Below are 115,343 nucleotides of genomic sequence, written 5' to 3' on the forward strand. Positions count from 1 at the left end.
AACAACATCTCCAATGTCGCAATCCAATGCACGACAAATACGCTCTAAGGCTTCAAGAGAAACCCCTTTATTCTTGCTAAGTCTTGCCAAAGTAGAAGATGTAATACCAGAGCAATCACGTAGTTGAGTTTTATTTAATTTTTTATCAATGGATAACTTCCACAACTTATCATATGATATAGCCATACAATTTCTCCTTCCACATTTGTAGAACAATATAGCGTATTTCTAGAAAAAAATTCTTCATATCTAGAATAGATTGTACCATACATCGTTTGATTTGTAAACGAAAGTTTTTGAATTAATTTCAGTAAGTTCAGTAACATGAATAGCAATAAGCATTATTTTTCTTGGGCGCAAAAACAATGACTTACTATTAAAATTATTAGCAAGCTTGTCAACTCACCATTATTTTGCCAACCATCTTATCAACTCACCAAATCAATAACAGTATTGTCTTATGACTTTTTAAATTCACCAATCTTGGATAACTTCCCTCATAGTAAAAATCCGCGATTATCCTTCCGACTTAGAACCAGACCTCAAATCACGGAAAGCCTTTATTTACTTATCTTATTACACCCTTACTTATCCACCCTTGACATCAATACTACTGCCTCAACGTGATAAGTATTAGGAAACATATCCACACCTTGAATATTTTTAACCTTATATCCATTATTTATAAACTCTTTTAAATCTTCACATAAAGTTTGAGGATTACATGAAACATAAACTATGTTTTGGACACCGAATTTACAAATATTTTTCACACTTTTTAACCCAATTCCAGCTCTAGGTGGATCAACAACAATAAATGAAATTTTATCTTTTATATCTTTAACAACCTGCGAAACATCTCCACATATAAACTCACAATTTAAATTGTTTAACTTTGCATTTTCCTTTGCCATTTTTACAGCATCTTCAACAATTTCTATCCCTATAACTCTATTATTTTTACTTAAAACTTGTCCAATAGTTCCGACTCCAGAATATAAATCAAGAATAGTACCTTCAGGATTTCCTACTCTATTTTTCACTTCATTGTATAAAATCTTAACGCCTTCTGTATTTGTTTGAAAAAACGAAAAAATACTCACTTTAAATTTAAGACCAAATATTTCCTCATATATAAAGTCATTACCATAAATTATTTCTATTTTACTTGGTTTTATTGCGTCACTTAATGAATCAGATACAATATGTACAATTCCTCCAATAGATTTTTGTAATTTTAAGCTTAATATCCTCTCCTTAAAATCTCCAAAATCCATATGATTTTGACTTGAAGTAATAATAGCCAGAAGTACTTCCTCTTTTCCTTCTCTTAAAATAAGATTCCTTAAATATCCCGTATGAGTTTTAAGCTTATATACCTCTGCTCTAATTTCTCTAAAATAATCAATCGTTGAGTTCATTATTTTTCTGAAATCTTCACTTATTAATTTACAATTATATGTTGGAACAATTCCAAACGGATTTCCTTTTTTATGAAGACCAAGTTCAAGCGGACCACACTTAAATTCATCTCCAAAAGAAAATTCCATTTTATTTCTATACTCAAATTCTTTCGGAGATTTTAATATACCAAGAAACTCCTCATACGGAATTTCTTTTAAAATATCTTTTAAAGCTTTTTCCTTGAATCTTATTTGATCCTCATAAGAAACATTTAAATATGTACAACCCCCACAATCTCCAAATTTATCGCAAGAAGAGGCTATCTCTATTTCAGAGTTACACAGAACTTCAATAAGCTTACAAATCTTTCTACCTCCTTTTGATTTAATAAACCTCACCTTCAATTTCTCATAAGGTATAGCTCCCTTAACAAAATATCTTTCTCCATCAATCTCTCCATATCCTTCCCCTTTAAAATTAAATCCAATTATATCCAGTTCAAATATTTCTCCCTTTTTCAACTCTTATACCTCACAATAAAAAAATGATATAGAAAAACTATATCATTTTTAATTAAAATTTACACCATTTAAATAGTATTCAAATAACTCTTCATTCATCTTTCCATTAAAATTTAAGGATACATATTTATCAATTATCTTATTTGGATAAAGAAAATTAAGTGCAAGATTCTTAACCTTATCAAACATATCTAAATCTAATTTATATTCATTGAGATTATTCATTGCACCATATTGATTTTTATACTTGAGAAATAGTTTTAAATCTATATTAATGTAAGAATACAAATGCATAATAGAATATCTCTTTCTTATTTCATTTATAAAAAATTCAATACCCAAAGCATCTATACTATGTCTTGGAATTGAAAACACACTCTCAATTAAATTTCCATATAAATATAATATACCATACCCAAATCTATCTACAAGTTTTGATGACTCCGCACTACACCTTAATACAGTTTCACGAAATAATAAACTTCCACCAAACCTATCCCCATTTTCTAAAATCATTTCTGCATCTTTTAAAACATTGCTAGCAAACTCTTTATTTTCTTTATCAACATTGTCACTTAAAATAGTATCGATTAAATTTACAATAACTGAAAACATATAGTACATTGTGTAATCTAAAGATGAACTCTTTGCAATATTTGCATCCAAAACTATTTTATCTATCTTACACATTGGATCTCCAAATATTGTAACTTGAGAAGAATCACTATCTATTAATTTAAAATATCTATGACACTCACTTCCTCCACCTGTTGTTGGAACAAAAATAGTTTCTCTTAACTTTCCATATCTCAAAAACATTTTATTTTCTTCAAGTTTATGCAGACTATCTATATTTTTATTGTTATAAAAAACTGTGATTCCCTTTATAAGATCTGCTAAAAAATCCTCACCAATGCCAATTATAGTATCGATATCATATTTCTCCATAAACTCAATAATATTAAATATTCCCTTTATAGATTGATTCGATTGATTCCCACCTTCAACCTTAAAATTATGTATCCTCGCATTGGACGATTTAAGCTTAATTATTAAGTCATTCAATACAGAATCTCTTTCATCAAAATCATATGTCATAATCATAACAATTCTATCTGACATATCTATACTCTCTAAAAAATTTTTATAGCTATTAAATATTTCTTGATTTTTTATAGGCTTATCTAAAACTAAATTCATAAACTCACTCCTATCTTAATTTAATATTCTCAAATAGGGCAAGTTTTATAATAAAAATGCTATCTTAAAATTTTAAGATAGCATTTTTATATAATGTCCAAAATTTCCATTAAACCCTCTATGTAATAATCCGCATCCATCTTTAGGATTTCATCCTTCATGAAACTATATAAAACACCACAAGTCTTACTACCAGCATCACGTCCACTTATAATATCATAAATTGAATCTCCAACCATAAGTGCTTCATTAGGAGATATAGATAAAAGATCACATGCACTTAAAACCGGCTCCTTGTGAGGTTTATGATTTTGAACATCATCACTTGTAACTATTACATCAAAATAATCTTTAATTCCTAAAAGTTCTAGAGCCCTTATAGCAGTACTTTTATTCTTAGAAGTTACAATAGCAACTTTATATCCTTTTTTATTTAATGCATTAAGCACCTCTTTTGTGTTGTCATATAGAGAAATTCTTTCATCATGATACTTAAGATTAAATTCTCTATACACATCAATAGCTTCATCAACATCATCAAAGAATTTACCCATAGTTACAAACAGAGGCTCTCCAAACCATGAAATAATTTCATCTCTATTAGGATATTCATTTTTCAAAATCTCAAAAGTATGTTCAAATGACTCTATTATTAACTCATTTGTATTAATTAATGTTCCATCTAAATCAAATAAAACTGCTTTTATCATAAAAATCCCCCTTACGATTCTAATATAACTAAATTTTAACATTTTATATTTATAAAAGACAACAAAAGTTTAAATTTTTTAATACTAACCATCTTTTCTGTGCATAATAACAGAAAAGATTTTTTAATGTTATTTGTTAATTTCATCACTTTTTAAAAAACAAAAACCAATATAAGGAGGTTATTACTATAAAAAAGATATTTTTAAATAGTTTAAAAGGAAAATCATTAATTAGAAAAATGCTCCTCCAAAATTTTGGAATAATGTTGATCGTAATTATATGTTCAATATTCATATACTTCAGAATCATTATAGGAACATCAGATAAAATATTTATAAATTATTACAAAAATATCCTCCAGTCACTTAGCTATGATTTGGATTCAAATACATACAAAAATTTTATAGAAAATCCTATTAAAACATCAGAAAGCTACAAAGGGCTCTTTCAATATTTAAACACCTACTCAACCAATTTAAACATAAAAAATATTTATATATCAAAAATAGATGAAAAAACAGGTAAAGAGCTTCTTCTTATACATGGATCAGATGAATCTTTACCAATTGGTGACCCCATAATTACAAAATTAGGAACTAAATCTTTTAGATTAAAAAGAGTCGTATGTGAAAAGGTTATACATAATAATCAAAATACCTATAGTTTCTACTCACCTATATTAGATAGCACAGGGAAATCTATAGGACTGCTTGCTTTTAAAATACCCACACATACCTTAAGTTACCGTAACGGATTTAAAATTTTAAGTAATATCTTTTTTATAATTTTATGTAGTGTGTTTTTCATAGCTCTCTACATTTATATATCAACTGTAGCACTTTGGAATATATTAAAACCTATTTATATTATCAAAAATCAGGTAGTGGCCTTATCAAATAAAATTCTATCAATAAACAAAAATATCTCATTCTCAGGATATGAATTTAACTGCATACAACAATTACTTGTCAAAAGTATTGACATTATCAAAAAATTCATACTGAATCTCATAATTTATCTTGAATATATAAAATTTTCTATTGCCAAGACAAAAGTAAATTCTATTGAAATTATACACAAAATCAAATCAACAAACTCAACTATAACAAATGTTTCTAAATCAACTGAAGACGTAAATTTAAAAGTCCATATTTTAAAAGATGAAATTAAAAATTTTGCTGATAACATTCTTGAAATTAGAAATGAAATTAAAGAAACCCTAGACTCAAACATATTAGCAACAAACATATGCCAAAATAATAATAACCTACTTAATATATTCCTTATGGAAATTTCAACCCTCATTAAAAAATTTAAAATAGAACAAATTGAGTGTAAGAAACTAAAATTCTTATCAGATAAAATAAACAAAATACTATCTGATATCTTAAACATAACTAATGAAACAAAATTACTCTCTTTAAATGCATCAATTGTTGCAATCTCTGCAGGAGAGCATGGTAAAAGTTTTGGTGTAATCGCGAAAGAAATCGGAGAACTATCCCAAAATATCATAAAATCAACTAGTTATATACAACAAACACTAGTAAAGATTAGTGATACTATAAATTCACTAAATAAAGAATCAATAGAAATTTTTGAAACATTCAAAGTTCATTCTGAAAATTCAAAAATTTTTATATCAAATTTATCTGAAATGTACACATCAGTAAAAGATATCACTAACTTCTTAAAAAACATTTCTTTCTTTACAGATAAAATTAGCAACAAAAACAACACACTCATTGACAGTATAACAAGCTTAAGTTCAAGCTCATCATATAATCTAAATTCTATAAAACAAATAGAAAATTTAATTACAAAAATAAATGATAATGCACTAACTTTTAAAAATAGCTTTGAATCTTTAAATAATACTATAAGTCAAATAAAATCTGATCTCAATGAATTTAAATTATAATTTTAAAAATTGGAGTAAAACTCATGAAGCAATCAATATCAAAAAACAATTTTTCATTTAAAAACCCAATACTAAAACTTAATTCTATAAAAATCAAAATCTTACTTGTAAATTTATTATCAGCTCTTGCATTGTTTCTGTTTTTTACAAATTCTTCTCTATATCTTGTAAAAGCATCATCAAATAAATCTATGGAAACATTTGGAGAAACACTGTTAAGAAATTACATTGAATCATTTAACATAAATTACTATATTGAATTTCTAAAAAACCCTGTTACAACAAATCCTAATTATGATAAATGTCTACAATCAATAACTAACTTTAAAAATATGGTGGGTGCTCTCTTTGTTCATATAGTCGCGTTAGACAATTCAAATAGAGAAATCATACTTATTGACTCAAGCGAAGGAGAGCTTTATTTGCCTCCTGGATATGTTCTTAGAGATAAACCATATGAAATTGTTTATAACACCTACAAACGCGGAAAATTTATTCGTGCTCAATATACAAATAACTCTTGGGGAGAATATTTATCATTTTATTATCCACTAAAAAATGATACTGGTAAAACTATTGGAGTTATAGGAATGGATTTAGATATCAACTCCTTAAATTCAATTCAAATGACAACTAAAAATGAAATTATATCTTTTATATCTAGATTTTTAATATTGTTATACTCATTGGCATTATTTATATTATTGATTTTTATCATAAAACTATCAATCCCTATAAGAAATATTGAAATATTCTTAGATAAAATATCTCAAGGTAATCTATCTGAAAATTTCAATTACTCAAGTAAATCAGATGAATTTTCATCAATACAAAATATTTTTATAAACATGATTGAAAATACTAAAAATATACTAAAATCCATAATATCAACATCTAAACAAATTGATTCAACCTTTATAAATGTTGAAACAAAAAAAACGGATATTATATCCAAAATTTCAAATATCAATGACCTAACTTATACGATTTCTAAATCAAATGAAAAGATACTTTTAAATACAAACAATGTTAAAAATGAAATTTTCTCTTTCAACTTATTAATAACTAAAATGACAAAGGAGATATTTGATACAAAAGAAATCAGCAAAAATACACAAAATATTTGTATAAACAATACCGAAAAAATTAAATCGTTTATACTAGAGATCGAACCTCTTATTGGTAAGTTTGAGAGCTTTAGATCAAAAACTACAATTTTAAATGAACTTTCAAGTGAAATAAAACAAATACTAAAAGAAATTCATGATATTGCAAACCAAACTAAACTCCTCTCACTAAACGCATCAATTGTTGCTGCATCAGCAGGAGAGCATGGAGATGGATTTGCTGTAGTATCTCAAGAAATTGGAGAACTATCTTATAAAAGCAGTCAGTCAGTATCAACCATACAAGACACTTTAGCTACTATAATTAAAACAATATCATTTATAAACACAGATACAATAGCAACATCATCAATACTTAAAGAGCAGGCTCTAAAATCTTCAATATTCTCTAAGAATCTTTCATCAATAAATGAGATTATCGGAAAAATGTCATCATCATTTGAAAGTATCTCTGAAAGATCTAGCGAATTATCAAAGAAAAATGATCTAATGCTATCATCGATAAAATATATAACTGATGAATCAAAATCCAATAACTATTCATTAAAATCAATATCAAAGTCAACTAAACAACTTTCTGATACATCAGAATACTTCAAAATAGAACTTAAAAAGATCAATAGATATATAAAAAATATCAAAAACTCATACAAAGTATTTAAAATCAAAAAAGAAGAGTAGTCCAAATACTACTCTTCTTTTTATTTAACCAAATATAGATAGCAATACTCCAGCTGCCACAGCTGAACCTATAACACCAGCAACATTGGGACCCATTGCATGCATAAGTAAAAAATTTGATGGATCTTCTTCCAATCCCATTTTATGAACAACTCTTGCTGCCATTGGAACAGCACTAACTCCAGCAGCTCCAATCATAGGATTAACCTTACCTTTAGTTATAACACACATTATTTTACCAAATATAACACCAAAAGCCGTACCAAATATAAACGCTATAAGTCCCAAAACTATTATCTTAATAGTACTAAATTGCAAAAAACTTTGAGCTGTTGCAGTAGCTCCAACAGTTATTCCTATAAAAACTGTAACTATATACAACAAAGCATTCTTAACATTCTCAACCAATTGAGGAACAACTCCACTTTCTTTTATTAGATTACCAAACATAAGCATACCGATCAATGTTATAGAACTCGGTATAATTAATACCGTTAATGCCGTTACAACAATAGGAAATAATATTTTTTCTGTCTTTGAAACTTCTCTTAATTGAACCATTTTTATACTACGTTCTTTTTTAGTTGTAAATAATTTTATTATAGGCGGTTGAATAACAGGTATAAGTGCCATATAAGAGTACGCTGCAATTGCAATTGATCCTAATTGATGTGATGCAAGCTTGCTTGTCAAATATATTGCAGTTGGACCATCAGCTCCACCAATAATTCCAATAGATGCTGCCTCACTTCCATTAAAACCTAAATAAACAGCAATCAAAAACGCAACAAAAATTCCTATTTGTGCTGCTGCTCCTAATAAAAAATTCTTTGGACTCGCTATTAGTGGCCCAAAATCAATAGATGCTCCAATAGCCATAAATATAAGAGGGGGAAATACTCCTAACTTAACACCTTGATATAAACTATATAAAAGTCCTCCTTCATCCATAAGACCCTCCCCAAAAGGAACTGGAAAATTAACCAAAAACATCCCAAAAGCAATAGGTAAAAGAAGGTATGGTTCGTACTTTTTAAATATAGCAAGATACATGAACACCAACGAAATCAATATCATTATCAAATTCTTAGGATTATCTATTAAAAATCTAATTCCTGAAACACTATAAAGATCATATATCATATCTAAAAAATTAATATCCAAACCTACATCTCTCCTAACTTATAACTAGCAACACATCTTCATTATTTACACTTTTACCTTCAGATACAAATATATCACTAACCATACCCGAAACTGGAGCAAGTATTTCATTTTCCATCTTCATAGCTTCAAGAACAAGCAATGTATCTCCCTTTAAAACCCTATCGCCTTTAGATACTTTTATTGACAAAATACTTCCTTGCATAGGTGCCTTAACATTTTCACCATTGCCTTCAGATTTATCCCTTTCTATAACATTCGGAACATGGCTTTCTTTATTTGGTGTTTCTGTCAAATTTCCATCTTTATTCTCAACCAATTCAACCTCTACCTCATAAACCTTACCATTAACTTTTATTCTATAAACCTTCATGAAGCTTTCCCCCTATAACCTTTTAATGCTCTTAATTCTTACACTCTTATTATCATTTTCTTCAACCGAATCAATGGATGCAACAAATGCTGCAATCAACATATCTTCATCATCTATATCTTCAAATTTAATTTTATGGTTATCTTCTAAATGTTTTTTTACCTCTCTCACATATTCTTCTTTTTTATGATCAATTATCTTACTTTTACTATACAAAAAAATCTTAATTAAATTTATTCCCAATGAAATAACCATCAAAATAATAAAAACTATTAATATACAAAATATCGAAAGTATTACTGCATCCTTAATACCAATCTCCATATAAATCCCTTCCTAATTTTAATTAAACTCTAAGTTTATATTAATAACTTGATTATCATTTTGATTATATTTTTTCTCCAAAAATTTCTTTGAGATCTGTGGAAATAAAATATAACTTAACACATCTTCATCACTTTTTGCAAAATCTAAAGACTCTTCTTTTATTTTCAAAAACTCATCTTCAATCAAATCTGCAGGTCTACAAGTAATCTCCTCCCCATCTTTTAATATTTTATCTTTCAATTCTTTGCTTATCTCATATGGTGGACAACCATACAATCCCTTGACATAATCCTTTATTTCTTTTGATATCATCTTGTATTGTTCTCCACTCAAAATGTTCATAACAGCTTGAGTTCCAACCATCTGAGAAAGAGGAGTAACAAGTGGTGGATATCCAAGATCCTTACGTACCTTTGGTATTTCTTTTAAAACGTCTTCAAATTTATCCTCAGCACCCTGTGCTTTCATTTGATTAATCATATTTGAAATCATCCCTCCAGGTAATTGTGTTTCAATTATCTGAGGGTTTATGAAATATGACTTAGGACTAAGTATACCATCTTTTAAATATTTTTCCCTAATAGGTTTAAAATAATCTGCTATATCCCTTAAAACATCATAATTAACATCACATCTGTATTCTGATCCCATAAAAGTTCTTACCATTGATTCAGTAGGAGGCTGACTTGTTCCTCCACCTAAAGTTGATATAGCGGTATCAACTATATCTGCCCCTGCCTCAATAGCTTTTAAATAAAGCATCTCTCCAATTCCACAAGTTGAATGAGTATGTAACTCCAATGGAATAGAAATATTATTTTTAATTTCTCGTATAAGTTCATATCCATTATAAGGTAATAAAATGCCCGACATATCCTTAATACAAATTGAATGTGCACCCATTTCCTCAATTTGCTTAGATAAATTAATATAATAATCATGTGTGTGAACAGGACTTACCGAATAACTCATAGCCACTTGCAAATGACCACCATATCTTCTAGTCGCATCAATAGATGTTTTCAAATTTCTCAAATCATTCAATGCATCAAATATTCTAATTATATCAATGCCATTTTCGAGAGATTTATATATAAACTTCTCTACGACATCATCCGCATAATGCCTATACCCTAAAATATTTTGTCCCCTAAATAACATTTGGAGTTTTGTATTTTTAACGTTTTCTCTTATACATCTAAGCCTATCCCATGGGTCCTCATTTAAATATCTAATACAAGAATCAAAAGTAGCCCCACCCCAAACCTCTAAGGCATGATATCCAGCGCTATCCATTTTATGTAATATAGGTAAAATTTCATCTGTAGTTAGGCGCGTAGCCATAAGGCTTTGATGTCCATCACGCAAACAAGTTTCAGTAATTTTAAACTTTTTCAATGTTTCCCCAAACCCCTTTTACCGAATTTTTATAATTTAGATTTCAAAATAACATCATACATATATAGAATTTCCATAATAAAATAAAAAATAACTAAATTAATTTGTTTAAGATTATACCATACAAAAGAACCTACGTAAAACATTGTTCTACATAGGCCAACATATATTATTTTTTAATTAACTTGCCTTATATCTTATATAATCATATAGATTTACTGAACCACCGATAATTATAATTATCCCTGGTATTAAAAAAGGAATAAGTGAAATTATTCCACCTATTATCATAATAACACAAGACAATACACTTGAATTATTCCAACTCATAATAGTCCCAGATATTGCAAGTATAAATCCAACGAAAATAATAATAAAAATTAAAATTGATATATTAAATGAAGAATTGTAAAATTCCTCTGCTATTTGTAGAAAATTTAGTATTTCAAACTCCATAAGTATTTCTGCAATAATAGATATTATAATATCTTTAACTAACTTTCCAAATAGGATTATAAAAATTCCCATAAAAAAGGCTGTCATCCCAGATAGAATTGATCCAATTAAACCTAAAGTATAACCCAAAACTCCATTTTTCATTCTTTTGTTAACCGTATTCCGTTTTTCATACTCTATAGCTTCCATACTTCCTCCATAAAACATCAAATAATTTAATATTAGTTTTGTATTATTTCATTAAGTGTATGCCAAGCCAATGTAGCACATTTAACCCTAGCCGGCATATTTTGTATATTTTGAAATACTATTCCATCACCAAGCTCACTGATCTCATCTTCCGTAACTTCCCTACGTATCATCTTTATAAATATATCAACAATTCTCTTAGCCTCTTCAACTTCTTTGCCTTTCACCAAATCAATCATTATCGATGTAGATGCCATAGAAATCATACATCCATCTCCAATAAATGCAATATCATCAATTACACCATCACGAACCCTCATTGATATCGTTATTTCATCTCCACAACTATGATTTACACCTCTTTTTTTAAAATCATATGGTGAAACTTCTCTTCTATTTTCTGTATTTTTACCATGATAAAGGATAGTATCTTTATACAATTCATCAAGATTCATATCATTCACCTCAAAACTTTAAAATATTTCTTATTTCTGATACTTTATCAAAAAAATAATCTATCTCTTCCTTAGTATTATAAAAACACAAACTAGCTCTAGTCGTAGAATTTAATTCCATTCTTCTCATAAATGGTTGAGCACAATGGTGACCTGATCTTACTGCTATTCCATATGAATCTAGAATAGTAGATACATCATGTGGATGTACCCCAATCACATTAAATGAAAAAACACAAACTCTTTTATTATCATCTTCAGGACCATAGACCTCTATATCATCACAACCACTGGATTTATAAAGAAAATATTTTTTAAGTTCGTTTTCATAATTTATAATTTCTCTAAGTCCAATAGAACTTATATATTTAATTGCAGAATTAAGTCCAGCAATAGACGATACATTTTGAGTTCCTCCCTCAAATGCTTCATGAAATTTTTTAAACGTAACCTCATCTTCAAATACATAATCGATCATATCTCCTCCATATAAAAATGGATTCATATCATCAATCACATCATCCGATGCATATAAAATTCCAACTCCCTGAGGAGCTAAAACTTTATGTCCAGAAAAAACAAGAAAATCTATATTATCAGCATCTACATTAAACTTTATATGAGTCATAGATTGTGATGCATCAACTAATACCTTAGCTCCGAATTCCTTACTCTTTTGAATTATAGTTTTATAATCATGAACTACGCCAAAAGTATTGGTAACTGGGGTAAAAGATACAATTTTGGGTTTTCTCTCAAGTTTATTTAAAAAATCATCGATCAAGATCTCCCCAAATTTATCTACATAAAAATAATTAAGCTTAATACCCCTGTTGCTACAAAGAACCTTCCAAGGTACCAAATTAGAATGATGAGAATCTATTCCAATTAAAATTTCATCTCCTTCATTTAAATTATTAATAGCATAAGAATAAACAATAATATTTAGAGCCTCTGTAGCACCTTTTGTAAAAACTATATTTTTCTTATCCTTTGCACCAATAAAATCTTTAACACTACTTCTTGTTTCATCCATTATTAAAGATGCTCTAACCCCCGCAATATGAGATCCTCTATTTGCATTTCCAAATGAATTTATATAAACATCAGTCATCGCATCAATAACACACTTCGGTTTTAAGCTCGTGGCAGCATTGTCAAAATATATTATTGGAAGTCCACTATCTGTTTTGCATAATAGTGCTGGAAAATCTTCTCTAATTTTAGAAATATTCAACCTAAATTGCCTCCATTAAAATATCCATAAATTTATTAATTATCTCTTTATCCCTTATCTTGCTTAATATATTTAAAAATTTACCCTGCAATATCAAACCCTTAGCCTGCTTCTCTGTAAATCCACGACTCAATAAATAAAATACTTTATCTTTATTGATTGAATTAGCTGTAAATCCATGACTCCCTTTGACATTTTTCTCATTACACAAAAGCAACGGAAGTGATTGATTAACAACATTTTTACTTAGTACAATAACCTCTTCAGTTTCATTTCCATTTGCATTTAAGCAACCCTTTTTAAAATCAATAGCCCCTCTAAATATCTTTTTACTATTATCAAGTAAAATTCCCTTGCCATTTATTAAAGCATTACTCTCTTTACCAAGCATAGCAGAAGTTAAATTATAATCATACTTAAAATCTTCTGTACAAATATAGCAAACATCTATTTTACCTGAAGATTTATTGCCATTTAAATATAATTCACAATTTGTATATACATTGTTCTTATTTACATTCACAAATAAGACCTCTACATGTGCATCATCCTCTATTTCTCCCAAAACATTTATAAATCCCTTAGAAGATGAACTAGTAAACACAATAAGCGTAACCTTTGAATTCCTTTTAGCATTTATGTAATAAAAATAATTAAATTGGTCGCCACTTCCAGAAATTTTGCTATTAACATATAGGGTCTTATCTTCATCGCATTTCATATTAAAAGTTACGGCAGATACTCCGCCATTTAAACACTCTTTCAAATTTAATTCGGCATTCTCCTCACTAACCTTAACATTAATAAACTTACCCATAATTAAATCATTGATAATGTCCTTGTTAACTCCACCATTTATCTTACAACTTAACTCTGAAATATTATCTTTAATCTCATCTCCAAAATCAATCAATACACCCGAATTATCTATCAATACATCTGAGTTATTAACCCCATTTAATATAAAATCATCTTCACTAAAATTTCCTTTAAGATAACTATAGGTACTTACAATTGTTTCATTAATCTTAACTTTTTGACTCATATTTCTATAACCCCTGCATTTCAACATTTATAAGATTATTCATCTCAACTGCATATTCAAGTGGCAATTCTTTAGAAATTTCTTCTGCAAATCCTCTAACAATAAGTGCTTTGGCATCTTCTTCACTTAATCCACGGGTTTGGAGATAAAAAATCTTATCATCACTTATATTTCCAATTGTAGCTTCATGTCCAACATCGACATTTTCACAATTTATTTCAATATACGGAATAGTATCTGATGAAGATTGATCATCTAACACAAGCGAATCACAAGTAATATTTGTTTTAGATCCCTCAGCATTTTTCTTAAATGTAACCATACCTCTATAGTTCCCTACACCACCAGATTTTACAATAGATTTCGAACATATATTAGAATAAGTATTCGGTGCTGCATGAACTACCTTAGCGCCTGTATCTAAATACTGACCCTCTGATGCAAAAGAAATTCCTAAAAAATCACAGGTTGCATTTTCCCCCCTTAATATACTCATAGGATAAAGCATAGAGACTTTAGATCCAAATGAACCTGACACCCACTCAATTCTACCATTTTTCTCAACCATCGAACGCTTTGTATTTAAATTAAACATATTTTTAGACCAGTTTTCAATCGTCGAATATCTCAATGTTGCATTCTCTTTAACAAACAATTCAACACACCCCGCATGCATATTATAAACATTATGTTTAGGTGCTGAACAACCTTCGATAAAACTCAAATAAGCTCCTTCATCTACAACAATTAAAGTATGCTCAAATTGCCCTGCTCCTTTTGCGTTCAGTCTAAAATAAGATTGAAGAGGAATTTCAACTCTAACTCCTTTAGGTATATAAATAAATGATCCTCCAGACCATACTGCACCATGAAGTGCTGCAAACTTATGATCAGTTGGAGGTACAAGCGTCATAAAATATTTTTTCACAAGTTCCTCATGCTCTTTTAAAGCAAGCTCCATATGCATATAAATAACTCCTTGAGCTTTCAAGTCCTCGCGAACATTGTGATAAACTACTTCTGAATCATATTGAGCTTCAACACCAGCTAAGCATTCTTTCTCAGCATTTAAAATTCCAAGCTTATCAAAAGTATTTTTTATATATTCTGGAGTCTCTTCCCAATCATCCGAAAACCTACTATTAGGCTTAACATACGAAACAATATTATCTATATTAAGCTCATCAATATTAGGCCCCCAAACAGGCAAATTCATATTGTTATAAATTTCAAGAGATTTAAGCCTAAAGTCAGTCATCCATTTAGGTTCATCTTTTTTCCTAGAAATATCGATTATAATATCTTTTGATAAACCTTTATTACTTATGAATTCTTCATAATTCTCGTGTTTAAAATCATACTTACTTCTATCAATATCATCTATTCTCATAACAAACTATTTCCCTTCTAATAGAGTTGAATACCCATTCTTATTTATCTCATTAAACAACTCTATACATCCAGTTTTAACATTACGACCATCTTTTAATACATGCACATGAGTCACATTAAGTTCACGAATAACTTCTTCTCTATGAGTAATTATAATAGCAGCCTTATCTTGAGTTAATAATTCTTTGAGAATACTACAAACTGAACGGATAGCATCAATATCAAGACCCGAATCAATCTCATCTAATATTATCAACTTAGGATCTAAAAACTTCATTTGAAGCAATTCACTCTTCTTTTTTTCGCCGCCAGAAAATCCTTCATTTAAATATCTCATCATATGAGATTCTTTCAACCCAACATCTTCAAACTTTTTATTCAAACTCATATTAAAAGCAAGATTTGGTTTTTCATTTTTAACTTTAATTTTTAATTCCCTCAAATAATCTTTATATGTAAGACCCTCTATTTCCTCAACCTGTTGAAAGCACAAAAATATACCTTTCCTTGCCCTCTCATCTGAAGTCAAATTATTTATTCTTTCTCCCTCAAAAAATATATCTCCATTTGTAACTGTATATTTAGGATTGCCAAGTATACTCATGGATAACGATGACTTACCACTTCCATTTGGCCCAAGTATAACATGCACTTCCCCAGAATTAACTGAAATATTTATATCATCTAAAACATTTTTTTCATTTACATTAACGCTAAGATTTTGTATATATAATAAATTCATAAAGTTAGCTCCTCAAAATTTCCAGATTAATCTATACCTTTTTAGTATGAATTATATTTTAACTTATACAAAATACAAATTGCAATATCAATTACACAAAAATACTAAATAAAACTTAATAGTAGTAAAAAATATTTAAGGATAGCATTAAACTAATGCTATCCTTTTATTAAACTACCTCAATTAATGGTTTATTCTGTATACTTGACTCTTGATCTTTCAATATTAAATCATTTATTTTTGCTAATTGTACATATGTATTTATATCATCTTCATTTTTAAAAAACATCAACATTGATAAATCATAATGTGTAAATACCATAATATCTAACTTATCAAAATAGAAACTAGTAAAATGAATTTCTCTAGTACAAAGACTCAAAAACATTTTAAAAACACCAAAATCATTAATTTTGTAAACATCCTCATCTCTTATATGCGAACGTAAAATATTTATAAACTTAATTGAATCCTTATAATCCAAATCTCTTAACATATATAAAATTTTCATATTATCTATTTTATTTATATTAAAATTACCCACATACATAATTCCCTGATTCAATTTGAAAATATCTTCAAAAAATCTAAATATTTTATCTTCAAATCTTAAATTATGCTCTAAATTATGCTCAGCAAAATCTAATCTAGTTTTATTATAATTTATTTTATCCCCGTTATTTATGTATAATACCTTCAAAAAGTATTCATTAGTTATATTCTCCATCCCAAAATTCATGAAGTCAACAAATTTCTTTGTCGTATCTCTTTCTAGCGTATTAAGTATATGTAACATAGCTACCCCCTAAATTCCCAATTTTTACCATGTTACATTTATTATACATAATTATACTTTATAAATAAAGTTAAACCGAATACAAAAAAAATATTATTTTTTACAAAATTTACTAAAAGTGTTCCAATAAATTTTTTATAGCATATGCAACCCCATCTTTATCAAAATCAAGTGTTATAAAATCAGCTTTTTCTTTTAATTTATCTATTGCATTATTCATGGCAACCTTATATCCACATTCTCTAAACATAGATATATCATTTTCACTATCACCTATGCACATAATATCTTTTTTATCTATATCCAGATATTTTCTAAGTTCAATAATTCCTTTTCCTTTTCCTTCACCTTTTTTCAATATCTCAATAGTATTAACCCAAGAGTATTCTATCTCAAATTCCCCTAATTCCATAACTTTTAGTATTAAATCATTAAGTTTGTTCTGATCATTACTTGAAACAACAACCTTACATATGTTGTCACCATGATTTTTAAATACATTATCCCAGGAATCTTCACTATCAATTACTACCTCTTTCATAGAATATTCCTTCTTATCTTCCTCATTATGGTAATCTTCTAATTTATTATTAGAGTAAATTGTATCTATTGTAGAATAATGTGTATTAAAATGTTTTTCTCTTACAAATTTATGTATTTTAACTAAAAAATCTACACCAAAAAAGTTTGAATACACAACTTTATTATTTTCAACATCATATACATATGTTCCATTATTCCCTACCGCATATATAGGTATCCCTAAAACTTTAGAAAAATATAAACAATGTATAAATAACCTTCCTGTAACCAATGCTATTTTTATTCCACTATTATATGCTTTATTTATATACTCTATATTGCCCTCAGAAATATTTGAAATATCCTTAAGTGTAGTACCATCCAAATCCAAACAAATTAATTTTATATTACTATGCATAATTAACCTCCTTAATACAAATAAACACTTATAAATCCATACTCAAACACCTTATATTTAACTCACTCAATGCAAAATCCAATAAAACTACAAATACAAATACAAATCCTCTTAAATAATAAACAAAATTAAATAAACAAACACTTACTGTTATAAAAATTAAATTTATAAACAACAAATGCCACAGTTCTTTTATTTTATTTTTAATATAATTAAATTTATACCTATCAAATCTCGTATCAACTAAATTAAATAATTTAATATTATACATAAAATATATAAATGTTAAAACTATTATCATAAATGCTATCATTAAATATCTGATTCTACTAAAAAACAAACTCATTAATAACAAACCTAAAATTATTATCCCTAAAAATAAAAACAGAATAAAATTAATACCTAAAAATTTTTTGATAATATAAATACTTGTTTTAATATAACTATTACCTTCCAATATTGAATGTACATTTCTAAACTTAATTCCCTGAATTAAAAGCTGAAATAAATAAATATAAACCATTATGTACACAGTCTTAATAATTGATAAATTATTTAAATAAAATTCAACAAAATTTATCAATATAACGCCAATTATATATGAAAATAATATGGCTATTAACTGATTAATTCTAATTAATCTCATTCTTTTATTATAATCCATTATTTAATCCCCTATCATCTAAAATATATAAAAATTTATATGATCTTAAATGATATTTTTATTCCATACAAAAAAGCACATAGACCTATATACTTTTATTTTTTAAATTATTCTATTATTAAATGTTGGTTTAGCTAAAGATAGATCAAACTTATTCCAATTCTTAACCAACTTAATTTTAGTAAATACATCAGATAAATTAACAGATATCGTTTTTAAGATACTCACAAATAAAATCACAAGTCCTACAAATTCTCCAAAATTATTTTTATCATATAAAAATGGTAAACTGTATCCATGCTAAGATCCATTATCTATAAAAATTATAAAATCACTTACTTAATAATTCCATATGATGTATCTGTTAACCCTAGTTGTATACTTAATAAGTTTACAAAATTAGAAATTTCATACTCTTTCCCACTTGCATATGTAAATGACAAAAAGCAAAAACTAAAAATCATAAATCCCAATAATAGTTTCTTAATAAATCTTAACTTCATTATATTTTTACCTTTCTTGATCAATTTACCTACATAAGTTACATTTACTAGAAAACATTTACAATAACTTAGTTATTAATTTTTAAACAAAAAAATAAATAGGTCAAAAAAACCTATTTACTTAATATCAATATTTATAAGAGCAATTGTTACTACATATTCTTTACTATTATTTTCCTTATTTAAAACAGATTTTAATTTTATATTAAATACTTTGAAATTATCATTAATATTTATCTTACCTATAAATTCTTCAGCATCTTTTATTATATCTACTTGTTGAGGAACTTTATTATATACCAATACTAATTTCTTATATTTAAATACTGGAAAATTATTAAAAGTAACGAAATCATTAAATTTTTCATGTTTATCATTAAATAATGATTCGCAATTTTTACTATATGAATCATTTAAATTTATTTTAGAGTAATCTTTATCCTCTTTAAACATAATCTAGCTCCAATCTTCATCATTTAAAATCTTATTTGAATCTATTTATATTTAAACTACTAATATATCTTATTTTCGTTATAAAAATATATTTACTTTAACTAATTAACTTTATTTCAAATCAACGATGTGATTACAATTTGAGAATATAAATTAGTCATGAATCTTAATGTATTTCTCACTCTATCTTTTTCATACAAATTATAAACATAGGTATTAGAATCGTCAAATGTAAATCTAAGTTTAGATAAATCAGAACTCAAAATTTTATTTAAAAGCTTCAAATCTTCTACCGATTCAATTTTAATTTTAAACTCATAAACAGAAATTCCTTTTCCTTCATATTTACTTTGATCTGTGTATTCAATCTCCAAATCTATAAATTCATTTCCTAAAATTATATCAGATTTAGTTATTAATTTCCCAAGATTCCTAGCAGTAATACTCAATCCTAAAGTTATAAAATCATCATTATTATCAATATCTAATTGTATAAAAGGTGAAATATATACAGATTCTTGTATATCATATGGCAACTTAACTTTATAATCAAGAGCATACACAAGTCTCTTTATGTTGTCACTTGATACACTTTTTAACTCCTCATATATTTCATTTTCTGTACTATCTGAAAAAATTGGTAACAATGATATTATATCGTTAACATCTAATACATTCTTATCCTCACTAGAATCTTCACTTTGAACAGAAATAGCTTGTTCAAATTCATTGAAATCTTTATAAAGGTTATTTATATATTCTATTTTTTTAGGATCGTAATCTTCTCTTAACTCCGCAACTCCCAGATTATTTAAATTTTGAAATTGTGGCGTAGTTCCAATTTCATATGAAAATTCATTAAAAAAATTCTCATTAAACATTATTTTACAAACTTCATACCTTGCAGAATTTATATCATTTAATTTATTGTTCTCTTCCTGTATTTTACTTACCCAATAACTACTTTCTTCTTCACTTGGAACTTTATTTAATAATAATTCATAGATCATATCTATAAATTCCTTATCATTTACATTTTTAGATAAAAATTCTTCTCCTGTTACCAAAGAAATCATGTAATTATACAGTGATTCATTATGATTCCCGAGCAAATAACTCCAATGTTCGATACCAATATCGTCTAAATTATTCCTATTTAAAAATATTTCGTAACTCTTAATTACAAAATCATTTACAGAATTATATAATTTCTGGGCATTAACCTTAATTGAGCCAAAACTTAGTGATAAACAAATAAGTGAACCAAATAATATTTTACAAAATTTCTTCCTTAACATAATTCCTCCTTGATTAAAAATGATACTTTGAAAAATTAAATTCCTTAATTTCATTTACTGAAAACATATATTCTTCTACCTTAGATGGAGATATTGGAAGAATAAAACTGATCTTACTAAATTTATTTTTTTTATCCATTAACAATGCTTCATAAAATCTATCTTCATTTAAAACATTATTATCAAATTTTATACCAAAACTTTTTAAAATCTTATCTATGTATGCAAAATATGTTTCGTCTATTAAATTAAGTTTAAATGCAATCAAACTCTCATAATACATTCCTATAATTACAGCTTCACCATGAGTATACACTGAATAATTAGTCACACTTTCTATAGCATGACCTACAGTATGCCCATGATTTAAAATTTTTCTAATTGACGTATCATACTCATCTCTTTTTATAATATTAATTTTAATCTTACAGCTTCTTTTTACTATTTCCCTTATAACTTCAATTTCCCCTCTCAATATATCCATAAGGTATATATATATATATGTCAAAAAGTCATACTCACATACTATACCATATTTTAAGGCTTCAGCTAATCCAGAAATTATTTCCCTCCTCGATAATCCTTTTAAAAAATTATTATCTATAACAATAAAATGTGGTTGATTAAATGTTCCAACCAAATTTTTACATCCCGAAACATTAATTGCATTTTTTCCACCAATTGAGCTATCAACTTGAGCAAGAAGAGTGGTTGGTATATTTATAAATTTTATCCCCCTCATATATATTGATGAAACAAATCCAGCAATATCTCCTACAATTCCTCCACCAATTCCAATCAATACAGAATCTCTTATATATCCATTTTGACTTAATATTCTTATAATCTCTATTACTATGTTTATATCTTTGTTCCTTTCCACGCATTCAAACAGATATATATCATGATTTAAATCACTAATTAATTCTTTCAAATATGTACTATAAAATTTTTCATAAACTATCTTGTCTATAATAAAAAAACATCTCCTATACATCAATATCTCTTTAAGATATTTTAAAGAATCTTCACCCACTAATATCGTGCATTTTCTTTGATTTAATTCAAGAATGAATTTTTCCAACTTCTTAACACTTCCTTTAAACTATCTCCGGAAAACTTTCTCAAAAATTCCTGACATATAACAGTCATAGCTACACTCTCAGAAACAATTGAAGCTGCAGGTATAACTGTATAATCACTTCTCTCAACACTTGCAAATTCAACCTCTTTAGACAATATATTTACAGTCTTTATAGGTTTATATAGCGTCGGAATTGGCTTATGGTAACACCTAATCACAATCTCTTCACCATTACTCATACCGCCTTCAATACCCCCAGCTCTATTAGTAATCCTTCTATAATTTCCATTTTCATATATTATTTCATCATGAGAGTTTGATCCTCTATCCATGAAAGTTTCTAAACCATCTCCAAACTCTATGGCCTTCATGGAATTAACACTTATTAAAGCAGATGCCAATAGCCCGTCCAATTTTCTATCATAATGAGTATAGCTCCCAAGCCCTACAGGTACATTTTTAATCCTTAATTCATAGGATCCTCCTACTGTATCACCCTCCGATTTTATACAATCGATAAGAGATACTATCTCATTCCTCCTCGTTGTATCCAAAAATCTAAATTCATACTCATCACTTCTCTTAATATCATCAAAACAATAAATATTGCTGTTCTTAATTTTCCCTATGGATAAAACATGAGATGCACTCTCTATATTAAAATTTCTTAAAAATTGAGTACAAATCGAACCAATAGCTAATCTAGTTGCAGTTTCTCTAGCACTACTTCTTTCAAGAACATTTCTGCAATCATCAAAATCATATTTAATTATACCACTTAAATCAGCATGTCCTGGTCTAGGTTTTAAAACCCTTTTTGATGAAATATCACAATTTACAGGATCCATATATTTCTCCCAATTTTTATAGTCGGCGTTCTTTATAAAAAATGATATAGGCGATCCCAATGTTTTTGAATTCCTTATACCAGATATAAACTCAATTTTATCACTTTCAATTTTCATCCTATCTCCACGACCATAAGAAGATTGCCTTTTTTCTAAAACATTATTTATTTCATTTTCATCTATGTAAACATTAGATGGTAATCCCTCTATAATCCCAATAAGACCCTTCCCATGCGACTCGCCAGCAGTAAAATATCTCATACTAATCCACCTTACCTTAAAACATAGTTTAAAATATCATAGAAATTCGGAAAAGATACATCAACACAATATTTATTTAAAATCCTTATATCCTCACCACTTATTACTGATAATATCATAAATGACATGGCTATCCTATGATCATTATAACTATCAACTTCACATCCTTTTATACTTCCTCCACCAACTATCCTAATTCCATTCTCAAGTTCATAAATTTCAATCCCAAGCTTACTAAATCCCTCTACTATACTCTTTATTCTATTACTTTCTTTATACTTAAGTTCTTCTATATCTCTAATTATAGTTTCACCTTTCGCAAATACAGCAAGAACACAAATAATTGGTATTTCATCAATAAGTGTAGGTATAATACCCCCTTCAATTAAAGTACCAACTAAAAATTTGGTTCCATATACTTTAATATCACATACTTCCTCAAAATAATCACAGTGAACATTTACAAGTTCAATATTAGCTCCCATACTTCTTAAAACATTAATTATACCAATCCTTGTCTCATTAATACCAACATTTTTAATCAAAAGTTCAGATCCGTCAATACAAGATGCTAAAACCATAAAAAAACTAGCAGATGATATATCCCCAGGAATTGAAATTTCTCGCCCTTCCATTTCACCTTTTTGAATTAAAATAGTATTTCCATTTATTTTAATATTCCCACCAAAATAGCCAATCATTCTCTCTGTATGATCTCTCGTCTTTATATTTTCACTAACCTTTGTAATACCGTCACAATACAATCCTGCAAATAAAATACATGATTTAACCTGAGCACTATCTATTTCCATTTTATAAGAAATTGAATTTAATTCCTTACCACAAACACTTAAAGGAGCATAATTATCACTATTAAGAGCATAAATCTTTCCCCCCATAAGAGATAATGGTTTTATTATTCTATCCATCGGTCTAAGTCTAAGTGATTTATCACCATCAATAATTGAATCAAAATTACTCCCACTTAAAATTCCACTCATTATTCTAATCGTTGTGCCAGAATTTTTAGCATCCAATATACCTTCATATTTCCTAAGAGAATATAATCCATTTCCAAATACTCTAACTTTATAATCTTCGACCTCAATCCTAATACCCAAATTTCTAAGGCACTCCATTGTAGCTAAAGAATCTTGACTAAACAAAAAATTATGTATTGTACTAATCCCATTTGATATAGCTGAAACCATAAGAGCTCTATGGGATATGGACTTATCTCCAGAAATATTTATTATAGATTTTATCTTCTTATTTCTTATATTCACAACTTATCTCCTAAATAAATTAAAATAAACTCTTCCTTATCTTATGAATTTTCTTATTCATATCATCAAATCGTTTAAATTTTATTGATTGATGTCCATCAGATAATGCATTTTCAGGATCATTATGAACCTCAACCATAATTCCATTACACCCAGCTGAAACAGAAGCTAATGCAAGAGGCTCAACCAAATCAAATTGGCCAGAAGCATGACTAGGATCAACTATTATAGGAAGATGAGATAACTTCTTAACAAGAGGAACTGCTGATATATCTAAAGTATTTCTTGTAGACTTCTCAAAAGTTCTGATTCCTCTCTCACAAAGTATAACATTTATATTTCCCTTTGAAACAATATACTCAGCACTAAGTAAAAACTCTTCAATCGTTGCACTTAATCCTCTCTTTAACAAAACTGGCTTATTGCACTCTCCAAGTTTCTTTAACAATTCAAAATTCTGCATATTACGGGCTCCAACCTGAAAAACATCTACATATTCATTAAAAAATTCTATATCCTCTGTAGACACAATCTCACTAACAAGCTTTAGACCAAGATCTGACGTAATTTTTCTCATACTTATCAAAGCATATTTACCAATTCCCTGAAAAAAATAAGGAGAGGTTCGAGGCTTAAATGCACCACCCCTTATTATATTTACCCCTAACTCCTTTAAACTCTTAGCTATCTCCATAAACATATCTTCATTTTCAAAAGAACATGGTCCACCTATAGTTTCAAAATATTCTCCACCTATCTTAACATCCCCAATATGTACAATAGTATCCTCTTTCTTAAAATCTCTACTAACAAATTTATAAGGTTTATCTACATAAACTATATCTTTAATTCCATCAATACTATCATATATAAACTTCTCATCAACATCACTTAAGATATGTATTCCTATATAATTTTCATCAAAATTAAAAGGCACAAAATCTAATCCAGAAATATGTTTTATATTTTCTATAGAACATTTTCTATCAATATCCTTCTTGAAAAATATGATCATATATTTACATTCTCCTATATATTCTTTATCTTAAATTTATCAAATTTCAACTTAAAAATAATTTCTATAATTTTACCTTCTTAAATTATTTTTTTCAATTAATTTATTTATCCAAACACTTTTTATTAATTTATCATATATGATTTTTATGATAAAATATTGCCACGTTAATTTTTAAAGGTGGTTATTATGGAAAATATTGATAATATTTTTAAAAGATATTTTACTCAAAGTCTTGAAAATAACAAAACTAAAGATGTTTTTAGTTTGTTTAAATGGAAAAAAGTAAATGTTCTACTTAAAGACTATAAAACAGGAAATACAATTTACGATATGAAAAACTTAGAATTTCCCGATCATTTCTCACAAACTGCTTGCGATATAATAGCTACAAAATATTTTAGGAAAAGCGGTGTTCCAAATGATTGCGGAATGGAAAATTCATTCAAAATGGTAGTACATAGACTTGTAAGTTTTTGGATATCAGCATTAAAAGATCAAAAGTTAATTAAAACCGATCAACAAGAACAAATATTCTACGATGAAACTGCCTACGCACTAATTGATCAAAGATTTGCTCCAAACTCACCACAATGGTTCAATACAGGTCTTGCATTATCTTACAATATAAAAGGAGAACCTCAAAATACCTATTACTACGATATAAACGAAAAAAAAGTTGTTAAATCAATAGATTCATACACAAGAACTCAAGCATCTGCTTGCTTTATTTTATCAATTGAAGATAAACTTCTAGGTCCTCATTCTATTTCTGAACAATACATAACAGAAACTAAATTATTTAAATTTGGATCAGGGACTGGGACAAACTTTTCAAATATAAGATCAATAGGAGAAAAACTATCTGGTGGCGGATCTTCCTCAGGTCTTATGAGTTTTTTAAAAGGCCTTGATAAAAATGCAGGTGCAATAAAATCAGGTGGAACAACAAGAAGAGCTGCAAAAATGGTTTGTCTTGATTTAGACCATCCTGAAATAGAAGATTTTATAAAATGGAAATCTGTTGAAGAAGATAAGGTACGTGCATTAGTAAAAATGGGGTATGATGGAACATTCGAAGGGGAGGCATATAACACAGTATCAGGACAAAATTCCAATAACTCAGTAAAAATAAAAGACGAATTCATGAAGAAAGTTGAAAATCTAAATAATGATCCTGATTCTAAAATTATATTAAAAGGAAGAATTGATTCCTCAGTAGATAAAGAGATCAATACTAAATATCTGTGGGATATATTTAATGAAGCTTCTCATAAATGTGCAGATCCAGCTCCACTTTTTGATGATACATTCAATGCCTGGCACACTTGTCCTGCTGGTGAAGATGGTGTATATAACGCAAAATATAATAGAATAAACTCTACAAATCCTTGTGCTGAGTATGCATTTTTAGATGATACATCTTGTAATCTCGCTTCGATAAATGTACTAAAATTTTACGATGAACATAACAAAATATTTAAAATAGATGAATACCTACATATGATTAGGATTTCTCAATTAATTCTCGAAGCATCAATACATTTTGGACAATTCCCAACAGAAGATATAGCAAGAAAAACTCATATGTTTAGAACGACAGGACTTGGAATATGTAACATTGCATCATTACTTATGATTATGGGAATACCTTATGACTCTGATGAGGCAAGATGTTTTACATCAAGTATAGTTGGTATATTAACAGGAGAAAGCTACTTCATATCATCTATTATGGCAAAAGAAATAGGGGCATTCGAAAAGTATAATATTAACAAAAAATATATGTTAAAAGTAATTAGAAATCATGCACGTGTTGCTGGATATTTAAAAGATTCCTTTGAAGGATTAAATTATACTCCAATGAAAGTTGATCATGATCTATTAAATAAAATGGAATTAAAATACATATCAACATGCTTAAAAAACGTCTGGAAATCTGCCTATGATTCTGGAGAAAAATATGGTTATAGAAATGCTCAAGTATCAGTAATTGCTCCAACAGGAACAATTTCATTTGCAATGGATGCTGCATCAACATCAATTGAACCATTTTTCTCACATATAGTTTATAAAAAATTATCTGGCGGAGGACATCTAACCCTATCAAATCCAATGATTGCATCTGCTCTTAAAAATTTAAAATACACAGATGAACAAATCAAAGATATATTAGCTTATATAGAAAAAACTGAAACTGTTGAATCCAATGGATTAAAATATGAAAAATTATCTGATGGGAAAATTGAAGGTGCTCCTCATCTAAAACAAGAACATATAAATATATTTGATACTGCAAACACATGTGGAACTGGTGTAAGATTTATATCTCCAGAAGGACACGTAAAAATGGTTGCATCAATCACCCCACTAGTTTCTGGTTCAATATCAAAAACTATTAATCTTCCAAGCAATTCAACAGTAGAGGATTTTAAAGAGATGACAATGTTAAGTTGGAAACTTGGAGTAAAAGGAATTTCTCTATATCGTGATGGAAGCAAATTTGCACAACCACTCAATAAAAATTTAGAAAACATTAGTGATAGTGACGACTTAGAGAATTTAAATTACAATGAACTCCTAATACTATCTAAAAACATGAAGGAATCGTTAAAACATAATCCAAAAAGAAATAAACCAATTGGGATAAGAAGTGGTACAACCCATCCAGCTGAAATTGAAGACATAAAAATATATACTACTGTAAATAGAAATACAAACAATGAAATATGTGAAATTTATATAACAACAGATAGAGAAGGTACTATCATAATGGGGTTATTAAACTCACTATCTAAATCCTTATCTGTGATGCTACAACACAAGGTTTCTCCTCAAGATATTTCATCAATGCTTAGAGGTCAGAAATATGAACCACATGGTTTTGTGAAAAAACATCCTTACATAAAACACGCATCATCAATATCCGATTTAATATCGAAAATAATTGATATAGAATTAAATGATTACAGATTTTGCCAAGTAAAACCTTCTGATTACCCAAATGATAATCATACTGATGAATCCCTAAATTCAGAATTTAAATTAGACTCATCAGATTACAAAAAAATTTATAATAAAATATGCTCTAACTGCTCAAGTGTAAAGATGTTCAAAAATGGTACATGCTATGTATGTAGTGATTGTGGTTCAACAACAGGATGTAGCTAAAGTATATTAGTATAATTTAATAAATTTATAAATATATTAAATAAAAACAATATCTAAGGATCTTATCATGTCAAAAACTTTCCTAAAAGGAATGTATTACGTACCTAAAGATAGTAATGAAAATCCATATTCTATTTTGAAAAATGCAAACAAAAACAATCTAAACTTTATAATAATTGAATACAGTAATAAATATCTGTTCAACGATTTATCTAAAGACAAATTTTCTAAACTCACCTATATACAAGATAAAATCAGCTCATTTGAAAAAAAATATAGAAATACTGTAGGTATAATTTGCTTTAAATGCCATTCAATTATGGGTCCAATTAGGATATTACTATCGAAAAGTATATTTAAAGGAGAAGTATTTAAACTTAAAAATTTCTATTTATGGTGCTATTTAAATAACCCAACTTTAATACTATCAAGCAATAATTTCACACAAATAGAAAATGAAAACATAAAAAAATATTTTACTTTATATAATGATAACTTCATAAAGACTGTAGATAACTACTTACAATTGTTAAATATAGGTATGAAAATAACTCCAATATATATAAACAACGGGTTTATCTTTATAAAAAATAAATCCAATGATATATTTGATTTCAAAAATTTAAAGCAATATATAACTTCACAGATTAAAAATGGAAATTTTTATATATCAAATTCAGATAAATTATACTTAAATTACACTCTAACTAACTCAAGTCATGATAATAAAAGATATCTTTCTTTAGATATCAAATTAAATAACACTAATTTTTTGAATCAAAAACTAATTCTACTAAATAATGAACATAACTCTATAATTAATCAAAATCTATACAACCTTAAAAATATATCCTATAATATTGATATAAAAAAAGGTGCAAATAAGTTTTTTATACTTAGGATTTTATCCCACAATAACTTATTTGCACTAACTTCTCCAATTTATACTAACTTTTAAAAATTAACCTTTATTTTTTATTCTATTAGGTTTTACCTTAGGTTTATTTTGCATGACTTTATTGTTTTTATTCCTTAACCTCTTTCTTCTATTATCAACAAAGAGGTCAACAAACCAAAGTATTAAAACAAAATATAGCCATTGAATTATATACATAACAAAAGTTGGTACTTTTAAGAAAAGTGAAACTACACAAAGGATTATTCCTAAAGATAAGATTAACCATGCATTAACCTTAATATTTGATAGCACAAATATTTTTAACAAGTTATATGTAATTAAACTAAATAAAATAAATACTACAATACTTAAAAAATTCATTTTATATCCTCCTAATTTATATAATTCACAAAGGAAGTGGTAAACATTTGAACTCGCAAGTTTTTAACAATTTAGACAAATTGGATTTAGATATACTCGGTATACTTATCAAAGATTGTAAAACTCCATATCTTGAGATAGCTAGAATGTGCCATGTTAGTGGTGGAACCATCCATGTTAGAATGAAAAAAATGGAAGATATGGGTATACTGCTTGGATATAATTTATCATTAGATTTAACAAAACTTGGTTTCGATATATGTTGTTTCGTTGCTATATACACAGATAGTACATCATATATCCAAGATGTAATAAATGATCTCCAAAATATAAATGAAATTACAGAGCTCCATGTAACTACAGGAGATTTTGAAATCCTCACAAAAGTAATTTGTAAAAATATTGAACACCTACAAGACATGCTTGTAAATAAAATTAATAAGATTAAAGGAATTAACCGAACAAATACATTTATATCATTAATCCAAAAAATTAATAGGAATGTACTTTTAGGTTAATATTATTTTTTGATCTCTCAAATATTTAAAATTATTTTAGACAATACTAATAAATATAAATAAACTTATATTTTAAGAGAGGGTTGAAAAATGAGTAAGTTCCTAGATAGTATACTACTGTCAATCGTATTAATTGGTGCTCTTAACTTAGGATCCATAGGATTATTACAATTTGATTTTATTTCTTATTTGTTTGGAAATTTTACATTTGCTACAAGATTAATTTTTTGCTTAATTGGCTTATTTGCTATGTACTCTATAAAATTTATTTTTGAAATATTTAAAAGGTAATTATTGGGAAAACCAAATTAAAGAGTACCTCCTTAATTTGGTTTATTTCTTATTAAATCAAATAAATCTAATGCTGCATTCTTAGGACCATCTTTTTCCATACCATCTATAGCTAGACAAGTCTTAAGTTCTCCTACCTTTACCTCAAATTCAAACATCTTTTCAAAATATTTATTAAGTAAAATATCTGTTTCGTTTTGTTTTTGCATAGGTCCAAATGGATTTGCAAAATAAGAAGATACCAATCCCTTTTCATGTGTTGTACCTTTTGCAAATCTATTACCATCTCTAAATATTTTTATTATATCTTTTATTTTATCCTTACTATATAATTTAATCGTACTACCACTTGCTTTTTCATAATTATTTGCATATAGAATAAAATCAATTTTGTTGCCCATTATAATATCACGATAGCTAGAAACAGGCATAACAAGTCTTGCATTAGTTTTATCTGGATTCATAAATATGCTTCTATCAATTTCCTTAAATGCATACCCCTGATCTAAATCATCAAGTCTTACAAAAGCCCCTATTTCAGTACCATACCCATAAATTCCATCTTGAGCAATCTTTAAAACTCCCATATCATCAAATATTACTGTCATGTCAGAAATATATTCTTCCCCAAGGCTCCTAAAAGCTTCAAGTGATTCTGATTTACCAGCCCCTGAATCTCCAACAATTACAATATTTGATGATGTTCCATCTTTTAAAGTTATAGAAACCATAGCTCCATGAATTGGTAGATATCCCCTTTTAATCATAACCAAATTATGAAGTGTTAAAGTCATCTTTTTTAAATATCCAAAATAATCAACATCTTTGCTATAAGTAACGAGTCCCACCATCATATTATTTTCTCTATCATCATAAAAAACTGTTTTATGCTCAATTTTCTTATCTATAGTCAAGTCTTCTGCACCATAAACATACATTATATCTGGATTTCTTCCAACATACTCATCCCTATTTGACATTTCAAATAAATTAGATAATGCTATCCCATTAGCCATAAAATCTTTATGAAAATAAATAAATGCCAAAAGTTCCCCAACCTTCGCAGGATAGCAAAACCAATTTTCATTATCTATTTCACAGTTCCTAAACGGATTCTCAAATACTTCCGTAAAAGATCCACTCCTTGTATTTTTAGTTGGATATGAAATAAACGGAGTTTCTAATGAAATTGTATCTATAAATTTTATATCTTTGACCAATTCATAATTATCTAATTTCCAACTGTAATCATTCAATACAATAGATGCATTATTACCTGACTTTAATTGCCTATAAACCAATGGTACTTTTGATGTAACAGAGTTTTTTACTTTACGATAAAGTTGCATTATTAAATTCGTAAATTTTGAATTAGCATCGACAAACCCAAGTTTTATAATTCCATCCCCAACAGAAGTTTGAGTGAGTATTGTATACCTCTCAAGTTTTATCCAGTAAGAATAAAAGTCTTCTATAAAATTATCAAAACTATATTTATCCTCAAGAAGATGACAATATCTAACCCTCATATTGATAACCTCTTCTCTCTCAAATATAGTTAAAAGTTCTAATATTTTTATAAGAGACATAACAAATTCATCTAAATCTTCTATCCCTCTTAAAAAATACTTGTATATACTATCTTTTCTAGTTATCTTCTTATTTAAATAGTGAGTCAATACCTTTTTAAATCCATTGCTCTCAAGTACATCTTCAAACGTACTACAATACTTTTTAGTAAAATTCATCATTACTTTATCATTGCTTATAGAAAATTCTTTAATCATAGTAATTGCCTCCATATAAAATTTATTTAAGCTGCTTATATACCTCATTCATTCTATCACGAACTATAACATGTAAATTTCTAAGTTCATCAGAATCTAAAGAGTGTATGTCTATAGGATCTAGTATACGAACTTTTACGTTTCCATCTCTAATCATATTATTATTATCTTCATAAATCTCCCTAGTACCATACAACACCATCGGAAGAATTTTTACCCCAGATTTAAAAGCAAGTTTAAAACTACCTTTTTTAAATTCCTCAATTCGTCCTGTATTATTCCTCTTTCCTTCTGGAAACACACACATACTGGTTCCACTTTTTAATACTTCAATTCCCCTATTTAACTCAATTATAGAAGACCTATTATTATTTCTATCAATAAAGATAGATCCAGCAGTCCTCAACCACTCACTAAATATTGGAACTCTTGATAATTCAATTTTTGAAACAAAACAAATTGGCTTAGGAAAAGATTTTATTACAGTTGCAATATCTGCTATTCCTAAATGATTCGAAACAACTAAATACGTTTCATTTAAGTTAATTTTATCTTGTCCAATAATATCAAAATCTATTTTCGCACTTTTATAAAATATTTCTGAAAATAATTTACAGGATTTTGTAAATAACTTAGTAAATTTTTCACTATCATTGTACTTTTTAGACTTCTTAAAACTCCTTAAATTTAAAGTCATAAAAATATAATATTTCACATAAGCAGTCCAATAAAAAAGTATTTTATACAAGTTTTATCCCTCGCATTTTCTTTTTAAAAATATTTATTTTTATATTATATTAATTAGATATTAATTTTTACAAGTAATTTTTTATTTTGTTTTCAATGAATAATTTAATATAAACTATGAAAAAATTTTTAAAAATATACTAAATATATACGAGGTAAAGTTATGAAAAAGATAAAAAAATTCTTACTCTTTATACTACTTCTTTTTCTTATTTCATGTTCAAATAAAAATACAAAAGACTCCTTCAATCTCTTCTTTTTCGATGTTAATCAAGGAGATTCTAGTTTAATCAACTATAAAAATGTATCAATTTTAATTGATACAGGAGAAAAAGAATTTATTGATAATATTATAGACATTATCAAATCTAAGAATATCAAAACGCTTGATTATGTAATACTCACACATGATCATTCTGATCATTCATCTGGATTCCCTAAAATTTACAAAAATTTTAAAATAAATAATATAATCTTACCTGAAATTCTTAAAGATGAAACTTTTAATGAAGTTAAATCTTTAATAAAAGGTTCCGAAACTAAATTATTATACATTAACAAACCAACCACACTAACCATAAAAGATGATTTTACTATCAAATTCCTACGTGATTTTTCCAAACCTATAGAAGAATTCAACGATTCATCCCTTGTATTCCAAGCTTCAGTCAAAAATTTTGATGTTTTATACACTGGTGATATTGAAGAGAATGGACAACTTGATATTTTGAACATGAACATAGAAAGTGAAATATTGAAGGTACCTCATCATGGAGCCTATAATAATGATAAAAATAATGTCAAAAAATTTATTGAAAAAGTTAATCCTTATATATCTATCATTAGCGTTGGAAATAATTCATATGGACATCCCAATAAAAACACTCTAAATATCTTAAATGATATAAATTCTAAAATATTAAGAACAGATGAACTTGGAACTATTATTATAAACTGTGATCTTAAAAATAATACACTAAGCATAAATACAATTATTTAGTATTTAACGTTTTATTTTTTTTGTGTATAATTCTTATATAAATTTTTATGGAGGTAATGCTATATGGTAAGAACACGTTTTGCTCCAAGCCCTACTGGATATATGCACATCGGAAATCTAAGAACGGCTTTATATACATATTTGATTGCTAAAAAAGAAAATGGTAAATTCATTTTAAGAATTGAAGATACAGATACCGAAAGACTTGTTGAAGGAGCAATCGAAATAATTCTTAATGTTTTAAAAGATACCGGTCTTAATTACGACGAAGGACCTGATGTCCCAGGTAATTATGGACCTTATATACAAAGTGAACGTAAACATTTATACGAAGAATATGCTGAAAAATTGGTAAAAGATGGCCATGCTTATTATTGTTTCTGCACAAATGATAGACTATCAAAATTAAGAGAAGAATCAAGTAAAAAAAATGAAATATTTAAATATGATAAACATTGTCTCCATTTAACTAATGAAGAAATTAAAGAAAATCTATCCAAAAAAATTCCTTATGTAATAAGACAAAATAACCCAACTCATGGTGTTACTACATTCAACGATATTTTGTACGGTGAAATTAGTGTTCCAAACTACGAACTTGAAGATATGATACTTCTTAAAACTGATAAAATGCCAACGTATAACTTTGCAAATGTAATTGATGATCACTTAATGGAAATTACACACATAGTTAGAGGAAAAGAATATCTTTCATCTGCACCAAAATACCAAAGACTTTATGAAGCATTTTCTTGGAAAGTACCAACATACATACATTGTCCTCATATCATGAAGAATGAAACAGAAAAACTTTCAAAAAGAAATGGAGATGCCTCATACAATGATTTAATATCCAAAGGATATTTAAGTGTGGCAATACTAAATTATATTGCTCTGCTTGGATGGAGTCCTGAAAATAATGAAGAATTTTTCACTCTAGATGAACTTATCGATAATTTCAATTATAAAAACATATCAAAATCATCATCAATATTTGATATTAAAAAACTTACTTGGATGAATTCTGAATACATCAAAAAAATGAATAAAGATAAATTTTATAATATAGCAACTAAATATTTAAAAAATCTTCCTCCTCAAATAGATAAAAAACTACTGTGTGAAATGATTCAAAATAGAATTGAAATATTATCCCAAATTCCTGAAATGATAGACTTTTTAATACATATTCCAGATTATGATTTAAGCATTTTTGAACATAAAAAGATGAAAACTACTATTGAAACATCTAAAAATATTTTAAAAGACGTACTTCCTATTTTTAGAAATACAAATGATTATTCTATAGAAAATTTAAATTCACTAATCAATAACTATATAAAAGATAATTCTTATAAAAATGGTTTTGTATTATGGCCAATAAGATGTGCATTATCTGGTAAAAATTCAAGTCCTGGTGGTGCTACAGAGCTTGCCTACCTACTTAAAAAGGAAGAAACATTAAATAGACTAGAAAATGCAATAAACAAATTATCATGAAAATAAAGAGGACTTACAAATCATCTTGTAAGTCCTCTTTAATATCTAAAATATATTTTTCAATCTTTTTCCATCTAACGTATATATAAAACAAATTAACTACATCATCTAAATTATAGTTTAATATCTTTTTAACCTTATCTTCTGGTATCCTATTTATATAATCATAATCTTTGACAATCTTTGCAAATGTCTTAGCAATAGTAACTCCACTCATAAGTTCATTTTTTCTATCAATACCAGCTATCTTTTCTAAATTTTTAAGACCTATGTTATCTTTATTATTTGAAATTTTAGAAAATTCCTTCTGTAAATCAATCTCTTCAAAATAATTCTTTATATCAAAATCCACATTATACTGATTAAAAAGATAATTTATAACAGTAAAATCATTATTTCCAGAAAACGTTATAATATATTTTTTACTAAATTCTAAATACATCTTCTTAAAATAATCTTTTGCCAGCAAAAGCAAAGTATGTATTTCATATTTGTTTTCTATCATATACTGAGTAACCTTCAATTTCTTAAGGTCATCATCATAATAGCAACACCCAAAAACTCCTATACAAATAGGTTTCTTATACACATAGTGTTCCAAATCAAAATAAATAGCATGTTTATACACCTCAATATCTACATCTCCATTCAAAACACTATCTATGTCAAATTCCTCAACATCGCAATACTGCTCCAATATCCTCATAAAAATTACCGCTCATTTCTCTTCACAGATTACCTTTACTATTATAAAATTAAGATAATAATAAAACAATATAAATTTAAAATATTTAATTTGTATTATATCTACATTATTAAAATATATTTGTTAATTATAAAACTTTTTTATTTTATTATACGGAGGATTATATGAAAAATTTTAATAAAATATTAGTTGGTGAATCATATAAAATTGAAGATATATTATGCGATACTCCTATAAAAAAACGTCTTAATTCACTCGGTATATTAAAAAACTCCTCTATCGTTATATACGAGAAAATACCATTAGGTGGCCCTATAATAATTAATGTTAATGGATGCAACATAGCATTAGAAAAAAAAATATTCAATACTCTAATTCTTAATAAACATATAGGAGAATAATTTTATGAAATGTTCTTTGATCGGAAATCCAAATGTTGGTAAAACAACTATATTTAATATATTAACAAGATCAAATCAAAAAATTGGTAACTATCCTGGTGTAACAGTTCAAAAAAAGGTGGGTAAAATAAAAGATAATATAGAATTAATAGATCTTCCTGGCATATATTCTTTAGACTCACTTTCGATTGAAGAAAAAATATCACTTGAATATCTAAAAACCGAAAAACCCGATTTAATTATAAATGTTATCGACTCATCAAATTTATATAGAAATTTATTTTTAACCCTACAATTAAAAAGTTTTAATATTCCTATGATATTAGTTCTTAACATGATTGATATTGCAGAGAAAAATAATATAATAATAGACACTAATAAGCTATCCCTACAATTTAATTGTAAAATATTTGCTATTAATGGAAATAAAAAAAGTAGCACAAAATCTCTTAAAAATTTTATTGAAAATTATCAACCTATAAATATTAAAAACGACGAAATCAATAAAGATGAATCATATGATAAAATTTATGAAGAAATAGATTCAATTTTAAAATCCTGTCTTAAAAACAATAAATATATAGGAAAAAATAAATCCGAATATATAGATAAAATCATTTTAAACAAGTATTTATCATTACCAATACTTATCATAATTTTCTATTTAGTATTTAAAATAACCTTCTCTTGGGTTGGCGGACCTTTATCAGATATATTTTCTAATTTGATATCAAATAAATTTATTCCAACAATTGAAAATTTACTATTATCTTCATCAAACCTAACTAAATCATTTATATTAGATGGTATTATAAGTGCAGTTTCTACTATTATATCTTTTCTTCCAATAATACTATCAATGTTTATATGTTTAACATTTTTAGAAAGTTGTGGTTATATAGCAAGATCTGCAGTTTTATTAGATCGATTTATGGGTATATTCGGACTATCTGGTAAAGCATTTTTACCTATGCTTATGAGTTTCGGATGTACTGTTCCTGCTATAATGGCAACTCGTACATTTGAAAATGACAACGATAGAAAAACTTCTATATTTCTATTACCTCTCATAAGTTGTAGTGCACGACTGCCTGTTTTCTTATTATTCACAAACATATTTTTTAAAGAACATAGAGAGATTGTAATATTGTTCCTATATGTACTAAGCATTATTCTTGCTATAATTATTGGTCTCATAATGAAATCATTTTCTAAAAAGAATTATTCAGGAGAAGTTTTTATTTTAGAACTTCCGAATTATAAACTTCCCTCCCTATCGTATATTTTTAAAGAATCTCTAAATAAAATTTCTTCATTCTTTAAAAAAATAGGTACCCTTATACTATCAATATCAATAATAATTTGGTTTTTATCTAATTTTAATATTTATGGATTTTGTTCTGTTGAAGATAGTTTCTTATACTCTATAGGTACATATATTTCAAAAATATTTACCCCACTAGGATTTGGTTTTTGGCAAGCAGCCGTGTCACTAATAACTGGATTAATGGCAAAAGAATTTATAATAAGTTCTATGGGAGTTGCATTCGGATTAAATTTACATGAAATCCTTCCAACATTTTTCAGTGTACAATCATCAATATCTTTCTTAGTTTTCGTACTATTATATACACCTTGTATTTCTGTATTGTCTACAGTAAAACATGAATATGGAATGAAACTTACAATTATATTAACAATATATCAATTCCTATTAGCATACTCCGTATCATTTTTTGTATTTAATATTATAAATTTATTTTGGTGATAAAATGGAAAAATTAATTATAATAACAATAGTTACCTTAAGTTTTATTCATGTTTTAAAAACAATTTTTAAAAAAGATACTTCTTGCAAAAATTGTAATAAATCCTGTAAAAAAAATGATATAATAACAAAAGTTGAAAAAAAGAGATAAAATTTATAAACAATTCATGAGGCATTTTATATACCTAAAAATATCATAAATACTAAATTAAAATTTTTTAGCATTTAATTATTCCACAACTTCCACATATTTATTCACATATTTTCGTTAGTATATTGTTATAATCTATCAAATTCAAATATCTATCCTATGTTTTTAGGTTAAAATAACTAAGTTATACACATTATGTTGTTAACTATGTGTATAACTTTATATTATTCATGTTAATATATGTTGATATTTAAAATAAACTTATTTTTTAATACTTTAAATAAACTTCAACATTATATTCCTTATTTTTCTTAATATCTTTTATAATATTCCCAATTATTTTCTCTCCATTTACATAAATTTCTAAATTATTAACCTTCATACGTTTAAAATTTATGTTAAATTTTGATCCCCTATATTTTTTTATTATTGAAAACTCATTCCAATCTTCAAAAGGTTTTGGATCTATCAAAAGTCCTTTAATATTTCCTCTAACTCCTATCACAAAATTTGTTATAATCCTATGGAACCAAACAGATGATCCAGTATTAAAGCTCCAGTTTCCCCTACCAAAATTAACAGAATAGTCTCCCTCAACACTTGATGGCATAACGTATGGCTCTATCTGATACAAATCAATTTTATCATTCTTCTTTATTGGATTTATATTATCTACTATCTCTTTTGCAATATCTAATCGATTAATTAAAATAAATGCGAGTATTCCCCACATACATGAATGATAATATATAGAACCATTTTCTCTTATCCCTTCTGCATATCTTGTTATATACCCTATACTCTTATTTAAATTATCATATGGAGGATCCAAAATCTTCAATCCAAACTCTGTATTCAATAATTCATATACCTTATCCATTATATATATTTTTCTATCATCATCACACACATCACTTATTACTCCAAAAACTTGAGGAAGTAAAAATATCCTATGATCATCATCACAACAACCTATTTTTATATCCCTAGATATACCTCTTAAATACCATTTACTATTAAATCCAAAATTATTTATTGAATTCTTCAAAAGTTCACTATAATATGTAATTTTATTTATAAAAAATAAATCACCCATGATCTCACATATAGGTGTAAACTCTATTAAAATTAAATAAAGAAACTCACTTACAAATATACTATCTCCATCAAAATTACTTATAGCATCATTCCAATCATGTTTTAAAATTAATGAAAGTCCTCTATCACTCAAATTCTTTAAAGAATATTCTATACTCCTCTTTAAATGATTATATAAACTTTCCTTAATAAAACTATCTAAATATCCTAAATTCTCATTTAAAATACTAAAATCAGATGTTTCATTTATGTATATTATTGTTATATATACAAGCCATAGATGATCATCGCTTGAATTTGTATCTAACCCGCACCTAGATTCATCCAAAAAATAATGTATAACTCTTCCATCTATAAATTCCATATTCCCATGCTCCAAAATCTGTTTCCTAGTCAACTCACTCTTACTGTTTAAAAATATCATGGAGTCCTGAAGATGATCTCGAAATCCAATTCCTTTATTTATTTGATAATAAGATCCTTTCCCCAAAAATCTGCATGAAATAGTTTGATATTTACACCATATATTAACCATAAAATCTATACTTTTATCAGGTGTAGATATGATTTCATCATCTATAAACTCCCTCATATAATTTTTAAAATTAACAAATTCATAAATTATATCATCAATAGATTTATATTTAATAAGTAATTCTCTAAGTTCAGCTTCCGATTCGCATATTCCCATATAAATAGATGTTTCTTTTTTATCACATGGATTTAAGTTCAAATATATCTGAATACAAGATACCATATGAAAATTTTCCCCAGATTTATTTGACAAATATTTCTCATTAAGAGACTTTGGATTTTTAAGAGAATTATACATACCTATAAAACTTTCTTTACATGTATCATAAGAAACTACTTCATCCAAAGATGTCATAAAAAATATATATCCGTATTCTCTGTTGTTACAATGTCCATATTTATCCATTACTCCCCAAAATGTTTTATTAAATATAATACTATTTAATTTTGTATCAAACCTACTTTTCATAAATAACTTATCAAACTCTTTATTCTCCTCAGGGAAATTTGATAAATATAATTCGGCATAACTAAATATACTTAATCTTCTATAAGTGTCCGATAAATTTTCAAGCTCTAGTAAATAAAACTCTACTCTGTCATCTTTTGATAAAAAAACCTTCAATGTAGACCTAATACCATTATATGTATGAGTAAAAATGGCATATCCAATTCCATATGTAACTGTATAATCATCTCCACATAAATCAAGGGGCTTATATGTAAACCCCCAAACATCCATTGTATCCTCATCTCTTATATAAAAATATTTCCCAAAATCATCAAGTATTGAGTCTTGAACAAATCTTGTAATTCTATTTTCAATAGAATTTTTCCCCCAAGAATATCCTCCACCTGTTTGAGTTACCAAAATCGAATAATTTCCATTACTTATTATATTACTCCATGGTTTTGGGGTTCTTGGATTTGTTATTTTATATTCATACCCATCGTTTGAAAAATAACCATATTTACAGGAGAACATACAAACTACACTCCACTCTAAAATCGTTTTAATTTATTATTGCTATAACTTTATAATTATATTCTAATATTTAAAACAAAAAAAAGTAGAACATAGTCCTACTTACCCATATAAAATTAGTCCTGATATAACACTATTTTCCTCCATGTCAAATTCTATTTTTTTTAACAGTGTAAAATCTTTAGCATTATATATTTGTAAATACTTATCAGATAATATAAAAATTTTATCTTCTGATATATCAAATACCTTTATATTATAATAAAATTCTGTTTTACTACTCTTCAATGTTTTTCTATCAATTCTTATTACGCTATCTTTATTTATATCCGAATTATCCCCCCTAACTGTAACGTAAATATTATCTTCATATAGAAGTATCTTATCCAAATTATTACTAATCGTATTTATGTAATCAAAAGTTTCTGTGTATATATCATAAATTCCTATTTTCCCTGATTCACTCTTTGCATTTGCATCATAATTTGTAAAATATATTTTACCATTATAATAAAACATATCATTTTGATACAATCCAAATTTTGATAAATTAAATTTATTTATGATTTCTAAATTATTCTTATCTAAAACATTCAAATAAGAATTTCCATTATTATTTCTACTAAAAATATATACATTATCATCATCAATATATATTTTCCCAACCACGTGATCATCTACATTAATTGTTTTAATTTCATTTGATAAATCCTTATTATAAATACTCAACTTATTTAAAGAATGCGTTATGTAAATTCTATCGTTATCTATAAAAATTTTATAAATATCTTCAACGTCTAAATTAACTTTTGTATATCCATTAGTATATTTATCAACCTCTATTAAGTAACTATTACCCTTAGTTGAAACTATATCATTTGATTTAAAATAAAAATTCGAATCATCAGATGGTACAAAATCTCCAAGGTAACTTATACCTTCTAATGAAAACTTTATCCTATTACCTTCGTTACCCTCATAATCATATTGATTTATAAAAGATTCCCTCTTATCTTTATTAAAAGATATAATCCCAACATAATATCCGTAATTTAAATTACTTGCATACTCTACATTACATGATACAAAAGACATAAGTATCATGAACATAATAAATGTAGATTTGATAACATATCGCATTTTTACCTCCTAATTTCTTATGATAGAGTATCTTTGTGTTGGTAAAATGATATTTTGAATTAATAATCTATCCATTATTAACTGCCTTAATTCATTCTCTATACCCCAATGGGTCAAAGGCTTTGAATATCCAATTATCCTATATGTTATACTAACTTGATCCAAGGAAACAGTACCATAAATATATGGTTTAACCGTTATATCATCATGTGAATATTTGTTCAAAACATAATTTATACTTTCAACAACATCCTCAGATTTTTGATTTAATCCAACCTGTATATCTATTAAAATTCTGGAATCTTTCCTCGAATGATTTGTAATTTGGTTTATAGCTCCGTTTGGTATCACATGATAATCACCATTAAAATCCCTAAGCTTAGTTACTCGGGCTTGAACACTATCTACAATCCCCTTAAAATCATTTGATCCCTTATTTATAGTAATATAATCTCCCACAGTAAATTGATTTTCAAATGTTATAAATACCCCATTAAATAAATCTTTTAAAATATTTTGAGACGCAAATCCAAGAGCAACTCCAATAATACCTGTCAAAGTTACTCCAATAGCTCCTACAAAATTTTGAATCATAACTAAAATTAAAACAGTAATAAAAGAGTAACGTGCTATACTCATAACAAGAGTTTGAATTGTATGTAAATGGCCTTTGTCTATTCTACTATTAAATACTTTTTTACTAAACACACTCTTAATTACTTTACACACAATTTTATAAATAATATAAATCACTATAACACTAAATACTGAATCCAAAATTTTATTCCCAAATTTTAAGGAAGAATCAATTAAACTCTTAAATAAATTTTCAAATACCTTCATCACATAATCCCTTCTATTTATAGATCGTTATTATATGTTAAATTAAAAATGGGGAATTTAAACAAAAGAAATGCTTTACAAATTAATAGTAAATAATCAGAAATGAATATAAAAAATATAAGAAGATTGACGAATAATAAAGTAATGTAAAAATCTTGATAGTTATCTAAATTTAAAGATTATAAATAATATTCTCTTGATTATATCATAATCAAAAATCTAAATCTACATAAAACTTTTTATTATATATTGAGTTTAGATTTGATTCATTGTATTATTGTTAACATACTATTAATAATAAGTTTACTTTTTACATAGTTTACTTATTTTTTGTAATTTCGGAGGAACTTATAATGAATAAATTAAAGACAATATCTTCTATATCTTTAGGTGTTGCTGTTTTGTCCCTCTCGCTTCCAAGTAATTTAGTGCATAAAGCATCAGCATTATCAAACACTTTATATACATTAACAAATGAAGATTATAAAATACAATATACAAATAATACTCTTACATTAACTTTCAGTAATTCTGCTGTTCATAACAATATAACTACTATAAAACTTAAAGATAAAAATGGTAAATACTTAAGCTTTGATAAAAATTCAGAAAATTTTACACTCAAAGTAAATGAGGGTTTAGTTAATGGGATTTACTCTCTAGTATTCTCTCTAAAAACATCTAGCTCTCAAACAAAAGAATTAATTTCACCTATATATGTAAATTTTTCTCAAGTATCAAGTCAAAAATTATCTATCACTTCATTAAATCCTATAGTAACCCTCACAAACACCGATGGAGTAAACAAATTAACTGCTCGCTTTACAGTACTTAATATACAAGAAAAAATTCGTGGTGCTAGAATTTTAAGTTCTAATTTTTCCCAAATTGGTTATTTGGAAAATGCATCTAATACAAGAAATTATGTATTCAATTTAGGAACAAACAATCTTTCATCAAACGAAATTTATTACATTGAATATACTTTAGAAGATTCAAACAATAAAACATATACAATAAAGATCCCATTTACACACTCACCAAACTCAGTACAAATTAATCAAATAAATACAAATGGCTTTACTTATACTTCAAACGAAAATTCAAATGGAAAAATGGATCTTACTCTAAACTTTAGCGGAGTTGATAATAAAAATATCACATTTACTCAAGTCAATAATTATGGAGTTGGTATACTTCCTTCTTATGACAACAAAGGACACATAATTCTAAAAGATCTTCAAAAAGGATCAACTATCCAAGCTAATATTAAATATCAAGATGGGAAATATATAAATTTAGTCTTTAAGGTGCCTGATAAATCTCAAAACAATGAATCCGCTATACCTTTTTTAAGATTCATAAACACACCATCAATAACACTTAAGAGAGGAACTAAAATTACTATTCCTTTAATAAAAGATGATTTCACTAGTGCAGAATTTACAACTCCAAATAATTATTTGAAATTTGTTAGTATAGATCAATTTGGAACAGAAATTGATTTAACAGATGAAGTTAGAGTTTCTTCATCAATGAATAAAATAGATGTTTCAGTTAATTCAAATATTGAAACATTGTCACAAGATTCACAAGTTTATGTTAAGGTCTATAGCCCAACAAAATCTTGCTTTTTCCCTTTTAATACATCAAATACAACTGCAACTACAAAATCATCGGCTTTTGATGTTATAAAAAGCAGCACAAATCTCGATTCTGTTTCATTAACATTTAGACCAAACAGTACTGTTTTAGGAAATAACGAAACCTTTTCTGATGGAGATATACTTATTTTAAATGATTCAATACAAGCTACACTCTCTTCTGATAAAAAAACATTCTCTATTAACACAAAAGTGAACAAGCTTGTAAATGGTATCAACACATATACATTTATTAGAAATTCCTCAAGTGGTAACTCAAATTATGTAACTGGTGAATTCTTAGCAAGCTTCAATTCATCATCGAATGATATATCTCCAGCAATAACTAGTTTTAATGTTAAAACTAACAATAGCACTAATCTTACACTCAATTTAACCATAAATCAGGATATTATTAATTATTATGGTACAAAAAATACAATAAAAATTCGTGATGAGTTTGGAACTAATATAAATGTAAAGGCAAACTTGAGACAAAATGGATCTGAAAAGTACTACGAATTAATAATCGATCCTCCAAGCCAACTTGTTCCGAATAGATACTACACTATAGAATTTTCAAATGGATTAAATTCATTCGAATCAAACTTCATATTTAACAACAATACAAGCTATAATCCAAGAATAAATTTATCATTTAACAGTAATTCTACGTTTACTCTCAAAAATTTAAACAGTATCCCTGGATACTCAAATTATGAATTTAATATAAGAATTACGGATTACTATAATAAAAATAATATTTTCTATGAAAATTTTCCTCAAAATTATTATGGAGAAAAACTAACCCAAACTTCTATTACTAGAAATTTAAACAATGGAAAATATTTTAATCATGGTGATAGGTATTTGTTGGAAATTTCAAATGTTACAACTGGTGATATTTATAGAACTGATTTCACATTCAGAGAAGGAGATGTATTAAGTGGTGTAGGAAGCTTGTCTCAAATAAATATTTCCTCAAGCTCACTTATAAATACTGATGATAAAGTTTCATTCTCTTATTCAATTCCAAATAATAAATCTATAGCAACTATAATCACAAATACTAATGGAATAACAGGAGAATACTACAATAATAGAATAAACCTAACTAATATCGTTCCAAATAAAATTTATACGAACTTGAGAGTAACAGTTAATTTCACTGATGGAACTAATCAAAATATAATCATAAGTGAGTTTAAAGCTAATAAATCATCAGATGAACTTAAAAATTACATCGCAAAAGTTTATACAACTGCTTTAACTCCTATAAACGAAACTAACAAATATAAAATCAGATATGCAGATGAAGAAGGTTTTAAATATTGGTACGATATGCTCTACAACAAAAAAATATCTGGACCAGAATTCATTTATAGAATTCTAGATGCTTCTGAATTTAATAACGTTCAATCATCACCTCAAAACAAAATAAGAGCTCTTTATCCTATAGTTACAAATAGGGAAGGAGATACTAATGGAATAAATTATTGGATTAATGAATTTAATACAACATCTTCATCTTTAAACAGTGAAAGTCTTGCACTACAAATAACACTAAGTAAAATGCTAAACGAAGCAGAACCTCAAAGATTATTTCAAAGTCTAGGAATAAGATTAAACTAAATCACTCACCCTACAATTAGATTGTGGGGTGATTTTTATATTAAAATTATTTATTTACCTATTACTTATACTAAATATTTCTGCATTCCCTCTTAAAAATACGTTTCCAATAAATATAAAAAACTCTTTAACATCATATTCAGAATCTTTATACTTACCAAACATTTATGTATATGGAAATAATTCAATCGCCTTTGATATTCCCAATCACCTTAAATTTTCATATCTAAATGTAATTTCATTTATCTCACCCTCAGGTAAACAACTAATACACACAATTCCTCAATTGATAAACATAAATTCCTCTCCTGTATATATATCACTTAGAAAACCTCTGAACGAGATAGGAATATATAAAATTATCTTTTCAGGTAAAGATGAACTAACAAATAATCAAATCGATTTAATTGGAAATTTCACATTTAGATAAAATAAAGGAATGCATTATATATGCATCCCTTTATTTTTTACATTTCATCAACAGTTTCAATACCTATTAGATATAATGCATTTTTAATTACTATTGTTGTAGCATAAACTAAAATAAGCCTTGAAATTTTTAAGTTCTCATCTTCAAGATTCAAGATATTGTTAGAATTATAAAATTTATTAAACGCTTTTGCTATATCAATCACATATCTTGTTATAATCGATGGCTCTAAATAGGATATAGATGATTTAATGTTATTATTAAAATCACTAAGTACTTTAATTAAATTATTCTCATTATCATGCGTAAGAAGTCCTAAATATTTCTCAGTATCTATATTTTCAATATCAATTCCACTCTTTTTTAAAATAGATTTTCCTCTAGCAAAAGTATATTGAACATAAGGTCCAGTTTCTCCCTCAAAAGATAAAATATCATCGAAATCAAATATGATATCCCTTTCTCTATTCATTTTTAAATATGTAAAAACTATAGCTCCAATACCAACTTTCTTTGAAACACCATCCTTATTCGAAAGATTAGGATTCTTTTCTTCAATTACATTTCTTATCTTATCTATAGACATATTTAAAAGATCTTCAAGAAGAATAACTTCTCCTTTTCTCGATGAAAGCTTCTTATCTTTAAACTTAACAAGTCCAAATCCAACATGAATACAATCCTTCGCCCATTCATAACCCATAAGTTCTACAGTTTTAAATACCTGCTTAAAATGAAGTGCCTGAGGAATACCAGCTACATATATATTCTTATAAAAATTATAAGTTTTCTTTCTATATAACAAGGAAGCTAAATCCCTAGTTGCATAAATCGTAGCTCCATCTGCTTTTTTTATAATACATGGTGGCATATTATAATCATCAAGTCTAACAACTCTAGCACCAAATGAATCATCTAATAGATTTTTATCCTCAAGTTCACAAACAATTGCATCCGTCTTATTGGAAAAAAATGCTTCTCCGTCATAAGAATCAAACTTAACTCCTAAATCCTTATATAATTTTTCAAACTCCAAAAGACTAAGCTCCCTAAACTTTTTCCAAAGCTCTATACACTCCTCATCTCCATCTTCAAGCATCTTGAAATACTTTCGACCCTCATCTTCAATCGATGGATCATTTTCTGCTTCATTGTGAAATTTTACATATATCCTAAATAACTCGGATATAGGATTCTTTTTAAGTTCTTCAATATCAACCCATCTCTTATATGCATAAATAAGCTTACCAAATTGAGTTCCCCAGTCACCTAAATAATTAATCCCAACAACATCATATCCTTGAAACTTATGTAATCTATATAAAGAATTCCCTATAACAGTTGTAAATAGATGACCTATATGAAATGGTTTTGCAATATTTGGCGAAGAATAATCAATCACTATCGTCTTACCTTCTCCATCATTTGACTCTCCATATCGATCTTTTAATTTTAATATACTACTTAACACATCTCGCGAAAAACTGGACTTATCCACGAAAAAATTTAAATATGCTCCAACAGTTTCAATTCTATCTATAACTTCATGCGATATTTTAAGTTTTAAATCCTCTGCAATAATTTGTGGGGATTTTCTAAGTTCCTTTGCAAGTTTAAAACACGGAAATGCTAAATCACCCATATTTTTATCAGGTGGTATCTCTATAGAATCATAAACATTTATACCAATGATTTCTTCTATCAAATCACTTATAATTTTTCTATAATCCAATTTATTTTCTCCTTCCTTTATATTTTGAAACAAAATACATTATCCTCATGCCCTTATTCATAAATTTTTCTTCATATTCCGTCATAATATTTTTTATATTCTCACTATGTAAATCAAAAGTTTTATATATAATCTCAAAATCATTCCCTTCTAAATACTCTATAGAATCTAAAAAGAAATTTTCATGATCAGTTTTCAATATAATTTTAGAATCTTCTTTCATTATTTCAATATACTTTTGTAAAAATCTAGGATGAGTTAACCTCCTTTTATTATGCCTAGACTTTGGCCATGGTGTTGAAAAGTTCAAATATATATCCGAAATCTCCCCCTTCTCAAACACCTCATCTATGTAATTAATATCAAATGATAGAATTCTTACATTATTTAAATTTAAGTTCTCACACTTACGTTTAACATAAACTAAAACTTCATTCTTTAAATCTACTGCAACAAAATTTTTATCTGGATTCTCATCTGCAATATTCTCCATAAATCGTCCTTTACCACATCCGAGTTCTAAACAAATATCATTTTCATTATCAAATATCTCATTCCATCTACCCTTAAATTCTCTAGGATCCTCGATAAATAAATCACTCTCTAAAAGTTCTGGAAGTGCCCAGGCTTTCCTTCTTAATCTCATTTTATCTACCTCAAATAAAGAAATACTCTTAACAATTTATTATTCTATCATATAAAATATAAAATTTGACATTATTTGAAATATTTTTTATAATTAGTAATCTAAATTTCAATGCATTGGAGTATAAATATGGACTTAAATAATATATTTGGTGCACGAATCTACGAATTTGAAACCATATCTTCAACCAATGACTTCTCCAAACAACTATGTATGGATAATCCCAAAAATGGAACAATAGTTATCGCCAACGAACAAACAAAAGGTAAAGGGCGTTTAGGTAAAACGTGGTCATCAATAAAAAACAAAGGTTTATATTTCTCCATAATATTTAAATGTGATAATAACAAATCAAAATATGAAACCTTAACACCAATAATATCCCTCGCAATTACGGACCTCCTTAAAAATTATTCATTAAATCCCAAAATAAAATGGCCAAATGATATATTAATAAACAATAAAAAAGTATGTGGAATACTTTGCGAATTTAAACAGAGTCCTCACGGAAATTTCATAATATGTGGCATAGGTGTAAATCTTTATCAAGATATTTCAGACTTTAATGAAGAACTAAGAGATAAAGCAACAAGCATCTCTATAAACACAAACATAAAAATAATAAGAAATGAATTTATAAATAATTTAATTTCCAATCTTCATGTTTACTATAATAATTTTAACAGCTCATCCTTAAAACCATTTTTAAATAAATATACAGAATTATCCTCTCTCTTAAATAAAGAAGTATCTCTAAAAATAAATGGATACGATACTTCGGGTAATGTCATTGGATTCAATGAACTTGGATACTTATTATTAAAAACAGAGAATAAAGTAATCGAAATATCCTCTGGAGAAGTAACATTAAAAAATACATATAAAAAATAAAGGAGCAATTACTGCTCCTTTTGATCTTTTTTATCCTTACATTTATTTTTGCACTTACCTCTATGTTTAAACTCACTATCTAAAATATTTTTAATTTCATCCTTAAATTTAGCAGAATTTATTTTTTCTCTTACTTCCTTAATTTTAGAAATTCTCCCCTCTAATCTTTCTACCTTTTCATTATCATTTTCACCTTTATACTTTTCAATCTCCTTCTCCATAAAAGAAATCTTACTATCTAAATGATCCAAAACATTTTTCTTAACTTCATCAAATTTTCCATATTCTAATAATTTGATTATAGATTCCTTATGTTTACCAATAATTTTCTTATCATGTGAACACTCTGTACTCTCACTATACAATTTTTTACTAAACTCTTTGCTCACAACTGATTCTCCTTGAACCATACCTGTTAAAAAAACTAACAAGCATCCTATAGCCAAAATAAAATTTTTAACTCTATTATTCATATTTATTCTCCTCATCGTACTTATATTTTTTAAGTTTATACTGCCTCTTTATGTCTAACCTGCATTGCTTCTTTTAAATCACTCTTAGTTTTTGCAGAATTTATATTATTTAAAATTTTGTTCAACCGTTTAATCTCATTTTCATATAACTTAATTTTATCCTCATTATTTTCTCTTTTAAAATCTTCAAGTTTTGTAACTGTTAATTCCATCATGTTATCTATGTATCCAAGTATCGATCCTCTAATCTCTTCAATCGGTGTATTATCCCAATAATTATTTGGATCAACTTCATCTTTCATGTTCCCAAAAGAAACTACTGGATCCTGAGTATTAATACTTACTGTTGCATCTTGTTTATTTGAATATCCAATACAAAATGCTGAACATACTAAAACTCCAATAATTGAGAATATAAACATCTTTTTCATAAAATTCCTCCTAAAATTTAATAAATTATACCATCTGCATAATTTCTCTCTTCTCCGTCTTTAATAATTAATATCTGCTCATTAAGCCCATTTTCGAGTCTGAAACTCGGTCTATATCCAACTTCCTCTGGCTCCTTCGGAAATACTAAAAGTACATTATTCTTATCGCTGTTATTCCCAAATATCTGTTTATAAAGACCCTCAAGCTCCTCTTCAAATACTTTATCTAAATTTTCAACTATAACAGAGCAATGACGAACATTCTCTCCATTTTGCTTGTATTCAATAGATTCAAACACATTATAAAATAACTCATTACTCTCATTATCAATTTCATGTTTTAAATTTCTAAGAGTATCTTCCCTCAAACTATTTTTCAGTTCGAGCTCCACAAAATCTCTATACTCTTTTTTCAAGTCAACCCTAACAGATTGTTCAAATTTATCATATAACTCTGAATATAATTCATTCTCAACCTCTGTCTTTACCTTAGCCTTCATATTGGTGAAAACTTTCTGACGTTCACGATTTATATTGTTTATAATTCCAATTATTGCAATACAAATCGATGCAACCAAAATAATTAGAAACTTCACCCACTCTTTCTTAAAAACATTTATTCTACTATTAGAATGTTTCTTTTCCTCATCAGCGATAACATTACCATTCTCCACTTTATACACCTTTTCTCTCCTCCAATCAAAATTCAAATATCAAAATATATCTAAGATTTAACCCATTTTCTCTCGAGTCTAATCTCCTTTATCAAATCTTTCTTAAGACTATCCATAACATCATCCAAAAGTTCTACTCTAAGCTCCTTAAGTACCTCAGATTTTAACGAATCTTTAAGTTTTGCCTTAACTTTCGTCTCAACTCCATTTAAAATTTGCTCCTTTACATCCCTTTTATAATTTGTGAGCATATATCTTGAAGACTCTACCTTCACAAAATTAATTATCGGTACTTGAATAATAGTTGAAAAAAATAAAACAACAACTGGAATAAGTGCGTATTTAAATTTTATAAACTTCATTAAAATCTTCTCCCTTGTTCTTAATCATTGTATCTATTTTGGTATAATTGGATAATTTTAATACATTTGTAAACTTTAAAATTTTTTAGTCTTTTTTAACAGGATAAAAAAAATATGAAGAATAACTTAACAATTATCTTCATATTTAAAATTCCTCTATTTAGTTGTATAAAGCAAAATGTCACTAAACATTGAATCGCTCACATTTTTAATTATCTTCTCATAATTATCAAACTGAAGAGATAAATCTATATTTCCATTCGGATGATCATATCTATCTATATTTCTTATCTCTGTTAAATAAATCACCTCTCGTGAACCCCCATTATCTGGAGTAAACACTATTGAGTTTCTCGTAACCTCAAAATTTCCAAGGACATCGATACCATCTAAATTATACTTTCCATAATATGTATTTTTGATATTAGCTAAATCTTCACTCTTAAAATTTTTCTCAGATGGATATATATTATTTTCTGATTTCTTTCCTACGTTATCTTTCCCCTCATAGGAATTCTCAAAAGTATTAGTTTTTGTATCTGTATTTTTATCTTTATCCTTATAATAATTATCAACAAATGATTTATCATTCACACTACTTAAAGCACTCTCAAATTTATCAGCATTTGCCCGTTTACTACAACTAACTAATATGATCAATATCAAAACCATACAAAACACAATTATGGGTTTTGTTATGTCAAAAGGATTTCTACCATTATTCATTTTAAAAATTCTCCTTCCTTACAATAACAATTTTTGTTATAATTAGCTTATTTAAATTTAATTATACTTAAAATTATGTATTATATTTCCAGATTTATCGACATTTTATACTAAATATTTTAAAATTAATAATTTCGGAGGATCTTTGCCTAAGATGAATTTAAATATAATAACTGTTTCCACATTTTATGGATGTGATAAAAAAGGAGTTGAACTAGGACCTAAAGCTCTAATCAACAATAATCTTTTATCTATTATCAAAAATTGTGGACACACAATAAATGAAATAATCGATATACCAGTAGATATAGATAATAAAAATAAATTTGATAATAATAAACAGATTAAATACTTTGATAAAGTTAAAACTATAGTTAAAAATCTTTCCATCTCAATTGAAGAAAGCTATAAAAATAATACATTTCCACTAGTTTTAGGTGGAGATCATGCCATATCTATCGGATCACTAGCTGGTTTTTCTAAAAGTTTCAAAAATACTGGAGTAATCTGGATAGATGCTCATGGCGATTTGAATATCCCAAGTTCATCGCCTTCATACAATGCCCACGGAATGCCACTCGCATGCTCACTTGGGTATGGTCATGAAGAATTTATATCAATATTTAAAAAAAATATTGATCCCAAAAATGTATTTCTATTTGGCATACGATCTCTTGATAATTGGGAAAAAGAATTTATAATCAAAAATGAAATGCACATATACGATAGAAATTCATTTGATCAAATTCCTCAAGACTTAATGATTGATACTTTAAAAAAATATACAAATAAAAATAAGATTGAAAACTTCCACTTATCATTTGATATTGATGTATTTGATCCTTTAATCGCACCTGGTACCGGTACTCCAGTCAAAAAAGGATTGTTAATGGATGAAGTTAAAAATCTTATGAGTAAGTTGTTATCTTCCATAAATATAGTTTCAATAGATTTTGTTGAATTTAACCCTCTACTCGATAAAGATAATAAAACCCTTACTGCTTGCCTTGAAATTCTTGAATTTATATTTAGGAGGATAAAAAAATAATGAAATTATTGTTTTTAGATACCGAAACTACGGATAAATCTCCAGGTCAAATATGCCAATTAACATACATAATATACGATACGGATTTACCTAAAGAAAATAGAGTTAGTGCAAAGAACTTCTTTTTCTCTGTTGACTTTGTATCAGATACTGCATACAATGTCCATGGATTTGATGTTAATACACTAAAGAGTCTAAGCGGAAACTTGACATTCAAAGATCTTTACAAGTTATTTAAAAAAGATTTAACAGAAAATGATTTTATACTTGGTCATAATATAAATTTCGATATTTCATTTTTAAGAAGGGAATTCGATAGGATCAATGTTGAATTTAAACCAAAAAACTTGTTTTGCTCCATGAACTATTTTAAAAACATACTTAAACTTAAAAATTCAATTGGAACGATTAAATCACCAAAATTATCAGAACTGTTAGAACATCTTAAAATTACTGAAGAAAATATTTTAAATTCTACAAATAAACTATTCAATAGCGACGAAACCTACTTTCATGACGCACGTTTCGATACAACGGCACTATACCTTGCAATTATAAAATCCATAAAGCTTAATTTAATAAACAATGGATATTTTTCGAATCAAATATAATTTTAGGAGTGATTTTATGATTAATGTTAAAAATTATATAAAAGATATTTACGAAAAAGTTATATCTAAAAATCCATCCGAACCTGAATTTCATCAAGCGGTACATGAAATTTTATTCTCTCTTGAACCCGTATTAGAAAAATACCCAAAATATATCGAACACAACATATTAGAAAGAATTGTTGAACCAGATAGATTCATTCAATTTAGAGTAGCTTGGCTTGACGATAATGGAAAAACTCAAGTTAATAGAGGTTTTAGAGTTCAATTTAACAATGCAATCGGACCATATAAAGGAGGACTCCGTTTCCATCCAACAGTTTACTCCTCTATAATTAAATTCTTAGGATTTGAACAAATATTTAAAAATTCGCTAACAACCCTTCCTATGGGTGGAGGAAAAGGTGGATCTGATTTTAATCCAAAAGGAAAATCAGATAATGAAATAATGAGATTTTGTCAATCATTTATGAGTGAGCTTTACAAGTATATTGGAGAAAATATAGATGTCCCTGCAGGAGATATTGGCGTTTCATCAAAAGAAATTGGATATATGTTCGGCCAGTATAAAAGACTCAAAAACGATTTCACTGGAGTTCTAACTGGAAAAGGAATTCCTTTTGGCGGAAGTCTTGTTCGTAATGAAGCCACAGGATATGGAGTATGCTATTTTGGAGAAGAAATGCTAAATACATTTTCTAAATCTTTCAAAGGCTCTAAAATTTCTATTTCAGGTTCTGGAAATGTTGCAATTTACGCAGCTCAAAAAGCATATGAGCTAGGTGCAACCGTAGTATCCATGAGCGATTCATCAGGATACATCTACAATGAAAATGGAATAGATTTATCTATAATAAAAAAGATTAAAGAAATTAAACACGAAAGAATAAGTGAATATTTAGAATTTGATAAAAATACTAAATTCAATGGAAACTTCAAAGAAATTTGGAATGAAAAATGCGATATTGCTCTACCATGTGCAACGCAAAACGAAATAACTGAGGATTCTGCGAAAGTTCTAATTAAAAATGGATGTTTCTGCGTTTGTGAAGGATCTAATATGTCATCAACTCCTGAGGCTATAAAATTATTTTTAGATAACAATATTTTATTTGGTCCATCAAAAGCTGCAAATGCTGGTGGAGTTGCAGTCTCTGGGCTTGAAATGTCTCAAAATTCACTTAGATATTCGTGGTCTTTTGAAGAAGTTGACGAAAAACTTAAAAATATAATGAAAAATATATTTAAAGTTTGCTATGACACATGTTCCGAATTCTCACTTGGAAATAATTTTCTTGCTGGTGCAAATATCGCAGGATTTAAAAAAGTTGGAGACGCAATGATATCCCAAGGTATATATTAAAAAATTAAACGGTATGAATATCATACCGTTTTTCTATTAATTGGCATTATTTACTACCTTAATTAAATTCTCAAAAATCGTAACTGCATTATCCGCTATAATATATCCTTTTATATTTCTATCACTAAACTTCTTAACATTCTTGATAAGTTCATATTGATCAGGTAAATATCTGCTCCATGTAGCATCCAAGTCCTCTAATCTTCTTGTAATACCTTTATCAATTAAATCTTCTTGTTCCTTAGTTGAAAACTTAAATAACGCAATTTCTGTTGCTTGAACATTCAATGGACTTAAACAAAATGTTGCCTCATCATAACTTGAAGAAGCTATTGCCATTAAACTTCCTATTTCACTATCACCTAATTTCTCTAATTTTGGTATATCAACTCCACTTATAATTTTCTCATAAATTTCATCGGTTGAAAGGTTAACATTTTTAGACGCATTAGATCCTTTACAAGAAGCCATAATCCCTAATAATAAAAAACATACAAAAACAAATGAAAATCTCCTTATATTGTTAAACAAAAAAACCACCTCTTTAATTTATTAATGTTATTTTATATCACATAGAATTATTTTATACAAAAAAAGCACCACATAAACGCAGTACTTTAATCTCCAAATCCAATTCCCATACTCTTAGATATCTTTATTAATTCATGATCAGGATTAACAAATTTTTCATTTCCAATAACACCTTCAAGCTTTATACACGAAATTTCATCACCATCTAAACAAACCATATTACCAAACTTTCCTTCATAAATAAGTCTAGCTGCTGCAGCACCATATCTAGTAGATAAAATTCTATCGTATGTTGAAGTATTCCCTCCTCTTTGAATGTGACCAAGTATTGTTGATCTAACCTCCTGATCTGGTATTCTCTTCTCTAGATCAATTGCAAGCTTATTTGCTATTCCACCAAACCTTATTGGATCTGGAGAATCCTCAACAACTTTTGCAATAACAGTTTCTCCTAAAACTGACTTAGCTCCTTCGGATACGACTATTAAAGTATATTTATATCCCATAGCTTTTCTTTCATTAATCTTCTCTACAATTTTATCCAAATTATACGGTATCTCAGGTATTAAAATTATATGAGCATCTCCAGCAATTCCAGCATGAAGAGCAATCCACCCTGCATTTCTACCCATAACTTCAGCAATTAAAATTCTATGATGTGATTCAGCTGTTGTATGGAGCCTATCCAAACAATCAGTAACTATCCCTATCGCCGTATTAAACCCAAATGTAAAATCCGTAGCTCCTAAATCATTATCAATAGTTTTAGGTACACCTACAACATTAACACCTTTACGGGCAAAATCTCTCGCTGATGTAAGAGTCCCATCTCCACCAACTATAACCAAAGCATCAATATTTTCTTTCTTAAGATTGTCAACAGCGATATCTGAAACATCTTTCTTAACTTTTTGTCCATTTTCCTCTACTATATAATCAAAAAGATTATCTTTATTGGAACTCCAAAGTATAGTTCCACCTTTATGTAAGATATTATCAACTGCATTAATATCAAGGTTAATATAATCATTATTATACAAACCTCTATATCCAAACCTATACCCTATAACTTCATATCCATATTCTAATATAGCTGTTTTTGTTACTGCTCTTATAACTGCATTAAGACCTGGACAGTCTCCTCCACCTGTAAGTATCGCAATTTTCTTTATTTGATTCATAGTAATCCTCCCAATATCTGAGTACACTGAGATTAATTGTAACATAAAACATAATATGTGTAAATATATTATAATCCTATACTTTAATAATATTAAGATTAACAAGTATGATAAGAAGTATCGCTATAATTATCCTATAATACGCAAAATATTTCATTGGATATTTCCTCAAAAATTTTATAAACGTATCAACGACTAAAATTGCAACCAAAAACGCAACTGAAAATCCAACCACAAGGGCAATTGCGTGACCAGATGTAAATGATGAATAATCCATCCCAAAAAGTTCATAAACAGATGCCCCGATCATAGTTGGTATAGCAAGAAAAAATGAAAATTCCGCTGCCAATTTTGTTGAACATCCAAATATCCACGCTCCAGATATAGTGGAAGACGATCTACTCATTCCAGGCCATAGAGATAAAACCTGAAAACATCCAATTCCTAAGGCTTGTTTAAGTGTTACATCACCAATATCTTTAGTCTGCTTGTCTACATTTCTATTCGAAAAATACTTTTCTACAAATAAAAGTATAATTCCCCCAATAATAAGTCCAAATGACACACTAAATGTATTGAATAACTTAGATTTAATTATATCATTTATTAAAATCCCAATAAGTGCAGATGGTAAAAACGCTATAAATATATAAAACCACATCTTAAATCCATACTCTTTTAAATGGACAATCGAATCTATGATCTTATTTCTATACAAAACCATAATAGCAAGAATAGCTCCCAATTGAATAACAACTTCGTACATTTGTACAAAATCCACACCGGCAGTTTCGATAAAATTTATTATATCACTTGCAATTATCATATGCCCAGTTGATGATACAGGTAAAAACTCTGTTATACCTTCAATAATTGCAATTACAACTGCCTTCAATAACAATAAGATCTCCAATCTTGTATCCTCCTTTTAAAATTAAGTTAAACTCCAATACATATATTATCATTTTATACTTACAAATACAAAAAAACTTTAGGAAAATACTTCCTAAAGTTTTTACAAATTTTAGTATAAATAATCTAAAATAGGTATCTCTTCACTCAATGTTTCACCAGTTGCATTATCATAAATCGCTTTAAGTTTAAAATAATTTTCTCTTATTATAAATGCTTCATACTCACTATATGAATCATCAAGACCCTCATAAGCTGATTCAACATTTGAAAATGCCCTCTGAATATTATTTTCTATATTCGCATAATAAGCTCCCGCATTATTTAAATTTAAAATATCCTTCGGATTAAGTTCATAGGCTCTTCTGATACTATCTATTCCAGGACCTACTTCTCCCATATTTAGGAGTAAAACTCCGTATGTTCTCACATAAATAGAATCTTCATTTAATGCTATTGCTTCTCTAAGTTTAACTTTCGCCTCTTCATATTTTTTCAAATCTATATATATCTTAGCTGCTTGATATTTAAGGCCAGATTCATATATCGAAATTTTATTAGAAAATTTAAGTATATCTAATGCACTATTTACATCATTAAATTCATTTGTATATTTTAAGACAAACTCCTTGTCAATGTAAGTATTTAATATATCAAGTGATTTCATCTTAAGATAAAAATAGTTCATATTTAAAATTTTATTTTGTCCAACGAGCACATTGAGTAACACATCATAACTTAGAGCAAAATCACTATTTAATTTAATGCTCTGAGTTATATTATTTAAAGACTCATTATAATTTTGAAGTTTCAAATTATGCTTGGCCAAAATATAATAAACATAAAAATTTTTATCTTTAATGCTCTTTAACTCATTCAATAGTACATCAACATCATCTAATCTATTTGCATTTGTAAGTATCTCAAGCCTTATACCATTTGATAACATATTCCCATGATATTTTTTTGAGAACTCATAAACATCTTCAAGATTTGATTGAGTTTTAGACACATCTTTTATATTTATGATAGCACGAATAAACCTAAGTTCTGGGGTAGCTCCTTGAGATTCAATGAAAAAATTAAGAGAATCATTAGCCTTATTCATATCATAATACTTAATCATATCTATAACAGATAAAACATCCGTATTCTCAGGATCACTTGCAAGTGTCTTAATTATCCCATTTAAACTATTATCAAATCTATTAAATATAACACTAAGTTTACTATAACTAATAATGTCATCTATATCATTAATGGAAGATAAATCTATACCATTATAAATAAACAAAGCATTATCAGGATTATTTGATAAAAGATTATATAATATTTCCTTTTCTTTAAATCTTATCTCATCACCTAAATTTTGAACATTTTTATCCAAAATCTCTCGTGCCTCTTCAAGACTATTATATAAAAACAAATTATCTAAGAGTTTATACACATTATTTTTATGATCGCTCTGATTCCTTACAAGAGTATTATGAGATATTTTATTTTTAAGTAACGTAAGTTCCTCTTTTGCTTGAGAAATATTATTAATAGAACTTAGTAGTGTCACAAGTTCTAAATGGCTTTCAATAGAAATTGATGAGTTGTTTCTATACGCATTTATAAGATTTTGAAAATCTCCATGTATTACATAATCTAAATAACTTTCTATTATATCTGATTCATTATTCTTTCCATCTATCTTATTTACCAAAATTTCTATATTTTGATTAATTACACTATAAGTTCCTGTAATGCTATAGCTTAATACTAAAAAAACCATACAGCATGAAATAATAACCGTACGTTTAAAAAATCTATTTGAGGGAAGCACTTTATAATTTTTCCTTATATCTTTCTCTCTTAAATAATTAATTATCTCATAAGGTGACATTCCACTGAAGTCTACTTTCTTATTTTTCCTTTTTACTATTTTATCTAAACGTTCAAAATAAACTTCCCTACTCTTATCACCCTTCAAATTTTTCTTCATATTTAAAAAACCTCATTCAACTACATTTTTATTATCTAGTTTGATAATACTAAATACAAACTAATTACAAGGGGACTTAAAATGAAATTTTTAATAAAATCATTAATCATCATCACGTTCTTTACAGGATTTTATCTTTGTACATACGAGAATTTTTTTTCTGAATCCATACATTTTTTAACATTTTATTCTCAAAACTTTAAAGATTACATGAGTAACATTGTACTACAAAATAAAAATATTAACAACACACTAGATGAAACAAATACCAAATCATTATTAAACGAGTACTTCATAACAATTTTTAACGAATGTCACATAAACGACAACTTCAAAGAAACTCTCAACTCTTCAAATTTCAAAATTTTAAATTTAAGAAATGAATCAGTCCAAAATATAGACTCAATTTTATCTATAAATGAAAAAAATTTATGCGTGTTAAATGAAGTAGAAGACATGTTACAACTAAAATATTTAAAAATAGACGAATGTACTTACCGTTTATTTGGCTACGACAATTATTCAATTTCTTACGTTAATCCAATACTTTTGACAAATAAAGATCTCTTAGATATCTATAAATATTTAAGAGTATTTGAGGACAACTTCTACACTTCTATTATTTTTGTTAATCAAAAAGATCTAAATAAAAAACTTATACCCCATATACTAAATAAAAATAGAATACTCTTAACTTTTGGAGAAGAATTTTCGATTAAAAATCACAAAAATTTTCCTTTAATAACATTCGGAAAATTTAAAGATATAAACTTTTTATATCAATTAAATCTCTTCATATCAGATTATTCTATAAACAAAATAAAAATCAAATTATTCCCAACAATTGAAGAAGGACTTCCTCTTCCATCCGAAAAAATAAAAGAAATGTTAGATGATTTTAATGATAATTCTAAATTAAAATTCTCGATTAGTGAAAATGGTGACTATATTTATAGTGAATATGATATACTTAAGGATAGTTAATAAAAATTTTAGAGGTTAGAGTAAAATGAAAAAAATATTATCAATTATAATAACCAAAATAGCTATTATGGTTTTAAAATTAAAGAAAAAAGGAAGTTCATTCCCTGGTAAAATTGCTTTAAAAATTTGTCCTGATATATTAAAACATGTATCAAAGAATGTAAATACAATTTTAATCACAGGAACCAATGGTAAAACCACAACAACTGCTCTAACAAATCACATATTTAATAATTCATTTATCAACTGTTTCTCAAATTACACAGGAGCAAATATGCTACCTGGAATAACTACAACTTACATAAAAAACTATAATTTATTTAACAAAAAAGTATCTAAGACCGCAATAATAGAAGTAGATGAAGCTAGTTTAAAATATATTTGCAAATTTATCGAACCAAAAATAATTGCCGTTACAAATATTTTTCGCGACCAATTAGATAGATACGGAGAAGTCTATACAACTCTAAATCATATTAAAGAAGGAATAAAACTCTGCAGTAACTCAAAGCTCATATTAAATGGAGACGAACCTCTGCTATGCTCTCTCGAAAAAATATATAATAGCAAATATTATTTTGGATTTGAAAACTACAAAAGTAATTCAAATCAAGAAAACCTAAATGTAGAGGCTACTAATTGTAAGTTTTGTGGATCGCCTTACGAGTATAATTTCATAACTTATAATCATTTGGGAAATTTTAAATGCAGTAGATGTGATTTTAAAAGAGAAGAGCTTGATTTTTCTGTTGCAGATATTTTAGAAAATAATATAAATGAAAGTATTATAAAAATTAAAAACAACGTTATAACAATAAATCAAGGTGGTATTTATAATATATATAACGTTCTTTGTGCCTATGCCATCAGTTCAGTTTGCAATATACCAGATTATATTATAATCGACTCTATAAAAACATTTTCAAATGTATTTGGACGACAGGAAAATTTTAAAATTAAAAATAATGACATAACTATGTTCCTAGTAAAAAACCCTGCAGGCTTTAATGAAACACTAAACACTATAAATTTAAATAAACAAAATGAATTTTATCTTGGATTTTTATTAAATGACAACTTTGCAGATGGTCAAGACATCTCGTGGATATATGATGTAAATATTGAAATGATAAATGATTTTAAGCTAAAAGAAGTATTCACTGGAGGAACAAGAACCCATGACATGGGTTTAAGATTAAACCTCGGAGAAGTTAAAAATATAAATATCTTTGAGAAATATGAAGAGATTTTAGATTATTTAGAAAACAAAGAAAATGAAACCGTATATATTCTTTGTAGTTATACTTGTATGCTTGAATTCAGAAGATTCTTGTATAGCAAAAAATACATAGATTCAATTTGGTAAATTAGGAGGTTTTTAATATGGAAATAACAGTACACCACTTTTATCCCGATCTACTAAATACATACGGTGATATTGGAAATATTTTAGCCTTAAAAAAAAGATGTAAAGAACGAAGAATAGAAGTTAAAATAAATAATGTCCACATAGGCGATGATATTTCTTTAAATATTGGCGATATTGTATTTATTGGTGGTGGACAAGATTTCGAACAGTCCTTAGTCGTAGATGACTTATTATCAAAAAGAAATGTCATAAAAGATTTTATAGAAGAAAATGGATGTGTACTTGCTATATGTGGCGGGTATCAACTCCTTGGAAAAAGTTATACAACTCAAACTGGTGATATTCTAGAAGGACTTGGTATATTAAATATTTATACAGTCGCATCTAATATTCGTAAAACTGGAAATATTGTAATAAAAAATGAAGAAAATGGGGAAACTTACATAGGTTTTGAAAACCACTCAGGTAATACATATATAAATGATCACACTCCTCTTGGGAAGTGCATAATTGGTTTTGGAAATAATGGAGAAGATTCTTATGAAGGACTTGTATATAAAAATACAATATGCACATATATGCACGGTCCACTTCTGCCCAAAAACAGAGAAATTACAGATAGATTAATATCAAATTGCTTAAAATCAAAATATCAAAACTTTACAGAATTAGAAGATATTGACTCAACATACGAGGATAAATGTAAAGACTTTTTACTTAATAGATTTAACATAAAATAATATAGTTTAAAATTTTAAAATTTTATATATTTGGAGTAATTTTCATGAAAAAATTTAAAACAAAATTATCAATGTTTTTATTTGCTATTTTTGCAATGACTTTGTTTTTAACAAATATTTCTTTAGCTGCAACCCCTTATTCTTATAAAATAACTCTAGAAGAGGATATACACTTCATACATAATACAATAATAAATTATGATGGTCATGGTGGTAATCAAGAAGTAAATTATATTGAATTTGATTTAAACAATGAAAACATTTCTTTAGCATTAATTAAAGCAAACAACCTAACAGCATCAAAAGAAACTTTATTAACACAATTAAATAATTCCGAATACATAACAGGTAAAAATATTATTGGTGGAGTAAATGGCGAATTCTTTCAAATGTCAAATGGTCAACCGCTTTTCACTACAATATCAGAAGGTGAAATATTCTCTATAATAAGTGATCCTTCTGATTCAAAAAGGCCTGTATTTTACATAGACAAATCTGGAAAGTATGGATTTGATTTTTTTACAGTAAGTGGAGCTATAAAATTTATAAAAGGATCTTATAAAGATCTCCAAATAGAATCTATAAATAAACTTGATTCATACAAACACACAAATATATCAAATTACAAAATAAATGAAGAATCAACTTACTACCCACACGAAGGTTTACCTTCACGCTATATGCTAATAGAACTTTTTAATAGCGATGGAAGTATTTTTGCTGGAACAACAATATACGGAAAAGTAATTGATATAGGAGAAATGAACGAACCTAAAAAAATCGAAAAGAACCAAGTTTTAATCACATCTTATGGTGATGAAAATTATTACAATATTGATTATAAATTTTTAAACGAAATCGTATCATTCAATTTTAATATTTATTCTAAAAATGAACAAAAGTTCAAAAACGATATTCTCCACGCCTTCACAGGTCATGAATATCTAATATCTTCAGGTAAAGAGATGGGAATTGATTATTATAAAACACTAGGTGATACATCATTTATAACTGGAAGACATGCAAGAACAGCCTTAGGTATAACAAGTTATAATAAAGTAATATTATTTACAGTAGACAAATCAGATGATAGCCTAGGTATGACGCTTTCTGAGCTTTCAAAATATTTAAAAGATCTAGACATAGTTGATGCAATAAATCTAGATGGAGGTGGTTCAACCTCAATAGCACTTGAAAATAATACATACACTTTAAAACTAATGAATGATCAAACAAAATATCAAAGAGAGATAACAAATGGAATTGGAATAATAGTAAATAAGGCGTAGATATTAAATCTACGCCTTTTAGTTATAACTATTTGCTTTTTTAGGAAAATCACATGTGTTAAATTAAAATTTCAAATTCTACCACTCAAAATTAAGCTTTTGAGCTAAAGTTTTTAATTCATTTTCATTAACCATTCTATCAGCTAAAGCTTGAAGAGTTGCAGAAGATGATCCATAAACTGATAATAATTTTTTGTATTCTGCCACCCAGAATGCCTTACCTTGAGTATCAGAATCTCTATTAACTATAGCATTATATAACGCTTCTACCTTATTTTCAGGAGTTGTATATAGCTTGTCAAATTCTTTTTCATTTATCATATTTAATAAGAATGCCCTTAAAGAAACTTTCTTACTAGTTAAATTTCCTAAATGGAACATATATCCATTCTCATCAGCTGGTCTATTAAATACGACATTATAAACATTAGCTAAATAACTTTGACCTTCAGATGTAGAATCAATTTTTACATTTTTAAGAACTAAAGTTTTAGTTTTGTTATTTTTATCATTGTAATTAATACTTATTTCAGTATACTCTTTTCCTGGAACTAATCCTTCAAGAACTACCTTTCCATTCTGGAATCTAGCTTTAACATTTGAGTATTGATCATTAGTTTCAATTACAGTTTTACCGTTCTTATCTTTATATTTAAATCCAACAGGTGTAGGATTTGCACTACTTTCAGTATAAGAAACGCCTGAAGGTATAGTTACACTTATTGAAGTCGAACCTTTAGTTGAATTAGTACTAGTTACATTAACTGTAGTAGATCCAGTTGATGAAGAACTACTGCTTCCTCCAGATATTGTTCCACCACTACCTGATGAAGAACCAGGCTTTGTTGTTGCCACAGCTATATTAGAATAAATATCTCGGACTTCTGAATTTCCCTCTTTGTATGAATATGTCACCACAAACTCATATTCTTTACCAGCATTCAATCCTGTAACTACCTTAGTTACTGGATCTTCTTTTATATCACTAGATGAAATATCAGCACCCTTTGCAATTTCCCATCCATCATTAGCACCTAATCCAGCTTTATATTCTCTGTAATAAATTATTCCACCTGTTATATTTTTAATCAAATCATTATTTCCGAAGAAATCCATATCAATTGTCAATCTAACTGAAGATGTTGTAGGATTATCAGCTTTAAGTAATACAGTTATAGGATTATAATTTGCAATTACTCCAGCACTATAAGTTCCTTGATACTTTCCACTAGTTACAACATTATGAATTGTATTAATTCCTGATTTAAATTGATCAAATGTAACTCTATCACTACCACTAACTGGATCGTTCACTCTTACAGTTCCAGTAGGTACCGTAGAATTAAATTTAGCATCTATTTTAAATTGATCAGTTATATTTTCTGTTCCACTGTTAGTAGCTTGAACATTTGTTAAATTTACGGATTCAACTACTCCAGGAGTTAAGTCTACCTTTCCTTCAACTTTCTTACCATTTATCTCAAGAATCCAAGAAGCATCAGTTTTATTTGGAACAGCTCCATTAAATTGAACATCAAATACTAAATTGTCACTCTTACTCTCCGTACTATTAAATGTAGCTTTAACACCATCAACTGTTAATACTAATTTATTGTAATCTACTTTATCAAGCAAATTATTTAATAATTTATTTCCACCAACTATTGTAACTTGTCCTTCTGAAGAACTAGTTTTTACGAACTTAGATTGTACAGCAACACCATCAATCTTATCAGTAGAAATTATTAATGATGTTTGAACAGAATCAAATGATCCAGGAGTAAATTCCGCCCCTACAGGAATCTCAGTACCACTATTTGTTGGCTGTTGTTTATTTATATTTTCCTTATCCTTAACATCATTATAATCAAACGTAACTGCTACTGTTTGATATCCATGTTTGAAATTCTCTAAATTCAAAGTAACTGAAGCATTAGTATTTATTCCATTAGTAAAATCTTTTACTCCATTTGTAATATCTACATATCTAAAAGTACTAGTAGTAACAGTACTTGTCGCCGAAGTAACACTAGCAGAACTAAAAGCATTGAAATACATTGCACTTCCTACACCAGATACATTAAATGAATATTCACCAATCAATGCAACATCACTCGTAGTAGCATTAGCACCACCAGCAGGAGCTGTAAATCCAAACCCCACTTTAGATGTAGGTACAAAATTATCTTCAAGAGTACTTATATCACTATCTACTTTTGCACTTTCTACACTTATCTTAACTTCTTTTGTTCCAGCTGTAGGTTGATCTACCTTTAACTTCGCCCCTCCAATTTTAGCTGTATTACCAGTAGTCTCATTTTTAACTGTTTGATTGTATTCTAATAACTTATCAGTTCCAACACTTATTATATAATTATCCCTATCTGCAACATGTGATGGTAATTCTGGTTCTTTAGCCTCATTAAAATCATTTTTTAAAGTTGTTTTCAAAGTATTCATTGCAGTTGAATCATTTGTGGCTACAACACTCTTAAAAGTTGAAGATTTATCTTGAACTAAAACAATATCTGAAGTTAAAGTATACTCTTTATTATTCCCATAAGCAATCTCTACTTTTACCGTATCATTTAAATCCAAATTCCCATTTTTACCTAACTTTAACAAACTAACTTTATATTCACCAGTTGTTGAATCTTTAGTCAGTTCAACTGCTTTTGTTTTATCATTCCCCAAATAAGCAGTTACCGACTTAGGTTCGAAATTAGCAATTTCTTGTGAACCATTATTAAATTTAAGATCCTTTAATACAAGTTGTCCTGTAGTTATATCAGTTGTAAAACTTACAGAATCACTTGGCTTTTTAACTAAGCTTAAAGTATATTCTGCTGTCATCTTATTTGCGTAAACTATAGTAACTTTTCCAGTATAAATTCCTGGCGCAGTTATTCCACTTACATTAAATTTTCCAGTATTTTTATCCCATACACCCGTAGCTTTTGATGCAGTCTCTTTAAGATCAGATCTCTCAGTAAAAGGTTTATACTCAAACTCTCCTGTAACATTACTTATAGTTTCAGGACTTATCTTAGTAAATGTAACCTGAGCTTTACCATCTGCACTCATATCTACAGATGTCTCTAGAGACTCTATTTCTAAAGTTTTTAACTTATCTAATAAATCTGTACTTAATTTAGAATCTTGTGCATGAGCTATAAAAGCTTGTCCACCTACTGCACCAACAGTAACCATTAAAGAATTCATTCCAAGTGCTGCTGCCAAAGCAAGCGCTACTCTTTTTTTATTCATATTATTTTTGCCTCCATTTTTCATTTAAAAATAATCTTATTTTTTCTTATCTCTATGTAAATATTAACTATGCAAATTATCATATAGAAGTGTCAAATCTTTTCTCAGATTGTCCCTTTACTTCCGCATATCCAACTAAAAATTATAATCAGTATTTCTTCATCTTTTGTTAAAACCATTCCATTAAAAAGGATTAATCTAATCCTTACTCGCAATCTTATATTAATGCTCCATTATACTAATTTAACAATACTTATTGCTTGTCCATTTATTAAATATAGTAACAACACATTGCTATAATAAAATTATTAAAATACTTTGAAAACAAAATCAAATCACTAAATTTTTTTCTATCAATTTTCGGTTTTAAGTCAAACTTTCCAGTCAAAGATAAAACTTCTCCTCAAAAATTTTATCTACATTGTTATACACTATAAATTTACAGAATTCTTTTTATATGTTCCCTCCAATTAACTTAAACACAAAGAATCATATTAATTTTTATAAAATAATAACAATTACATTACAATATTAATACATTTCGCATACTAAAGTCAATATATTTTATAACTATTTTACTATAATTTTGGTTATTAATCCATAATTATTTCTCTATTTATGCGTTATATTTTTTATAAAATTATGATAAAACTATAAAAGTGTTACACTACATTAACTTTTAAAAAAACAAAAAAGCCATTTGAAAAACCAAATGACTACACAAGTAAAAACAAATTATGAAGATGCCTATATCCAAAATCTAAAAGTTGCACCTCTATACCCTTAATAAATCCTAAGCCACTAAGTATTGCAGTCTTACTGCTATCATAACTAAATATGTCCTCACTCATAAAACAATTAAAACCATATTCATCAATAAATCTACACCTAATATTCGGATAATACCTTGAAAATATGTGATTGATAATATTTATTATCTCTCTCTCATATACGATTATAATATTATCAAAACTTTCTATAACATTTTTAAATAAATAAGTAAGTTTAAGCTCAATATTTCTATACAACATATCATATGAGTTACTAGAATCAAGAGAAGTGTTCTTTTTATGAACCCTATAGTTATAAACCACCTCAGGTAAATTTCCTATCTTATACCCAGCATTATGAAATTCTAAATAAATAAGCTTATCTTCAACAATCGAAAACTCTTTCTTAAACGGCATAAGTTCTATAAATAAATCTCGCTTTCCAAATAATCCTCCCCCGTTTATACAAGACCCCGAATATATCCTAAGAAATTGATGATAATCATCTAAAACTTCATAATTAAGTGATTCCATCATCTTCATGTAAATCTCGCTACCATTCCCAAAACCTTTTAAGTAGCACCCTATAAGATCATAATTTCCCTCTTTTAAATATTTAAGCTGTTTCTCATACCTATAAATATCATTGATATCATCCCCATCACATCTTGCAATGTATTTACCATTAGAAAGTAGTACTCCCATTTTCATTGCTTCACATATTCCACCATTTCTTTTAGTAATAACCTTGATCCTCTTATCCATCTTCTCATATTCTATCAAAATATTATAACTTCTATCAGTTGAACCATCATCGATAAGAATTATCTCAAGATTACTGTAACTCTGATTAATAATACTATCTAATGAATCTCTTAAATAAATTTCATTATTATAAACTGGAACAATAACACTTATTAAATCTTCCATATATAATTCTCCTTAAAATTATACAATACTTTATAAAAATAGCTAGAATTCTTAAAAATTCTAGCTAAATCTACTATATATAAAATCAAATCCAAATTTAAATTTGATATTAATAATTTACGTAAACCAAAAACTCATTTAATTACAATTTTTATAAAAATAATTCAAGAGTGATATATCACCAGTTCTAATAAACAAAACTATAAACTGCTAAGCTCATCAATATATCTTTTAAGTGCGTTATTATCTTCTCTTTTAAGTGCATATTCACATAAAACTGCTAGTACATTTCTTCCTACAAATCTGTATAATTTCTCATTTAATCCAAAATAATTCTTATATTTACTACCTATACTTAAAGCATATTTTTCTATAACTTCATCTAATTCCATATTTTTAATTTTAGAGTCAAGTATATAATAATCCCAAATAGGATTATCATCTAGTAAACTTAACCTATTTAATATAAATCCATCGATATCACTACATTCAATTAACTTTAAATAATCTCTTATCTTTATAATATTTATCTTAGTATTTACAAAATTCTTATATTGATAATTACTTATCCTATCTTCTAATACAACTTCATTATTAATTAAATCATTAATAGTAAAATTTACATTACATGGTACTATCTCTTTTAGTATGAAATATAGTTCACTTAATTCTAAATAATCTTCTAAAAAAAGCTCATCAGCATTTAATCTTATAGCTATCTTATTAGAACAATCATAATTATGCATGTTTGGATACGTTTTAGAACAAATTTTATATAAGTTTTTATCTTGAACTTCATCTATAAGATCAATATCTATTCCATAATCTCTATAGTATAGAAGATTCTCAACAAAACAATCTAAATCCTCATATATGTTATAATAATCTAGTACCTCTTCATAATCGTTTCCAAAAAAATAATTCTTCAACCCATCAGACACAGAATCTATAAGCTTTAATACTTTAATCCTCCTTTGTACTTTTAAAATTAAATTACTATTTATCTTTTCTCTTCCTAAAAGTTCATCAATTATATAGTAGAAAAAGTTAATGTTCCCTATTAAAAATTTGGAATACGCATGTACAAAATCTCCCAATTTATTCTCCTTAAAAATTAATCTTCTTTATATAGATAATTATTTAATAATTAAAATATACCCATAACAAAAGGCATGTACATAGTACACGCCTTAATTTATTTACTCTACTCTCAATCCAAGACTATATAGGAAGTTTCTAGTTTCTGATTCACCAAGCATTCTCTCAGATATAGCTTGCATTGCTGCAGTTCTATCTCCGATTTCTGCAATTGTCTCTTCTAGAGTCTTAACCCACCAAGCAAGTCCCTCAGCATCAGATGTCCTTCCTGTAACTGATCTATACATACGCTCTACATATTTAGTATTATCTAAGTTCTTCTCCTTGTACTCTTGCTCATTAACTATATTTGATGTAAAGTAATTAACTGAAAACTCTTGAGAAGCAAGTTTTGATGTCCAATATGCCATTCCATCTGGGTCTCCATCTCTTAAGAAAAAGATATTGTAGAATCCTTCAATCCACTCTTTTGCATTTGTGATTTTCTTAGTTGTAAATGGATCTATATCCATAGATAACTCTTGTCCATCTGTAAGAGTAACTATTAATTGAAGCCCTTTAGTTAAATTGTTTGGAATCAATCCATATAGCTTAACCAAATTTTCCTTAGTATCATAGAATGAACTTGCAATTGAATCTCCAGTAATTGAAACATCCTTTATAATTCCATCTGGATCATTAAATAAAATTTCAAATTCTGCCTTAGTTGGAGTAACATTCTTAAGTTCAAAAGTATCTAATAACTCTCCTTCAGCTGAAGCCTTACCTCCCATTGTTCTTATTGTCATAGGATTTACAGAAATAGGATCATAATTTGTAAATCTCCTATTGATATCTCCATCTCCTGAATTAAATGTTACAATTAATTCCGTAAACTTATAATCAGTTCCTGATTTTAATCCAGTTATCAATATATCTTTATATTCAGCAGCATTCTTCTGAGGATCTTTTACAGTATCATCAAGTTTAGCATAGGATTGCATAACTCCAACTTTCTCAGCCTCTTTTAAAATCTTGCCATCATAAAGTTTCCCATTTGAATCCTTCATTTGTATTCTTTTAATTGTATCTTCTGGGTCATATAACGCATCATAAAATACGACACCATCGTCTATAGGTCTTATATTTGCATGGTTATAGCCTTGAGATTTATCATCTTCTGAAGTTGGACCCACGTAGCTAACTATATTACTATCACTTGAGACAACCTCACCATTTTCATTAAAATCCAAATCAACAAAGTAAGAAACAGTTGGCTTAATTGCTAAAGGATCTAATGGGTTTGTATTATCAATGTTTATATTTTCTGTTAGTAGTGGATCTAAATATGGGATTATACCTGTTTTACTATTTATACTTGTTTGGATAGATGTTTTTTGTACTACACTCTGCTCTACAAGAGTTGGAAAAACTAAAGAACCCCCAAATTCCACATTAGTTATCTCAGCTCCTGTTGGTAAACCATAAATTTTAAAATAAACATTACCATCATTATCTACAATTTTTGGAGCATTATAAGTATTCGTATACTGGTTCCTCTTAGCTGTTGTAGTATCCATAACTAAATCTTCAATTGATATCTTTTTAGTTTCTGTCTTGGCACCACTTGTATATGTTACATTAAGTGTAAAATCTTTATTTACCAATTTCCCTGACTCATCTTTCATACCAAGTGAATTTTGTAAAACTGTTGCAAGAGTTTCTTGTTGAATCAATTCAATTTGACTACCTTTACCTTGAGAAAGCAATGTTGCATTCTTAGAATATTCCTTAACAGCTGCATCAATGGTAGACTTTAATGCAGTTGCTACATTTCCAGAAAATTTAACTTTAATATAAGCATATCCACCATTAGATGTATCCCTTAAATAAGACTTTTGATATCCCTCTATATCTTCTCTTGTCACAACCGAAGTATTACGAATTACTCCGCCTTCAATTCCTAATATCGTTAAAAATTGTTCATCTTCATTTTGTGATGATGAAGACTTTACAAAATCTTCTGTTCCCTTTAAAGGAAGTATTTCATTCTCATCATACTGACCATTACCATTAAAGTCAACTGCTCCAGGATTTGCTCCAGCTGGTATTTCTACATTTGAAAGGTTAACTGTAAACTGATTATCCCCTTCAACATATCTACTTTGTTGTGCTGGTACAGCCCAAGCATATTTTGAACCAAAATGAACTATAACACCAGAAGCAATAGATAAAGATAAAAATATCCCAATTAATCTTTTTGTAAATTTTTTACTAAACATTTTTTCCTCCTTGAAAGAATTAAATTCTAAACATTAATCTTCCAAACCGATGAATTTTTAAATTTAAATTCATGTTATGTTCACATAATCGGAATATTTTTATTTTTATTTACTATATGTAATTATTTTTATTTGATTTTTTATGTTTAAAAATTCAAAATTGATTCCATATATTCCTTACTTGATTCCATATTTAAAAACTTATCTAAAATTTCAAGTTTAGCTTCATTAATAAATTCCGCACTTGATAATTTTGTATTAAACTCTTCCAATGTAATTATAGATAATCTTCCATTTATTACTTTTTTATTTGATAAAAAATAAATACTATCAACCATTTCTTTAGGAGTTGTATTCATTCTATCAAATTCATCGCTTAAAATAATATCTACCAATATACTTTTCAAATCAACCGTATTGTCTAAAATATTATGTAAATTTTCGGAGTACTCTTTTTCAGTGGGATATCTTTTCAATACCTGATAATAAATTTTAACAAAATAACTCTGAATTTCTGAATCATGTTCCATTAAGAGTTTTGGAATAATAAATTTCATTTTATTTGAACTATTCTCATCAGCGATTATTTCCACATTTAAATACTGTTTACCCGGAACCAAATTCCCAATTATTATTTTTTTATTATTTTTATCATAATCAATACTTAAACCCGAAATTTTATTTTCATTAAAATTTGCTGTAATGGTAAACTTTGAATTTGAACTTATATTTATATTTTCTGGAATATTAACTAGGCTAGTTATCCCCTTTATTGTATAATCATTTAGTGTAATAACATTTTCATAACTTTGATATAATCCATCATCTATATTAACCACAAAAATATCACTCATATAAATTTTTTCGTTATTTTTAAGAAATATCTTCAAATATAAATCTTTATTTTTATCTAACAAATCCAAACTTTTGTATAAACTACTCTCAAAATTTTCATCAATATTAATATTAAATCTCTCTATATAGCTATCTTCTGTATTAATATCTTTACTATGTATAGAAAACTTATACTCATCTAAATTTTTCAAATTAATTTCTTGTAAATTATACATAATATATTTAACCAAATCGTCTTTAGTTAATTTATTTGTATCAATGGATGATAAAAATATCTTGCCATCCTTTATACCTACAAATTCCTTACCTAAAATTTTTATATCAACAGTTTTCAATATAAAATCTAAATTTATAGTTACTAATAGTATGCAAATAAAAGCGACTATCCCAATAAGATTACGTAATTTATAGTTCAATTATATACACCACTTCTCTAATAAACTTTAAAAAGCTAACTAATACTCTACAATAAAAGCATATTTCTACTCGTACAATACTCACATTTTAATTTTCTATATACTTATCCTTTAATACTAAATCAACCCAATTCAAATTATCCAAATACCAATTTATAGTACTCCTAATAGCTACCTCAAAATTGGTATCACATTTAAACCCCAGTTCAGAATATATTTTGCTACTATCAACTGAATATTTTATATCGTGACCCAATCTATCATCAATATAAGTTATGAGAGAATAATCCTTATTTAATATATCCAATATTTTCTTTATCAAACTTAAATTATCAATCTCATATCCTGAAGAAATATTATATATTTCTCCTGTTTTACCCTCTCTTATAATTTTATCCACTGCTATTGAATGATCATGTACATATACCCAATCCCTAACGTTACTTCCATCACCATATACAGGTATTTTATTCTCTCTAACTGCATTTACAATAACAATAGGTATCAATTTTTCTGGAAACTGATAAGATCCATAGTTATTTGTGCATCTCGATATTGTCACATGAAGTTTATACATTCTAAAATAACTCATTACTAACATATCTGCTGATGCTTTTGAAACTGAATAAGGTGAAGATGGTTTTAATATATCACATTCTTTAAAACTTCTTCCATCATCTAATCTTAAATCACCATATACCTCATCGGTTGAAATTTGATGGTATTTATTAACACCATACTTTAAACACATATCCATTAAATTTTTTGTTCCTATAATGTTTGTCTCCAAAAATACTTGTCCATTATAAATTGATTTATCTACATGAGATTCTGCAGCATAATTTATTACAACATCAAAACTCTCATTTTGAAAAATATTCTCCAAAAACTTTATATCCAAAATATTCCCTCTATAAAATTTAAAATTTATATTTTGTCTAACAAGCTCTAAATTTTCAAGGTTTCCCGCATAAGTCAATGCATCTATACAAGTAATATCTATATTTCTATACTTGTTAATCATATAATGAATAAAATTACTTCCTATAAACCCTGCTCCACCTACTACACAAATCTTCATAAAACCCTCCTACTAAAAATTAAATATAGAAATCTTCACACATATCTTATAATTTAAAATTACAAATTTATCTAATCCGTATAACATTAATAAGTCTACTATAATTTCTAAATTTCTTCTACTTTAATGAACATAATTTCCTTGAATTAATTCTAAATCATAATATAATAATTCTTAATAATCTTCATAAATAATCACAATATTACCTTAAAAATATTTTAATGGAGATTATTTAATTTTTAATAAAGGTGAATTTATAAATGAATAAGAAAACTTACATTGAAAACATACAAGCATCCATAAAAAATATTCCATGTGATTTAGTGATAAAAAATATAACAATCATAGATGTATTCCAAAATTCCTCATTTGTATCAGATGTTGCTATTCATAATGGTTATATTGTTGGCATTGGAAATTACTCAGGACAAAATGAAATAGATGGAAATAAAAAATATATTTGTCCAGGTCTTATAGATGCACATGCCCATATAGAATCATCTCTATTAACACCAAAAGAATATTATAAAACTGCTCTTATACATGGAATAACTTCAATAATCATAGATCCTCATGAAATTGCTAACGTTCTCGGAATTGATGGAATCAACCTAATGATAGAACTATCCCAAAATATTCCATTTGATTTTTACTTTATGCTCCCTTCATGCGTACCTGCAACAGAATTTGAAAATTCTGGTTCCATATTAAAAAATTCAGATCTTTATCCATTTTATAAAAATAATAAAATCCTTGGACTTGCTGAAGTTATGGATCTCAGAGCTGTTCTTGAATGCAATGAAGATATGATAGATAAAATTTACGATGCTTATTTAAATAATAAAATTATAGATGGTCACTGTGCTGGATTCTCAATCGATCATATAAATGCATATACAACTGCTTATATAAAAACAGATCATGAATGTCACACTCATGAAGAATTAATTGAAAGAATTCGTCGAGGAATGTATGTACATATAAGAGAAGGTACTGTTGCCAAAAATTTAAGAGAACTAATAAAAGGTGTATCAATACACAATAGCAGAAAACTTTGTTTATGTACTGATGATAAACACATAGATGATTTTGTAAAATATGGTTCCATAGATAATTCAATAAGAATGTGTATTAGAAGCGGTCTAAGCCCTGAAACCTCAATTCAAATGGCCACTATAAATACATCTGAATGCTATAAATTAAATAAAAAAGGTGCTATCGCTCCTGGATATATTGCAGACTTTTTAATATTAGATTCACTACACGATTTTAAAATTTCATCTGTATATAAAAATGGAAATTTAGTTGTTAAAGATAATGAACTAATAAATAATGATGACTCTACTACAAAAATTTCATTAAAAACTCAAATAAATATTCCAAATCTTGCAGAAGATCATTTTAAAATCTCTATCAAAAATAAATCATTCCTAAATGTCATAGAAATAATACCTAACAATTTAAAAACTAATCATCTTAAAATAGACATATCTTCTCTTAATTTGAAATGCAATGAATACTTTAATGCACATATCGAAAATGATTTATTAAAACTAGCTATTATAGAAAGACACAATAATACTGGAAATATTGGACTCGGAATCGTAAAAGGACTTATGTTAAACTCTGGAGCAATAGCCACAACAATCGCTCATGATTCTCATAATCTAATTGTTTGTGGTGCAAATGATCAAGACATGATTCTTGCATGTAATCACATAAAAGAAATCGGTGGTGGAATTACAATTGTAGATAATGGGAAAGTACTCTACTCATTAAGGTTAGAAATTGGAGGTCTTATTACAAATAGAAAAGCTTCGGATGTTATAAAAGATTTAGAAATTTTACACAACAATATTAACATACTGTCACCAAACTTAACCTTCAATCCATTCTTAACATTATCTTTCTTATCTCTTCCAGTAATTCCTAACATAAAAATTACTGATAAGGGTCTATTTGACACTATAAATTTTAAATTTATAGATGTATGTGAATAAAATATATTGATTTATAATCACAATTAAGTATATAATATCTTTCAAGAAAACTAGTCCTTTAATTTTAGTCCAGAGAGACTAACAAGGCCTTATACGAATATGTTTTTTATATAATTTAAGATAATTCGTTTTTTGACGGCCTTTTGGTCGTTATTTTTTTATGCTAGTTTACTAAAAATTTAATATAATTGGAGATGACTAAATGAATAAAAACAAAATGTCAGATATAGATTATTCTTTATCTTCTGTAGATCCAAATGACAGAAAAGGATTCTTTTCAATATTTGTTGTAATGCTAGGATTTACATTTTTTTCTGCAAGTATGCTAACAGGTGCAACTATTGGAGTCTCTCTCAGTTTAAATGACTTCCTAAAATCTATATTAATTGGAAACTTAATTCTATCTATATACACTGGATTATTATCATACATAGGATCTGATACTGGATTATCACTACATTTATTAACTAAATATTCATTTGGATTAAAGGGATCTTATCTCCCATCATTTATTACAAGCATAACTCAAATAGGATGGTTCGGTGTAGGTATTTCAATGTTTGCAATACCCATATCAAATAGATTCAATATAAATCTTTATGTTATTGTTCTAATAACAGGAATTCTAATGACTAGTACTGCCTACTTTGGAATGAAATCACTTACTATATTGAGTGCAATCGCTGTACCTGCTATTGCAATACTCGGTGGTTTATCACTATTTATAGCACTCCAATCAATTGGCGGATTCGGTAAACTATATAGTATCACTCCGACAAATCCAATGAATTTAATAACTGCAATAACCTTATGTATTGGATCTTTTATAAGTGGGGGAACTGTTACTCCAGACTTTACTAGGTTTTCAAGGACAAAGAAAATCGCAGTATCAACAACAGTAATAGCTTTCTTTATCGGAAACTCCTTAATGTTCTTGTTTGGTGCAATTGGTGCAATGGTTACTGGAAATTCTGACATAGCCGATGTAATGTTTTCTCAAGGACTTATTATACCAGCTATAATTGTACTCGGACTTAATATATGGACAACAAATGATAATGCAATATATACAGCAGGACTCGGACTTTCTAATATAACAAAAGTTAAAAAGAGTAAATTGGTATTAATAAGTGGTTTAATTGGAACTCTAGGATCTATATGGATTAATAATAATTTTACAGCTTTCCTAACTTTATTGAACTCAATGCTGCCTCCAATTGGGGGTGTTGTCATCGCAGATTACTTTTTCATAAAAAAACTCAAATACAATAAAATAGAAGTTACTAAATTCAAAGAGATTAATCCAATAGCTATAATATCATTCATTATTGGATTTTTAGTTTCAAACTTTATATCATTTGGCATACCTGCTATAAATGCTATTATTTCAACAATAATTGTTTATATTATTGGAATGAAAATTTTCAAGGATAAGGATGTGTAATATTGTTAATTAAAAATTTAAAACTCAAAGGAAAAAAAGACGTTTATGACATAAGAATTAAGGATGGTATATTCCATGAAATCTCAAATAATTTAATACCTCTTAAAAATGAAGACATAATAGAAGGAAACTTTAATTTAGCACACCCTCCTTTTATAGAGCCACACATTCATTTAGATACTGTATTAACAGCTGGTGAACCTAGCTGGAATAAAAGTGGCACACTCTTTGAAGGGATACAAGTATGGAATAAAAGGAAAACCTTCTTAACACATGAAGATATTAAAAATCGTGCAAAAAAAGCAATTAAATGGCAAATAGCAAACGGTATACAATTTGTTAGAACTCATGTTGATATTACAGATAAAAACTTAACTGCAATGAAAGCAATGATTGAGCTAAAAGAAGAACTTAAAGAATCTATAGAAATACAAATTGTCGCATTTCCACAAGAAGGAATTTTATCCTATCCTAATGGTTCTGAATTAATAGAAGAATCTTTAAAACTTGGAGCAGATGTTTTAGGCGGAATTCCACATTTTGAATTTACTAGAGAATATGGCGTTCAATCTATAGATTTAATTTTTTCCTTAGCTGAAAAATATAACAAACTTATAGATGTACATTGCGATGAAATTGATGATGAGCAATCAAGATTTTTAGAAGTACTCGCAACTCGTGCATATGAAACTGGATTAAAAAATAAAGTTACTGCAAGTCACACAACTGCAATGGGTTCATATAATGATGCCTACACCTATAAATTATTTAGAATCCTCAAGATGAGTGAAATCAATTTTGTGTGTAATCCACTTGTGAATATACATCTTCAAGGTAGATTCGATACTTATCCTAAAAGAAGAGGTGTTACCCGAGTGAAAGAATTAAATAAATCTTCAATAAATGTTTGCTTTGGTCACGATGATATTTTCGATCCATGGTATCCCCTCGGATCTGGAAATATGCTGGAGGTTCTTCACATGGGATTACACGTTTGCCAAATGATGGGATATGATGACATAAATGATTCACTTAAATTTATATCACATAATAGTTCTAAAACTCTGAACATACAAGATAGTTATGGAATAAAGGAAGGAAACCCTGGAAATTTAATAATACTTAATGGTAATAACGACTACGACATCATTCAAAAAAGAAGCTCAGTACTATACTCAATACGAAATGGAAAAATAATTTCAAATACTATTCCTTCAAAAACATTTATTAATATAGATAATAAATCAGAAGAAATAAACTTTAAAAAATAAGAGGCGCAATAAGTGCATCTCTTTTATTTTTATTTACACATAAAAGACCTCTAAGCTCCTTCTCAATCTAATTGTAAACATTATCCTTTAATGATATAATTTTATATCATTTGAAATAAATATAATAATAAATTTTTATAATTAAAATCTGAAAGGTGGTTAACTATGATAATCATAGATTCTATAATAAATAGTATCGATACGGATTATTTCAAGTTTAATTTAAATTTTCACAAATATGTACTTCACAAACTAAAGACAGATAATTTTCCAATTGATGAAAAATTTGAAAATAAATTAACCAAACGTATAAAACTTTTAAGCACAATAAATGGTACATGCCCTAGCATTTTAAAATTTTTCATAAATGATGATTATATAAACTATAAAGATGACTTAACTAACGAGAACCTAATAGAATTAATAAATATTTTTTCTGATGATACACCAATAAAACTAAGTGTAAATCTAATCGTATTTAATGAAGAACGTTGTATTGAAAGATCCCTAAATGCTGTTTCCACTTTTGCTGATGAAATCCTAGTTTTAGATACAGGATCAACAGATAATACGGTAAAAATAATTGAAGAAAAATTCCCAAATGTTAAATTATATAGAGACAAATGGAGAAAAGATTTTGCATATTCAAGAAACTTACTAATAGATAAATCTACTAATGACTGGATCTTATCTATAGATGCAGATGAAACCCCAACAGATGAATTTTATCTCATAAAAGATGTAATTTCAATATTTAACAATTTTAATTCAAACGAGAAACATCCATTAGTATTTTCTCCTACAATAGATTCTCTTGGACAAAAAATAAATACCACAAAGAGAATATTTAATAAAAAACATGAAATGAAATTTGATGGTAAAATTCATGAAGAAATCGTATCTAAAAATGAATCAGAAATCAATTATATCATGCTTAACTTAACACTTCTTCATGATGGATATCACCCAGAAATATTTAAAAACAAAAATAAGGCTGAAAGAAATACTGAAATACTCGAAAAGATGATAAAACTCGAACCTAATAAAATTAGATGGTATTATTTTCTCGGACGTGAAAAAAATATATTAGGACACGATATAGACGAATGTATAAAAATCTTAAAATCAGGATTAAAATTAAAACACACTCAAAATTCTATCGAAAACTTTTATTACAATATACTAACACTTTTAGCTAAAATAGCTGTATCACATAAGAAATATGATTTATTAAAAGAAGTCATAGATCTTATGGAATATGAAATACCAAACTCACTAGACAGCTTTTATTTTCAACTTATACTTGAGAATGATTCTGTAATGAGTGATAAATTTGATCAAATCAATTCAATGGTAAAATCTATAGGTGATATCACAAATAAAGTTAATACAATAGATGGAAGTTATTCACATGTACTACACACTCTAGGGATTATATATCTAAGTTTCAGAGATTATACAAGAGCATTTTATTATTTCAATCAAATAACCTCACCTAAAAATATAGAAGCAATTAAATCTATTTTACTTCCTTTAAGAGCTCAAATAGATGATTTCCTAAAAAATAAATAAAAGTGAAGTTCATATGAACTTCACTTTATTTTCATTAAACATTACTCAAATTTAATTCCTAATTTATCAGCCATCGATCTTACTTCATCAGTATCTAACATTCTTGACACAACAGAAGCTCTAGCTTGACTTTGAGTTTCTCCAGACTGTATACCCTTCTCAATTTCAGCTGTCCAGAAAGTAACTCCTTCAGTCTCTCCAGCTCTATCTACTATAGCATACATAGCCTCAACAAACTTAGTGTTAGTCAAATTCTTCTCTAATAATTCAGGTGTAAATGAAAGTTGTCCTAAGAATCCTTTTAAAGTTTCTTCCTTAGTAGCTAACTTATTTACCCAATACATTAAACCTTCTTTATCAGGCTCTCTATTAAAGAATGCTCTATATACTCTTGTAACATATCCAGCAATACCTGTTTCACTTTGTGATTGAGTGCTTGTCTTAAATGTTGGAACAGATAAAGTTGTACTCTTATCTCCATATTTTAATGTTAATTTAAGATCTGTATATTCTGTATTAGATTTAAGATCTGATAACTCAATTACATTTTTCTCAACATTATAAGTAGCTTTGATCCCATTAACTCCAGTTCCTGAAACTTCAACAGATATCATTTCCTTATCAGTATTTTTAATTGAAGCATTAACTACTGCTGTACTTGTAGTAACACCAGTTACACTAACATTTGAAGTTGAAACTTCAACTTTTGTAGTTCCAGCTCTTCCAGTTGCATATCTAGTAATAGACTGTTGAGTTTTTGTTCCACTAGCTGGTATTGAACCAAACGAACCAACTTCCCCAGTTCTTATAGATGATACTCTATTTCCATTTTCTGTAGTTGAGAATTCAAATCTAAAGTCTTTAGATTTTCCTGCTTCAATTCCTGTTATAGTAATTTCAACCATTTCGGAAGCTGACTCAATTTTACTTTCACTTCCTTGTATAACAGTATTATCTCTACTCTCTAACAATGGATAGCTAAAATTATAGACTCCGGATACGCTACCATTACCATTAACATCTAAACCTTTAACAACTCTGTAATTTGTTTCAAGCTTAACCTTTGAATCATCTATTTTCTCGTAGTTTCCACCATTATTTACATAAACATTAACACCATTTATAATATCATCAGCATCCTTAATTCTTCCATAGAATTTTACCCCACCTGGAATTTGCTCATATTTAAGCTCTGAATCTATCCATAACTCAGATTTATAATCTTTATTTGTTTTTGCAAAGTAATTATAGTTTACATTACCATCAATATTTGTACTAGAGTATGGGAATAATGAATCTCCACTTATAGAATTATTTCTTCCTAAAGATATCGGATTTCCATACCTCTCTCTTCCATTCTCATTATAAACAGTTTCAATTGATAAGAAATCATAAGTCCTATTAGTATCTAAATTAGAAATCTCTACAGCAAACCAGTTAGATTTCTCTTTTTTACCATCTTCAGACTTAACATTTTTAATTGTGTAAGTTTCATCTGCTCTTAATCCTCTAACTTCAAGTCTTTCTAAATTAGTAACATCATCAACTTTAACTAAATAAGTCAATTTGTTCAATCCAACATTAGCTTGATATAATAAATCTCCTTTTACTAATCTATCAAATCCAAGCACTTGTGAAGCCTGATAATTACTTGTAGATACACTCAAATACTTATTTCCTGTTACATAGTTAGCAGCTTTTCTATCATCAAATCTTATTCTTTGAGTTCTTTGATCACCATCAATTGTATAATGAACATCTATATATTCAAAATCATAAGTAGTATTTGAATTCAATCCACCTATTTTAAGATCTCTATACCTTTTATCGTGGTCAACTGTATCACTTGTACCATTGCTATAAGTAATCTTACCAATTTCAAAATCTCCAACTTGAGCACTATAACTATCTCCACGTCTATCAACTACAGTAGCTCCTGTTATAGTTTTATTTGTATCTCTAAAGATATCTATCAAAGTTATTGTAGATCCTGTAGCCTTAACAAACATATGCTCGCCATTATCAATTACATTATTTCTACCAGTTGATAATGGTATATATTGATCATAACTACCAACTTTTGCAAATAAAGCATCAGTTAATGTCCAAGTAGCAGTAGGTATTACAGCAGTGCCTGCATTATACGAAATGCTATTTTGCACTGAGTAAGCTGTAGCTTCAAGTTGATCTTGTCCATTAACAGTTTTAATTCCCGCATTAGTAGCCACTGTTAATTTATCTCTAGAATCTATCTCAACGTTGGTTATTGTAACGTTTGTTGGAAGTCCTCTTAGTGTAACATATATTAAACCACTATCATCAACCAAAGATCTTAAATCACTAGAACTAGAAATTCCTGATGTCGCAGGCATGTCCAAACTAAGATCGCTTAATCTTGCAGTTGTTGTTCTAACCCTACCATCATTTAATGTATATGTGATTAAAAACCTAACATCGCTATTTCTATAACCCGCAACATCAAAAGCTTGCAATAATTTTTCAGCTAATTGCAACTGTTTATTTGTATTTATTGCAACTCCATTATTATGTCTATTTGCATTAACAGTATTCACATTACCCCTATGCTCAGATACCGCATCATCAATAGCTCTCCTAAGAGTTCTTTCTAATTCTCCTGATAATCTAATACCAAATCTTACAACTCCACCTTCATTTTCATCAGCTTTATAAATTTTTTCTGAATTATTTGAGGCAACAGTCGTATTAGAAGTTAAAACTTTTGTTTCAAGCTTTTCTATAGAAAAAACGCTCTCTTCTGTTTTCTTAGCATCACTGCTTAATTTAACCTGACCACTTCCATTTACAAATGAATTTATATAATTCCCACTATTTAAAGTCCAATTATTCTCAAATCTTCCATCTGTAATTGCTGCTGCATTAGCTCTTACATTAGTAGGTAAAACTGACAAAGTCATAGCTAGCATCGCAATACCTGCAACTAATTTTCTTAATTTAAAAGATTTCATACTTGTCCTCCTAATTTTCAAAACAAAGTTAAAAATTATTTTTTATTATCTTATTATCATTATTGAAACTTATGTTGTGATTCTTCCTCCGTTAAATAATAACATTTGTAATCTTTTTTTAACATATTTATATATCTTCATTTAATTAATATTTTTGGTATTATATTGTATTTATCTTCTATTTTCTCTATTTTCCTTAATATTTTGTTTTTTATTGTATAAAATATCATGCTTATATCATTTAAAAAACAATATAGAGCACCTAAATTCAGATGCTCTACTATAAATTTAATCAAACTAAGGCATTACAAAAGATATTTTATAAATCAATCATCAAACGTTAAAATAGTTATAAATTAATAAAAAAACTAAACTACACTACTAAATTTATTAAGATAGGGATAAATATATAGATAACTATACACTATAAATCATACAATAACTATAAATAAAAGTATGTTCATATTATACATAATGCACATAAAATATTCAATAATATAAATAGTTATTATTTTTTTTAAATAGATTGATTTATTTTTTTATTTGTTATAATTATAATTTATATTAATTGAATCGATATAAATAATCATAGATTGGAGATGACTTAATGAACAAAAAATTAAAATTAATTCATTTTCTCATGGTTTATCCCTCTCTTTGGCTTGTTTATTACATGTTTGAACTAATATCAAAAAATATTTCAGATACATATAGCATAATAATGAACTTATTACCTGCATTGCTGTTACTTGTTATTTCGTATTTATTTTATATGTACTACAAGAAATCTGTAATTCTTAATAACACATATTTAGCAATAACAATATCTGTGTTATTTTCAATTGATCAATTATCTAAGTTAACTATTTCTGCAATATTCGACGAAAATAATATAAATTCTATAAATCTAATACCAAATTATTTATCTATCACACCAGATTTAAACGATAAAGGATCATTTATAGCATCTAGATTTAATATAAATGCTCCATTCATAATTTTTATAGCTTTGAACTTTTTAATTCTATTATTTATATTTTTTATATATAAATATATTTCCTATAAGAAACAATTAAATTCTATGAACCAATTAACTTTTATACTTTTATTTTCAGGTGGTTTATGCTCTCTTATAGACAAAATATTCTGGGGTGGTAGCTTAGATTTTTTACATATACATAATTTATTTATTGCAGATATTAAAGATATTTTTATAACAATTGGGTTAGGTAGTTTCATTATGTCTAGTATAATTTCAGATTACCAAATTGAAATGAAAGACCTAATAAACTTTATATTTAAAAAATTTTTTAAAAATTAAAAGGAGGAGCCATGAGTCCTAATTTTTTAATTGAATTATGTTTAATACTATTACTTACAAAATTTTTAGGATCTATAACAAATAAACTAAGACTTACAAATGTTGTTGGAGCTTTAATTGCTGGAATTATATTAGGTCCATCAGTGCTAAAGATAGTTTCATACGATACGTTCTGGGAATATGCAGCAAATATAGGTGTAATACTCTTAATGTTTAACGCAGGATTAGAAACAGATATAGACCATTTAAAAAAGGTTGGTTTATCTTCTTTCTTAATAGCCTTACTCGGAGTTATAATTCCTTTAATTGCAGGATTTTCAATTGGATATTTTGTAATGAATTTATCTTATTTAGACAGCTTATTCTTAGGAATTATATTCACTCCAACATCTGTATCGATAACATCTCAAACACTTAAAGATCTTAAAGTATTTTCATCAAAATCTGGTTCTGCAATTATGGGAGCTGCGATCATAGATGATATTTTAGGAGTATTTATTCTAACACTTTTTGGAGGATCACTTGGACAAGAAGTTAAAATACAATCAGTTATAATAGGATTACTTTTATTTTTTGTATTTGTATTCTTATTAATTAAGTTCTTACCTCCATTCTTAAATAATTTAAGCATAAATAAAGACCACAAACACAGAATGCCTTTATATGCTCTCATATTATGTTTTGCAATAGCATTTATTAGTGAGGAGTTTTTTCATGTTACTTCTATAATAGGAGCATATTTAACTGGTATTGTATTTTCTAAATATGTCTTCCAACACACAGTTTACAAACAACTCAACTATTTAAGTTATTTCATATTCTCTCCTATATTCTTCGCAAGTATAGGAATGCAGACAACATTATCATCTTTCAATAAGACCGTAATAATATTTACCTTAATTCTATTTATAGGCGCAGCATTAAGTAAGTTCATTTCATGCTTTATAACATCAAAAGTATTAGGATATAATTTTATGGATTCTTCACGTATAGGAGCTGGGATGATTTCTCGGGGAGAGGTTGCATTAATAATTATAAATATTGGAATAGCTAATCAAATACTCAGCGAAAACCTAATTTCACCTCTCATAATAGTTGTAATTCTAACTACTATAGTTACCCCAATACTTTTATCTAGACTTTATGCAAACAAAAAAGAAGTTTTATTAAACTAAAAAAGGGATTAACTTAAATAAGTTAATCCCTTTAAATATTTATAATATAAGCATTTCCCTTCAGATAATCCATCTCTCTCTTAGTAGATGTAAATAAAATAACTTGTCTATCTTTTGAATATTTCTCAAGTATCATAAGCGCTTTCTTCATCCTATTAGAATCATATTTTAAAAATAAATCATCTAAGATAAGAGGAATCTCACCCTTATATTCATAAATAAAATCTGCAATAGTAATCCTCAAAGCAAAATATATAAGATCCCACATTCCAATACTTAAAAATTCAATTCCAAGTTTCTCCTTAAGAAGAATTGAACTATTATCCCTATCATATTTATAAATTTTTTTGCTTGTACTTATAGAATCCTTTGTTAAATACTTAATTAAATATTCTACTCTACTAGATATTTGTGATGATAAGGTATCCATAAACTCATAATAAATATCAGTAATTTTATTCCTATATATGTCTATATTAGCTATCTTATTCTCTAAATATAAAATCGTATTCTTAAGATTAAGTATCTCATCATTTATATTACTTACTCTATTTTTATTCGTTTCTGCACCTTTTAAACTATCTTTTAAATAGTTTATATCATCATCTATCTCTTTAAGTTCAATTTTTAAAATATTATATTCCTTATCTACAAGATCTTTATCTTTAGATACTTCAATATTAGAATATTTTGCAAATATAGATAGTTCATTTATTAACTCACTTTTTTCCTTACCATTAAGTGCTTCTAAAAGTTCATTGTTTTTAATTTCTAGCTCTCTTTCAATATTAAATTTATAATTTAACTTAAACTTCATATTATCAATAAAATTCTCTATATCCTTAATATAAATATCCTTAAATCCAAAATTACTTAATATCTCTAAAATTTCATCTTCCTTTTTTTTAAAATCTTTAATTACAGATGTATAAGATAAATCACCAGTCTTAAATCTATAACTTAATGAATCTAACTCATTCTCTATCTTTTTTATATTTTCAATATCCATTCTAAGTTTATAGTAATAATACGGATACAACTCTTTCTCTAATTTTGATATTTGATCCTTGAATTCATAAAATTTACCTGCTTTTCTATGTATCTCTCTATCTTCTATATCTTTATAATCCCTAAATACCATATAAACGTATGATAAGCCTATTAATCCAAAAGCAATTAGACTAATTAAAATTACATTATTAACATTAATTTTAAATAAGGGCGCTAAAATAGTTATTAAAATTGATACTATTACTATGGCTATATACAACTTTGAATCATTGCTTTTTTGTTTATTTTTCCTAACTCTCGAAATTAACTTATATTGCTTAAGTAAATACGCAAGTCTTCCATTTCCCCTTATATTATCTATTTCCTTATTTAACATTTCAATTTTTTTAACTCTTTCTGAATAAAAAAGAAAGTTAGATTTTATGTCAGAATATCTATCAAGTTCTTTATTTAAATACTCAAATCTCTTTATAGCATTAGACTCTTCATCGATATCTATTTTATTTACATTTAAAATCTCTTTTTTACACTCCTTATAATCAGAAAATTTATTGATAATATCTTCTATAATTGAACTATCTATCATTTTTTCATTTATCTTAGGTATACCATCATTTGCATTTTTAATATCTTGTTTAATTTTATTAATCTCATTTTCTATACTCAAAATATTATTTACATTTTCTTTAATCTCAAGATATTTAAAATATTTACGTTCATCTTCTATTAACAAATATTTACTTAGTAACAATTCTTTTCTCTTCTTTAAGCTATCTAACTTAGAATAATCTATATTATTTAAATTCACTGCCTCAATTGCCTTATGTAACTTTTCATTTAAATCTGAATATCTTTCATATAACTCACTTAAGTTTTCAGATATTTTTATATCTCTTATAACACACTTAGCTTTATTTATTAATTCAATAGATCTGTCAAAAGAAAATCTATTGTCAAAATTCTCTTTAATTTTAGCTACATCACTCATCAACTTAAAATTTTTATCCTGAACATTAAATTCATCCATACTTTTTATAAACATAGTTCTATTAAAAGCTTCAAATCCTATATCTAAAAAAGTCTTGCCAGGTTGATCTAAATCAACATTGAGTATTTCTTCACTATCAATAACTCTTCTAACAATACTAGTATCATCTAACTTTGAATTTCCAAATGTTCTATCTATACAATATTCAATATTATTTATTTCAACGATGAGTTCTCCTTTTGTTTTATCCATGAAAAACGGAGAATACTTACGTCTAAATACACTTTTAAATACTTTTCTTTCATCATCCATACCATACAAGAAACACACTATAAAATTTTGAACAATAGACTTAATTTGATTATTTCCACAATAAATAATATTAATACCGTCTTCCAAATTTAAATTCTTTTTATTTATTAAACCGAAATTATTTATATTAATTTTCTTAATCTTCATAGAATTACACGTCCTTAGTAAAAACTAGTCTCATATATTAAGATTTACTACGAAAAATTCCAAAATTTACTATATCACTAATTATATTATATTCATTAATTTTAATATTGCAATATTAATGAAAAATGGCTGCTGTTTAATAAAACAGCAGCATAAACTAAAATATTCGTTTAACTCTTTTTTTGTTTCGTATTCTCTTAATAATAACTATTACAAGAACTATAATAACAATTATTAACAATATTGACAACGCATAAACCAAAATATTTGACATAATAATTGGCATCATATCTACAGTTAAATTATAGGATGACTTACTATCTAAAACTGAAACTTCAAAAGTTCCAATCGATTTATTAATATCGGTAAAAATATTAATATTATTTTTCAAATAAATATTAGTAGATAAATTCTCTTTATTATAGTCATTATCATACATATATACATCATTATCTAAAATTAATGGAACTTCAGCAATTTTCTTAGGTCCAAAAAATCCAAAAAGCTTATACTCTAATGGAAAACTTTCAGAAACAATACTTCCCTTTTCATATAATAACGATTTTTCCTCGTTTTGTGCCATCTCCATTAAATTATACATATCCCTAAATACATAGGAATCTTCCGCATCATATACAGACTTTAAAACTGTAATTATGTATAAATTTCCATCCTTCTCAAAAGCACCTACAAGATTTCTTCCTGACCTAGATGTATAACCCGTTTTACCACCAATCATACCATCTATTCCCAATAATTTATTAGAATTTTTATAAACTATAATAGATCCATTTGGTAAAGAAACACTTGTTTCCTTAATAGAAATAGTTTCTCGTATCCACTCATAACCAAGTGCCGCCTCTAAAAGTAATGCTAAATCATAAGCAGTCGAGTAATGCTCATCATCATGAAGTCCAACAGCATTCTTAAAATATGTATTTTTAAGTCCTAATTCTTTTAACTTATCATTCATTATATCTTCAAAAGGTTTTCCCAGTTCATCAGATAAATTATCCGCAACAACCTGTGCCATATCATTTGCGGAAAATATAAGTATAGATTTCATAACAAAATCTGCACTCAATTCTTGACCTACATCAATAGAAGAATAATTTAAATTTACAGAATATTCTGGCATATCCTTAGCCTTAGCACTAAAAAACAACATATCCTCTTTATTTTTATGTTCAGCTAATAAAATAGCTGTAACAAGCTTTGAGATACTAGCCGGATACATTTTAACATTTGCATTTTTTGATAAAATAACCTCATTACTGTTTCCATCTATAACTACATACGACTCTCCATAAACTTTATAATCACTTATCTCCTCCGCTGATACACTTGTAAAAATAACACTCAAAGAAAAAATAATACTAATTAACAATTTAAACATACTAATCCCCCAAAATATTACAAATAAAAATTATCACCTTACTCCTTTATTTATAACAGATTTCTTAATAAAATAATCAAAATCTTTTTCAGTTATATCCTCTAATGTTCTAAACTTATATCCAAGTTGTTTCGCAGATAATATTATTCTCTCCAATGAATTAACAGTATTTATATTACCATATCCATCGTGTAAAAGAACTATAGCCTTTGGTTTATTCCTAAGCTGGTTAATAGTAGAATTATATATCGTATCTGAATTTTCAGGAACTCTCTCAGCATCCAAACCATATACATTCCATTCTATAAAATAATATTTATTATCTAAAAATTTACTTTTGATCTCATCTAAAACACTCTCTCTTAATAACTCGTTATTAACACCCCCTGGAAATCTAATGAAATTAACAGGCTCTTTTAGAATAACATCTTTTATTTTAACTACACAACTGTTTAAATCAATAAAATAATCATCAGCTGTATCATAAATTTTTCTATAATTGTGGCAATTTGTATGTGGTAAAATACACATCCCATCCCTTTCTAACCTTTTTACAACATCTTTATGCATTTCTACTTGATTTCCAATTACAAAAAATGTAGCTTTAACATTATTTCTATTTAATATATCCAGAACCTTATTTGTATTTGGACTAGGTCCATCATCAAAAGTTAAATAAATCACTTTATCATGTTTATATGGTAAATATTTGTACTCATCTATACACTTAACATTAAACATAATCATATTAATTAATAAGCAAATATTAACGCATAATATAATAATTTTTTTATACACTCTTTAACTCTCCATTCTTTGCTAATTATAGTTAACTTACCCAATTTTCAAGAAAATTATCTAAAAATAAAAAAAGAGTACTTGAAATTCAAGTGCTCTTTTAAATATTAGTCTAAATTTATCAACATAAATACCAATTCCCTATCAGTATTTATAATTCTATTTATATAAAAATCTCCATTACTACTCTTTATCTTATATTCCTTTATAGTATCTTTAATTACATTATCCATAATTTCCCTCAAACTATTAATAGATATATCAAATCTCTTATTAGAAATTATTCCTTCAATTAAAGAGATAAACTTATTTTTATCTGCTTTTCCACATAAATTCAAATCAATAAAACCAGCTATAGATTTAAATTTGTTCAAACTATTAAATGAAATATTTAAAGCAAATGACCTATAATAAATATTGCAAGTATCACATTTAAAATCATATTTAATACCTGTGTTCTTGCAAATATCACTAACTATATATCTATCATCTAATTTCTTAAACTTGTCTAAATCGACAATATCCATAAATAAAGAATCTTTTTTGCTCAATAGTTTTTTATCATAATTATGCTCTGACCTCACCTCAAATCCCCTCCTAAGTAAACAACTATAACCGCCTCTTTATTTTCAAAGTAAATTATATTATCATCAAAATAATTTATTACAATAATTTTATTATGGTTTTTTAAATAAAATTTAAACATTATTTAATAAATAAATTATTATTTCAAAAAGCTTGTATATTTTTCCTAATTAAAAGAAATAATTTGAGTATGTTTAAATTAGGAGTTTGAAATAAATGAAAAATTGTTATTGTTGTGGTAAAGAAGGAACAAATATTATTAAACTAATTTACTCGAATTTTATTTTGTGCAATTATTGTGCAAAAACTTATTACGATTCACTAAAAATTTTAAATAATTACATATAAAAAGAGAGACGAAAAATTCGTCTCTCTTTTTCACAATATGGCAGGGGTAGCAGGAGTCGAACCCGCAACCAACGGTTTTGGAGACCGCTACTCTACCAATTGAGCTATACCCCTAGATTACCATAACATTATACTATAATTTTTATACTAAATCAATGATAAAATTAAATTTACATTACTACTAAAAATTATTAAAATTATTCTATATAAATATAAAATGGAGTTGTTTATGAAGAATACTTTAAAAATAAATAATATAAATGAGACAATTAATATTGGAAAATTAATTGGAAAAAACTTAAATAAAAGCGTAATAATTGCATTAGATGGGGATATGGGGTGTGGTAAAACACATTTAACAAAGGGAATTGCTATGGGACTCAATATTAAAAATAATATAACTAGCCCAACATTTAATTTAATAAATGAATACTACGATGGAACCTTACCTTTATATCATTTTGATGTTTATAGATTAAATTCTTTAGATGAATTATTTTTAATTGGATTTAATGACTACATTAAAAATGACGGAGTCAAAATTATAGAATGGGCCTCAAATATAAGAGAGGCTCTCCCGAAAAATACGAATTACATAAATATCTTTAAAGTTCCCACAAAAGATAATGAGCGCATAATTGAATTTAATTTTAGTAATGAATATATTGAAGTTCTAACTATAATTTTAAATAATTTTAAAAAGGAGGTTTAATAATATGATACTTTTAACTCTAGATACAAACTCAGACATACTAAGTGCCTGTGTTACAAAAAATGAAAAATTATTGTCAGAAATAAACATATATAATTTGAAAAATCATTCTATAAACTCTATAAATATCATAGATTGCATTTTAAAAAATTCAAATATAGCAATAAACGACGTAGATGGATTTATTTTATCTAAAGGTCCTGGAAGTTTTACAGGACTTAGAATAGCCTTCTCAATAATAAAAGCTTTCTCATTTTCTTTAAAAAAACCAATGATCTCTCTATCATCTTTGGACTCTTTATGTTTTAGAGAAAATTTTAATGGTATTGTATGTAGCATAATAAATGCATTGAGAGATGAAATCTATATAAATTCATTTAGATATAAAGATGAAATAATACAAAATCGTTTTGAAGGAGAAATTATACATATAAATAATATTAAAAAATATTTAAAATCAAAAAATACTAATCTAGATAACATACTTTTTACAGGTGATGGAACAATAAGATTTGAATCTGAATTAAATTCGTTTTTCCCAAATGCATATTTAAATAAAAAGCCTATAACTTCATATGATTATGCACTATTAGGACTAGAAAAATTTAAATTAAATTTATTTGACGATACAACTTCTTCTGTTCCTTCATATATACGAATGTCCCAAGCCCAAGAAATGCTTCTTAATAAAAATTATAAATTCAAAAATGATTAATTTAAAAGATATTTATATACAAAAATCTAAAAGTTCACATATAGATTCTATCTACTCAATAAGTAATTCAAATATTAAAAATTCATGGAGCATAAAATTATTTAATGAAGACTTTAATAGTATATTCTCTGAATATTTTTCGTTAATGTATAAGAATCAAGTAATTGGATTTTTGAGTGTATGGATAATAATAGATGAAATAACCATTACCAATATATCCATTCATAATGATTATAGAGGTCTGGGATTATCAAACTATTTAATGGAATATCTCATAATAAATTATAATGAATATACTATACTTCTTGAAGTTCGTGAATCTAATAATATAGCAATAAACCTATATAAAAAATTTAACTTTAGAGAAATATGTATAAGAGAAAATTATTACAAATTTCCTGTAGAAAATGCCATAATAATGAAAAAATTCTAGGATAAATTCCTAGAATTTATTTTTTGAGTCTAGCAATAATAGCAACGGTTGGGAAGAACACTATCATAGATTTTATTATATTATACGGAACGATATATATAATCAAAAATTTTAACAATGTATTTCCTTCCCCAATAAAAGAACTTAACTCAACCCCTAATAATTTTACATAAACAGGTAATATTACCGTAGCATTTAATATAACTCCTGCTAAAGTAAGTCCAATCATTCCAGATAATAAACTAAAAATATATTTCTTATTTCCATCAAATTTTTTATAAAAATATGCTCCCGGAATTATAAAAAAAACCCCCATCAAAAAATTTGCAAGCTCCCCTATGCCAAAAGTAAAACTTCCCATAGTAAAACACACCAATAAATTTTTTAATGCTAAAGATATAACACCCCAAATAGGAGAAAATATTATAGTTATAAAAAATATCGGTATATCTGATAGATCAAACTTTAAAAAATTTGGTAAAAATGGAACGCTCAATCTAAAATACATAAGAACAACTGATAAAGATATCAAAATACATATTTTAATCTTACTATTAAATTTAAAATTTTTCATACATTAATACACCTATAATAATTATTATACTCTCATTGTTAAAGAAATTCTATTTCTTTCTTTATCTATTTTAAGTACCTTAACATTAACAATCTCACCTAATTTTACTACATCTAATGGATGTCTTATAAATTTATCAGATATCTGAGACTTATGTACTAATCCATCTTGATGAACTCCAATATCTACAAAAGCTCCAAAATCAGAAATATTTCTAATAGTACCAACAAGTATCATTCCTTCTTTTAAATCATCCATAGTTAAAACTCCCTTTTTAAATATAGGCTCCGGTAAATCTTCCCTTGGATCTCTAGCAGGTTTTTTAAGTTCTTTTATTATATCTCTCAACGTAATCTCTCCAATACCTAACATTTTAGATATTTCAAAACTATTTTGTTTTTTAAACCTCTCATCTAGATCAACTATCTTCCCACGATACTTTAAATCATCTATATCCAAATCAAACATATTCAAAAGCTTTTTTGTAGCATCATAACTTTCAGGATGAACTGAAGTATTATCAAGACCATTTTCTCCATCACTTATTCTTAAAAATCCAACACATTGTTCATAAGCCTTATTACCTAGACGTTTAACCTTTAAAAGTTCTGCTCTACTTTTAAACTTTCCATTTTCTTCTCTGTACTTTACAATATTCTCAGCAATAGATGCGTTTATTCCGGAAATATATGATAATATAGAAGGTGTTGCCATATTTAAATCTACTCCAACCGAATTTACACAATCCTCTATCACAGTTTTAAGCGACTCTTCTAATTTCTTACCATTTATATCATGCTGATACTGTCCAACACCTATTGATTTAGGATCTATTTTAACAAGTTCAACTAAAGGATCTTGCAATCTCCTTCCTATTGAAATTGCTCCTCTTATAGTAACATCTAAATCAGGATACTCTTTACTTGCAAGTTCAGAGGCTGAATAAACAGAAGCTCCAGCTTCTGATACTATTACATAAGATAAATCTATACCCTTCTCTTTCTTAACCTCATTTATAATTTCACCAACAATTTCTTCAGTTTCACGACTTGCAGTACCATTTCCTAACGAAATTAAACTTACGTTGTATTTATAAATTAACTCCTTTAACTTTTTCTTACTTTCCTCAACTTTTTTAACAGGCTCATTTGGATATATTAGTAGTCGAATCCAAATATGTTCCTGTATCACTTAATATACAAACTTTACAACCAGTACGAAATCCAGGATCAATCGCCATGACAACTTTATTTTTTATTGGAGGCTGCATAAGCAGCGCTTTTAAATTCTCCTTAAATATAATAATTGCACCATCTTCTGCCTCTATGCTTAAATCCTTTCTAATTTCTCTGATAATCGAAGGTACTATAAGTCTTTTTAAAGAATCATTTATAGCCTCTAATATTAATTCATTACATTTTTCATTCTCAACCATAATATTAGAAAATATCCTATTTATAATTTCACTTTCTCCGAAAGATATCTTAACTTTTAAAATTCCCTCTTTCTCTCCTCTATTAATAGCTAATATCCTGTGAGGAGGTATCACCCTTACTTTTTCACTATATTCGTAATATCCCTCATATTGAGTCCTCTTATCACTTTCTCCACATGTTTCAATAATTCCATTCTCAAATATATAATTACGAATAAATTTTCTAAAATCTGCATTATCTGAAATTGTTTCAGATATTATATCCTTAGCTCCATTTAAAGCATCTTGTCCACCTTTAATGCCTAATTCCTCATTTATATACTTTTCACTCTCTTTCATAATATCCCCATTAAACTCTTTATGTAAAATGATATCCGAAAGTGGTTTTAATCCTTTTTCCTCTGCAATAATTGCACGGGTTCTTTTCTTTGGTTTAAATGGCCTATACACATCTTCTATTTCAACCAATGTATTAGCTTTTAAAATATTATCTCTAATCTCATCTGTCAACTTCCCCTGTTCATCAATCAAACGTATAATATTATCTTTCTTTTCATTCAGATTTCTTAAATAATTAAGTCTAACCTCAAATTTTCTTAATACAACATCATCGAGAGAACCTGTTGCTTCTTTCCTATATCTACTTATAAATGGAACTGTATTACCCTCATCTAATAGGTTAATTACATTATCAACATATTTTTTATCAATTAAAAACTCACTAGATAAAATTTTAGAAATATCCATATTAATTCCTCCCATTGTCATAAATTTACTTTTCTCTATCAATAGAGCCTTTTATATGATTTTTTATAAATATATCAATATCTCCATCAAGCACCTTATTTATATCTGATATTTCAACATTCATTCTATGATCCTTAACAAGTGTATATGGATGCATAACATATGACCTTATTTGACTCCCAAATCCAATTTCTTTTAGATCACCCGTTAAATCCTCAAGTTTCTCCTTATGGGTTCTATCCTTAAGTTCAATCAATTTAGATACTAGCATTTTCATCGCAGTTTCCTTATTTGATAACTGACTCCTCTCATTTTGACATTGAACAACTATACCTGTCTTTAAATGAGTTATTCTAACTGCAGACTCCGTTTTATTGACATGCTGTCCCCCTGCGCCACTAGCCCTATATGTATCAATTTTAAGTTCACTCTCATTTATCTTAACTTCCTTTATATTCTGTATCTCTGGTAAAATCTCGACAGATGCAAAAGATGTTTGTCTTTTACCATTAGCATTAAAAGGGGAAATTCTAACAAGTCTATGTATGCCTCTTTCCCCCTTCATATAACCATAAGCATACTCACCTTCAATTTTTATAGTAGCACTTTTTATTCCTGCTTCATCACCTATAGTGTACTCAATAACATTTAAAGTAAATTTATTTTCCTCTCCCCATCTCATATACATTCTAAAAAGCATCTCACTCCAGTCTTGAGCATCAACTCCACCAGCACCAGCATGAATAGTTAAAAAAGCATTATTTTTATCATACTCACCGTTTAAAATAGTCCTAATACTAAGATTATCTATAAGATCTTTAAATTTATAAAAATCATCTTTAAATATCTTTATATATTCCTCATCATTATCATCCTTAATAAGCTCTAACGACTCTAATAAATATTCATAATCTTTAGATAAATTATTTACTTCGTCTATTCTATCTTTTAAACTCTTGCTAATCCTAACTATTCTAGTACTATTTTCAACATCGTCCCAAAATTTAGTATCCTCCATCATAATAGAATACTCTTCAAGTTTCTTATTTAAATTATCTAAGTCAAAGAAACCCCCTTATAACATCAAAATTCTCCTTTATATCCTTGAGCTCACTCTTAAAATATTGATAATCAAACATAACTTTCTCCTCTGTATATAAAAAGCTGCTAAAAAGCAGCTAAAATAAAATTTAAGAATTTTTACCACAACAAGACTTATATTTCTTTCCACTCCCGCAAGGACAGTTATCATTCCTTCCAACTTTAGCTTCTTTCCTAATTGGTTTTGCTTTAGTATCAGAAGAAGTTTCATTCGTACCTGTTTCCCTAGCAACTCTTTCTCTCTGAGGAGCTTTATCACCTCTAACGTGCATTAAATACTTGATAGTATCCAATTTTATATTCATTATCATCTCTTCAAACATAGCACTTCCCTCATATTGATATGCCTGAATTGGATCTTGTTGTTTATATGCTCTAAGCCCTATACCTTGTTTTAAATGATCCATATTATTTATATGATCCATCCATTTAAGGTCAACAACTCTAAGTAATATTACTCTCTCAACCTCACGAAGCTGTTTTTCTCCGAACTCCTCCTCTTTTTTTGCATATATTTTCTTTGCTATAGACACATATTTATTTATTATTTCCTTTGTATTTAAATCTTCAAGCATCTCAGGCTTAATTAACCCAACAGGAACATACAACATTTCCATATATTCTATAAGTTTATTTAAATCATTTTCTTCAGAATCAGATCCAAGTAAGTGTACATTAACCTCATATGAAACAACATCTTCAATCATAGAAATTATTTGTTCCTTTAAATTTTCACCCTCAAGTACTCTAGAACGTTGAGAATATATTATCTCTCTTTGCTTATTTATAACATCATCATATCCTATAAGAGATTTTCTGACATCAAAATTGTTACCCTCAACATTTTTTTGTGCATTCTCAATAGCTTTAGAAACAAATTTACTCTCAATAGCATCATCATCTGAAAGCCCAAGTCTATCTACAACAGCTTTTAATCTATCAGATCCAAATATTCTCATCAAATCATCATCTAGACTTATATAAAATCTAGAACTACCTGGATCTCCCTGGCGCCCAGCTCTTCCCTTCATCTGACCATCAACTCGACGAGATTCTGCTCTTTCAGTTCCTATAATTTTAAGACCTCCTGCTTCCGGAACACCCTTACCAAGCTTTATATCAGTACCTCTTCCAGCCATGTTTGTTGCAACTGTTATCATTCCTGATTGACCAGCCTGAGCTACAATTTCAGCCTCTTTTTCATGTGATTTAGCTGTTAGAAGTTGGTGCTTCATTCCTTTCCTTCTCAATTCATCAGACATGGCCTCAGCCTTAGAAATACTAGGAGCAACAACCAAAACAGGTTGACCTTTAAAATTACTTTCCTCAATATCTTTTATTATCGCTTTTATTTTCCCACCTTCAGTTTTAAATACTTTATCTGAATGATCAATTCTCTTAATAGGCTTATTAGTTGGAATAACTACTATATCCAAGCTATATATTTCTCTAAATTCATTTTCTTCAGTTGCAGCAGTACCTGTCATACCACTTAACTTTTTATACATTCTAAATAAATTCTGATAGGAAATAGTCGCAAGCGTTTTCGATTCCTTTTCAACTTTTACACCTTCCTTAGCTTCTATAGCCTGGTGCAAACCATCACCATATCTTCTTCCTTCCATTACCCTACCAGTATTATCATCAATTATCTCAACTTTTCCATTTACAACAATGTAATCCTTATCTCTTTTCATAGCATAGTTAGCCCTTAAAGATTGGGAAACATGGTGTTGTATACTCATATTTTGAGGGTCTGCATAATTATCAACCCTAAAGAAAGTTTCTGCTTTTTTAACACCATTATCAGTTAAAATTACAGAATTTGTTTTCTCATCTTTCTTATAATCATCTTCCTTAAGAGTTTTAGCAAAATAATCTGCTATCCTATAAAAATCAGTAGATTTATCTGCAGCACCAGATATTATTAAAGGAGTCCTTGCATCATCTATAAGAACAGAATCTATCTCATCTATAATTACAAAATTCAATCCTCTCTGAACTTTCTCCTCTTTAAATATAACCATGTTATCTCTTAAATAATCAAATCCAAACTCATTATTTGTTCCATATGTAATATCACAAGCATAAGCTTCCTGCCTTTGTTTAGATGTAATTCCATGAACTATAGGAGCAACGCTAACACCTAAAAAATCATATATAGGCTTATTTATTTCACAATCCCTCTGTGCTAAATAATCATTAACAGTTATTATGTGGACTCCCTCTCCTGTTATAGAATTCAAATAAGCTGGAGGTGTAGAAACCAATGTCTTTCCTTCTCCAGTCTTCATTTCCGCAATTCTCCCCTGATGTAATACAATTCCACCAATCAATTGAACATCATAATGTCTCTTACCTATCACTCTCCTTGAAACTTCCCTTATTACAGCAAAAGCCTCTGGAAGCATTTTATCAAGAGATTCACCTTTCTTATACCTCTGTCTAAATTCATCAGTCTTACCTCTTAACTGATCATCTGATAAATTTTGTATTGATGGCTCTAAAGAATTAATCTTTTTTATTATCTTGTTTATTTGTTTCAATTCTTTATCGCTATATGTACCAAATATTTTTGTTAATAATCCCATTAATTTTCATCCTCACACTACACTAACACTTATAATTATATTATCTTAATTTTATATTAAAATTAAACATATAATTTATTTTTTTATTCTATATGCTTAATAAACAGGTTAAGGTGTTCAATTGAACACCTTAACCCAAAATTAATATTCTGCTTCTATAAGTCCATAATTACCAGATTTTCTCCTATATAACACATTAACATCATTCGTCTCTGCATTGATAAAAACATAAAAATCATGTCCAATAAGTTCCATTTGGAGTATTGCCTCATCCTTATACATAGGCTTAATTGGAAACTTTTTAACTTTTATAATAATATCGTCTTCTAAATCATCATTTTCTATATTATCAAGTAATATATCCAAACTTCTTATATCTTTATTACTATATTTCTTAACAAGCTTAGTCTTTTGTCTGCGAATTTGCTTATATAATTTATCTACAACTAAATCTATAGCAATATACAAATCACTATTTCTCTCCTGAGCTCTTAAATATATACCATTAAATAAAATACCAACTTCTATTATTTGATTATTCTTTTCAACGCTCAGAGTAACGTGGGCTTCTAATTCTTGTGAAAAATAATTATCTAATTTAGATAATTTTTTATTTATAGCATCTTCCAACGCACGAGTAACTTCTATATTCTTACCATGAATAACAATTTTCATTAACCTCAAGCCCCTTTATTTTAAAATTAAAGCTAGTTGACCTGGTCTTTTACCCCACACTCGCCTGCTGGAGCTTTCGCTAATAAAAACTAATTCCTCACTACTAACCCTCTCATACATAAATGGCAGGTCTTACTCCTAAGCCGCACCATGATAATTAAAAATCTATTTTTAATTTACGTGGATCGTTTCGCCTGCGACTGGCATCGATTTTCAACCACAAACCTAGCTTTACTATATTTTAAATTAAAGTTTTCGCAATTGTCAATACACTTAAATCCATTTCAAATGTACTTTTTTTAATAATCCCGCAAACCTCATTTAAAGTACTATAAGTTGTCGCTACATCATCTATAATTAAAACTTTCTTATTCCTTAACATACTCAAATCTACATGCTTATTTATAAAAAATTTATCCTTTATATTAACTGTTCTCTCCGATATGTCTAACTTTTTTTGATCATGTTTTTTACCAATACAATATAAAAGCTTAATATACGGTATATCTAAACTCTTACTTAACGTCTTAGTCAAATAATGACTCTGATCAAACCCTTCTTTTTTAATCTTGTTCCTATCTCTAGGAACATAACTCAAATAATCTATTTTGATATTTAACTTCTTAATATAAGAGTTTAAAATAATACTCAAATACTCACCAGACCTAAAATCTTTATGTATTTTAAAATTGTATATTATATTTTTCATAGTGCCAAAATAATAGCAAGCATTATATGCATGAAAATCATTAAAATCAACTCTATTAAAATCCTCATTAAACTTAATATCCCGCATACATTCGTGACAAATAAATTTATCATCTATTTTTTCATAACAACTTACACACAAATTTAAATTAGGATAAATCAAATCTAATATTTTCTTACTCCACTTTCCCAAAGTTTCTTATTATAACTCCTTGAAATTACTTTTGCCATAATTATTTCTATATTTTCATAATTAGATACAAAAATAATTTCATTTTTACGATTTGTTAAAAATTTACACATCCCACATATAGTAAGTAAACTTTTATAATTAAATTTACTGCTACAAGCAAAAAACACTATTATGTTAAAATTATTATACATGGGATTATCAACTATAAAATTATATAATTCTAAAAGATACTCACTAGTTGTCAAATATATATAATATCCATCATTAATTCTATTTACAAAATCATTAAAAGATTTAAATTCATTATACATATATATCTTCTTAATCTTAGGAAATAGTAAACTATATTTCCTCATATATTTACTTACATTGAAACATGATTTATCATCTTTAGTAATAAGTATAACCTTTGTTTTATTAAGCATAAACCACTTTAAAAATTCAAATACGACATGTGGCATATCTTCATTTAAATTTATTTTAGTTTGTATACTCCTAGGTTCTTTAAATAAACTCAAATCTTCGTTCATTTCATACAATACTTTATCCTTAAACATCTTCTTCATACTTATTATAATCTTTTTACTTATACGTATGTCTTCAACATATTCTCTTATAAAATAATCATCAACTGAAGATATTCCTGTCACATCATCTACAATTAATAAATCAAATTGATTTCTTCTATCTATATTTAAAAATGTACTTAAAAAAACTATAGAATCTACATCAACTCTTTTACTCAATAAAAATTTCTTCACGCATTCCTCATTATGAGTTATATACAATATTTTCTTATTGCTACTTAAAAGATTATTTATTAATAAAATTATACTCGATAAATTATAAAATGGATGAGATACCAAATTTAATATGCCTTCCCCTGATGTAGAAAACCATTTAGTTAGGCTATAAAAATTATAATTTATATTATTATTCTTACTATGCGTTAAAATTTTAAACTCACTCCTAATTTTTATCTAATAAATTAATCACTTCATTAAATAAGTATTTTAAAGATGAATATCTAATAATCTTTGAAGTATTTTTTATCATATATGTTAAATAATTTATATCACCAACTAATACAACATATTTTTTAGCTCTAGTAACCGCTGTATACAATATATTTCTATTCATCAGCATACTAGAGAATTTAAATATAGGCAATATAATAACTGGAAATTCACTCCCTTGACTTTTATGTATAGTAATAGCATAAGCATGTTCAATTTCACTTAATAAATTCTTTGTATATTTAAACACCTTACTGTCATCATATATAATACTTAATTCTTTTTCGTTTATATCTATAATATACCCAATATCCCCATTAAACACTCCTATTGCTTGTTCTTCATCATGTATATTATATCCTCTAATCTCATAATTATTTTTAATCTGCATAACCTTATCTCCAACTCGATAACATTTTCCCCCATATATTAATTCATCCTTATTAATATCCTTTGGATTTATGTTCTCTTGAAGTAAACTATTAAGATTTGAAACTCCCAATACTCCTCCTCTTATTGGAGATAAAATCTGTATGTCTTTTAACTTATCAATCTTATATTCAAAGAATTTAGGTATCCTAAAAGATACTAAATCTACTAAAATTTTACATATATTCTCCTCACTACTATCTTTTATAATATAAAAATCACTATCTTTTTTGTTTAATATAAGTTCCTCTCCATTATTAATCTTATGAGCATTCAAAACTATAAAACTATTTTGCTTTTGCCTATATATTTTATTTAAATATGAAACTGGAAATATACCACTGTTTATTATATCTCTTAAAAAATTTCCAGGACCAATTGATGGAAGTTGATCAACATCTCCAACTATTACTATCTTTGTTCCTATTTTCAATGCTTCAAATAATTTGCTTGCAATCAAAACATCAACCATTGATGCTTCATCTATTATTATAGCATCACACTTTATTTTATTATTTTCATTTTTCCCTATATATCCAAACTCTTCATTATCACTAGTTGAAATTTCAAGAACTCTATGTATAGTTTTAGCTTCAAATCCTGTAGTTTCCATCATTCTTTTTGCTGCTCTCCCAGTTGGTGCAACCATTATTGGATTAAATCCATAATTAAGAAGTGTGCTTAAAATAAATTTTATTATAGTTGTTTTCCCTGTACCAGGTCCACCCGTTATTATATGCACACCATTTTTTATACCGCCAACTAGTGCCTCAATCTGATCTTCCGAAAATTTAAAATCATTCTTATTCTCAAACTCAAGTATATCTCTATAGATATCAATATTAAATTTATCCTTATATCCTATATATAACCTAATTAAATTTGAACATATCTCATATTCTGCCATATATATGTTTGTCAAAAAAACACATTTTATATTACTATTTTCATAGTTAAATTCCTTCTCTACAATAATACCACATGATAAAATATCATTATAAACTTCAATTATTTTTTCTTCAGAAATACATAATAACTCTTTACTTTTCTCAATCATCTCATTATATAATATAAATGTATTTCCAAATTTCAAATTATCCTTAAGCACATAAAATATACCGCTTCTAACCCTATTTGAATTCTCATTTGGTATATTTAGTTTCTTTCCTATTAAATCCACCTTCTTAAATCCAAATCCATTAATCTTTCCTATAAGCATATATGGATCCTCACGAATAATATTTACAGCTTCTTCACGAAATAAACTATAAATTTTATTTGCATTATTTAAAGAAAATCCAATATTTATAAGATCTAAAATTATCTCTTTATCATTTTTATCTCTATTCAAAGCACTTTTTATCTCTAAGAACTTCTTTTCCCCAATACCTTCAACTTCTTTTAATCTTTCAGTATAATTATTTATTATATCAAGAGTTTGATCTCCAAACTTCTCAATTATTTTCTTAGCTGTTTTCCTACCAATTCCAACAAATAAAGAAGACGATAAATAACTCTCTATGTCATTTGTAACACTTAAAATCCTCTTCTCTAAAAAGGAAACTTTAAATCTCTCACCATATTTACCATTGATTTCAAAATTCCCATTAACTTCCACGTAATCATTTCTATTAATATTATTATCATTATATACACATATTATTTCTTTACCTTCATCGTCTACAAGTATAAATATAGAGAACTTAACAGAAGTATAAATAATATTTTTAATAGCACCTATTAATTTTTTCATTCGTCCCCTCATAAATAATCCTAAAAAAATATAATATATTATATCACAAATATCTTAATCATTTATTTGACACGCATACTCTGATGAAATTAAAATGTATAAAAAGGAGTTGAAATAATTGTTAATAAAAAATGTTAAATTGATATTTACTGATTCAATTGTTCCTGGAAGTGTAGTTATACAAAACGGCAAAATATACAAAATATTTTTAAACCACAATCCAAGATATGAAGGTGAAATTTTAGATGGTGAAGGACTATACCTATCTCCTGGATTTATAGATATTCATATACATGGTGCAAGTAACCACGATACTATGGATGCATCTTATGAAGGTATTATAGAGATATCCAATACTTTATTGAAACACGGTGTAACATCATTTCTTCCAACTACTATGACATGTTCAAAAGAAGATATAAGAAATGCTCTTAAAAATATATATCAAATAATCAAAGACAATACATCACCTAACAACATACTAGGTGTTCATTTAGAAGGACCTTTTATTAGTAAGGAAAGGATCGGTGCACAAAATCCAGAATTTTTGTTAGAACCATCTATAGATAATTTCAAAGAAATAGTTGAAGATTATGAAGAAATTATAAAAATCGTAACTTTAGCTCCCGAAATTGAAGGAGCATCGAATTTAATTAAATATTTAAACGATAAAAAGATAGTCGCATCAATAGGTCACACTAATGCAACATATGAAGAAGCTCTATGTAGCATTAAAAATGGTATATCTCATGCAACTCATCTCTTCAATGCAATGACTCCATTTACTCATAGAAGCCCTGGAGTTGTAGGTGCAATATTAAATTCAAATATTACAGCTGAATGTATTTTAGATGGAATACATATCCATTATGCCGCACTAGACATGGCAATAAAAATTAAATCAAATAATAAAATAGTACTAATAACAGATGCTATGAGAGCATGCTGTATGAAAGATGGAAACTACACATTAGGAGGTCAAAATGTTATAGTTAAAGATTCTAATGCAAGACTTGAAAATGGTTCTCTTGCAGGATCGGTATTAACATTAAACAAAGCAGTATATAATGTCAAAAATAACTTAAACATCCCTCTTAATGAAATAATAAAACTTGTTACCATAAATCCATCAAAAATATGTAAAACTCAATTAACTAAAGGACTCATAAAAGAAGGATATGATGCAGATCTAGTATTATTTGATGAAGACATAAATATAAAACACGTATTTGTTAATGGGAATAAAAAAGAAGGTATTAGCTAAATACTAATACCTTCTTTCTTCAATAATGATTTTATTTCATTTACCTTATCTAATTTCTCCCAAGGAACATTTAAATCATTTCTCCCAAAATGACCATAACTAGCAACTTGTCGATATATAGGTCTCCTCAAATCAAGAATTTTTATTAATCCTCCTGGACTCAAATCAAAAACTCTATCTATAATATCATATATATTACTCTTATCTATTTTTTCGCTTCCAAAAGTTTCAACAAATATAGACACAGGACTAGCTACTCCTATTGCATATGCTAGTTGAATTTCAACCTTATCACATAAACCAGAAGCAACAAGATTTTTAGCAACCCATCTTGCTCCATAAGCAGCAGTTCTATCAACTTTTGTTGGATCTTTCCCTGAAAAAGCCCCTCCTCCATGCCTAGAAAATCCACCATATGTATCAACAATTATTTTCCTACCAGTAAGTCCACTATCTCCATGAGGTCCACCTATGACAAAACGTCCAGTCGGATTTATCAAATACTTAGTATTATTATCTAATAATTCCTTTGAAATAGTGGGTTCTACAACATTTTTTATTAAATCAGTTCTTATCTTATCTTGGGTCACAATTTCATCATGCTGAGTTGATATCAGTATAGTGTCAATTCTAAAAGGCTTGTCTCCATCATACTCAACCGTAACTTGAGTTTTTCCATCAGGTCTCAAATAATTCAATATACCTTCTTTTCTAACTTCTGCCAATCTTTTAGCTAATTTATGAGCCAATATTATAGGAAGTGGCATAAATTCCTCAGTTTCATTACAAGCATATCCAAACATTATGCCTTGATCACCAGCACCTATAAATTTATTCTCACTAACTACATCATTTCTTTTTTCAAACGATTCATCAACACCTATAGCTATATCAGATGATTGACCATGTATAAAATTAGCTATCGCACAAGTATTAGAATCAAAACCATATTCTGCCTTATTATATCCAATATCATTTACTATTTTTCTTACTATACTTTGAACATCTACATAACAATTAGTTGTAATTTCACCAATAACGTTTACAATTCCAGTTGTAACACTAATTTCACACGCTACTCTAGCTAAAGGATCTTTAGCTAATATAAAATCTAATATACCATCAGAAATTTGATCACACATTTTATCTGGGTGACCTTCTGTAACAGATTCTGAAGTAAATAACCTTTTCATATCAACCCTCCTAGATTATAAAAATTTACACAAAAAATAAAAAATAACCCTTCTATCAAGAAGGATTAAAGCATGGAGCTGGCAATAGGACTTGAACCCACAACCTGCTGATTACAAGTCAGCTGCTCTACCAATTGAGCTATGCCAGCAAATGGTGGGCACAACAGGGATCGAACCTGTGACCTCCTGCTTGTAAGGCAGATGCTCTCCCAGCTGAGCTATGCGCCCTTAATGGTGGAGGAAGCTGGATTCGAACCAGCGAAGTCGAAAGACAACAGATTTACAGTCTGCCCCCTTTGGCCACTCGGGAATTCCTCCATGTTACTGGAGCTGGCAATAGGACTTGAACCCACAACCTGCTGATTACAAGTCAGCTGCTCTACCAATTGAGCTATGCCAGCAATATCCATCAACATTTTTATTATATTATATATAATTTGATTTTGCAATACTAATTTAATCTATTTTATAATTATTTATTTCGTTTTAAGCTATATTTTATTATATTATCTATAATTTACTTTAAATTAGTAGCAATTATTAATTTTCTCCACTACTATATTTCATTTTAGTAGCATTACCTCCACGTATATGCCTTTCTGCTTTATTTAAATCCAATATATACTTAGCTTCTCTAGCTATTAAAGGGTTAATTTTAGGCAAACGTTCAGTCATATCTTTATGTATAGTGCTTTTGCTAACTCCAAAGGCTCTAGCTGTTTTTCTTATAGTAGATTTAGAATCTATTATATATTTTGCAACACCTAAAACCCTTTCTTCTATATAATCTTTCATGTCATATCTTCCTTTAATAGTTGTCCAGTCACCTCGACTGGACAACTATTTAAAATTTATATAATCTGCTGGATTTACTTCTTCATTATTTAGATACATTACAAAATTTAAATGTGATCCATAATCCTCATTTGAATAATTACCTGATGAATTTCCAACTGTTGCTATAACTTCACCTTTCCTAACCTTTTGACCATTGACAACCTTAATCTCTTCATCTAAATTTGTATACACACTTTTAAATCCATTATCATGTTTAATTACTATATACTGTCCCTTTTCCGTTAAATCATTATCTATTTTTTCGACAACACCATCTAAAACAGACATAACAGATTCACCCTTATCAGCCTTTAAATCTACACCATCTCTAGTTCTCCATGTATTTAAAGTCTTAGAATACATCGTATCTACTGAATACTCTCTTATTAATGAGCCCTCAACAGGACTAGAAAATGTTAATGTGGATGCTGAAACTTGAACATTATCTTTATCTAAATCAACATCAACAACCTCTTTGTTAACCAAATCTTTTTTATCCTCAATTAAATTTGTTGCAATATCGGTATTTGACAATTTATCTAAATTATCATTTTTACTTACAATATCTTTTACTTCCTGATTATTTGAAGTATTCAATACATCTTCATTTTTAGTATTAGTATCACTCGGTATATTATTAACTTGAAGGGCATTATCCATATTACTCTCATTGATATTTAATTCTTCATTAAATTTCGTATTATCTGTAACCTGAGTTTTATTACCCTCTGCGTAATTATTGTTAAATGATGAATTACTAAAATAAATTATTAACGCTAAAACTATTGCTATCCCAATAAAAACAAATAAATTAATCTTTTCCTTCTTGCCAAATATTTTTGTCCTTTTTAAATTATTCATTTTTAACACCTCCATTCTAATTGTGTCCACTTTTAGTAAAAAAATACATTTTTAGAACATTTTGCACAAAAAAAAAAGAAAAAGGCATCACTAAATTGAAACCTTTTTAATCTTAACACCACTATAATAATGTTTTAATATTTCATCATACTTATAACCAAGCTCAGCCATCTTTCCTGCTCCCCATTGGGACAAACCAACACCGTGACCATAACCTCTAACTTTTATAACTATATTATTATCTTCCTTTTTCATATCTATATTACTCGAATTTAACTCGAATAAATATCTGAAATCTAATCCTCTAATAATCTCATTCCCCAATCTTATCCTATATATTGATCCTGATTCCGTATAACCCAAAATTTCAATATCATCATAGTTTTTAACATTCGCATTAGAATATTTATTATTTATCCTATCTACAAACTCACTCTCGCTAAATACATATTCCTTGGTAACATTTGGTGCATCTTGATCAAATAAACTATTAACAGATTTTAAATATGGCTCGTCAAACGAGAATACATCTGATGAATTTTCGGTATATCCACTTGAAATTGCAAAATATAATGCATTATTAACAATTTCATCATTGTAATACAAGACTTCTCCTCTTGTTTCGTCTATAGCTCTTCTTATTTTTTCTATATATTCATCTTTCTTACTACCAAACTTCTGCTCATACATACTCTCATCTATATAAGCCTGAGAATGGACTGTATCACAAACATGAGCAACATTATGTATTTTTACCCCACTAATTACCTTGCTAATTGCATATGTTCTAGATGTAACTGCCTGGGCCTTTAAAGCCTCTATATCAAATTTCACAGGCATTTCAGCTGCCAAAACACCTTCTAAATATTCTTCTAATTTCAATTCTTCTACACTATCTGTTTCATGTCTATATAATTTTATAATAACATCTTCCTGATTAACATTAATGAAACCTTTAAAATCTTCATTATAACTAATACCAATAACTGCTAAAGGCAATAAAAAAAATACACACATAAAAATTAATAATAATAATGAAAACTTCTTTAAAATATATTTAATCAAAACATTTTACCTCTACTAATCTTTAATATATAATATTTTATTTATTAATATGTTATATATTCTTACAAAATAAAAAACATCCAAAATAATGGATGTTTTTTATTCTTAATTTATATTCTATCTATACTAGCATTCAATTTTCTTAATTTATACTCTATTCCTGAATATCCTCTATCAATATGATATATATCGGTAATCTCACTTTCACCATCACAAGATAGTGCTGAAAGTATAAGTGCAGCTCCAGCTCTTAAGTCTGTAGCCTTTACAGTCGATGATATTAGTTTACTCACACCTTCTATTATAGCAACTCGATCATATATAGAAATATTAGCTCCCATTCTACACAATTCCATAACATGCATAAACCTATTTTCAAAAATAGTTTCAGTAATAGTACTAACACCATTTGTAACCGATAATAATGCCATCAATTGTGGTTGCATATCAGTAGGAAAACCAGGATGAGGTAAAGTTTTTAAATTAATAGCTCTTAAATCAACATTACCATTTACAAAAATTTCATTCCCATCAATATTCATATCAAGTCCCATCTCATAAAATTTAGATAAAATCGGATTTAAATATTCCTCATTTATCCCCCTCACCTTAAATCTACTCTTAGTAATAGCTGCAAGTGCTATATAAGTTCCAGCTTCTATCCTATCATAAATAGGAATATGCCTAGTACCTCTCAAATTTTTGACGCCATTTATAATTATTTTAGATGTCCCTGCGCCTTCTATATCTCCACCCATACCATTTATAAATACTACCAAATCTACTATTTCAGGTTCTTTAGCTGCATTCTCTATTATAGTTCTTCCTTCAGCCAATGTAGCAGCCATAATTAAATTCTCAGTAGCTCCTACTGAAGGAAAATCTAAATATATTTTAGATCCAAGTAATTTTTTTGCCGTAATTTCAACACATCCATTCACAATTGAAACATTTGCTCCTAAAGTTGATAATCCTTTCAAATGCAAATCAATTGGTCTAAGACCTATATTACATCCTCCTGGCATATAAATACAAGCTTTACCAAATCTAGATATTAAAGGTCCTAATACTAAAAATGAAGCTCTCATCTTCCTTACTAAATTCTCAGATAAATCAAGTGGAAGCATATTCTTACTATTTATACTAAGAGTACTATCTATCTCATTTATATCTACCTTTACTTTCAAACTCCTTAGTACATCACATATAACAAAAACATCATCAAGCATAGGTATGTTTTCAATTATACATTCATCATCACATAGTATTGTGGCCGCTATTATAGGTAATACAGAATTTTTAGCCGAACTAACCTCAATCTCACCGTTAAGCGTCCTACCGCCTCTAATTCTAAATCTTTGCATGCTAGCCGCTCCTCCAAATATTAATTTATCTTAGATTAAATAAAACCACATTATATTATACGGTACCAATATACAAAGTTAATTATAATTTTTTAATTATTACCTAAATAGTTTTTTTCTAGTATGCTAACTATCCTTTTTGATGTATTCCCATCTCCATAAACATTACTTATCACCTTATCCTCAATTCCATTATCTATCAATTCTTTTGCAAATTTATATATTCTATCTCTATCCGTTCCAACTAATTTTATCATCCCTTCTTCTATCATCTCTTCCCTCTCAGTCTCATTTCTTAAAACCAAAACAACTTTACCCAAATGAGGAGCCTCCTCCTGTATACCACCTGAATCAGTCATAACAAAAAAACACCTAGATAATAAATTATGTGAATCGTATATATCTATAGGATCTAATATATATACATTTGATATGCCATTTAAAATAGAATTTACTGTATCCCTAACTATAGGATTTAAATGCGTTAAAAATACAATTTTTATATCCTCATATTCCTCTGATATTTTTTTTACAACATTACAAATATTTATTATAGGTTTTCCCCAACTCTCTCTCCTATGTGCTGTAACTACAATTACTTTACGTGAAAAATCCATATCTCTTAATATTTTGTTTCTAAATATATAATTATTACTTATTGTATATTTCATTGTATCTATAACTGTATTACCTACAACATATATATTCTTTTCATTTACACCTTCTTTTAAAAGGTTATTTTTAGATAAATTAGTAGGTGCAAAATGATACTTTGCCAATACTCCAGTTAATTTTCTATTTGCTTCCTCTGGAAATGGAAAATATAAATCATTACTTCTTAATCCTGCTTCAACATGCCCTATATCAATCTTTTGATAAAACGCTCCTAAACTAGAACAAAAAGTTGTGGTTGTATCACCATGTACAAGCACAACTTTAGGTTTCTCTTCTAAATATATTTTTTCAAGATTTATCATTATTGATGTAGTTAAAGTTGTTAATGTCTGCTTTTCTCTCATGAGGTTCAAATCATAATCCGGTATTATATTGAACTTATTTAATACATCATCTAACATTTCTCTATGCTGAGCGGTCACACATACAATATTTTCAAAATTCTTATTATTCTGTAGCTCCTTTATAAGCGGAACCATTTTAATTGCTTCTGGTCTTGTTCCAAAAACACTAATAACTTTTATACTCATAATATCTCCTTCAAAATATAAATTAATTATTCATCCTTCTTCAGTTGAAAAATATCAAGCTTAACCATTAAATAAATAACATAAATTACACTAATAATTAACAGAAATAAGAAATTGATCCTATTTGATATGACCATGAAAATAGCTATTACACTAAATATAATCTCAATAAAATACATAATAATAACTGCCTTAGGATGCGAATTACCCAATCTTATTAACTTATGATGTACATGACCCTTATCAGCCTGCATTATAGGTAAATTTTTCAATTTACGTCGTATTATTGAAGTTATAGTATCAAATAATGGTACCCCACAAATAATCATTGGAATCAAAATAATAAACTCTCCATTTATGGTATTACTTCCATCTATTAAAATAACAGACAAAATAAACCCAATAAATTGAGCTCCAGAATCACCTATAAATATCTTGGCTTTATAAAAATTATAAGGAAGTATACCAATTAGCGTACCACATAAAACAGATGATATAATAGCACTAGATAAATTCCCAGATATCACACTTATTATAAAAATAGTTATAAACACTATAAGTGAAATACCTGCAGCTAAACCATCTAACCCATCTATCAAATTAAATGCATTAGTAAGCACTATTACCCATATAAACATCAAGGGTATTCCTAAAAAATCTAATGAATATGTACTACCCCCAGGTATAAACGTTATATCCTTTATATAAATATCATTAAATACCAAAATACTAATAGCAATAATCTGAATAATCAGCTTTTCTTTTGGTTTAATAGGATATATATCATCGATTATACCCCCAATTAAAATAATAGTTGAACTAACTATTATCCTAAAATGATTATTATCAATAAATGAATTTTGCAAAGTTAGTGTTATAAGAAATGATATATATATAATTATTCCACCCAAAAAAGGCATTGGCGTTCCATGAACCTTTCTCGTTTCCCTAGGAATATCTAAAAACTCAAATTTAAAGGAAATATTCATAAATAATGGCGTCAAAAACAACGATATCATCATACTAAAAATAAATAATGTTATATATTTCATAAAATCATCCTAAATATCTCATTTTAAATATGTACTTATAATTTCCAATAAATTCAAAAATTATTCTGATACGTATTAAATCTAATGCGTTCCAAATATCCTATCACCAGCATCTCCTAATCCAGGAACTATGTATCCCTTTTCATTTAACTTATCATCAATAGCTGCTGTATATATATTAATGTCATCAAATTTAGTTGTTATTTTATTCAAACCCTCTGGAGATGAAATTAATGATAAAACATTTATATCCTTAACTCCCTTTGCTTTTAAAATATTTATAGAGTCAATTATAGATCCTCCAGTCGCAATCATTGGATCT

At 27.3% G+C, this 115,343-nt stretch carries 99 protein-coding genes, 5 tRNA genes and 1 pseudogene (2 of these 105 running past the window's edge); 30 read left to right on the forward strand and 75 right to left on the reverse strand.

All coding sequences use genetic code 11. The features are described from left to right. The 4 genes from SFBM_RS06075 to ppaX form a co-directional block, all read right to left on the reverse strand. A protein-coding gene (locus tag SFBM_RS06075) for a helix-turn-helix domain-containing protein (RefSeq protein ID WP_014018037.1) crosses the window boundary here: on the reverse strand, positions 1-186 show its 5' portion. The gene continues 36 nt to the left of window position 1, outside the view; only the first 186 of its 222 coding nucleotides appear in the window; its start codon is at positions 184-186; its stop codon lies beyond the left edge, outside the window. Between the two features lie 398 nt (positions 187-584). Then, on the reverse strand, positions 585-1,925 hold the full coding sequence (gene rlmD, locus SFBM_RS06080; protein ID WP_014018038.1) for a 23S rRNA (uracil(1939)-C(5))-methyltransferase RlmD: 1,341 nt from the start codon (positions 1,923-1,925) through the stop codon (positions 585-587). Between the two features lie 48 nt (positions 1,926-1,973). Beyond that, positions 1,974-3,125, reverse strand: a complete 1,152-nt coding sequence (locus SFBM_RS06085) for an iron-containing alcohol dehydrogenase (RefSeq protein ID WP_005805523.1) — start codon at positions 3,123-3,125, stop codon at positions 1,974-1,976. A gap of 86 nt (positions 3,126-3,211) precedes the next feature. Then, positions 3,212-3,835, reverse strand: coding sequence for a pyrophosphatase PpaX (gene ppaX / locus SFBM_RS06090; RefSeq protein ID WP_007441912.1), 624 nt, complete (start codon positions 3,833-3,835; stop codon positions 3,212-3,214). Positions 3,836-4,098: 263 nt separating this feature from the next. On the opposite strand from ppaX, the gene SFBM_RS06095 reads away from it, so the two are divergent. Both SFBM_RS06095 and SFBM_RS06100 read left to right on the forward strand, forming a co-directional pair. Beyond that, on the forward strand, positions 4,099-5,757 hold the full coding sequence (locus SFBM_RS06095; protein ID WP_242821343.1) for a methyl-accepting chemotaxis protein: 1,659 nt from the start codon (positions 4,099-4,101) through the stop codon (positions 5,755-5,757). A 23-nt stretch (positions 5,758-5,780) separates the two neighbouring features. After that, positions 5,781-7,565, forward strand: coding sequence for a methyl-accepting chemotaxis protein (locus SFBM_RS06100; RefSeq protein WP_005805518.1), 1,785 nt, complete (start codon positions 5,781-5,783; stop codon positions 7,563-7,565). A gap of 24 nt (positions 7,566-7,589) precedes the next feature. On the opposite strand, the gene SFBM_RS06105 is transcribed toward SFBM_RS06100, so the two are convergent. The 21 genes from SFBM_RS06105 to aroF form a co-directional block, all read right to left on the reverse strand. Then, on the reverse strand, positions 7,590-8,729 hold the full coding sequence (locus tag SFBM_RS06105; protein WP_005805516.1) for a sodium ion-translocating decarboxylase subunit beta: 1,140 nt from the start codon (positions 8,727-8,729) through the stop codon (positions 7,590-7,592). Positions 8,730-8,742: 13 nt separating this feature from the next. Next, positions 8,743-9,102 (reverse strand): biotin/lipoyl-containing protein, encoded by a 360-nt coding sequence (locus tag SFBM_RS06110; protein WP_005805514.1) that lies wholly within the window; start codon positions 9,100-9,102, stop codon positions 8,743-8,745. A gap of 12 nt (positions 9,103-9,114) precedes the next feature. Continuing rightward, entirely contained in the window at positions 9,115-9,426 is a 312-nt protein-coding gene (locus SFBM_RS06115) for an OadG family protein (RefSeq protein ID WP_005805512.1), read from the reverse strand. Between the two features lie 18 nt (positions 9,427-9,444). After that, positions 9,445-10,827, reverse strand: a complete 1,383-nt coding sequence (locus SFBM_RS06120; protein ID WP_005805510.1) for an oxaloacetate decarboxylase subunit alpha — start codon at positions 10,825-10,827, stop codon at positions 9,445-9,447. A gap of 180 nt (positions 10,828-11,007) precedes the next feature. After that, a complete protein-coding gene (locus SFBM_RS06125; RefSeq protein WP_007439709.1) occupies positions 11,008-11,472 on the reverse strand; it encodes a hypothetical protein in 465 nt (154 codons plus the stop codon). Between the two features lie 32 nt (positions 11,473-11,504). After that, a complete protein-coding gene (gene sufU / locus SFBM_RS06130) occupies positions 11,505-11,927 on the reverse strand; it encodes a Fe-S cluster assembly sulfur transfer protein SufU (protein WP_007439708.1) in 423 nt (140 codons plus the stop codon). A gap of 10 nt (positions 11,928-11,937) precedes the next feature. Continuing rightward, positions 11,938-13,164: an aminotransferase class V-fold PLP-dependent enzyme gene (locus SFBM_RS06135; RefSeq protein WP_005805505.1), complete on the reverse strand. Its 1,227-nt coding sequence runs from the start codon at positions 13,162-13,164 to the stop codon at positions 11,938-11,940. A 1-nt stretch (position 13,165) separates the two neighbouring features. Beyond that, positions 13,166-14,209: a SufB/SufD family protein gene (locus tag SFBM_RS06140; RefSeq protein WP_005805502.1), complete on the reverse strand. Its 1,044-nt coding sequence runs from the start codon at positions 14,207-14,209 to the stop codon at positions 13,166-13,168. A 4-nt stretch (positions 14,210-14,213) separates the two neighbouring features. Continuing rightward, positions 14,214-15,599, reverse strand: a complete 1,386-nt coding sequence (gene sufB / locus SFBM_RS06145; RefSeq protein WP_005805500.1) for a Fe-S cluster assembly protein SufB — start codon at positions 15,597-15,599, stop codon at positions 14,214-14,216. A gap of 6 nt (positions 15,600-15,605) precedes the next feature. Next, positions 15,606-16,343 (reverse strand): Fe-S cluster assembly ATPase SufC, encoded by a 738-nt coding sequence (gene sufC, locus SFBM_RS06150; protein WP_005805499.1) that lies wholly within the window; start codon positions 16,341-16,343, stop codon positions 15,606-15,608. A 169-nt stretch (positions 16,344-16,512) separates the two neighbouring features. Further along, entirely contained in the window at positions 16,513-17,139 is a 627-nt protein-coding gene (locus SFBM_RS06155) for a hypothetical protein (protein ID WP_005805497.1), read from the reverse strand. 112 nt (positions 17,140-17,251) lie between these two features. Then, positions 17,252-18,079: a Cof-type HAD-IIB family hydrolase gene (locus SFBM_RS06160; RefSeq protein ID WP_005805495.1), complete on the reverse strand. Its 828-nt coding sequence runs from the start codon at positions 18,077-18,079 to the stop codon at positions 17,252-17,254. Positions 18,080-18,107: 28 nt separating this feature from the next. Next, a complete protein-coding gene (locus SFBM_RS06165) occupies positions 18,108-18,743 on the reverse strand; it encodes a hypothetical protein (protein WP_005805494.1) in 636 nt (211 codons plus the stop codon). 102 nt (positions 18,744-18,845) lie between these two features. Beyond that, on the reverse strand, positions 18,846-18,983 hold the full coding sequence (locus SFBM_RS08070) for a hypothetical protein (RefSeq protein WP_005805493.1): 138 nt from the start codon (positions 18,981-18,983) through the stop codon (positions 18,846-18,848). 95 nt (positions 18,984-19,078) lie between these two features. Continuing rightward, positions 19,079-19,246 (reverse strand): hypothetical protein, encoded by a 168-nt coding sequence (locus SFBM_RS08075; protein ID WP_007440441.1) that lies wholly within the window; start codon positions 19,244-19,246, stop codon positions 19,079-19,081. Between the two features lie 117 nt (positions 19,247-19,363). Then, on the reverse strand, positions 19,364-19,699 hold the full coding sequence (locus SFBM_RS06175) for a hypothetical protein (protein ID WP_005805489.1): 336 nt from the start codon (positions 19,697-19,699) through the stop codon (positions 19,364-19,366). 116 nt (positions 19,700-19,815) lie between these two features. Then, positions 19,816-20,997 (reverse strand): DUF4214 domain-containing protein, encoded by a 1,182-nt coding sequence (locus SFBM_RS06180; protein WP_007440443.1) that lies wholly within the window; start codon positions 20,995-20,997, stop codon positions 19,816-19,818. 13 nt (positions 20,998-21,010) lie between these two features. Beyond that, positions 21,011-22,081: a 3-dehydroquinate synthase gene (aroB, locus tag SFBM_RS06185; protein WP_005805486.1), complete on the reverse strand. Its 1,071-nt coding sequence runs from the start codon at positions 22,079-22,081 to the stop codon at positions 21,011-21,013. Continuing rightward, positions 22,057-23,190 carry a chorismate synthase gene (gene aroC / locus SFBM_RS06190; RefSeq protein WP_005805484.1) on the reverse strand — a complete coding sequence of 378 codons (1,134 nt, stop codon included), beginning with the start codon at positions 23,188-23,190 and terminating at the stop codon, positions 22,057-22,059. The genes aroB and aroC overlap by 25 nt, the downstream gene beginning before the upstream one ends. Positions 23,191-23,201: 11 nt before the next feature. Further along, a complete protein-coding gene (aroA, locus tag SFBM_RS06195; RefSeq protein ID WP_005805482.1) occupies positions 23,202-24,476 on the reverse strand; it encodes a 3-phosphoshikimate 1-carboxyvinyltransferase in 1,275 nt (424 codons plus the stop codon). A gap of 19 nt (positions 24,477-24,495) precedes the next feature. Continuing rightward, complete coding sequence (aroF, locus tag SFBM_RS06200; protein WP_005805480.1) at positions 24,496-25,491, reverse strand: 3-deoxy-7-phosphoheptulonate synthase; 996 nt, start codon at positions 25,489-25,491, stop codon at positions 24,496-24,498. Positions 25,492-25,680: 189 nt separating this feature from the next. Here aroF and SFBM_RS06205 point away from each other — a divergent pair, with 189 nt between their 5' ends. Next, entirely contained in the window at positions 25,681-28,662 is a 2,982-nt protein-coding gene (locus SFBM_RS06205) for a vitamin B12-dependent ribonucleotide reductase (protein WP_005805479.1), read from the forward strand. A 67-nt stretch (positions 28,663-28,729) separates the two neighbouring features. Next, complete coding sequence (locus SFBM_RS06210) at positions 28,730-29,620, forward strand: hypothetical protein (protein WP_005805477.1); 891 nt, start codon at positions 28,730-28,732, stop codon at positions 29,618-29,620. Positions 29,621-29,623: 3 nt separating this feature from the next. Here SFBM_RS06210 and SFBM_RS06215 read toward each other — a convergent pair whose 3' ends face one another. Continuing rightward, the gene (locus SFBM_RS06215; RefSeq protein WP_005805474.1) at positions 29,624-29,941 is read right to left on the reverse strand and encodes a hypothetical protein; all 318 of its coding nucleotides are present in this window, start codon (positions 29,939-29,941) and stop codon (positions 29,624-29,626) included. Between the two features lie 47 nt (positions 29,942-29,988). Here SFBM_RS06215 and SFBM_RS06220 point away from each other — a divergent pair, with 47 nt between their 5' ends. Together SFBM_RS06220 and SFBM_RS06225 are read left to right on the forward strand one after the other, a co-directional pair. Further along, positions 29,989-30,459, forward strand: a complete 471-nt coding sequence (locus SFBM_RS06220) for an Lrp/AsnC ligand binding domain-containing protein (protein ID WP_007440801.1) — start codon at positions 29,989-29,991, stop codon at positions 30,457-30,459. 90 nt (positions 30,460-30,549) lie between these two features. Then, complete coding sequence (locus SFBM_RS06225) at positions 30,550-30,750, forward strand: DUF378 domain-containing protein (protein ID WP_005805470.1); 201 nt, start codon at positions 30,550-30,552, stop codon at positions 30,748-30,750. A gap of 32 nt (positions 30,751-30,782) precedes the next feature. Here the strand turns inward: SFBM_RS06225 and SFBM_RS06230 are convergent, their stop codons facing one another. After that, positions 30,783-32,537: a hypothetical protein gene (locus SFBM_RS06230; protein ID WP_007440020.1), complete on the reverse strand. Its 1,755-nt coding sequence runs from the start codon at positions 32,535-32,537 to the stop codon at positions 30,783-30,785. A 22-nt stretch (positions 32,538-32,559) separates the two neighbouring features. After that, positions 32,560-33,285, reverse strand: coding sequence for a lysophospholipid acyltransferase family protein (locus tag SFBM_RS06235; RefSeq protein ID WP_007440021.1), 726 nt, complete (start codon positions 33,283-33,285; stop codon positions 32,560-32,562). 162 nt (positions 33,286-33,447) lie between these two features. Between SFBM_RS06235 and SFBM_RS06240 the strand changes: the two genes are divergently transcribed. Beyond that, the gene (locus SFBM_RS06240) at positions 33,448-34,284 is read left to right on the forward strand and encodes a ComEC/Rec2 family competence protein (protein WP_005805465.1); all 837 of its coding nucleotides are present in this window, start codon (positions 33,448-33,450) and stop codon (positions 34,282-34,284) included. A gap of 63 nt (positions 34,285-34,347) precedes the next feature. Further along, positions 34,348-35,784, forward strand: a complete 1,437-nt coding sequence (gltX, locus tag SFBM_RS06245) for a glutamate--tRNA ligase (protein ID WP_005805463.1) — start codon at positions 34,348-34,350, stop codon at positions 35,782-35,784. 13 nt (positions 35,785-35,797) lie between these two features. On the opposite strand, the gene SFBM_RS06250 is transcribed toward gltX, so the two are convergent. Further along, on the reverse strand, positions 35,798-36,490 hold the full coding sequence (locus SFBM_RS06250) for a ribonuclease H-like domain-containing protein (protein WP_005805461.1): 693 nt from the start codon (positions 36,488-36,490) through the stop codon (positions 35,798-35,800). Between the two features lie 164 nt (positions 36,491-36,654). Here SFBM_RS06250 and SFBM_RS06255 point away from each other — a divergent pair, with 164 nt between their 5' ends. Both SFBM_RS06255 and feoB read left to right on the forward strand, forming a co-directional pair. Further along, positions 36,655-36,891, forward strand: coding sequence for a FeoA family protein (locus SFBM_RS06255; RefSeq protein ID WP_005805459.1), 237 nt, complete (start codon positions 36,655-36,657; stop codon positions 36,889-36,891). A 4-nt stretch (positions 36,892-36,895) separates the two neighbouring features. Continuing rightward, the gene (gene feoB / locus SFBM_RS06260) at positions 36,896-38,659 is read left to right on the forward strand and encodes a ferrous iron transporter B (RefSeq protein WP_005805457.1); all 1,764 of its coding nucleotides are present in this window, start codon (positions 36,896-36,898) and stop codon (positions 38,657-38,659) included. 419 nt (positions 38,660-39,078) lie between these two features. Here the strand turns inward: feoB and SFBM_RS06265 are convergent, their stop codons facing one another. From SFBM_RS06265 to SFBM_RS06275, 3 genes are all read right to left on the reverse strand, one after another. Beyond that, positions 39,079-41,427, reverse strand: coding sequence for a GH36-type glycosyl hydrolase domain-containing protein (locus SFBM_RS06265; protein ID WP_014018040.1), 2,349 nt, complete (start codon positions 41,425-41,427; stop codon positions 39,079-39,081). A 102-nt stretch (positions 41,428-41,529) separates the two neighbouring features. After that, entirely contained in the window at positions 41,530-42,567 is a 1,038-nt protein-coding gene (locus SFBM_RS06270) for a hypothetical protein (RefSeq protein ID WP_007440022.1), read from the reverse strand. Between the two features lie 9 nt (positions 42,568-42,576). Beyond that, complete coding sequence (locus SFBM_RS06275) at positions 42,577-43,410, reverse strand: mechanosensitive ion channel family protein (protein ID WP_007440023.1); 834 nt, start codon at positions 43,408-43,410, stop codon at positions 42,577-42,579. Positions 43,411-43,763: 353 nt separating this feature from the next. Between SFBM_RS06275 and SFBM_RS06280 the strand changes: the two genes are divergently transcribed. After that, positions 43,764-46,685, forward strand: a complete 2,922-nt coding sequence (locus SFBM_RS06280) for a hypothetical protein (RefSeq protein ID WP_014018041.1) — start codon at positions 43,764-43,766, stop codon at positions 46,683-46,685. 467 nt (positions 46,686-47,152) lie between these two features. On the opposite strand, the gene argS is transcribed toward SFBM_RS06280, so the two are convergent. Together argS and trmB are read right to left on the reverse strand one after the other, a co-directional pair. Continuing rightward, positions 47,153-48,847, reverse strand: a complete 1,695-nt coding sequence (gene argS / locus SFBM_RS06285) for an arginine--tRNA ligase (RefSeq protein WP_014018043.1) — start codon at positions 48,845-48,847, stop codon at positions 47,153-47,155. Between the two features lies 1 nt (position 48,848). Next, positions 48,849-49,493, reverse strand: a complete 645-nt coding sequence (gene trmB, locus SFBM_RS06290; protein WP_005805445.1) for a tRNA (guanosine(46)-N7)-methyltransferase TrmB — start codon at positions 49,491-49,493, stop codon at positions 48,849-48,851. A gap of 129 nt (positions 49,494-49,622) precedes the next feature. Between trmB and SFBM_RS06295 the strand changes: the two genes are divergently transcribed. Then, the gene (locus SFBM_RS06295; protein WP_007441591.1) at positions 49,623-50,384 is read left to right on the forward strand and encodes a biotin--[acetyl-CoA-carboxylase] ligase; all 762 of its coding nucleotides are present in this window, start codon (positions 49,623-49,625) and stop codon (positions 50,382-50,384) included. Positions 50,385-50,392: 8 nt separating this feature from the next. On the opposite strand, the gene SFBM_RS06300 is transcribed toward SFBM_RS06295, so the two are convergent. The 5 genes from SFBM_RS06300 to SFBM_RS06320 all read right to left on the reverse strand — a co-directional run bounded on the left by SFBM_RS06300 (position 50,393) and on the right by SFBM_RS06320 (position 53,050). Continuing rightward, positions 50,393-50,857: a hypothetical protein gene (locus SFBM_RS06300; RefSeq protein ID WP_005805441.1), complete on the reverse strand. Its 465-nt coding sequence runs from the start codon at positions 50,855-50,857 to the stop codon at positions 50,393-50,395. 35 nt (positions 50,858-50,892) lie between these two features. Next, the gene (locus tag SFBM_RS06305; RefSeq protein WP_005805439.1) at positions 50,893-51,288 is read right to left on the reverse strand and encodes a hypothetical protein; all 396 of its coding nucleotides are present in this window, start codon (positions 51,286-51,288) and stop codon (positions 50,893-50,895) included. 17 nt (positions 51,289-51,305) lie between these two features. Then, the gene (locus SFBM_RS06310) at positions 51,306-51,971 is read right to left on the reverse strand and encodes a hypothetical protein (protein ID WP_007439816.1); all 666 of its coding nucleotides are present in this window, start codon (positions 51,969-51,971) and stop codon (positions 51,306-51,308) included. A 41-nt stretch (positions 51,972-52,012) separates the two neighbouring features. Continuing rightward, positions 52,013-52,324: a hypothetical protein gene (locus SFBM_RS06315; protein ID WP_005805434.1), complete on the reverse strand. Its 312-nt coding sequence runs from the start codon at positions 52,322-52,324 to the stop codon at positions 52,013-52,015. 156 nt (positions 52,325-52,480) lie between these two features. Then, on the reverse strand, positions 52,481-53,050 hold the full coding sequence (locus SFBM_RS06320; protein WP_005805432.1) for a hypothetical protein: 570 nt from the start codon (positions 53,048-53,050) through the stop codon (positions 52,481-52,483). A gap of 154 nt (positions 53,051-53,204) precedes the next feature. On the opposite strand from SFBM_RS06320, the gene rocF reads away from it, so the two are divergent. Genes rocF through gdhA form a run of 3 tightly spaced genes read left to right on the forward strand, consistent with a single transcriptional unit; the run spans position 53,205 to position 56,072 of the window. After that, positions 53,205-54,098, forward strand: coding sequence for an arginase (gene rocF, locus SFBM_RS06325; RefSeq protein ID WP_007443015.1), 894 nt, complete (start codon positions 53,205-53,207; stop codon positions 54,096-54,098). After that, positions 54,098-54,709 (forward strand): 3'-5' exonuclease, encoded by a 612-nt coding sequence (locus SFBM_RS06330; protein WP_005805428.1) that lies wholly within the window; start codon positions 54,098-54,100, stop codon positions 54,707-54,709. Before rocF ends, SFBM_RS06330 begins: the two co-directional genes overlap by 1 nt. A 16-nt stretch (positions 54,710-54,725) precedes the next feature. Further along, a complete protein-coding gene (gene gdhA, locus SFBM_RS06335) occupies positions 54,726-56,072 on the forward strand; it encodes an NADP-specific glutamate dehydrogenase (protein ID WP_007439993.1) in 1,347 nt (448 codons plus the stop codon). A 36-nt stretch (positions 56,073-56,108) separates the two neighbouring features. On the opposite strand, the gene SFBM_RS06340 is transcribed toward gdhA, so the two are convergent. From SFBM_RS06340 to SFBM_RS06355, 4 genes are all read right to left on the reverse strand, one after another. Continuing rightward, complete coding sequence (locus SFBM_RS06340; protein ID WP_014518771.1) at positions 56,109-56,612, reverse strand: DUF4358 domain-containing protein; 504 nt, start codon at positions 56,610-56,612, stop codon at positions 56,109-56,111. A gap of 77 nt (positions 56,613-56,689) precedes the next feature. Next, positions 56,690-57,784 carry a 6-phosphofructokinase gene (locus SFBM_RS06345; protein WP_005805424.1) on the reverse strand — a complete coding sequence of 365 codons (1,095 nt, stop codon included), beginning with the start codon at positions 57,782-57,784 and terminating at the stop codon, positions 56,690-56,692. A gap of 76 nt (positions 57,785-57,860) precedes the next feature. Next, positions 57,861-58,697 (reverse strand): undecaprenyl-diphosphate phosphatase, encoded by an 837-nt coding sequence (locus SFBM_RS06350; RefSeq protein ID WP_005805423.1) that lies wholly within the window; start codon positions 58,695-58,697, stop codon positions 57,861-57,863. A gap of 111 nt (positions 58,698-58,808) precedes the next feature. Then, the gene (locus tag SFBM_RS06355) at positions 58,809-60,683 is read right to left on the reverse strand and encodes a tetratricopeptide repeat protein (RefSeq protein ID WP_005805421.1); all 1,875 of its coding nucleotides are present in this window, start codon (positions 60,681-60,683) and stop codon (positions 58,809-58,811) included. Between the two features lie 81 nt (positions 60,684-60,764). On the opposite strand from SFBM_RS06355, the gene SFBM_RS06360 reads away from it, so the two are divergent. Genes SFBM_RS06360 through SFBM_RS06375 form a run of 4 tightly spaced genes read left to right on the forward strand, consistent with a single transcriptional unit; the run spans position 60,765 to position 65,065 of the window. Further along, entirely contained in the window at positions 60,765-61,667 is a 903-nt protein-coding gene (locus tag SFBM_RS06360; protein ID WP_007441074.1) for a hypothetical protein, read from the forward strand. 25 nt (positions 61,668-61,692) lie between these two features. Further along, complete coding sequence (locus SFBM_RS06365) at positions 61,693-63,033, forward strand: MurT ligase domain-containing protein (protein ID WP_014018044.1); 1,341 nt, start codon at positions 61,693-61,695, stop codon at positions 63,031-63,033. Between the two features lie 17 nt (positions 63,034-63,050). Continuing rightward, entirely contained in the window at positions 63,051-63,776 is a 726-nt protein-coding gene (locus SFBM_RS06370; protein ID WP_005805416.1) for a type 1 glutamine amidotransferase, read from the forward strand. 44 nt (positions 63,777-63,820) lie between these two features. Continuing rightward, positions 63,821-65,065: a phosphodiester glycosidase family protein gene (locus SFBM_RS06375; RefSeq protein ID WP_005805414.1), complete on the forward strand. Its 1,245-nt coding sequence runs from the start codon at positions 63,821-63,823 to the stop codon at positions 65,063-65,065. A 78-nt stretch (positions 65,066-65,143) separates the two neighbouring features. On the opposite strand, the gene SFBM_RS06380 is transcribed toward SFBM_RS06375, so the two are convergent. The 6 genes from SFBM_RS06380 to rfbB form a co-directional block, all read right to left on the reverse strand. Then, entirely contained in the window at positions 65,144-68,332 is a 3,189-nt protein-coding gene (locus SFBM_RS06380; RefSeq protein WP_014018045.1) for a DUF4214 domain-containing protein, read from the reverse strand. A 716-nt stretch (positions 68,333-69,048) separates the two neighbouring features. Next, complete coding sequence (locus tag SFBM_RS06385; RefSeq protein WP_005805411.1) at positions 69,049-70,032, reverse strand: glycosyltransferase family 2 protein; 984 nt, start codon at positions 70,030-70,032, stop codon at positions 69,049-69,051. A gap of 200 nt (positions 70,033-70,232) precedes the next feature. Next, positions 70,233-71,129 carry a hypothetical protein gene (locus SFBM_RS06390; RefSeq protein ID WP_005805409.1) on the reverse strand — a complete coding sequence of 299 codons (897 nt, stop codon included), beginning with the start codon at positions 71,127-71,129 and terminating at the stop codon, positions 70,233-70,235. Between the two features lie 102 nt (positions 71,130-71,231). Continuing rightward, complete coding sequence (locus SFBM_RS06395; protein ID WP_005805408.1) at positions 71,232-73,391, reverse strand: DUF4214 domain-containing protein; 2,160 nt, start codon at positions 73,389-73,391, stop codon at positions 71,232-71,234. 146 nt (positions 73,392-73,537) lie between these two features. Beyond that, positions 73,538-74,662 (reverse strand): hypothetical protein, encoded by a 1,125-nt coding sequence (locus SFBM_RS06400; RefSeq protein WP_005805406.1) that lies wholly within the window; start codon positions 74,660-74,662, stop codon positions 73,538-73,540. Between the two features lie 88 nt (positions 74,663-74,750). After that, entirely contained in the window at positions 74,751-75,743 is a 993-nt protein-coding gene (gene rfbB, locus SFBM_RS06405) for a dTDP-glucose 4,6-dehydratase (RefSeq protein WP_005805405.1), read from the reverse strand. Positions 75,744-76,003: 260 nt separating this feature from the next. Here rfbB and ade point away from each other — a divergent pair, with 260 nt between their 5' ends. The 4 genes from ade to SFBM_RS06425 all read left to right on the forward strand — a co-directional run bounded on the left by ade (position 76,004) and on the right by SFBM_RS06425 (position 82,030). After that, a complete protein-coding gene (ade, locus tag SFBM_RS06410) occupies positions 76,004-77,743 on the forward strand; it encodes an adenine deaminase (protein WP_014018046.1) in 1,740 nt (579 codons plus the stop codon). A 202-nt stretch (positions 77,744-77,945) separates the two neighbouring features. After that, positions 77,946-79,187 carry a cytosine permease gene (codB, locus tag SFBM_RS06415; RefSeq protein ID WP_005805401.1) on the forward strand — a complete coding sequence of 414 codons (1,242 nt, stop codon included), beginning with the start codon at positions 77,946-77,948 and terminating at the stop codon, positions 79,185-79,187. 2 nt (positions 79,188-79,189) lie between these two features. Beyond that, a complete protein-coding gene (gene codA, locus SFBM_RS06420; RefSeq protein WP_014018047.1) occupies positions 79,190-80,458 on the forward strand; it encodes a cytosine deaminase in 1,269 nt (422 codons plus the stop codon). Positions 80,459-80,623: 165 nt separating this feature from the next. After that, on the forward strand, positions 80,624-82,030 hold the full coding sequence (locus SFBM_RS06425) for a glycosyltransferase (protein WP_005805398.1): 1,407 nt from the start codon (positions 80,624-80,626) through the stop codon (positions 82,028-82,030). A gap of 41 nt (positions 82,031-82,071) precedes the next feature. On the opposite strand, the gene SFBM_RS06430 is transcribed toward SFBM_RS06425, so the two are convergent. Continuing rightward, complete coding sequence (locus tag SFBM_RS06430) at positions 82,072-85,017, reverse strand: DUF4214 domain-containing protein (RefSeq protein ID WP_014018048.1); 2,946 nt, start codon at positions 85,015-85,017, stop codon at positions 82,072-82,074. A 607-nt stretch (positions 85,018-85,624) separates the two neighbouring features. Between SFBM_RS06430 and SFBM_RS06435 the strand changes: the two genes are divergently transcribed. Further along, on the forward strand, positions 85,625-86,338 hold the full coding sequence (locus tag SFBM_RS06435) for a signal peptidase II (RefSeq protein WP_005805393.1): 714 nt from the start codon (positions 85,625-85,627) through the stop codon (positions 86,336-86,338). An 11-nt stretch (positions 86,339-86,349) separates the two neighbouring features. Beyond that, entirely contained in the window at positions 86,350-87,513 is a 1,164-nt protein-coding gene (locus tag SFBM_RS06440) for a cation:proton antiporter (protein ID WP_005805392.1), read from the forward strand. Between the two features lie 31 nt (positions 87,514-87,544). Here the strand turns inward: SFBM_RS06440 and SFBM_RS06445 are convergent, their stop codons facing one another. From SFBM_RS06445 to SFBM_RS06460, 4 genes are all read right to left on the reverse strand, one after another. After that, positions 87,545-89,971, reverse strand: coding sequence for an ATP-binding protein (locus tag SFBM_RS06445; RefSeq protein ID WP_005805390.1), 2,427 nt, complete (start codon positions 89,969-89,971; stop codon positions 87,545-87,547). A 157-nt stretch (positions 89,972-90,128) separates the two neighbouring features. Then, positions 90,129-91,367 (reverse strand): D-alanyl-D-alanine carboxypeptidase family protein, encoded by a 1,239-nt coding sequence (locus tag SFBM_RS06450; protein WP_014018049.1) that lies wholly within the window; start codon positions 91,365-91,367, stop codon positions 90,129-90,131. Between the two features lie 33 nt (positions 91,368-91,400). Continuing rightward, positions 91,401-92,165, reverse strand: a complete 765-nt coding sequence (locus SFBM_RS06455; protein ID WP_014018050.1) for a polysaccharide deacetylase family protein — start codon at positions 92,163-92,165, stop codon at positions 91,401-91,403. 107 nt (positions 92,166-92,272) lie between these two features. After that, positions 92,273-92,749 (reverse strand): hypothetical protein, encoded by a 477-nt coding sequence (locus tag SFBM_RS06460; protein ID WP_005805384.1) that lies wholly within the window; start codon positions 92,747-92,749, stop codon positions 92,273-92,275. A 217-nt stretch (positions 92,750-92,966) separates the two neighbouring features. On the opposite strand from SFBM_RS06460, the gene SFBM_RS08250 reads away from it, so the two are divergent. Next, positions 92,967-93,098 (forward strand): hypothetical protein, encoded by a 132-nt coding sequence (locus SFBM_RS08250; RefSeq protein ID WP_005805381.1) that lies wholly within the window; start codon positions 92,967-92,969, stop codon positions 93,096-93,098. Positions 93,099-93,136: 38 nt separating this feature from the next. Here SFBM_RS08250 and SFBM_RS06465 read toward each other — a convergent pair. Then, positions 93,137-93,212: transfer RNA gene (locus tag SFBM_RS06465), tRNA-Trp, on the reverse strand. 115 nt (positions 93,213-93,327) lie between these two features. Here SFBM_RS06465 and tsaE point away from each other — a divergent pair. The 3 genes from tsaE to rimI are packed head-to-tail and all read left to right on the forward strand — an operon-like array spanning position 93,328 to position 94,958. Further along, positions 93,328-93,810, forward strand: a complete 483-nt coding sequence (gene tsaE, locus SFBM_RS06470; RefSeq protein ID WP_014018051.1) for a tRNA (adenosine(37)-N6)-threonylcarbamoyltransferase complex ATPase subunit type 1 TsaE — start codon at positions 93,328-93,330, stop codon at positions 93,808-93,810. Between the two features lie 4 nt (positions 93,811-93,814). Next, positions 93,815-94,525 (forward strand): tRNA (adenosine(37)-N6)-threonylcarbamoyltransferase complex dimerization subunit type 1 TsaB, encoded by a 711-nt coding sequence (tsaB, locus tag SFBM_RS06475; protein WP_005805378.1) that lies wholly within the window; start codon positions 93,815-93,817, stop codon positions 94,523-94,525. After that, a complete protein-coding gene (rimI, locus tag SFBM_RS06480) occupies positions 94,518-94,958 on the forward strand; it encodes a ribosomal protein S18-alanine N-acetyltransferase (protein ID WP_005805376.1) in 441 nt (146 codons plus the stop codon). The genes tsaB and rimI overlap by 8 nt, the downstream gene beginning before the upstream one ends. A 16-nt stretch (positions 94,959-94,974) precedes the next feature. Here the strand turns inward: rimI and SFBM_RS06485 are convergent, their stop codons facing one another. The 8 genes and pseudogenes from SFBM_RS06485 to recD2 form a co-directional block, all read right to left on the reverse strand. Beyond that, positions 94,975-95,532, reverse strand: a complete 558-nt coding sequence (locus tag SFBM_RS06485) for an ECF transporter S component (protein ID WP_014018052.1) — start codon at positions 95,530-95,532, stop codon at positions 94,975-94,977. 24 nt (positions 95,533-95,556) lie between these two features. Then, positions 95,557-97,714, reverse strand: a pseudogene (locus tag SFBM_RS06490) (Tex family protein). 25 nt (positions 97,715-97,739) lie between these two features. Next, a protein-coding gene (gene prfB, locus SFBM_RS06495; protein ID WP_193761054.1) for a peptide chain release factor 2 occupies positions 97,740-98,853 on the reverse strand; the annotation gives its coding sequence in 2 pieces (ribosomal slippage) (positions 97,740-98,789 and positions 98,791-98,853; 1,113 coding nt in all). 51 nt (positions 98,854-98,904) lie between these two features. Then, the gene (gene secA / locus SFBM_RS06500) at positions 98,905-101,406 is read right to left on the reverse strand and encodes a preprotein translocase subunit SecA (protein WP_005805369.1); all 2,502 of its coding nucleotides are present in this window, start codon (positions 101,404-101,406) and stop codon (positions 98,905-98,907) included. 141 nt (positions 101,407-101,547) lie between these two features. Beyond that, complete coding sequence (gene hpf, locus SFBM_RS06505; protein WP_005805368.1) at positions 101,548-102,081, reverse strand: ribosome hibernation-promoting factor, HPF/YfiA family; 534 nt, start codon at positions 102,079-102,081, stop codon at positions 101,548-101,550. A gap of 241 nt (positions 102,082-102,322) precedes the next feature. Then, on the reverse strand, positions 102,323-102,982 hold the full coding sequence (locus tag SFBM_RS06510; RefSeq protein WP_005805367.1) for a ComF family protein: 660 nt from the start codon (positions 102,980-102,982) through the stop codon (positions 102,323-102,325). After that, the gene (locus SFBM_RS06515; RefSeq protein WP_005805366.1) at positions 102,955-103,743 is read right to left on the reverse strand and encodes a hypothetical protein; all 789 of its coding nucleotides are present in this window, start codon (positions 103,741-103,743) and stop codon (positions 102,955-102,957) included. Before SFBM_RS06515 ends, SFBM_RS06510 begins: the two co-directional genes overlap by 28 nt. A gap of 208 nt (positions 103,744-103,951) precedes the next feature. Beyond that, entirely contained in the window at positions 103,952-106,180 is a 2,229-nt protein-coding gene (recD2, locus tag SFBM_RS06520; protein ID WP_007441125.1) for an SF1B family DNA helicase RecD2, read from the reverse strand. A gap of 118 nt (positions 106,181-106,298) precedes the next feature. Here recD2 and nagA point away from each other — a divergent pair, with 118 nt between their 5' ends. Continuing rightward, complete coding sequence (gene nagA / locus SFBM_RS06525; RefSeq protein ID WP_005805363.1) at positions 106,299-107,444, forward strand: N-acetylglucosamine-6-phosphate deacetylase; 1,146 nt, start codon at positions 106,299-106,301, stop codon at positions 107,442-107,444. Here nagA and metK read toward each other — a convergent pair. The 12 genes from metK to upp form a co-directional block, all read right to left on the reverse strand. Then, complete coding sequence (metK, locus tag SFBM_RS06530; protein ID WP_005805361.1) at positions 107,441-108,637, reverse strand: methionine adenosyltransferase; 1,197 nt, start codon at positions 108,635-108,637, stop codon at positions 107,441-107,443. The genes nagA and metK overlap by 4 nt on opposite strands. Positions 108,638-108,710: 73 nt before the next feature. Next, a tRNA-Thr gene (locus SFBM_RS06535) sits at positions 108,711-108,786 on the reverse strand. Between the two features lie 3 nt (positions 108,787-108,789). Further along, positions 108,790-108,865: transfer RNA gene (locus SFBM_RS06540), tRNA-Val, on the reverse strand. Between the two features lie 4 nt (positions 108,866-108,869). Next, positions 108,870-108,955 (reverse strand) — tRNA-Tyr (locus SFBM_RS06545). Positions 108,956-108,962: 7 nt separating this feature from the next. Next, a tRNA-Thr gene (locus SFBM_RS06550) sits at positions 108,963-109,038 on the reverse strand. A gap of 139 nt (positions 109,039-109,177) precedes the next feature. After that, positions 109,178-109,432, reverse strand: a complete 255-nt coding sequence (spoIIID, locus tag SFBM_RS06555; RefSeq protein WP_007439744.1) for a sporulation transcriptional regulator SpoIIID — start codon at positions 109,430-109,432, stop codon at positions 109,178-109,180. 45 nt (positions 109,433-109,477) lie between these two features. Beyond that, a complete protein-coding gene (locus SFBM_RS06560) occupies positions 109,478-110,335 on the reverse strand; it encodes a M23 family metallopeptidase (protein ID WP_007439745.1) in 858 nt (285 codons plus the stop codon). Between the two features lie 90 nt (positions 110,336-110,425). Next, positions 110,426-111,400, reverse strand: coding sequence for a stage II sporulation protein D (gene spoIID / locus SFBM_RS06565; RefSeq protein ID WP_005805357.1), 975 nt, complete (start codon positions 111,398-111,400; stop codon positions 110,426-110,428). Between the two features lie 110 nt (positions 111,401-111,510). Continuing rightward, a complete protein-coding gene (gene murA / locus SFBM_RS06570; protein WP_005805355.1) occupies positions 111,511-112,764 on the reverse strand; it encodes a UDP-N-acetylglucosamine 1-carboxyvinyltransferase in 1,254 nt (417 codons plus the stop codon). A gap of 92 nt (positions 112,765-112,856) precedes the next feature. Next, positions 112,857-113,969, reverse strand: coding sequence for a non-hydrolyzing UDP-N-acetylglucosamine 2-epimerase (wecB, locus tag SFBM_RS06575; RefSeq protein ID WP_005805353.1), 1,113 nt, complete (start codon positions 113,967-113,969; stop codon positions 112,857-112,859). 26 nt (positions 113,970-113,995) lie between these two features. After that, a complete protein-coding gene (locus SFBM_RS06580; protein WP_005805352.1) occupies positions 113,996-115,021 on the reverse strand; it encodes a glycosyltransferase family 4 protein in 1,026 nt (341 codons plus the stop codon). An 81-nt stretch (positions 115,022-115,102) separates the two neighbouring features. Then, a protein-coding gene (gene upp, locus SFBM_RS06585) for a uracil phosphoribosyltransferase (RefSeq protein WP_007439746.1) crosses the window boundary here: on the reverse strand, positions 115,103-115,343 show its end. Its footprint extends 389 nt past the window's final position; 241 of the gene's 630 nt are visible here — the last part of the coding sequence; its start codon lies off the right edge, out of view — the gene reads right to left on this strand; it ends in the stop codon at positions 115,103-115,105.

The sequence above is a fragment of the Candidatus Arthromitus sp. SFB-mouse-Japan genome (assembly GCF_000270205.1).
Lineage (GTDB): Bacteria > Bacillota > Clostridia > Clostridiales > Clostridiaceae > Dwaynesavagella.

Coding starts and splice junctions, on each gene's coding strand:
- SFBM_RS06085 (WP_005805523.1), bottom strand. CDS start 3,125: ATGAATTTAGTTTTAGATAAGCCTATAAAAAATCAAGAAATATTTAAT.
- ppaX (WP_007441912.1), bottom strand. CDS start 3,835: ATGATAAAAGCAGTTTTATTTGATTTAGATGGAACATTAATTAATACA.
- SFBM_RS06095 (WP_242821343.1), top strand. CDS start 4,099: ATGTTGATCGTAATTATATGTTCAATATTCATATACTTCAGAATCATT.
- SFBM_RS06100 (WP_005805518.1), top strand. CDS start 5,781: ATGAAGCAATCAATATCAAAAAACAATTTTTCATTTAAAAACCCAATA.
- SFBM_RS06110 (WP_005805514.1), bottom strand. CDS start 9,102: ATGAAGGTTTATAGAATAAAAGTTAATGGTAAGGTTTATGAGGTAGAG.
- SFBM_RS06115 (WP_005805512.1), bottom strand. CDS start 9,426: ATGGAGATTGGTATTAAGGATGCAGTAATACTTTCGATATTTTGTATA.
- SFBM_RS06125 (WP_007439709.1), bottom strand. CDS start 11,472: ATGGAAGCTATAGAGTATGAAAAACGGAATACGGTTAACAAAAGAATG.
- sufU (WP_007439708.1), bottom strand. CDS start 11,927: ATGAATCTTGATGAATTGTATAAAGATACTATCCTTTATCATGGTAAA.
- SFBM_RS06140 (WP_005805502.1), bottom strand. CDS start 14,209: ATGAGTCAAAAAGTTAAGATTAATGAAACAATTGTAAGTACCTATAGT.
- sufB (WP_005805500.1), bottom strand. CDS start 15,599: ATGAGAATAGATGATATTGATAGAAGTAAGTATGATTTTAAACACGAG.
- sufC (WP_005805499.1), bottom strand. CDS start 16,343: ATGAATTTATTATATATACAAAATCTTAGCGTTAATGTAAATGAAAAA.
- SFBM_RS06155 (WP_005805497.1), bottom strand. CDS start 17,139: ATGTTACATATACTTAATACGCTAGAAAGAGATACGACAAAGAAATTT.
- SFBM_RS06160 (WP_005805495.1), bottom strand. CDS start 18,079: ATGCATAGTAATATAAAATTAATTTGTTTGGATTTGGATGGTACTACA.
- SFBM_RS06165 (WP_005805494.1), bottom strand. CDS start 18,743: ATGGATTATAATAAAAGAATGAGATTAATTAGAATTAATCAGTTAATA.
- SFBM_RS08075 (WP_007440441.1), bottom strand. CDS start 19,246: ATGAAGTTAAGATTTATTAAGAAACTATTATTGGGATTTATGATTTTT.
- SFBM_RS06175 (WP_005805489.1), bottom strand. CDS start 19,699: ATGTTTAAAGAGGATAAAGATTACTCTAAAATAAATTTAAATGATTCA.
- SFBM_RS06180 (WP_007440443.1), bottom strand. CDS start 20,997: ATGTTAAGGAAGAAATTTTGTAAAATATTATTTGGTTCACTTATTTGT.
- aroC (WP_005805484.1), bottom strand. CDS start 23,190: ATGAGATATTTTACTGCTGGCGAGTCGCATGGGAAGGGTCTTATTGGG.
- aroF (WP_005805480.1), bottom strand. CDS start 25,491: ATGATCATATTTTTCAAGAAGGATATTGATAGAAAATGTTCTATAGAA.
- SFBM_RS06205 (WP_005805479.1), top strand. CDS start 25,681: ATGGAAAATATTGATAATATTTTTAAAAGATATTTTACTCAAAGTCTT.
- SFBM_RS06210 (WP_005805477.1), top strand. CDS start 28,730: ATGTCAAAAACTTTCCTAAAAGGAATGTATTACGTACCTAAAGATAGT.
- SFBM_RS06215 (WP_005805474.1), bottom strand. CDS start 29,941: ATGAATTTTTTAAGTATTGTAGTATTTATTTTATTTAGTTTAATTACA.
- SFBM_RS06225 (WP_005805470.1), top strand. CDS start 30,550: ATGAGTAAGTTCCTAGATAGTATACTACTGTCAATCGTATTAATTGGT.
- SFBM_RS06230 (WP_007440020.1), bottom strand. CDS start 32,537: ATGATTAAAGAATTTTCTATAAGCAATGATAAAGTAATGATGAATTTT.
- SFBM_RS06240 (WP_005805465.1), top strand. CDS start 33,448: ATGAAAAAGATAAAAAAATTCTTACTCTTTATACTACTTCTTTTTCTT.
- gltX (WP_005805463.1), top strand. CDS start 34,348: ATGGTAAGAACACGTTTTGCTCCAAGCCCTACTGGATATATGCACATC.
- SFBM_RS06250 (WP_005805461.1), bottom strand. CDS start 36,490: ATGAGGATATTGGAGCAGTATTGCGATGTTGAGGAATTTGACATAGAT.
- SFBM_RS06255 (WP_005805459.1), top strand. CDS start 36,655: ATGAAAAATTTTAATAAAATATTAGTTGGTGAATCATATAAAATTGAA.
- feoB (WP_005805457.1), top strand. CDS start 36,896: ATGAAATGTTCTTTGATCGGAAATCCAAATGTTGGTAAAACAACTATA.
- SFBM_RS06265 (WP_014018040.1), bottom strand. CDS start 41,427: ATGTTCTCCTGTAAATATGGTTATTTTTCAAACGATGGGTATGAATAT.
- SFBM_RS06270 (WP_007440022.1), bottom strand. CDS start 42,567: ATGCGATATGTTATCAAATCTACATTTATTATGTTCATGATACTTATG.
- SFBM_RS06275 (WP_007440023.1), bottom strand. CDS start 43,410: ATGAAGGTATTTGAAAATTTATTTAAGAGTTTAATTGATTCTTCCTTA.
- SFBM_RS06280 (WP_014018041.1), top strand. CDS start 43,764: ATGAATAAATTAAAGACAATATCTTCTATATCTTTAGGTGTTGCTGTT.
- trmB (WP_005805445.1), bottom strand. CDS start 49,493: ATGAGATTAAGAAGGAAAGCCTGGGCACTTCCAGAACTTTTAGAGAGT.
- SFBM_RS06295 (WP_007441591.1), top strand. CDS start 49,623: ATGGACTTAAATAATATATTTGGTGCACGAATCTACGAATTTGAAACC.
- SFBM_RS06300 (WP_005805441.1), bottom strand. CDS start 50,857: ATGAATAATAGAGTTAAAAATTTTATTTTGGCTATAGGATGCTTGTTA.
- SFBM_RS06305 (WP_005805439.1), bottom strand. CDS start 51,288: ATGAAAAAGATGTTTATATTCTCAATTATTGGAGTTTTAGTATGTTCA.
- SFBM_RS06315 (WP_005805434.1), bottom strand. CDS start 52,324: ATGAAGTTTATAAAATTTAAATACGCACTTATTCCAGTTGTTGTTTTA.
- SFBM_RS06320 (WP_005805432.1), bottom strand. CDS start 53,050: ATGAATAATGGTAGAAATCCTTTTGACATAACAAAACCCATAATTGTG.
- rocF (WP_007443015.1), top strand. CDS start 53,205: ATGAATTTAAATATAATAACTGTTTCCACATTTTATGGATGTGATAAA.
- SFBM_RS06330 (WP_005805428.1), top strand. CDS start 54,098: ATGAAATTATTGTTTTTAGATACCGAAACTACGGATAAATCTCCAGGT.
- gdhA (WP_007439993.1), top strand. CDS start 54,726: ATGATTAATGTTAAAAATTATATAAAAGATATTTACGAAAAAGTTATA.
- SFBM_RS06345 (WP_005805424.1), bottom strand. CDS start 57,784: ATGAATCAAATAAAGAAAATTGCGATACTTACAGGTGGAGGAGACTGT.
- SFBM_RS06355 (WP_005805421.1), bottom strand. CDS start 60,683: ATGAAGAAAAATTTGAAGGGTGATAAGAGTAGGGAAGTTTATTTTGAA.
- SFBM_RS06360 (WP_007441074.1), top strand. CDS start 60,765: ATGAAATTTTTAATAAAATCATTAATCATCATCACGTTCTTTACAGGA.
- SFBM_RS06365 (WP_014018044.1), top strand. CDS start 61,693: ATGAAAAAAATATTATCAATTATAATAACCAAAATAGCTATTATGGTT.
- SFBM_RS06370 (WP_005805416.1), top strand. CDS start 63,051: ATGGAAATAACAGTACACCACTTTTATCCCGATCTACTAAATACATAC.
- SFBM_RS06375 (WP_005805414.1), top strand. CDS start 63,821: ATGAAAAAATTTAAAACAAAATTATCAATGTTTTTATTTGCTATTTTT.
- SFBM_RS06380 (WP_014018045.1), bottom strand. CDS start 68,332: ATGAATAAAAAAAGAGTAGCGCTTGCTTTGGCAGCAGCACTTGGAATG.
- SFBM_RS06385 (WP_005805411.1), bottom strand. CDS start 70,032: ATGGAAGATTTAATAAGTGTTATTGTTCCAGTTTATAATAATGAAATT.
- SFBM_RS06395 (WP_005805408.1), bottom strand. CDS start 73,391: ATGTTTAGTAAAAAATTTACAAAAAGATTAATTGGGATATTTTTATCT.
- rfbB (WP_005805405.1), bottom strand. CDS start 75,743: ATGAAGATTTGTGTAGTAGGTGGAGCAGGGTTTATAGGAAGTAATTTT.
- ade (WP_014018046.1), top strand. CDS start 76,004: ATGAATAAGAAAACTTACATTGAAAACATACAAGCATCCATAAAAAAT.
- codB (WP_005805401.1), top strand. CDS start 77,946: ATGAATAAAAACAAAATGTCAGATATAGATTATTCTTTATCTTCTGTA.
- SFBM_RS06425 (WP_005805398.1), top strand. CDS start 80,624: ATGATAATCATAGATTCTATAATAAATAGTATCGATACGGATTATTTC.
- SFBM_RS06430 (WP_014018048.1), bottom strand. CDS start 85,017: ATGAAATCTTTTAAATTAAGAAAATTAGTTGCAGGTATTGCGATGCTA.
- SFBM_RS06435 (WP_005805393.1), top strand. CDS start 85,625: ATGAACAAAAAATTAAAATTAATTCATTTTCTCATGGTTTATCCCTCT.
- SFBM_RS06440 (WP_005805392.1), top strand. CDS start 86,350: ATGAGTCCTAATTTTTTAATTGAATTATGTTTAATACTATTACTTACA.
- SFBM_RS06445 (WP_005805390.1), bottom strand. CDS start 89,971: ATGAAGATTAAGAAAATTAATATAAATAATTTCGGTTTAATAAATAAA.
- SFBM_RS06450 (WP_014018049.1), bottom strand. CDS start 91,367: ATGTTTAAATTGTTAATTAGTATTATTTTTTCTTTGAGTGTTATTTTT.
- SFBM_RS08250 (WP_005805381.1), top strand. CDS start 92,967: ATGAAAAATTGTTATTGTTGTGGTAAAGAAGGAACAAATATTATTAAA.
- tsaE (WP_014018051.1), top strand. CDS start 93,328: ATGAAGAATACTTTAAAAATAAATAATATAAATGAGACAATTAATATT.
- tsaB (WP_005805378.1), top strand. CDS start 93,815: ATGATACTTTTAACTCTAGATACAAACTCAGACATACTAAGTGCCTGT.
- rimI (WP_005805376.1), top strand. CDS start 94,518: ATGATTAATTTAAAAGATATTTATATACAAAAATCTAAAAGTTCACAT.
- SFBM_RS06485 (WP_014018052.1), bottom strand. CDS start 95,532: ATGAAAAATTTTAAATTTAATAGTAAGATTAAAATATGTATTTTGATA.
- secA (WP_005805369.1), bottom strand. CDS start 101,406: ATGGGATTATTAACAAAAATATTTGGTACATATAGCGATAAAGAATTG.
- hpf (WP_005805368.1), bottom strand. CDS start 102,081: ATGAAAATTGTTATTCATGGTAAGAATATAGAAGTTACTCGTGCGTTG.
- recD2 (WP_007441125.1), bottom strand. CDS start 106,180: ATGAAAAAATTAATAGGTGCTATTAAAAATATTATTTATACTTCTGTT.
- metK (WP_005805361.1), bottom strand. CDS start 108,637: ATGAAAAGGTTATTTACTTCAGAATCTGTTACAGAAGGTCACCCAGAT.
- spoIIID (WP_007439744.1), bottom strand. CDS start 109,432: ATGAAAGATTATATAGAAGAAAGGGTTTTAGGTGTTGCAAAATATATA.
- SFBM_RS06560 (WP_007439745.1), bottom strand. CDS start 110,335: ATGAATAATTTAAAAAGGACAAAAATATTTGGCAAGAAGGAAAAGATT.
- murA (WP_005805355.1), bottom strand. CDS start 112,764: ATGCAAAGATTTAGAATTAGAGGCGGTAGGACGCTTAACGGTGAGATT.
- wecB (WP_005805353.1), bottom strand. CDS start 113,969: ATGAGTATAAAAGTTATTAGTGTTTTTGGAACAAGACCAGAAGCAATT.
- SFBM_RS06580 (WP_005805352.1), bottom strand. CDS start 115,021: ATGAAATATATAACATTATTTATTTTTAGTATGATGATATCGTTGTTT.